The following is a 111,308-nucleotide window of genomic DNA, read 5'->3' on the forward strand; positions in this document are numbered from 1 at the left end:
TACGACCATGACCGCTTCGGCAACCTCACCGCCCTCGTGGACGCGGCCGGCAACCGGTTCGAGTACGCCTACACCGCCCGCAACATGCTCGCCGAGACCCGGCTCCGCGACTTCGACGGCGACCCCGATGGCGCCCCCGACTCCGGTGACCATCTCGTCGTCGAAGCGCGCGCCTACGACTACGCCGGACGCCTCGTCGCCACCACCGACGCGATGGGCCGCCGCACCGAGTTCACCTACTACGGCGACGACCTGCCGAAATCGGCCGTCCTGAAGAACTTCCGGAACCCCGACGGCACCAAACGCGACTTCGTCCTGTCCACCGTCGAGTACGACGGCGCAGGCAACCCCACCAAGATGGTCGCCGACAACGGGAAGAACACCGTCCAGAACGTCTACGACAACGTCGGACGCCTCCAGACCTCGACCCTCGACCCGACCGGCCTCGCTCACCGCACCACCTATCGCTACGACGCTGGCGGCAACGTCACACGAGAGACCGTCGGCGGCGCGCCGTCCAACGTCCCCTGGCCGACACCCGTCGACGGCGAGACGACCGACTACACCTACGACACTCCGGGGCGCGTCACCGCGCGGACCGTCACCGACGGCACCACGTCACAGATCACCTCGTTCGCCTACGACCAGCGCGACCTCCTCACCTCGGCGACCGATCCCCGAGGCAACGCCGTAGGCGCCGACAAGCCCGCCTACACCACCACCTACAGGTATGACGAGATCGGTCGGCAGATCGCCGTGGCATCGCCGCCCGTCGCCACCGAGTCAGGCGGGAACCCTCCGACGACCACCAGACCGGAGACCGTCACCGGCTTCAACGCCTTTGACGAGCCCACCGAGTCCCGTGACCCGCTCGGCATCATCACGCGCACCGAGTACGACCGCCTCGGCCAGCCGGTCAAGGAGATCGCGCCGTCCTACATCCCGCCGGGCTCGGCCACCCCGCTGACCCCCACCGCTACGACGTACTATGACCCGCTCGGACGCGTCGAGAAGGTCACCGACCCCCTTCGGAACGAGACCCGCTACGCCTACGACCGCCTGGGCCGCCTGCAGACGCTCGACGCGCCGGGCAAGACCAACGACGACCGGTCGAAGTGGAACTACACCTACACCCGCACCGGCGAAGTCCTATCGACCACCGACCCCAACGGCGCCCGCACCGAAGCCACCTACGACGACCTCGGCCGCCCGGTCACCGCCACCGAGCTCGAACGAATCCCCGCTCCCGCCGCCTACACCACCCGCAACACGTACGACGACGCCGGCAACCTCCTCACCAGCACCTCACCGACCGGCGCCAAGACCACCGCGACCTACGACAGCACGAACCAGCTCATCAGCACGGTCGACCCGGCCGGAACGCGTACCGAGCTCGGCTACGACGACCTCGGACGCCAGATCCGCACGAGCGACGGCCTCGGCCGCACCGGCAGGCTCGACTACGACGTGCTCGGACGTCTCGCCAGCGCCGCCGACCTCAACCCGGACGGCACCCAGGCACGCCGCACGTCCTACCACTACGACCTCGCGGGCAACCTCACCAGCGTCACCGACCCGCTGAACCACACCAGGACGTTCGCCTACGACGCCCTGAACCGCCTTACCCGACAGACCGAACCCGTGACCGACACCAAGTCGATCACCACCACGTTCGGCTACGACACCGCCGGAAACCGCACCCGCTTCACCGACGGCCGCGGCAACGACACCGTCTACACGGTCAACTCCCTCGCCCTGCCCGAGTCGATCATCGAGCCGGCCACCGCCGCGCACCCCGATCCTGCGCAGCGCACCTGGACCAGCGCCTACGACGCGGCCGGCAACCCCGTCAAGGCCACCGCACCGGGCGGGATCGTCCGCGAACGCATCTTCGACACCGCCGGACGCCTGCTCACCGAGACCGGCTCCGGCGCCGCGCCGACGCCGGAGCGGACCTTCGCCTACGACGCCGCCGGACGCCTCACCAAGGCGGGCTCCAACACCTACGCCTACGACGACCGGGGCCTGCTCACCTCCGCCGAAGGCCCGTCAGGCACCGCGACCTGGGCCTACAACGGCGACGGCCAACCCACGACCCGGACCGACGCAGCAGGAACCGCCGCCTTCGGCTACGTCAACGGCCGCCTTCGGACCGTCCAGGACGGCCTCACCGGCACGACCCAGACTCTCGGCTACAACGACGCCGGTCAGCCCAGCACGATCGACTACGGCGCCGGACGCGTCCGCGCCGCCGCCTACGATGATCTCGGCCGCCCCGCCACCGACACCCTCAAGAACGGCCAGGGCGCCACCGTCGCCTCCGTGTCCTACACCTACGACGACAACGACCAGACCACCGGCAAGACCACCACCGGAACCGCCGGTGCCGGCACGGAGACCTACGGCTACGACCAGGCCGGCCGCCTCACCACCTGGACCCGCGGCGGCGACACCACCGGCTACGAATGGGACGACGCCGGCAACCGCACCAAGGCCGCCGGCACGACCGCGACCTTCGACGAGCGCAACCGCCGCCTCACCGACGGCACCACCGGCTTCACCTACACACCTCGCGGCACTCTCGCGTCCACAACGACCCCCGGCACACCGGCCACGACCTACACTTTCGACGCCTTCGACCGGCTCACCAGCGCCGGAGGCACCACCTACACATACGACGCCCTGGACCGCGTCGCCACCCGCGAGGACGCCACCTTCGCCTACGCGGGCATGGGCACGGACCCCGTCGCAGACGGCCTCACCCGCTACGCCCGCGGCCCGTCCGACGAGCCCCTGGCCACCGCGCGAGGGCTGGACAGCCGCATCCTCCTCTCCGACAAGCACGACGACGTCTTCGGCACGTTCGATCCGGGCACTGCCCTCACGGCACTCACCGACTCGGTCTCCTACGACCCCTTCGGTAAGTCCACCGCGTCCACCGGCACCAAACCCGGGATCGGCTACCAGGGCGACTGGACCGACCCCGAATCCGGCCAGGTCAACATGGCCGCCCGCTGGTACGACCCGTCCGCCGGCGCGTTCACCAGCCGCGACAGCTGGACCCTCAGCCCGACCCCCGCCTCGGTCAACGCCAACCGCTACACCTACGCCAACGCCAACCCCAACGACCACACCGACCCCACCGGCCACGGGCCCGGTGTGGCTGTTGTCGGCGCTGTCGTCATCGGCGCCAGGGCCGGATATGTGGCGTGGCAGGGGTACTCCAGATGGAGCCATCTCATGGCTGCGGTCGCGGCTGTGGGGGGAGCGATTGCGAACTACGCTGCAAACCGAAACGGTGGCTCCCAAACCCTTCCTCAAAGCCGTGGCCTTCCAAGCTGGCTGTTTCCGGGCGCCAGATGCACCCGTCCACCGTGCTGGCCGGACGGACGGAACCACCCGGGCGGCGCCCCCGGAACCCGTGGACAAGGCTCCCCGAGCTGGCCAGGAGGGGGCGGCGGGGGCCTCACACCCGCGCAGCAGGCGGCGATCGCCCGTGCACAGGCCATCGCGAGGGCACGGGCGAGGACGGCGGCGGCCAAGCGCCGCGCGGCACACGATGCACGGACCAACGCCAGACCCCTCAACCCGGAGCTGCGCAGGCCGTCCTATGCCGATCCCGACTCCCGGATCTCAGGAGGCCCTGCCCGCAAACCCACGAAGGCCACGTCGCACAACGTGGTCCAGGACACTGCTCAATCCCTGGCGAACATCCGTGCCCGAGCCGTCCAAGAGGCAGGCTCGATCGTCGGCCAGACCTCCGTGGCCGCCTCCGCTCCGCCCGCCGCTCTGCCCGTCGAGATCCCTTCCGGCTTCGGCGGGGCTCCGCCCACGGGAACCGTCACGTCACCGGAACCTGAGAAGAATCTCATCCTTGTCCCTCTGGACCCCGGGGGATCTTCCTTCATCCATCCGGAAGCCGGGACGCAGGAAGAGACGGATCCGAAACCCCGCACACCGACCAGGAACGCCGACCAAGGCTGCCGGGCGTTCAAGCAGTATCAGCCACTCGACAGCGCGGGGCGGGCTACCGGCGCACGAGCCCAGTACTGTAATCGCCAGGACCTGAGCGGCGGATCAAAGGCCAACCCGTCGATCTTCCCCAGCGGCTGGCCCAGGAACGCCGCCGGTGCGCCAGACAACTCGAACAATGTCTTCTCTCGGGGGCATCTCATCGCTGATCAGCTGGGAGGTAACGGAGGAGATCCACGGAACCTTTTCACGATATACCAGCGTATGAATAATTCTTCGATGAAGATGTATGAGAATGCGGTACGCAAGGCCGTTGAAAACGACGAGCAGGTTTACTATGAGGTGCGGCCGGTCTATCTGGGCCACTCGGCGAGGGCTTCTGCGGTGCGTATGACCGCACGTGGTAGTGGCGGCCTGTTCTTTGACGTGACCATCCAGAATAGCAAGAGTAAGAGCAGCAAGCACAGGGTGATATTTCCATGGCTTCAATGAATCAGGTGGTTCGGCTTGTCGGTGAGCCCGTAAGGGTGCCGCCACCGGTGGACTGGCAGCGATTGAGAGAGCAGCTCGGGCTGCGCCTCCCCGGCGACTACATGGAGTTGTGCCGAAGGTATCCGCCGCTCCGGATCGACAACTTCATGGGGACCTTCCACCCCGTGGAGGATTCGGAGGGGGAGAACCTGGTGTCATGGGCGGAGGACATTTTGGGAGCTGCCGAAGATCTCAATGAAGAGTTCCCTGATCTCGGGCTCGTGCCGTTCTCGCTTTACCCAGCGGAGGGTGGGCTGTTCCCCTGGGGCGTCACGGACAACAGTGACCATCTGTTCTGGCGGACGAAGGGTGACCCTGACACCTGGACGATCGTCGTGGCGGGCCATTCATACGCCGAAGGCGAGTGGTGGGAGTTCGACGGTTCCATGACCGACTTCATTGTGGGGATCATGAATCGAGAGGTCATCTGTCCGGTCCTGGCCTCGGAATTCCCGTCCGTGGACGCCAAGATCGTGCAGGTACCGCTCCCCTAGCATCAGGTGGAGGCTCAGGATTCCTTCTCGGTGAGGAGCGTTGGGTCGGAGTCGTTGCCGGTGGGGGTCTCGATGTAGTGGGCGCCTGTGCGGGGGCACTCCCATGTTCCCGGCTTGTCTGGGAGTTGGGTTAGGCGGGCGCCGGAGCGGCCTACCCAGCCGATTTGGCGGGCGGGGACGCCGACTACAAGGGCGTAGTCGGGGACGTCGCGGGTTACCACTGCGCCTGCGGCTACCATTGCCCAGCGGCCTATTCTTACTGGGGCTACGCAGACGCTGCGGGCGCCTAGGGACGCGCCTTCGGCAACGTGTACGCCTACTGCTTCCCAGTCGCCGCCTCGCTTGAGCTTGCCGTCCGGGTCGACCGAGCGGGGCTCGCGGTCGTTGGTGAGGACGACGGCGGGGCCCACGAACACGCCGTCCTCCAGTACGGCTGGTTCGTAGACGAGCGCGTGGTTCTGCAGCTTGACGTTGTCGCCGATCTGCACGCCCGATCCCACGTAGGCGCCGCGGCCGACGATGCAGCCCGCGCCGAGCCGAGCGTTCTCGCGGACCTGGGCGAGATCCCAGACGGTCGTCCCGTCGCCGAGCTGCGCGGACGAGTCCACCTGAGCGGTCGGGAGGATGCGGTGCGTCATGCGTTGCCTTTCTGGCGGACGTGCGGCGGTGCGGCCATTATCCCGGTTTCCGGGACAGCCGCCGGAGGCCCGCCACCCGCTGCTTCAGCGGATCGGAGATCCGCACCCGCAGCCGGTTCCCGGACTCCAGGCAGGCCCCGGCATTCGGAGGATCGCGAAGGTCCGGCTCGCCCCCGAGCTGCAGCACGAGATCTCCTCGTCCGCGCATCGGCAGGCCGCAGACGAGCCGTGCGCCGTCCTCCGGATGCGTGACGATCATGCTCGGGACGTGTGTGCGGTCGGCTTGCGGATGGGAAAGTTTCGCACGTGCCCCTCGATGGCCACTTCCAGGGTGACCGTCCAGCTACCGTCCGGCCAGGTCATGGGGTGGAGTGCGGCTTTGTAGGAGGTGGCCATTCCGTCGTCGGTGCGGTCTGCGGGGGTGGTGTCGCAGGCGACGTGCCGGGGGCCGTCGTTGGCGTTCAGGGTCAGGTGCAGGTCGGGGGTGCCCTCGTCGGTGTCGCGCACTATGACGGTGCCGCTGATCTGGAGGGCGTCGTCCGGCCAGGATGGGGGAGAGAGGCGATGTTCGATCGTCGGTGGCGTCGCGAGCTCGTAGCAGTCGTCCGGGATGCCTACGGACGCGTCCCGGAAGAACGGGTACTTCTGGTAGCAGCGGCCGTCCTCCAGGTGGAGGCGGGGACGCCCGGCGTTGTTGTGGAAGCCGAGGACGGTGTCGAGTTCCTCGGCGAGGTCGTTGAGCACGCAGTGGGCGATCACGCGGCGGACGGGGACGAGCTTTTCCCACAGTCCCGGGGTGAGCCACTTCTCCAGGAGGTCGCGACACGCGGAGTAGGTGACCTCGCGCTCGTCCTCGGGGGCGTGCGGGTACTGCCGTTGGAGCCGTCCGAAGATCTCTTGGTCGAGGTAGCGCCGGTGCAGCTGGTCGCGGATCGGGCCCGGTTCGGCGAACTGCGCGGCCTGGTCCATCGCCCGGGCGGTGATCGAGTAGATGTCGGCCATGCGGTAGTCGGCTATCTGGGTGTTGCTCGTTCCGTCCGCGCGCTCCGCCCAGAAGTAGCAGTCGTAGTCCGCCAGGATCGACACGGCCCGGGCGCGCAGGTGGGCGCCCGAGGTGAACAGCTGGTCCTCGTGCGCCCGGACGCCTTCGAGGAACCACAGCCCGGCGTCCTCGATCAGGGAGCGGCGGAAGAGCTGCATCGCCGCCATCGACATCCGCCAATAGAGGTCGGAGCCGGGTTCGAGGACGTGAGTGCGCTCGATCGTCTTCCCGAACATCCGGGGCGACCTGCGGCCGCCGACCCCGACCTGCTTGCCGAGGACGATGTCGGTGTCGTTGCGCTCGGCCATCGCGGTCATCCGCTCCAGCGCCTCGGGACCGATCCAATCGTCGGCGTCCAGAAAGTAGACGAACTCGCCGGACGCCACCTCCAGGCCCCGGTTGCGCGGCGCGCCGCAGCCGCCGGAGTTCGGCTGGTTGAAGACGGTCAGCTGCGCGTGGTCGCGGGCCATCTCGTCCAGCAGTTCGCCGCCGCCGTCGGTCGAGCCGTCATCGACGGCGATCACTTCGATTCGGTCGGGGGGCAGGGTTTGGGCGAACACCGACTCCAGCGCGTGAGCCACCGTGCCTCGGCAGTTGTACACCGCCATGATCACGCTGACCAGCGGTTGCGTCATGATGCCTCGGCAGTGTCGTCCGGATATCGGACGACACTTTATGCGTGGTCAGGAACCCGTGATGTCTGGAACCCGTACAGCGTGGACCGGGGGCCTGCTTCGGCCAACGTGTCGACAGCGGCGGCGAAGCGTGTCATGGCGTCCGGCTCCGCCGGGCCGAGCAGGTAGTCGCGGAGCCTGGTGCGCTCCTCGGCGAGCGGGTCCCGTCCGGGTGTCGTCGTGACCGCCAGGATATCCGCCAGCTCGCCGCAGCCCGGGCCGAGCAGGTAGGCGGCGGACGCGGACGGGAAGTCGGCGCGGAACTCCGCGTCGTTGGCGCCGTGCGGGTTGGTGACGACATACGGCTTCAGGCTCGGCATGTAGTCGGAGATCACGCTGGAGATGTCGGTGATGAGCATGTCCGACTGGTTGAAGCACTCGTGCAGCGACGCCTCGGCGCCGGTGACGGCCCGGTGTCCGCCCCGTCCCGTCTGGTTGGCCTTCTCGATCATCGCGATGATCCGGTTGTGCGCGGCGGCGGCGGACGCCATGCGGGTGCCGGTGTACGGGTGCGGACGGTAGATGACGCGCAAGCCCTGGTCCAGGAGGGCGCTGACGATCTTCTCGCCCATCGTGAGGAGCGAGCAGTAGCTGTGCTCGCTGTCCCAGCCCTCCCACGTAGGCGCGTACAGGACGGTCGGCACCTCGTTGCCGGTGGGGCCCGTGGCGATGCCCGTGAGCTGCGGCCGTCCGACCTCGACGATGGCCTCGTCGCGGACGCCCGCGTCGGAGTTGCGGTAGCGGTCGCGGCCCGCCGGACCGGCGACCCACACCTCGTCGAAGACCTTGCTGACCGGGTTGGAGCTGGAGTCCTTGTCGCTGTCGCCATGGCCGATGAACACGTGCTTGATGTCCGGTTCGCGGAGCAGGTGCAGGTTCTTGCCGGTGTTGCCGGTGTAGAGCGCGACGCGGACGGACGACCAGTCGAAGTTCATGACGTCCTCGGCACGCGAGACGCACACGACCGGGAGCCGCGTGAGGGCCAGCGCGGCCACGACCTCCGGCGTCCGGACGAGGACCATCGCCTTGCGGTTCAGCCGCTCCATCGTCTCCAGCCACATGTTGGCCTGGTAGGCGTTCACGGCCATGCCGGTGAAGTAGAGGACGACCTCGGGCTCGTAGGAGCGCACGCGGCGCCGCACGTCCCGTCCGGTGCGGCGGGCGTTGAGGAGGCTGCGTATCCGCCGCAGGTGCGGGATCTGCGCGGCGCAGGATGCCAGCGTGCCCGCCGCCGAGCCCAGCAGCCCGGCGATCAGCAGTTCCAGGACGTCCGCGAGCAGGCCGATGGTGCCGAGCAGGAGGGGGAGGACGTCGGCGTAGCCCTCGATCAGGATCACAAGGCGGACGTGCCAGGCGGGTTCGGCCTCGGGGTAGGCGGGTTCGCCCTCGCCCAGGTTGCGGGTGACGTAGGGGATCGTGTTGACGCGGCGGATCGTGGCCGCGCCGACCAGCGCGCCGGCGCGGAGCCAGTCGAGGGCGAAGAAGCCGATGGCGGCGGTCCAGATCGTGGCGTCGCCGACGCCGCCGGCCTGGACGAGGAGCAGCACGAACGCGCCCTGCCTGATCAGCACCCGGGCCCCGGCGCTCAGCTCGCCCCAGCGCAGCGGCCGGTCGGCGTCCGGGAACAGCCGGTAGACGACCGGCTCGGCGACGAAGCAGGCGGTCGCGGCGACCAGGAACCAGCCGGGCGATCCCGCCGCGGCCGCGACGGTCATCAGCGCGAGCGTGGCGGGCAAGGACAACACCGTGGAAAACCGCAGAAGCTTCGAGTACCGGGCGAGACGCCGCACGGCACACCTCCGTCTGGTCAGCGCGGCCCGGGGGGCGGCGAAGAAGGGTCGGGGAGCACCCGCCCGGTGACGGGGGCGGCGGGTGCGTGGAGAGGGAATGCTCGGGGAACGAAAAGGGGGCCGGGGTGGGGCTCAGCCGGTCGGGGTGGGCCTTCGTCAGCCGGGGCGGCCGCTGGTTAGCGGATCCTCGCGGCGCACGTCGATGACCTGGCCGGTGAGGCCGGACAGCAGCACGTTCAGGGACGTCCTGGCGACCTGGTCGGCGCTGAGCAGGCTGTGCGGGGGCTCTTCGCCGAAGGCCCGCGTCCGCATCGGGGTACTCGTCCGCTCGGGGTTGATGCAGTTGATGCGCACGCCGTCGGCGGACCACTCGTCCGCCAGGGCCTGCGTGAGGTTGACCGTGGCCGCCTTCGCCGACGAGTACAGGCTGTACTCGGCGCGTCCGCGCGTGTAGGAGCTGGACGTGTAGAGCAGCAGCTGCCCGCCGGTCTTGGCGAGGTACGGGAACGCGGCGCGGGCGATGTGGATCGGCGCGAGGTAGTTGACGCGCAGCGCCTCCTCGATCGCCTCGGGCTCGATGGTGTCGAGACGGCCGATCCGGAGCACGCCCGCCGTGTTGACGACGAAGTCGACGCGTCCGGTCGCCGCGTACGCCTGCGCGAGCGCGGCGGCGACGTCGTCCGGACGTTCCGCGTGGGTGCGGGTGGCGCCGCGGCTGTAGCCGAAGACGCGGGCGCCGAACCCCTGGGCCAGCTCCGCGACGGCGGCGCCGATGCCCTGGCTCGCGCCGAACACGACCACGGTCTTGCCGGTGAGGGCCTCGGCGTACTGGTCCTCGGTCAGGTCGGGGGCGTCGGACGAGGCGAGCTGGAACAGCTTGTCCGCGACGAACATGTCGACCGGCTCGGTGACCTTCATGTTGTGGTCGTCGCCGGGGACGACGTAGATCGGCGTGCCGGGCAGGTAGCGCAGCACCACCGAGCAGTCGTCGGTCGCCTCGAAGTCCTCGTCCTGCCAGGCCCTGTCGTAGGCGGCCCGGATGGTGGCGAGGCGGAAGCCCTGCGGGGTCTGGCCGCGGCGCAGGTTCGCGCGGCGGGGGACGTCGACGATGACGTCGTCGTCCACCTGGATGATCGTGTCGGCGGACGGGATCGCGACGTCCACGGCCAGGTGCTCGCGGAGCGCGGCCACGCAGTCGCGGATGATGCGCTGCGACAGCAGCGGGCGGACCGCGTCGTGGAACAGCACGTTGGTGGTGTCGGCCGGGTGGTCGGCGAGGGCGTCCAGCGCGAGCTGGGTCGTAGCGTTGCGGGACGTCCCGCCAGGGAGGACGGCGGTGACCTTCGTGCAGCCGGCCTTTTTCACGCATTCCGCGGCGTCCTGGAGGAAACCGGGGTTCATCAGAACGAAGATCTCGTCGATGTCGGGCGCCTCCTCGAAGACGCACAACGTGTGCTCCAGGATCGTCTTTCCGGCGATCTTCAGAAGCTGTTTCGGGGTACTGAGGCCCATCCGTTGCCCACTGCCACCCGCCAGGATGACGGCAACGGTCCGATGTTCGCCCTGCGGCGCCATGCCCAATGCGACCGTCCCTTGTTTCTGTCAGGCGGCCGTGACGGACCGCCAGGATGAAGCCGTTCAGTCACCGGTGGAATCCATGGGAGCGACGGGGCTGCGGCGCTGTGCAGGGCGTATGGATGCACACGGGGAGAACTGACGGTTAACTCTACCCGCTCTGGGGGAGAATGTAACGAATTCAGCGATCTTGCAGTTTCCCGTGATCGCGGTGTGACCGGTCAGAACTGTTGGCTACCGATCGGTCACTGCTTGCTGAACAAAGGCCGGATATCGGGCTCGACGGCCCAGCGCGTCACCCGGCGGACCGGGCCCGTGCACAGCAGCGTCGCGACGGCGCAGCACACCACCGCGATCACCAGAACGCCGGGAATGGTGTCGAGCCAGCCCGCCTCGTTCCACCCGGTGAAGGTGAAAAGGCGGGTGAGGAATCCGTGCAGAAGGTAGGCGTAGAGGGTCGCGGCGCCGAGGTCGGTGTACCACGTCCGCCGGGACGGGACGACGGCCAGGAACGCGGCGATGAGCACCAGGCCGGTGAGGAACAGCCCCATCCGCATCAGCGTGCCGGTCAGCTCGCCGACGCCCATGTCGGCGTTGGAATGCGTCCAGCGCACCCACCGCGCGTCCATGCGCGGGTACGCGACGAACATGGCGGCGAACCCGGCGGCCAGCGTCACGGCGCCGAGCACGCGGGCGGCGGGCCGCCGGACGATCTCCAGCAGCTCCGGCCGCAGCACGAGGCCCAGCACGTAGAACGGCATCAGCCCGAGGATCCGGTAGATGTCGAGCGTGCCGCCGAGGTCGCCCATGAACGCCAGCAGGCCGACCAGCACGGCCCCCGCCAGCGGGAACCTCGCCCGCCGCCAGATCGGCGTGAGCAGCCGCCAGACGAACAGCGCCAGCAGGAACCAGGTGATGTAGTACGGGTTCAGCAGCCCGATCTCGAACGGCCGGTCCCCGAACGCCCAGGCGAACAGCGCGTACGCCGTCTGGAAGAGCACGTAGGGGGCGAGGGTGGCGCCGACGAGCCGGACGGCCTTGTCGTCGGTGAGCGTGAACCGCTTCGACAGATAGCCGCTGATCATGACGAACACCGGCATGTGGAACAGGTAGAAGAAGTAGTACGTCGCCGAGGCCAGCGCGACGTCGTCCAGGCCCGCCATCCCGTGCCCGACCGCGACGAGCAGGATCGCGAGGAACTTGGCGTTGTCGAGGTGCGGATCGCGAGCCCGGGGAACCGCGGTGGCGTCCGCCGCCGCACGCGTTTCGGACGCCTGCTCGGGCGGGGGCTTGGACGCCTGCTCGGGCGCGCGTCGTGGCGTCGCCTCGCCCGTGACGGCGGCCTCGGGTGTCTGTGTCATCGGTGCTCTGAATCCTGAGAGGGGCTCGTGGAGCATATCCGACCAAATCGTGCAGACTCCGCAAATCCGCCGGTCACGGCCGTTCCGGGCCGGGCGGAGTGCCCGCGGGCGCGCGGCGGGCGGGAACGACACGATGCGCGTGCCCTCCGGCCCTCTTCACCAGAGAGGCCGCGGAAGATCTACGCTTGGGGCACGGCGGGGACGGGAGAGGAACCATGGGTTACGGCAGGCATGCCAAGCGCGGCGTGGTGCTCGTCGTCGGGAGCGTCGTCCTGGTGGCGGGCGTGGCGCTGCTCGTCCTGCCGGGGCCCGGGCTGCTGCTCGTGCTGGCGGGGCTGCTCATCCTCGCCCGCGAGTTCCCGGCGGTGGACCGCTATGTCGAACCCGTCCGGGACCGGGCCGTCCAGGCCGCGGAGGAGAGCGTGACCTCGTGGTGGCGCCTCACGGGCTCGATCCTGACCGGGCTTGCCCTGTTCGCCGCCGGGGTGGCGTGGGGGACGGTGCCGGAGTTGCCGCTGTCCGGATGGAGCACGGGATCGGGGCTCATCCTGTCCGGCTTCATCCTGTTCGGGTTGCTGTACTGGAGCTACCGGCGCGTCCGCGCGGCCGCGGCCGCGTCCGCCGAGCCGCCCGCGTCCGCCGAGCCGCCTCGCTGACCGCTTACGGCCACGCGCGGCCGTGACATCATCGCCCCTGGGCGTTTTCTGTCGTACCGCGTTGGAAGGCTGGCATCTGTGGCGGATCGGGGAGCGTTGGACGCGCTGCGCGAAGCGGTACGCGTCTCGCCGGACAACCTGCCCTTGCGGCGTCATCTGGCCGAACAGCTCCTGAGCGCGGGCCTCCTCCTGGACGCCGAGAACGAGTTCCGCGAGGCCCTCGCCCTGGCGCCCGGCGACGCCGAACTCGCGACGAGCCTCGCCGAAGTGTTCCTCCGGCAGGGCAAGCACGGCGCCGCCCTCGCGGCACTGGAACGGGTCGGGCCGGGAGAAGGCCCGGCGAAGTCGGGCCTCATCGTCGCGAAAGCGCTGGTGGCCGAAGGGGACGTGCCCGCCGCCAGGCCGCGCTACTGGGAGGCGGTCGCCCGTGACGCCTCGCTCGCCGACGCCGACTTCGAGGTGAAACTCGGCCATTCCTCAGTGGCCGAGCCCGCCCTGGCGCACGCGCTGGCGGACGTCTCCGCGCCCCTGGACGGCCCGTCCGCCGAAAATGACCCGTCCGCCGGAAATGCAGGGTCGGGCGGAAAGGCGGGGTCGGGCGGGGTCACGTTCGCGGACGTGGCCGGGATGGAGCAGGTCAAGCAGTCGCTGCGGATGAAGCTGCTGCTGCCCGTCCAGCAGCCGGAGATGTTCGCCGCGTACGGGAAGCGCGCGGGCGGCGGGGTTCTGCTGTACGGGCCGCCCGGCTGCGGGAAGACGCACCTCGCGCGGGCCGCCGCCGGGGAGCTGGGCGCGGCGTTCATGAGCGTCGGCCTGTCCGACATTCTCGACATGTACATCGGGTCGAGCGAGCGGAACCTGCACGCGACGTTCGAGGCCGCCCGCAGGAACCGTCCCTGCGTGCTGTTCTTCGACGAGGTCGACGCGCTCGCCGCCCGCCGCGCGGACATGAACCGCGCCCACAACCGGCAGATCGTCAACCAGTTCCTCGCCGAGATGGACGGCGTGGAGAGCGACGCCAACGAGGGCGTGCTGATCCTCGCCGCCACCAACGCGCCCTGGTACGTCGACAGCGCGTTCCGCCGTCCGGGCCGGTTCGACCAGCTCGTCTTCGTCCCGCCGCCGGACCTGTCCGCCCGCGCCGCGATACTGGCGCTCCTCTGCCGGGAGGTGCCGCTGGACGAGCTGGACTTCCGCGCGGTGGCCGAGGCCGCGGACGGTTTCGCCGGGGCCGACCTGAAGGGCGTCGTGGACCGGGCGGTCGAGGCCAAGCTGCAGGAGGCGCTGCGGGCGGGGCGCCCGCTGCCGCTGTCCACCGCCGATCTGCTGGGCGCGGTGCGGTCGGCGCGTCCGACGGCGGTCACCGAGTGGATGGGCACGGCGCGCAACTACGTCATGCACGCCAACGAGAGCGGCGTGTGGGACGACCTGCTCCCGTGGCTCGGCGGCAAGCGCCGATGACGTCCGCGCCCGGCGCCCGGGAGATGGTCGCGCGGGCGCAGCTCCTGCTGCGGCTGCACCGTCCGGGCGAGGCCGAGCGGGAGGCGCGCGCGGTGCTGGCCCGCGAACCGGAGCATGCGGGCGCGCACATGATCGTCGCGCTCGCGATGTCCGCCCAGGGCGCCTACGCCGAGGCGCTGGACGAGGCGGACCGCGCCATCGCGCTGAGCCCCGGCGCCTGGATGGGGCACTGGGTGAGGGGTGTCGTGCTGTCCAGGGCCGGCCGCCGCGACGAAGCGCTGCGCGCCTTCAAGGACGCGCAGGCGTGCGACGCGGAGCAGCCGGACGTCTACGAGAGGCTGGCCCACGGGCACTACGCCGTCCGCGAGTACCGGCTCGCCGCCCAGGCGGCGGCGGCCGGGCTGCGGCTGGCGCCCGAGAACGGCGACCTCGCCAAGATCATGAGCCTCGCGCTCGTCGAGACCGGCGACCCGGCCGGGGCCCGCGAGCACGCGGCGCGGGCGGTCCGGCTCGCGCCGGAGAGCGCGAGCGCGCACCGCACCTACGGGGCCGTCGCGCTGGCGACCGGCGATCATCGCGCCGCCGCCGACGCGTTCCGCGAGGCGCTGCGCCTGGCGCCCGAGGCTGCGGACGGCGGAGCCCTCCTGCTGAGGGCCCTCAAACGCGGCAACCCGCTGCACGGCCTGGACGTGGTGCTGGCGCGCGTCCGGAACCGTCCGCGCCGCCAGATCCTGCTGAACATCGCCGCGGTGCTGTTCGTGCCGTGGTTCGTGTTCATGATCCTGCTGACGTGGGCGTTCTGGCTGAACTGGGTGATTCAGGCCGGGGTCACGCTCCGGCTGAGCCGCGATCCGCGGCACCGGCGGCTCCTGGACGGCGCCGAGATCACGGCCGCGCGCGTCGCCGCCTGTCTTCTCGGGGCGGGCGCGGTGGTCCTCGGGCTGGCCGCCGCCCTGTGGACGCCCATCCTCATACCCCCCGGAATCGCCTTCCTCTCGCTGGTCATGCCCGTCCAGGAGGCGGCGCTGCTCGACGGCCCGCGCCGCACGGCGTTCGCGCTGCTGGCCGGGACGCTCGGCGCGTTCGTCGCGGTCCTCACCCTGCTCACGTGCGCGGCCCCGCATCTCGGCTGGGTGCCCGTCGCGGCGTTGCTGACGTTCTACGCCGCGATGGCGTCCACCTGGCTCGCAATGATCATTGCGCGGCGCCCGGCCTGATCGGGCGAAATTCATTGCGGATTCGTTCAGGGGAATTGATCCGTGGAGCGGGTATCACCGTGCAATGGGTATGGGCATTCTTCTTCGTGTACTCGTGGCCGGAGGGCTGGCGGCGGACGCCGTCGTCCACTGGCGGTTCGCGCCCGACATGGCGCCGGGACCCAACACACCGAGCGGCACCATCCCCGGCGACGATCTTTTCCGCGCCCAGGCGATCGCCGCCGTCGTCGCGGCCCTGCTCGTCCTTTTCTGGGCGCGCCGGTGGACGTATGCGATCGCGTTCGCCGTCGCGGCGAGCGCGGCCGGGGCCGTGCTGCTTTATTACTTCGTCGATTTCGGGCGGCTGGGGCCGATTCCGCGGATGTACGACCCGTCCTGGTACGCCGACAAGACGATCAGCCTCGCGGGGGAGGCCGTCGCCGCGCTGGCCGCGCTGATCGGGTTCTTCACCGTCCGCCGGTCGGAGCGCGACGAGAGCCGCTCCGACGCGCCCGTCCCGCACTGATCCGTCCGGTACTGAGCGGTCCAGCGCCGAGCCGTCCGGCATGGCGGGTCGGCGGCGGGGTAGCCACGCGGTATGAACACCGCAGAAGTGACGATCGAGCTGGCGGACGCGGCGCTGCCCGGCGATCTCGCCCTGCCCGACGAGCCGGGCGGCGTGGTCCTCTTCGCGCACGGCAGCGGCAGTTCCCGGCACAGCCCCCGCAACCGGGCCGTCGCCGCCGGCCTCAACGAGGCGGGGATCGGCACGCTGCTGATCGACCTGCTCACCGCCGAGGAGGACGAGCGGGACGCCGTCACCGCCGAGCTGCGCTTCGACATCGGCCTGCTGACCCGGCGGCTCGCCGGCGCGATCGACTGGCTCGCCGCCGCGCCGCCGACCACCGGCTTCCCGATCGGGCTGTTCGGCGCGAGCACCGGCGCGGCGGCGGCGCTGGCCGCGGCGGCGGAACGTCCCGGACGGGTCGGCGCCGTGGTGTCGCGCGGCGGCCGCCCGGACCTCGCGGGCGACGCGCTGCGGCGGGTCGCCGCGCCGGTCCTGCTGATCGTGGGCGCCCGCGACCCGGAGGTGCTGCGGCTGAACGACGACGCGGCCGGACGCATGCACGCCGCCGTCCACCGGCTGGAAGTGGTGCCGCACGCGTCGCACTTGTTCGAGGAGCCCGGCACCATGGAGCAGGTCACGGACATGGCCGCCCGCTGGTTCGACCGCTACCTGACCCAGCACGCGCCCGTCTCATAACCGGGCGGCGCGTGTTTCCCGGCTGTCAGTCGAGGACGGCGACGGCCTCGATCTCGACCATGAGGTCGGGCTCGGCGAGGGCCGCGACGCCCAGCAGCGTGATCGGCTTGACCGGGTCGATCCCCATCCGCTGCGCCGCCCGCGCGACGCCCTCGCCCAGCAGCGCCATCTTGTCCGGGGTCCAGTCGACGACGTAGACGGTCATCTTGGCGACGTCGTCGAACGAGCCGCCGACCGCCGCCAGGGCCGTGCCGACGTTCAGGAGGGCCTGCTCGACCTGGGCCGCGAAGTCGCCCTCGCCGACCTTCCGGCCTTCGGCGTCCCGCGCGACCTGCCCGGCGAGGTACACCGTCCTCGAACCGGTGGCGATCGAGAGCTGCCGGTAGACGTCCGGCTTCGGCAGGCCATCGGGGTTCATCAGCGTCACGGCCATGGGTTGTCCTCCTGGGTGTCGGCAGACGGCGCGAAAGGCATGATCACCATCCTGGCATCCCGGCCGCGGCCCTCGCCCGTCCGGTACCTCGCCCGCCGGTACCTCGCCCGGCGTAGCCGCGGGTCGCGGCATGCGCCGGGTGTCGTACCCGCAATGTCGTCCTCCAGCGGACGGCATCCGGACTGCGAGAGGCGATCGTCGTTCATGCGGTTCCACTACTGATTTCCACTCCTGGAAGGACGTGACGACATGGCGGTACGTGAGGCGAGGCCCGGACGGCCTGACGGCCGGTTCAAGCTCGGACGCCGCTGGCGCAAGGCGGTGCTCGTCACGCACATCGTGTCCGCCGGGGCGTGGATTGGGATCGACGTGATGGTGGCGGTGCTGGTGCTGACCGGGAGGTTCGGCAGCAGCGACGAGGTACGCGGGCTGGCGTACGAGGCGCTGGCGACCTTCGTCGTGTGGCCCATGCTGGGCGCCGGGCTGCTCAGCCTGACCACCGGGCTCATCCTGGGCCTGGGCACGCGATGGGGACTCGTGCGGTACTGGTGGGTCGCGATCAAATTGGTGCTCAACCTCGTCCTGTGCACGCTCATCTGGGTGGCGCTGCGTCCGGGCATGGACGAGGTCGGCGCCTACGGCCGCGACCTGGTGAACGGGGCTCCCGAGCCGGCGGCCATCTCCAACCTGTTCTTCCCGCCCGCGGTGTCGCTGGCGACGCTGACGCTGGCGACCGTCCTGGCGGTGGCGAAGCCCTGGGGCCGCATCCGCCGGACGGGCGGCGCCCGCCGCTCCGAGCGATGACGCCGCTGCTCCGGGCGATGACGCCGCCGCGCTCAGCGGATCGGCTGGCCGATCCCGATCAGGTTGCCCTCGCTGTCGTGGAACCAGACGGCCCGCTCGCCGGCGCCGCCCTTGCTCGGATAGTTGCCTTCGACCTCGGTGATCCCGTCCACCGTCGTGAAGCCGGGCGCGTCGTACTCCTCGAAGACCACGCCCCGCTTCCGGAGCTCCGCGACGACGGCGTCGATGTCGTCGACCTCGAAGCCCATCTGGGTGTGCGTCCCCGAGGACGCGCCCGCCGACAGGAACAGCGCGAACTCGCCGCCGGCGCAGCGGTAGAGAAGGCCGCCCTGCCGCTCCTCGCTCGGTTCCAGGCCGAGTTTCTCGGAGTAGAAGGCTCGCGCCCGGTCCATGTCCTGCACGGGAAGTCTGGTGGCCACGCGTCCGGCGTCCAGCATGTCGTCCTCTCCTTCTGATCCGTCAGGGTCTGTCAGGGGCGTATCTGCTCGGAATTGCGGGCGCGAAGCGCCTTGACCTTGTGCCGGTTACCGCAGTGCTCCATCGAGCACCACCGGCGGCGGCCGGGACGTGAGGTGTCGACGTAGACGAGCTCGCAGTTGTCGGCGGCGCAGGTGCGGACGCGGTGCGCGAACGGGCCGGACAGCAGCTCCACGGCGTCCCGCGCGACGGTGGCCAGCAGGTTCGTGCCGCTCGACGGCCCGGCCCACCGCCGCTCCCCGGACGGCGAGACGGCGGGCGCCAGCGCCGGGCGGGCGGCCGCCAGGTTGACGGTTCCCAGGTCACCGGCCGGGTACGGCTCCCCTCGCAGGTGGACGATCACCACCCGGAACAGGGCGTCGCGCAGCGTCCGGGCGTCCGCCACCTCGGCGTCGGTGATCTCCAGCCGGGGCGTCGGGGCCAGCCGCGACCGCTCCACCCAGGCGGCCAGGTCGGCGGGCTCGTGCAGGACCTCGTAGCGCCGGTACGGGCCGGGGCCGCCGGTGGTCAGCAGCTCCAAGGACAGCGCGCCGGGGTCGAAGCGGAACTCGAAACCGGTATGGGAGCGCAGCGTCAACCCTCTGCTTGCGGCGGCGCCCATGTAACCAATATAACTGGTTACATGGCATTGGGTTGGAAGTTGGTCATCGACAGCGGCGACGCGTCCGCGCTCGCGGACTTCTGGGCCGCGGCTCTCGGCTACGAAGTGGAGGACCCCAGCGCGCTCATCGAGCAGCTGCTGGCGGCCGGGCGTATCGGCGCGGAGGCGGTCGCCGAGCATCGCGGCCGCAAGACCTTCCGCGGCTACGCCGCGATCCGCCACCCCGACGACCCGTTCGACCAGGCCAGCGGCGTCGGCCAGGGGCGGCGGATGCTGTTCCAGGACGTCCCCGAGGGCAAGTCCGGCAAGAACCGGCTGCACATCGACATCCACAGCGAGCCCGGCGGGCTGGACGACCTGGTGACCCGGCTGGAGGGCCTGGGGGCGACCCGCGTCCTCGAACAGGACAAGGGCCCGGCCGGGCACTGGTGGGTCATGCAAGACCCCGAAGGCAACGAGTTCTGCGCCGCCTGACCGCCGCCCGACCGCAGCCTGACCGCCTGACCTATGCCGCCTTCGACGCGAGCAGTGACGCCTGCCTTCTGGGTCGGAGGTTGAGGACGGCGATGGTGAGGAGGCCCGCGCCGACCGTGGCGAACAGGGCGGCGACCACGTCGACCAGGTAGTGCTCGCCGAGCGTGACGCGGCTCGCCGATACCGCGGCCAGTGTCGTGATGCCGCCGGCGAGCACGGTGACACGCCACGCGGCGGTCAGTTCCCGGCTGATGACGAAGGCGGTGAAGGCAAGCGCGGCGAGGACGGTCACATGTCCGCTGGGGTAGGTCCAGTCCTGGGCCGTGACCGGTGGCCCTGGACGTTGGAAAGCCGCTTGCAGGGCGACGGTGGCGAGACACGCCACGAGCAGCGCGCCGTGACGCGGCAGCAGCCGGGCGCCCCCTGCGCGGCGCCGCCACAGGAGACCGGACGCCGCCGCCAGCAGAAGGGCGAGCCCGGCGATCGTTCCGGCACCGCTGATCACCGTGGCGATCATGGCGGGCGTCGTCTCCGGGCGGGAGTACAGGTGGCCGACGATCCAGGAGTCCAGGGGCGGGACGCGGTCGTCCAGCGCGATTCCGGCGACCACCATGGCGGCCAGGCAGAGACCACCCGCCGCTGCCGCCTTGGGCCGCCACGTCCTCGTCGAAGATGGCTGTTCTGTCATGAAAGGACCGTACGAACAAACGGAGCCTCAGAGCATCAGGGATATCCCGGAGCGGACCCTGAAGCCCGAGCGAACGACTCGGGCGAACCGGGGCTCGTTCTTCGGCGTCGTTCTCTACGACCAAGCGGCCGACATGGAATCACAAGGAGGGCCCCTATGCGCGATGCCGGGCAGGCGGATGAGGCGAATGCTGCGGACGCGACCGCAGGCGTCCACCCGGACGGGCCGACGTTCTACAGTCCGGAGTTCCAGGCGTTCGCGAGCGAGGGTTCCGCCGCCGCGATCCAGCAGCAGGACGTCTTCAATGACGCCTTCGCGCTGGACTACGTCGAATGGAACCCGGAAGAGGCGACCATGACGCTGGACGGCCGCGTCCTGCGGGGGCTCACCGTCCTGGGCAGCTTCTCGAACCTTTCCCAGACCTGGCTGTGGACGTGGGACAACCCGAGCTGGGACGCGGATCTCCCCGCCCTGGCAAAGCTGCGCACCATCCGGGAATTCGGCGAACGTCACCAGATTCCTGAACTTGTCAAGGGCCACCTCGACTTCTCCCGGTTCAACCATCCCGCCGAGGGCGCGTTCACGATGGCCCTCGCCGCCGCCCCGCTGATCGGCGCCAAGGGCGTCTGCTTCGTGACCGTCAATGACGGGAAGGGGCGGCTTGTCCTGGCCACCGATGATCCGGGCCTTCCCGACGCGGAGTTCGATCGGCTGGCCGTTTCCCGCCTTCTCACGCGGGCCGCGGAGGTCTGGCCGCATGAGCAGCGCCGTGTGGTTCGTGGCTTCATGGAGCACCACGGGTTCGAGATCGGCGAATCGTCCGCGGTCATCGTCGTCGAATCGGACGACGGGCAACGCGTGACCGTCCACTGTCCCCCGGAGAGGGCCAAGGAGCACCCGGAGGTGAATGCCGTCCTCAGCCGCGACGGCGCCAGGATCGTGGAGAATACGCCCGCCCGCGTCCAGGGGAGGCGCCCGGACGGCGAAAGCCCGTACCGGCTGGTCGTGCTCTTCGACCTCGACGACCGCATCATCACCATCAGCGGCGGCGTGGAAAGGGCGCCTGGCGGGTGATGTGTCCTAATCGCGGATCGGGATTTTGCGCTCCGGTTCGTGATCATTAGGTTTCGCAAAGCTTGGCCCAGGAAATGCGAGAGGGCGTGTGGGCAGCCCCCCGGTTCATCGGACGTCTGTGGGCGTCGGTGGTCCTGGCGCTCGGGATCGTCCTGGTGCTCCCGCCTCCCAGTGCTTATCCGACCAGTGCTTATCCGAAACCGCACCCCGTCACGGGACAAAACGGTGATGACGCGGGAGGGTTCGTCCAGAGATCGGAGTTGCCGGTCGAGGAGCGTCCGCCTTTGTCGGCTTCGCCGAGACAATCCCCGGGGCGTCAGTCGGGGATGGGGGCGGGGGAGGCCGCGGAGTGCAGTCCGGGGGACTTTGCCAGCCGGTCCGGCAGCGAGCTGGTGAAGCAGATCAAAGCGTCCTCTACGAGGTGTATCAGTACGCTGTTCGGGCTGGCCGGTAAGGACGCCTACTACGCGTTTCGTGAACCTCAGATGGTGACGGTCGCTCAGGCGATGCGCGATGACGCGGTGCACTATCCGGGGGATAACCGGGGGAGTACGGCTCAGCTGGTGCTTTATCTGCGTGCCGGTTACTACGTCCAGTGGTACAACGCGTCCACTGTGGGGCCTTACGGCGTGACGCTGAAGGGGATCGTCCAGGCGGGGTTGGACGCGTACTTCGGGAACCCGAACTCGTCGATTGTCAATGATGCGAATGGTGAAGTCCTCGCCGAGGCGGTCACGCTGGTCGACAGCGCGCAGGAGAACGCCCGCTACATCTACGTCATCGAGCGGCTGCTGAACGGCTACAACACCACATACGACAAATACTGGTGGATGATCAAGGCGGTCAACAACGTTTATGTGATCCTGTTCCGCGGTCACCAGGTGCCCGAGTTCATGGCCGCGGTGAAAGCCGACCCGGGCGTTCTCGACACGCTGAACTCCTTCGCCGACGGTCATCTCGACCTGCTCGGCACCGGCCGCAGCCACCTGACGTCCAATGCGGGACGTGAACTGGGCCGCTTCCTCCAGCATGTCTCGCTGCAAGCCAAAGTGAGGCCGCTGGCCAAGGGCCTGCTCGGCAAGAGCAGCATGACCGGGAAAACAGCGCCGCTGTGGGTCGGCATCGCCGAGATGACCGACCACTACGACAGGGCAAACTGCGCCTACTACGACACGTGCGATCTGAAGGAGCGGCTGGCGCGGGGCGTCCTGACCGTCCATCACACGTGCAGTGCCGGCATCAGGATCCGCGCGCAGGAGATGGCGGCCGGGCAGCTATCCGATACCTGCGCGAGCCTGATGGGACAGGACGCCCACTTCCACAACCTGGTGAAGGACGGGAACCAGCCCGTCGCGAACGACTACAACTCCACGATCGAGGTGAACGTCTTCGACTCCCGCACCGACTACCGGACCTACGCGGGCGCGATGTTCGGCATCAACCCCAATACGGGCGGGATGTATCTGGAAGGCGATCCGGCCGCGCCCGGGAACCAGGCCCGGTTCATCGCCTACGAGGCGGAGTGGGTGCGTCCCAGATTCGAGATCCGGAATCTCAACCACGAGTACACGCACTACCTCGACGGCCGGTTCAACCTGTTCGGCGACTTCCGCGCCAATATCAGCACGCCGACCATCTGGTGGATCGAAGGGCTTGCCGAATACGTCTCCTACTCGTACCGGAAGGTCGCCAACGCGGCGGCGGTCGCGGAGGCGGCGAAGCACACGTACGCGCTGAGCACGCTGTGGGACACCACCTATAGCCACGACACGTCCCGCATCTATCACTGGAGCTATCTCGCGGTCCGGTACATGTTCGAGAAGCATCCCGGCGATGTCGCCACGCTGCTCGGCTACTACCGCATCGGAAACTGGAACGCCGCCCGGACATTCCTCACCGGCGCCATTGGCACCCGCTACGACGCCGACTGGCAGGTATGGCTCGCCGGAGTCGGAAAGGCCGGAGCCGGAAAGGCCGGTGCCGGCGGTCTCAGGTAGTCACCTTGGCGCCGGTTCGGGAGACGACCTCCGCGACCGTGACGCCGGGGGCGGTCTCGACCAGGGCGAGGCCGGACGGGGTGACGTCCAGGACGGCCAGGTCCGTGATGATCCGGTCGACGCACGCGCGGCCCGTCAGCGGCAGGTCGCACTCCTCGACGATCTTCGGGGTGCCGTCCTTGGCGTTGTGCGTGGTCAGGACGATCACGCGCCGCGCCCCGTGGACCAGGTCCATCGCCCCGCCCATGCCCCTGACCAGCGCCCCGGGGATCATCCAGTTCGCCAGGTCGCCGGCCGCCGACACCTGCATGGCGCCCAGGATCGCGGTGTCGATGTGGCCGCCGCGGATCATCCCGAACGACAGCGACGAGTCGAAGTACGACGCGCCCGGCAGGACGGTGACGGTCTCCTTGCCCGCGTTGATCAGATCGGGGTCGACCTCGTCCTCGCCCGGGTAGGGGCCGACGCCGAGGATGCCGTTCTCCGAATGCAGGACGACGTGCACGCCGGGCGGCACATGGCCGGGGACGAGGGTCGGCAGGCCGATCCCGAGGTTCACGTACGAGCCGTCGGTCAGCTCGGCGGCGGCGCGGGCCGCCATCTCGTCGCGGGACCAGGACATCAGGCGCGCACCGTCCGCTTCTCGATCCCCTTGTCCGCGGCCTGCTCGGGCGTCAGCTCCACGACCCGCTGGACGAACACGCCCGGCAGATGCACTTCGTCGGGTTCGAGAGAGTCCACCAGCTCCTCGACCTCCGCGACCGTGACGCGTCCCGCCATCGCGGCGAGCGGGTTGAAGTTCCGGGACGCCTTGCCGAACACGAGGTTGCCGTGCCGGTCGCCGCGCCGCGCCCGCACCAGCGCGAAATCGGTGCGGATGCCGCGTTCGAGCACGTACGGCGTGCCGTCGAACTCGCGGACCTCCTTGGGCGAGGACGACACCTCGACGGATTTGTCGGCGCCGTACCGCCACGGAAGGCCGCCTTCGGCGACGGGCGTCCCGACGCCGGCGGGGGTGTAGAAGGCGGGGATGCCGCAGCCGCCCGCGCGGAGCCGCTCCGCGAGCGTGCCCTGCGGGATCAGCTCGACCTCGACCTCGCCGGCCAGGTACTTGCGGGCGAACGTCTTGTTGTCGCCGATGTAGGAGCCGGTCACCCGGACGATCTGTCCCGCTTCCAACAGGATGCCGAGCCCGCCGCCGTCGACGCCGCAGTTGTTCGACACCACGCTCAGCCCGCCGGGACCGGCCTCGTGCAGCGCCTCGATGAGGACGTTCGGCACGCCGCTCAGCCCGAATCCGCCCACGGCCAGCGACGCCCCGTCCGGCACGTCCGCGACGGCCGCCGCGGCGTTCGCCACCACCTTGTCCATGACGGTATCATCCTGTTCGCCTAGTGAACTTTGCTTCATAAATGTGGATGCAGTGTCGGCGGTCGTCCGGGCGATGTCAAGGAGGGGTGATGCGGGACGCCGATCCGGTCGGGCCGCTGAAGCGCGGCCTGGAGATCATGGAGGTCGTCGGGCGCGCCGGCGGGCCGCTGCGTCCGGCCGACCTTGTCGCGGAGACCGGGCTGGCCCGCTCCACGGTCGACCGCGCGCTGAGCACGCTTACCGAGACCGGATACCTGCGCTGGAAGGGCCGCGACGTCGTCGCGACGCCCCGGACGATGGACGTCGGCAACCTCTACCTGTCCGGCCTCGACCCCGAAGGCGCCCTGGCCGGACGGGTCGCGCGGCTCGCCGACGACCTGGACGAGTCGGTCGTGCTCGCCGTGCCCGACCGGGACGGCGGCCGGGTCGGCGGCCGGGACGACGTCCGCGACGACGTCCGCGACGACGGCCGGGGCGGCGTCCGGGGCGGCGTCCGGGGCGGCGTCCGCATCGTCGGGCAGTCGCGGCCCCGCGGGTCCCTGGCGATCGTGTTCAAGGTCGGTGACCTGCTGCGATTCCCGTTCAACCCGTCCGGGTGGGAGCTGGACGACGAGTTCCTTGAGCCGGGGCTCGTCGCCGTCGCGGTGCCCGTCCAGGCGGCCGTGGGGCCGTTCGCGCTGATCGTCGTCAGCCACGCGAGCCGCCACTCGGCCGCGTCCCTACAGGCGCATGCGCGGACGTCTCTAACGGCGTGCGTCGCCGAGTTGGAGCAGGTCGCGGCCCACCCGCCGCATCCGGACGAGGCGAGAACGCCCGGCGCGAACGGCCACCTGAAGGCCCGGCTGGGAGCGGAGTTCCTCCAGTCGCTCGATCGCGGCCTGGCCGTCCTGCACGCCATCGGCACCAGAGCCGAAGGAAGGACGATCTCCGAGGTCGCCGCCCTCACGGGCCAGGCCCGCGCCACCGCCCGCCGCGCGCTTCTGTCGCTGACCGTCCTCGGGTACGCGCGCGAGAGCGAAGGCCGGTTCGCGCTGCTGCCGCGCGTCCTGGACCTCGGATACCGGCAGGTGAGCGGGCTGACGTTCGAGGAGCTGGCCCGCCCGCATCTGCGCGATCTCGTGGTGCGCGTCCATGACTCGGCGTCCGTCGTGGTGCTGGACGGCGCTGACATCCGCTACGTCGCCCGCGCCCAGGCGTCCCGGATCATGCGGGTCGAGATCACCATCGGCACCCGCTTCCCCGCCTACGCCACCGCGATGGGACGCGTCCTGCTGGCCGGGCTGCCGGGACCCGAGGCGTCCGACCTGATCGTCCGCTCCGACCGCCGGGCCTTGACCGGCCGGACGCTGACCGGCGCCGACGACCTGCGCCGGGAGGTCGCCACGGCGCGGCAGGACGGGTACGCCGTCGTCGACCAGGAGCTGGAGACGGGCCTGAGGTCCATCGCGGTCCCGATCCACGCGTCCGGACGGGTCGTCGCCGCGCTCAACATCGCCGCCCCCGCCGCCCGCGAACCGGTCGAGCAGATGCGCGAACGCCTCCTCCCCGAGCTGCGCGCCACCGCCCGCGCACTGGAGGCCGACGTGGCGGCGTTCACCCGCCACCAGCCCCTTCCCCTCTAGTTCCGACGGAGTCGGATCGGGGGGCGTGGGGGGTCGTCCCCCCTTGGAAAGCGCTGACCGCCAGGGCGGTCTCGATGCGCTGGGCGGTCGCGGACAGCGCGCCGACCCAGCCGGGCAGGCGGTCGCGGTCGAACCGGGCGGTCGGCAGCGCGATGGACAGCCCGGCCAGCGGGACTCCCGACCGGTCCCTGACCGCGACGCCGACGGCGGTCAGCCCGGTCTCGGTGAGCTGGTCGTTGATGGCGAAACCGCGCTCGCGCACCAGCGCCAGCTCCCGCCGCAGCCGTCCGGCGTCGATCTCGGGCGAGTCGCCGTAGCGGGCCGTCACGTCCGCCGGGTCGAGGGCGGCGAGCATGGCCCTGCCGCCGGACGTCCGGTGCGCGGGCAGCGAGACGCCCGTGCGGTCGCCGACCCGCAGGATCTGGTCGGACTCGGCGGTGACGATGAAGCGCACCTCCGTCCCGGCGAGCACCGCGAGGTTGGCGGACTCGCCGGTCCGCTCCACCAGCGACCGCAGCGGGCCGCCGGACACCGCGCGCAGCAGCGCGACGGGCGCGCCGGACGGCTCCGCGGGTCGCAGCACCTTTCCCGGGCCGTACCGCCGGTCCGGGCCCTGCTCGGCGAAGTCCCGGTAGACGAGCATCGCCAGCAGCCGGTGCGCGGTCGACGCCGCGACCCCGAGCCGCTCCGCCGCGTCGGTGACCCGCATCGGGCCCTCCTGCTGGAGCAGCGCGGCGAGGCGCAGCGCGTGGTCCACGGAGCTGAGGGCGTACGGCGGCTTATTCCTCATAGAAGAAAGAGCTTATCTGCTATCTGGAAATGTCGGCATTCTGGGGACAGACAGGAGACAGGAGACAGGCAGGTGGGCGCGCACCGTCCGTCCACCCCCGCACGAAGGGCGCATCATGACCCTCAGCATCGTCGCGACCGATGGCGACGACCAGCCCGCGCGCACGCCGGAGCTGGAGGCGCTGTACCGCGGTTTCGAGGCCGAGCTGCTCGTCCCGCTGTGGACCGAGATCGGCGACCTGATGCCGCCGTCCCCGCGGTCGAAGGCGCTGCCGCACCTGTGGCGGTGGGACGCGCTGCTCCCGATGGCCGAGCGGGCGGGGGAGCTGGTCCCGGTCGGGCGCGGCGGCGAGCGCCGGGCGATCGCGCTGGCCAACCCCGGGCTCGGCGGCAGGCCGTTCGCCACGCCGACGCTGTGGGCCGCGATCCAGTACCTCAACCCGGGCGAGGACGCCCCCGTCCACCGGCACACGCAGAACGCGTTCCGGTTCGTCGTCGAGGGCGAGGGCGTGTGGACGGTCGTCGACGGCGACCCCGTCGCCATGCGCCGCGGCGACTTCCTCCCGCAGGCCGGCTGGCACTGGCACGGCCACCACAACGTCACCGACCGTCCGATGGCGTGGATCGACGGGCTCGACATCCCGTTCCAGTACTTCGCCGAGTCGACGTTCTTCGAGCCGGGCCCGGACGAGGTCGAGACGCGCGACGCCCCCGAACGGTCGCGGTCGGAACGGCTGTGGGGACATCCCGGCCTCCGCCCGCTCACCCACCTGGAGCCGACACCGGCGACCCCGCTGCTGGCCTACCGGTGGGAGCACACCGACCGCGCGCTGTCCGAGCAGCTCGCGCTGGAGGCGGAAGGGCATCGGGCCACGGTGGAGCCGGGGCACGCCGCCGTCCGGTACACCAACCCCACGACCGGCGGCGACGTCATGCCGACCCTCCGCACCGAGTTCCACCGGCTGGCGCCCGGCACGGCCACGGCGGCGTCCCGCGAGGTCGGCTCGTCCGTCTACCAGGTGTTCGACGGCACCGGGCACGTCACGGTCGGGGACCACGGCTGGACGGTGGAGCGCGGCGACCTGTTCGCCGTCCCGTCGTGGCAGCCGATGGCGGTCGCGACCGAGCACGGCCTGGACCTCTTCCGGTTCAGCGACACCCCGATCTTCGAGCGGCTGCACCAGCACCGCGTCCAGACCGACCGCCCGTAACCAGACTGACCGCCCGTAACCAGACCGACCCCGACCAGGAGAACGATCAGTGAAGCTCGCCACCATCCGCACGGACGGCGGAACCCGCGCCGCCCGCCTCAGCCCTGACGGCGCCGTCCTCCTCGACGACCCCGACGTCGGCAGGCTCCTCGGACGCGACGGCTGGGCCGGTGTGGCGGCGTCCGCGCACGGGGAGGCCCGTCCTGTGGACGACGCCGACCTCGCGCCCGTCGTGCCCCGTCCGGGCAAGATCCTCTGCGTCGGGCTCAACTACCGCAGCCACATCCTGGAGATGGGACGGGACCTGCCCGAGCATCCGACGCTGTTCGCCAAGTTCGCCGAGGCGCTCATCGGCCCGCGGGACGGCATCCAGCTCGCGCCCGAGTCGTCCGCCGTCGACTGGGAGGCGGAGCTGGCGCTGGTCGTCGGCCGGACGGTGCGGCGCGCGTCCGAGGCGGAGGCCGAGGCCGCGATCGCCGGGTTCACCGTCATGAACGACGTCACCATGCGCGACTGGCAGTTCCGCACCAAGGAATGGCTCCAGGGCAAGACGTTCGAGGGGACGACGCCGCTCGGGCCCGTCCTCGTCACGCCGGACGAGCTGCCCGGCGGCGCCCGTCCCGCGCTGACGATGACCTGCCGCGTGGACGGCGCCGTCGTGCAGAAGGCCGACACGTCCGACCTGGTGTTCGATCCGGTGGCGCTGGTGCGGTACGCGTCCACGATCCTCACGCTGCGGCCGGGCGACGTCATCGCGACCGGCACGCCCGGCGGCGTCGGCCACGCCCGCAAGCCGCCCCGCTACCTGTCGGACGGAATGACCGTGGTCACGGAGATCGAGGGCATCGGACGCCTGGAGAACACGGCGAGGATGCCATGAGCGGCCCCCGAACCTGGATGGACGACGGCACCGCGCTGTTCCTGGGCGCCGTCGACCGCCTCACCGACGCCGAGTTCTCTGCGCCGACCGCCCTGGACGGCTGGACGCGACGTCACGTCATCGCCCACGTCCACGGCAACGCCGAGGCACTCCGCAGGCTGCTGACCTGGGCCGCGACCGGCGACGAGAACCGGATGTACGCCGACGCCGGCCAGCGCGCCAGGGAGATCGAGGAGCTGTCGGCGCTGCCCGCGAGCGAGCTGCGGACCCTCGTCCACGGCTCCGCGATTGCCCTCGCCGCCGACATGGACGCCCTCCCGCGGGACGCCTGGGACGCCCTCGTGATCACCGCGCAGGGACGGACCGTCCCCGCCCGGGAGATCCCGTTCATGCGCGCCCGCGAGGTGTGCGTCCACGCCGTCGACCTGGACCGCGGCGTGACCTTCGCCGACCTGCCCCGCGACTTCACCACCGCCCTGGCCGCCGACGCCGCCGCCAGGCACGCGACCAGGGGCGACGCCTCCGCCCTGGCCGCGTGGCTGACCGGACGCGCCGACCGCCCGCCCGCGCTCGGCCCCTGGCTCTGAAGGGAAGCCCGCATGAACTCAGCATTCGATCCCGTCGATGTCGTGGTGGCGGGAGGCGGCATCGGGGGGCTGGCCACGGCGTACGCGCTGGCGCGCTCCGGCCGCTCGGTCCGCGTCCTCGAACGGGAGCCGGAGTTCGCCGAGGTCGGCGCCGGTCTCCAGATGGCGCCGAACGCCACCCGCGTCCTGGCGGACTGGGGCCTGCTCGACGAGGTCCTCGACGCCGGGGTGGCCCCGCGCCGCCTGCGGTTCAGGGACGTCCTGGACGGCGGCGACCTGACCCACCTGGACCTCGACGACGGGTTCGTCCGCCGCTACGGCGCGCCGTACGTCGTCATCCACCGCAGCGACCTGCTCGCGATCCTGACCCGCGCGTGCGAGCGGGCCGGCGTGACGCTGGTGGCGGACTGCGACGTCCAGGACGTCACCACTGAGCCGGACGGCGTGACCGTCCACAGCGCCCTAGGCGATCACCTCGGCCAGCTCGCGGTCGCCGCGGACGGCCTCCGCTCCACCCTCCGCGCCAGGTTCAGCGACGACGAGCCGATCTGCTCCGGCTACGTCGCCTATCGAGGCGCGTTCCCCGTGGCCGACCTCGACACCCGCCTCGACCGGGACGCCCTCCAGGACGTCGTCTGCTACATCGGCCCCGGCTGCCACCTGGTGCAGTACCCGCTCCGCCGAGGCGAGATCTTCAACACCGTCGCCGTCTTCGAATCCCCCGCCTACCAGCGCGGAGAGGAGGACTGGGGCGGCCCGGACGAACTCGACGCGGTCTTCTCCGGGGCGTGCCGGGAGGTGCGCGACGGCCTCGGCTCCCTCTGGCGCGACCGCCGCTGGGCGATGTACGACCGGCTGCCGATCCCGAACTGGGCAGACGGACGGCTCGTCCTGACCGGCGACGCCGCGCACCCCATGCTGCAGTACCTGGCGCAGGGCGCCTGCCAGGCGATCGAGGACGCCGCCTGCCTCGCCGCCGAGCTGGGAGGCGGGGCCTCGCCCGACTGGGGCGGCGCGGTCAAACGGTACGCGGCCGAACGCACCGGGCGGACGGCCCGCGTCCAGGCCAACGCCCGGCTCTGGGGCGACATCTGGCACGTGGACGGCGTCGCCAGGCTCCTCCGCAACGAGCTGTTCCGGCAGCGCGACCCCCGCGACTACCGGCACATCGACTGGCTCTACGCCCGACGCGCCTGACGCCTCTTGACCTCAAGTCGACTTGACGTCCGAGACTGGCGACCATGAGCACAACGGAGATCGACGCCCGAGCACGCGAGACCGAGATCGACGCGATCAAGCAGGTCGTCGCCGTGGTCGAACACGCGCAGAACAACGAGCTCCCCGACGAGTTCCTCGGCCTGTTCCGTCCCGACGCGATCTGGACGACGGGCGCCGGAAAGCGCCTCTACGGCCTCGACGAGATCTCGGCGTTCACGCGCCAGGTGCTCCCCGGCGGGATGCGGGGCATGACGGTGACGTTCGAGCTGGAGCACGTGCTGTTCATCCGTCCGGACGTCGCCGCCGTCAAGGTGCGGCAGATCTACCAGACCCCCGACGGGCCGGACATCGGTTCTCCGCTGTGGGTCATGACGAAGGAGGACGGGCACTGGCGCCTGACCGCCTGCCAGAACACAGGGGTTTCGGACGAAGAGGTGGGCTCGGCGAATCGTCCTATCTTCGGCTCCGGCGAGTGAGCGGAGACGCACGTGGGGCCCCCGGCGAACCGGGAGCCCCATGTGAACGGAACGATCAGCCCTGCTTCAGGGTCGCGCCCTGAGCCTGCAGTGCCTCGTCGAGTGGCTGGAAGAACGACTCGAAGCCGGAGCTGCTGCAGCTCGAGCTGCTGATGCCCGAGGTGATGGCGATGGCGACGGCGCCGCCCTGGAGCGAGCCGCCGCTGTCACCGGGCTGGGCGCAGGCGCTGGTCGCGACGAGCTGCGTGACCGCACCCTGCTGGTAGTTGACGGTGCGGTCGTAGCCGCGGATGGTCCCGGACGTCGTGCCCGTCGTGGAGCCCTTCTTCTGGATCTGGCTGCCGACCGCCGGACGGCCGACCTCGGTGAGGTTGGCGTTCGTCAGCTGCACCTGGCCGGAGCTGCGGAGCGACCCGTAGTCGTTGCCCGGGAAGCTGTTGAGCTGCCGGGTGCCGACCGTCTGGCCACCGGCGGTGGTCCAGGTCGCGCCGATGGCGGTGCAGTGCCCGGCGGTCATGACGTACTCGGTGCCGCTGGCGGTGCCGATCGCCGACACCGAGCAGCGCGAGCCGCTGGTGTGGATCGCGTCGCCGGGGCCGAGCGCCAGCTGCGGCGACCCGTCCACGCGCTGGATCCGGACGGCTTCGCTCATCGCCTTGGCGCGCTTCACGAACGCCGTGGTGGCGGCGTCGTTGTCGGCCTTCGGGACGGTGACGACGACGGAGTTCGTCATGACGTCGAGGCCCCAGGTCAGGCCAGTGGCGGCGGCGGTGCCGGCGTACCGGTCGAGGTTGGTCTTGGCGGCCGTCAGCGGCTTGATGCCGTGCTTGACGATGCGGGGCTTGGCGCCCGCGGCCTTGACCTGCTCGGCGGCGGCGGCGTTGGTGACGTTGATGACGAGGTTGCCCGCGCCGTCGACGTAGGAGCCCGCGTGCTGGGAGCCGAGCCGGCCGGTCACCTTGTTGGCCAGCGCCGTCTGCGGGATGTGGGCGAGCTTGACGATGTTCGTGTTCGCGGGGGTGGCCTGGGCCGTCGCGGGGACGGCTCCGAGCGCGGGGAGCGTGATCAGCGCCGCGGCACTCAAAAGTGGGGGTACCACGCGTTTGAGGTGCGATCCACGGTTCACTCTGGTCCACCTTTCACCGCCGTTTCGCCTGTAGGCGAAGGCGGCATCTCGGGGGTTGGCGGGGGGCAGAGCCTCGGTCACGTGAACGGCTGGTATGACCCTGGTGACTAAGGCGATGCGTGGCAGCAACGTACTTCGGTGAGGTGTCAACGACCAGATTTCAAGCCGTAACTGAAATTTCAGTACGTCCTGAAATGGCCACGACCTGGGATTGCCGCCCGGCGCCGGTTCAGCCGCCGACGCGTGCGGCGAGGCGCGGGAACAGGCGCAGGGCGTTCCCCCGGCTGATCGCGCGATGCGCGCGCCCGTTCAGGCCGGGGTCGCGGTCGAATTCGGCGGTGTTGACGGCGACCTCCCGCGCCGAGTTGGCGGGCCAGTCGGTGCCGAAGAGCACGCGGTCGGCCCCGGCCGCGCCGAGCAGGGACGGCGTGGCGTACGGCGACGTCGGCAGCGCCGTGTCGTAGTGGAAGCGGCGCAGCGCGGGACGGATCTTGGCCGGGTCGGGGCCTCCGTCCTCCCGGCCCCAGCGCTCGGCGCGTCCGGCCATGTAGGGCAGGAACCCGCCGCCGTGGGACAGGATGATCGACACGTGCGGGTAGCGCTCCAGGGTCCCGGCGGCGATGAGGCTGAGCGCGGTGCGGGTGGTGTCGAGCAGGAAGTCGCCGAGCCAGTCGCCGACGCCCGGCACCTCGACGATCCCCTTCGGCGCGACCGGATGGGTGAACACGACCGCCCGGCGCCGGTTCAGCTCGGCGAACAGCGGCTCGAACATCCGGTGGCCGAGGTAGTGCCCGTCGGCCGAGGTGTTGAGGAGGACGCCGTCCGCGCCGAGCTCGTCCAGCGCGTGGGCGGCCTGCCGGAGGGCGAGGTCCGGGTGGAGCATCGCCACGTTGGCGAAGAAGCCGAACCGGGCGGGGTTGTCGCGCACCAGCTCGGCGAGCGACTCGTTGCACACCCGCACGCCCGAGACGGCGACCTCGCGGTCCTGGAACACCTCGGCGGGGGCGGGCGCGGAGGCGACGCCCACGGCGATGCCGTTGGCGTCCATGGTCTGGAGGGTCTCCTTGAGCGTCCACTGGGCCCAGCTCGGGCCGCCCGTCGGCGGGATCATGCCCAGGTCGACCAGCCATTTCCGCATCTTGGGCGGGACGGCGTGGTGGTGGACGTCGATCCTGCCGCGCGCGGTCCGCGGGCCGGCCGCGGCGGTCGCGTCGGTCCCGGCGGTCGCGCTCGCCGGTACGGCGGCCAGGGCGGCGGTGAGGCCGGACACCTGAAGTGCACGTCGGCGGGTCATCTCGGGCATGCGCGTCTCCTGTCGGTCGTTGTGGCGCCGCCCACTTCAGACCTCGCGAGAAAGTCTCAGATGAGACTATATCAGATGGGCCTACGATGGCCCCATGCCCGATGACCTGGTCGCACGGATCCTGGCCGAGGACGGCGACGCCGCCCTCCGGCACGTCGGGCTCGGCATGCTGCTGGCCACCGCGCACAACCAGAGCCGGGACGTCATGAACGACGAGCTGCGCCCGCTCGACGTCGACGTCCGCGGGCTCTCCATGCTGCTCGCGCTGGAGCTGTACGGGCCGTCCAGCCAGCGGCGCCTCATCGACCTGTCGGGCATCGACAAGTCCACGATGGTGCGCATCATCGACGAGCTGGAGGACGGCGGCCTCGTCCGCCGCGAGCGGGCCCCGCAGGACCGGCGCGCCTACTCGATCACCCTGACCCCCGCGGGCGAGCGGACGCTGGCGGGCGCCCGCCGCGTCGCCGCCGACGTCGGCGACCGCCTCTTCGGCTGGCTCCGCCAGGACGACCGCGCCACCCTCGTCACCCTCCTGACCCGCCTGGCCGAGCACGCCGATCGCGGCGCCGCCAAATAACCCAAAAGAATTGGTTAAACGAGTATTGATCTCGGTTTGGGGTTCTTCTTCCGAAGGGAATTGGTGAATGAAGCTGCGCTCGATTTAGGGAGGTTCGATGACGGCCAGGATGACGCATGGTTCTGCATCGGTTCAGGCGGGGGAGCGCCACCGGACGTCCGGGTGGCTGACGTTCGCCGGCACTCTCGCCCTGGTGGTGGGCGCGTTCAACGTCATCGACGGTCTGGTCGCCCTGTTCAAGGACGACTACTACCTGGTCGGCCAGAACCAGATCCTCGTGTTCGACTACACCACCTGGGGATGGATCTGGCTGGTGATGGGCATCATCCAGATCGGCATCGGCGCGGGCATCATGGCAGGCAAGATGTGGGCCCGAGCGGCCGGTGTCGTGCTCGCCGTCCTCGCCGCGATCGGGCATCTCGCCTTTCTCCAGGCGTTCCCGCTCTGGTCGGTGCTCACCATCGCGCTGTGCGTCCTGCTGATCTACGCGCTCTGCGCGCCCCCCGCCGGCGCCATCGGCAGATGACCGGGCGAACCCGTCCGGGCCGCGGAATCGCGTGAGGGCGTCGACAAAGGCGCGATTCAGGGGTTGGTAAGACGTTCTTCCAGAAGGGCCTGCTGGGCCGGATTGGTGGTGAGCGCCAGGGCCTGCCGGTCGGCGGCTTGGGCGGCGTCCGGCTGGTCCAGAGCGCGGAGGAATTCGGCTCGGGTGGCGTGGTAGAGCGGGTAGTGCTCCAGGGTTTTGCGGTCGGCGGGAGTGAGGGCGTCCAGGTCGGCGAGCGCGTTCTGAGGGCCGCCGCGCGGGCCGGGATGGTGGTGCAGGGCGATGGCGCGCTGAAGCCGGTGGACGGGTGACGGCGACAACGCCAGCAGCATGTCGTAGAGGACGACGATCTGCGGCCAGTCGGTGTCCGCCCAGGTGGGGGCCTCGGCATGGCAGGCGACGATGGCGGCCTGCAGCTGGTAGGGGCCCGGACGGCGCAGCGCCGCGGCGCGTTCGATGAGGTGGGTCGCCTCGGTGATGGCGTCGTGGTCCCAGCGGCGGCGGTCCTGGTCGCGGAGCGGGACGAGCCGTCCAGCCGCGGTGAAGCGGGTGCCGGTGCGGGCCTGGTGCAGGCGGATCAGCGCCAGCAGGCCGAGGACCTCGGGCTGCTTCGGCAGGAGCCACGCGAGCTGGGCGGTGAGCCATTCGGCGTCGTCGGCGAGGTCCCGGGCGTGCGGACGGTCCCCGGCCGTCGACAGGTAGCCCTCGTTGAACAGCAGGTAGATGACGGCCAGGACCTGGTTCACGCGGTCGGGCAGGTCGGCGCCGGCCGGAATCCGGTACGGGATGCCCGCCTCGCTGATCTTCCGCTTGGCGCGGGTGATGCGCTGCCCCACGGTCGGCTCCGGGACGAGGAACGCCGCCGCGATCTGCGCGGTCGTCAGCCCGCACACCGCCCGCAGCGTCAGCGCGATCTGCGCGGCCCGCGGCAGCGCTGGATGGCAGCAGGTGAAGATCAGCTTGAGCCGGTCGTCGGGCTCGGCCGGCGCCGGCCAGCGCATCCGGGCCAGCTTGTCGCGGTACAGCTCCTGGCGGCGCAGCACGTCCAGGCCGCGGCGGCGGGCGACGGTCAGCAGCCACGCGTCGGGATGGTCGGGGACGCCGTCGTCCGGCCAGCGCCGCAGCGCGGTCTCGACGGCGTCCTGCACGACGTCCTCGGCGGCGGCGAAGTCGCCCAGCACCCGCACCAGGCACGCCGTCAGCCGGCCCGCGTGCTCGCGCACCACGCGGGCCAGCTCGGCATGCACCTGCTCGGCGTGCGCAGGGTCGGGCGGCTGGTGCATCAGGTGAGGGGGCGGATCTCGACGATCGGGCACGCTGGCCACGCCTTCGCCACGGCGAGCGCCTCGTCCAGGTCGGCGACCTCGATCTCCGCGTAGCCGGACACGACCTCCTTGCCCTCCACGAACGGCCCGTCGGTGACCAGCGCGTCGCCGCCGCCCAGCCGCACCGTCGTCGCCGTCTCGGCGGGACGCAGATGCGCATGGTGCGTGATCACGGCCGAGTGCTCGGCGAACCAGCGTCCGACCGCCTCGAACGCCGCCTCCCGCGCGGGCTCGTCCATCGCCTCCAGCTCGCGCGCGAACTCCTCGGTCTCGACGAACAGCAGGACGTACTTCATCCTCCGCTCCTTCCCTCAAAGGGCCTGGTGGACGCTACTCGGCGGGCAGCGGGCAGTACAGGTCGACGCCGTTGCCGTCCGGGTCGAGGACGACGGCGTACCGCATCCCCCAGAACGCGTCCCACGGCTCCTGGGCGCCGGTGTGGCCGGCGCCGGTCAGCTCGGCGTACTTGGCGTCGACGGCGGCCGGGTCGGCGCACTCGAACGCCAGGTAGGTGCGGGGGTCGCCGGACGGACGGCTCCACCCGTCACGCAGCGTGCCGCCGCGGAACTTCTCGGTGTCGAGCATCAGGTGCAGCCCGTTCGGCAGGTCGCAGCCGGCGTGGTCGGGGTACTGCGCGTCGACCTTGAACTCCAGCCCGAGCCGGGCGTAGAAGCCGATCGCGGCCTCTATGTCGGACACCACGATGTCGATGACGTTCAGCGTCGGGTTCATGACCCGCTCCTCTCGCTTCCACCGGGCGCGTCCGCGTCCGGGAGTGTGCGTCTGCATCCCCTAGACGATCGGGCGGCGGCCGGTTCCGACATCGTCCGGCGTCGATTTCGCGGTGAGGTAGAGTTCTGTCGTCACGGACAGTGATCGTGATCTTACGGATCGGGGCCCGGCGACGCCGAGGAGGGGGCATTGGCCGGATATCGCATCTACCTCGTCGACGGCGCGCGGCGGGACCTGTCGGCGGACCGGTGCAGGCACGCCGGCTCCCGCTACATCTTCGAGCGGGAGAGCGCGTCCGGGGGATGGCAGACCGTCCACGAGGTGGCCGTGGTCGACGTCGCCCAGCTTCAGGACGGCGTCCCCATCGCCGACCACGAGCCCGGCCCGGCGGGCGGCCGTCCGCAGGACGCGGGTCAGGCGGGGGTGAGGGACGGCAGCGCGAACAGGCCCGACAGCCGGGTCAGCGCCTCCGGGACGGCCCAGTAGTACACCCAGGTCCCGCGCCGCTCGCCCTCGATCAGGCCGGCCTGGCGCAGCACCTTCAGATGGTGCGAGATCGTCGGCGCGGTCAGCTCGAACGCGCCGGTCAGGTCGCAGACGCACGCCTCGCCGGCGTCCATCGAGGCGATCATGTTGAGCAGCCGCAGCCGGACGGGATCGGCCAGCGCCTTGAACACCGCCGCCAGCGCGGCCGCCTCCGCCTCGGTCAGCGCCGCGCTGCTCAGCGGCGGGCAGCACACCCGCTCGACGGCGTCCGCGCACTCGCTCTGCTTCGACACCCCTCTAATTTGACACTCATCTATCCAAGATGCAAACTGGCACCTGATTAGACGAACGTCGAAACAGTGTCGAGCGGACCGAGGAGCCATCGTGACCGACACCACCGGGGCGAGCTGCTGCGGCGTCAACGCCTGCTGCACCGGCGCCGAGCAGGCGGCCGACCCCGCGAGCACCGTCGAGCAGGCCAAGGCCGAGGCCGGCTGCGCCTGCCTCACCGAACAGGACGGCGGCAGCGGCGGCGGGAATGACGCGCTGCCGGTCGTGGTGATCGGCGCGGGTCCGGTGGGCCTCGCCGCCGCCTCGCACCTCGCCGAACGCGGCCAGGAATTCCTCGTCCTGGAGGCCGGGCCAGGCGCCGGCGCCGCGATCTCCGAGTGGGGGCACGTCCGGCTGTTCTCGCCCTGGCGGTACAACACCGACGCGGCCGCCCGCCGCCTGCTGGAGCCCACCGGCTGGACGCCGCCGCCCGCCGACCACCTGCCCACCGGCGCCGAACTCGTCCGCGACTACCTCGACCCGCTCGCCCGCGTACCCGCGCTGGCCGGACGGATCCGCACCGGCACCCGCGTGGTCGCCGTCGCCCGCCAGGGCGTGGACGTCACCCGCACCATCGGCCGCGACGAGCGCCCCCTGCTCGTCCGCGCCACCGGCCCGGACGGGACCACCCGCGACATCGCCGCCCGCGCCGTCATCGACGCGTCCGGGACCTGGGGCATCACCAACCCGCTGGGCCACTCCGGCCTGCCCGCCCCCGGCGAGGACGCCGCCGCGCCCTACCTGACCGGCCCGCTGCCCGACGTCCTGGGCCGCGACCGCGCCCGCTTCGCCGGACGCCACACCCTCGTCGTCGGCATGGGCCACTCGGCCGCCAACACCCTGCTCGCCCTCGCCGAGCTGGCCGCCGCCGAGCCCGGCACCCGCATCACCTGGGCGGTGCGCGGCACCTCCGCCGCCCGGCTCTACGGCGGCGGCGACGCCGACGGCCTCCCGGCCCGCGGCGCGCTCGGCACCCGGCTCAAGCAGGCCGTCGAGGCCGGCGCGATCACCCTGGTGCGCGGCTTCACCATCACCGGCTTCGAGGTTCCGGCCGCCGTCGGGCGTCCGTCCGACGAGCCCGTCCAGGTCGCCGGACGGACGCCGGACGGCGAGCACGTCGTCGCGGCCGACGCCGTGGTCGCCGCCACCGGGTTCCGGCCCGACCTGGACATGCTCCGCGAAGTCCGCCTCGACCTCGACCCCGCCACCGAGGCGCCGACGAAGCTGGCCCCGCTGATCGACCCCAACTTCCATTCCTGCGGGACCGTCCCGCCGCACGGCGAACGCCACCTCGCCCAGCCCGAGAGCGGCTTCTACCTGGCCGGGATGAAGAGCTACGGCCGCGCGCCCACCTTCCTTATGGCGACCGGCTACGAGCAGGTCCGCTCGATCGTCGCCGCGCTCGCCGGGGACCGTGAGGCCGCGGACGCCGTCCAGCTCGACCTGCCCGAGACCGGCGTGTGCTCCACCGACCTGGTCACCGACGACCTCCTGCCCGGATCGTCCGCCGGTTCGTCCGCCGGTCAGGACGGCCCCTGCTGCGGTGCCCCGACGTCCGAACCGCTTAGCATCGGATTCGGCGCTCCCGCCGGGGTCGGCTTCGCGACCGGGCTCGTGCACGGCCTCTCCGGCGAGGCCGGACGCCGCGACGCCTGACCGTCCCCGAGCAGCGAAGACCGTATGACCCGTGGAACTCCCGCGTCGGCGGCGGCGGACACCGCCGCCGCCGACGAAGACGGCTCCGTCTCCCGCGTTCCGCTGGTCGCGCTGTGCGTCACCGAGATCACCAGCTGGGGCGTGCTGTACTACGCCTTCGCCGTGCTGGCCCCGGCGATCAGCCGCGACACCGGCTGGTCCACCGGCGCCATCACCGCCGCGTTCTCCGCCGCGCTGATCGTCGCCGCGCTGGGCGGCATCCCCGCCGGACGCCTGCTCGACCGGCGCGGCCCGCGCGCCCTGATGACCGGCGGGTCGGTGCTCGCCGTCCTGGCCGTCCTCGCGCTGGCGGCGGCCCCGAACCTGGCCTGGTTCTGCGCGGCCTGGCTGCTGGCCGGGTTCGCGATGACCGCCGTCCTCTACCAGCCCGCCTTCGCCGCGCTCACCCGCTACTACGCCCCGCGCCACGTCGCCGCCCTCACGACCCTCACGCTGGTCGCCGGGCTGGCCAGCACGGTGTTCGCGCCGCTCACCGACGCATTGACGGCCCACCTTTCGTGGCGCGGCGTGTACCTGGTGCTGGCGGTGGTGCTGGCCGTCGTCACCGTCCCGCTGCACCTGCTCGCCCTGCGCCGCCCCTGGCCGCCGCCGCCCGCCCTCGACGGCCCGCGCCGCGCGGACGGCCGCGTCCACCCTCGCGAGGACGTCGCCGCCACGGTGCGCAGCGCGCCGTTCGTCCTGCTGACCGCCGCGCTCACCCTGTCGGCCTTCACGATGTTCGCGGTGCTGATCAACCTCATCCCGCTGCTGACCTCGCGCGGCGCGGGCAGCAGCACCGCCGCCCTGGCGCTCGGCCTGGGCGGCGTCGGGCAGGTCACCGGACGGCTCGGCTACCGGACGCTGGCCCGCCGCACCAGCGTCCGCGCCCGCACCGTCTGGATCCTGGCGCTGTCGGCCGCCGCCACCACCGGCCTGGCCCTCATCCCCGGCCCGGTGGGACTGCTGATCGCGGTGGCGTTCATGGCGGGGATGACGCGCGGCATCGCCACGCTGCTGCAGGCCACCGCCGTCTCCGACCGCTGGGGCACCGCCGCCTACGGCGCGCTGTCCGGAATCCTCGCCGCCCCGATCACGACCGCCACCGCCCTGGCCCCCTTCGCCGGCGCCGCGCTGGCCGCCGCGCTGGGCGGATATCCCCACATGTTCCTGGTGCTGACCGCGACCGCCGTCCTCGCCGCACTGCTCGCGATCGGCACCGCACCGCCGAAGTGATCCACAGGCCCTGTGCTACCTTGTGGCCCACCTAGATCTTCCAAACTTGCCGAGGGTACGGGATCCGTGGACTCGCAATGGAGAAACCCCTCGTTGTAAGGGCGTCCCCCGCCGAGCCCCCTTCGACATTCAAGCCGTTGTCCTTTTCGTGGGTGCTGGCGCTGTTCACCGTCACCCTCGGAATGTGGATCGGGCTTCTCGCGTCCGCGCAGGTTCTGCTGCCCAGCCAGATCGAGGTGATCGACCCGAATCGAAAGGTCTGGGCGCTGGGCGCGGTCACGGCCGCCGGAGCCGTGGCGGCGGTGCTGGCCGGGCCCCTTGTGGGCGCGCTTTCCGATCGGACCAGATGGCGGTACGGAAAACGCCGTTCCTGGGTGATCGCCGGCACCGTGTTCTGCGCGCTGGCCCTTCTCGCGCTGCCCTGGCAATCGTCGGTCATCGCGGTCGGCGTCTGCTGGACGATCGTCCACGGCGGCGTCGGCGGCATTTCCGCGGCGTTGTGGGCGGTGGTCCCGGATCGCGTGCCCGTCGACCGGCGCGGGACGGTGTTCGCCATCGTCGGATTCGCGCAGCCGCTCGGGCTGGTGTTCGGGACGCTGCTGGTGTCCGGCGTCTCATTCCACGCCGGTTATCCGCTCGTCGCCGTCCTGGTCGGGCTGCTCGCCCTGCCGTACGCGTTCATCGGACGGGACGTCCCCATCCCGGAACACCGCCCTGACCAGCCTGAACAGCCCGACCAGGCGATCCGGTCGGCGAAGCCGCGGACATCGGCGCCGCGGCGGCTGCTCGCCGGCGCGAAGGCGCTGGGCCCGGATTTCGCCTGGGCCTGGGGCGGGCGATTCATGGCCCAGTTCGCGACGTCGCTGGCGACCGTTTACCTGCTGTACTTTCTCCGCGACGAGATCAGGCTGGACGACCCGGCGCAGGGAGTGGCCGTCCTCAGTCTGATGTTCACCGCCGGAATCATCGTGGTCGGCCTTCTGGTCGGGCGCGCGTCCGACCGGGTCGGACGGCGCAAGATCTTCGTGATCATCGCCGCATTGCTGATGGCCGGGGGCCTGGCGGGAATGGCGCTGGTCTCCACGTGGCCGGTCGCCGTTGTCGCCGCCGCCGCGCTCGGCGGCGGATATGGCGCCTACCTCGCCGTCGATCAGGCGCTCGTCACGCAAATCCTGCGGAGCGACAGCGACCGGGGAAAGGACCTCGGAGTGATGAACATGGCGGGCAGCGGCGCGGTCGCGGTCGCCCCGCTCGTCGCCGCCGGCGGAGTCGACCTCGGCGGCTACACGCTGCTGTTCCTCCTCGCGGGCGCCATGGCAGTATTGGGCGGACTCCTCATCCAGCCGATCAAATCAGTTCCCTGAAAAGGCCGTCATGAGTTACTTCTGAGTTGTGTTCGACGGGGGTGTCGAAGGCATGGCAACAGAAGGCGTGCATTTCCGTGTGCTCGGTCCGCTGGCGGTCAGCGTGGACGGGGCCGCGGTCGCGCCGCCCCGCTCTCCGGTCCTCCAGGGGCTGCTGGGCGTCCTGCTCCTGGCCCGGGGCGAGCCGCTGACGACCGGCCGCCTCGCCGAACTGGTGTGGACGGACCGCGCCGGCGAGACGAGCCGCGAGTCGGTCCACGTCGGCGTGTCCCGCCTGCGCAAATGGCTGACCGGCCTGGAGGCCGGCCTGGACACGGGCGGTCCCGGCCGGCCCGACCCGATCAAGATCGACTACCAGGACGGCTACCTGCTGGACTGCGCCGCGGACCGCTCGGACCTCGGCCGGTTCCTGGCGCTCGCCGGCGAGGCGGGCACGCTGACGGAGCCGGAGCACGTCCACCGGACGCTCTCGGCCGCCTTCGCCGAACGCAAGGGGCCGCTGCTCGCCGGCCTGTCGCGCATCGACCGGACGGACGCGCTCGTCCGCGGCCTGGAGGAGGAGATCCGGGGCGCCGCGATGGGCTTCGCCGCCACCGCCCTGGACGCGGGCGCCCCCGAGAGCGCGGTCACGGCCGTCAGCGCGCTGACCTCGGAACTTCCGTTCGACGAGCCGCTGCACGCCGTCCTCATCGACCTGCTGATGGCGAGCGGACGGTCGGCGGAGGCGCTGCAGACGTACCGGCGGCTCAGCGAGCACCTCGTCGAGGAACTCGGCGTCGAGCCGAGCGAGGAGGTCCAGCGGGCGCACATGCGCGTCCTGTCCGCGAACCGCACGCTCGACGATCGGGACGCCCCGCCGGAGCCTCCGCTGCCGCCGCCCGCCCAGCTCCCGCCCGACATCCCCGACTTCACCGGCCGGCGCACCGAGGTGGTGGACCTGGCCGAGACCCTCATCGGAGGCGGCGGGTCCGCGCGGAACCGGACCATGGCCGTCGCGACCGTCGCGGGAATGGGCGGCGTGGGCAAGACGACGGTGGCCGTCCACGTCGCGCACCAGATCGCGAGCTTCTTCCCCGACGGGCAGCTGTACGCGAACCTGCGCGGCGACTCGGCGGACCCCGCCGACACGGCGGAGGTGCTCGGCCGGTTCCTCCGCACGCTCGGCATGCCCGGCGCGGGCATCCCGCCGTCGCTGGACGAACGCGTGGCGCTGTACCGGAGCCGGCTCGCCGGGAGCAGGATCCTCGTCGTCCTCGACAACGCCGCGGCGGAGCCCCAGGTGCGGCCGCTGCTGCCCGGAACCCCGGCCGCGGCCGTGCTCATCACCAGCCGCAACGCCCTCGTCGGCCTGGAGGGCGCGAAGCTGCTCAACCTCGACGTGCTGTCGTCCGCGCAGGCCGTCCAGCTGATCGCGACCATCATCGGCGAGCAGCGCGTCGCGGCCGAGCCGGACGCCGCCGTGGAGCTCGCCCGGCTGTGCGGCCACGTCCCGCTGGCGGTGCGGATCGCCGCGGCCCGGCTGCTCGGCCGCGGCCACTGGACGCTCGCGCACCTCGCGGGCCTCCTGCGGGAGGAGCGCCGCCGCCTCGACGAGCTGGTCGCCGGCGACCTGGAGGTGCGGGCCGGGTTCGAGATGAGCTACCGGCTGCTGCCCGCCGAGACCCGGCGCGTGTTCCGGCTGACCGGGCTGCTCCACGCCCCCGACTTCGCGTGCTGGACGGTCGCCGCGCTGCTCGACCGTCCCATCCCCGAGGTGCAGCGGCACCTGGAGACGCTGATCGACGCGCACCTCGTCGGCATCACCGGCGTGGACGAGACGGGCCAGCTCAGGTACCGGCTGCACGACCTGCTCCGGCTGTACGCGCGCGAGCTCGCCGAACGCGACGACCCGGAGCCGGAGCGCGACGCGGCGATGCGGCGCGCGCTCGGGGGCTGGCTGTCGCTGGCGGAAGAGGCGGCGGAGCATGTCCCCGGGCCGTGCTACGCCGCCATGCACGGGCCCGCTCCGCGCTGGTCGCCGCCGCCGTCCGTCACGACACGGCTGCTGGCCGACCCGATGCAGTGGTTCAACTCCGAACGGTCCGCGCTCGTAGCCGAGGTCGGACACGCCTGCGAGCTGCGCTTCACCGACTTCGCCTGGGACCTGGCGGCGTCCCTGGAGAAGTATTGCGACATCCGCGGCCTGTACGACGACTGGCGCCGCATGCACGAGCGCACGCTGACGCTGTGCCGGGAGACGGGCGACAAGCGCGGCGAGGCCGTGATCCTGCGCGGGCTCCTCGAGGTCACCACCTGGACGTCGCCGCCCGGGTCCGGGACGGCCATGACCCGCATGCGCAAACTCGCCGTCCGGCTCCTGGACCTGTTCACCGAGCTGGACGACCCGGTCGGGATCGCGGACGCGCTCGTCGCGATGGTCTGGGCCAAGGTGGCGGAGGGCGACACCACCGAGGCGCTGGCCCTCGCGGACCGCTCGCTGCGCGTCGCGCGCGAGGCGGGCCACACCGGCGGGCAGGCGCGGGCGCTGCACGTCATGGCCATCGCGCACGGCGAGGGCAACCCGCACGACGCGCTCGAATGCCTCGTGGAGGCGCGGGTGATCGCCGAAGGGCTGGGCAACCCCCGTCTCACCGCGACGATCGTGCAGTTCCTCGGCGCCGCCCGCGCCCTGACCGGCGACATCACGGCCGGCCGGGAGCTGCTGGACGAGTCGATCATGATGGCGCGCAACCTCGGCGACCGCTACCTGGAGACGTTCTCGCTGCTCTACCTCGCCAAGCTGTTCGTCGCGACCGGGGACGGCAGGGCCAGGGCGACGCTCGACCTCGCGCTGACCTACAGCCGGACGGGCAACTTCCGCCACCATCTCGCCGACGCGCTGGGCGTCCTCGGCGAGCTGAACCTCGCCGAGGGCGACGTCCCGGCGGCCGTCGCCTCCCTCGAACGCTCGGTGCAGGTCTGGCGCACCCGCGGCTGGATCCCGTTCCTGGCCCGCGCCCTGCGCGCCCTCGGCGACGCGCAGGCCGCCGGCTGCGACCACGACGCCGCCCGCGCGAGCTGGACGGAGGCGCGCGAGCTGTTCGACCGGATCGACGACGCCGCCGGGCACACCTCTGTCGCGGAGCGCCTCGCGTCCGGGGACATTATCGGCTGACCGATCCGGCCGTTCCGCGTTAGCCGCCAGGTTAGCGATCGGTAAGGCCCTGCTCGGTAGCGTCGAGTACAGCACGGCGACACGGCACCGTGCGCGATAGCGATTCTCCGTCGTGGGGCCAACTGACGCGGGGGCGCAGTTGACAGTCGGGGGCTCGAGGTCGATAGAGATCCGCCATTCCGGCCGGGACCGCCCCGTCCCGGCCGGTGGCTCGACGCCGGCCGATCATGCGCCGAAAATGGTCGCGGGGTCGCCGGTGTACCAGGTGTTGTCGATGCGCATCCGGCGGATCACCCACCGTTCGCCGTCGCGGACGAGTTCGACGTCGTAGGGGTTCTTCAGCAGGGCGAAAGTGTCGTGGTCGGCGGTGAGGAGATGCTGGGCCTCGACCAGGGCCGTCAGCCGCGCCGCGCCGCTGTCGCTTTCGGCGTTGATGGCGATGCGGGGATTGGTGACCTGGTGCGTGGTGTCGACCCGTCCGGTGAACGAGGCCAGGATCGTGGTGACGATCGTGTCCCGTCCGGCCATGACCGGCGGACGGCCGCCCCACCTGGCCGCGGCCGGACGGAAATCCAGCTCGGCGTCGGCGGCGAAAGCCGAGGCGAACAGGGCCGCGTCCTTGAGGTCCTGGCCGAGGGCGAAACGGTACAGCGCGTCGAGGATCTCGGCGCGGTCCCGCAGTTCCCGGACGACCGCGTCCCTGTCGGCCGCTGAAGCGGACACAGCGTGCTCATCGGTGCCGTACATGCTCGCTCCCATAAAGGTCAGAAGGTGTTTCAGCCGGTTCCAGCCTGGGCGGGGGAGCGAGGCCGATCAATGCGCGACCGGGCAAGTATCGTGAAGCTGGAATTAACGATCTGGGGGGCGCCGTGCTGGAACGGCATGAGGTGGAGGCGTTCCTCACGCTCGCCGAGGAACTGCATTTCGGCCGTACCGCCGAACGCCTGCACGTGTCCACGGCCCGGATCAGCCAGACCATCGCCAAGCTGGAACGGCGCGTCGGCGTCCCGCTGTTCGACCGCACCAGCCGCCGCGTGGAGCTGACGGCCGTCGGACGGCGGCTGTACGAGGACGTCCGTCCCGCCTGGGATCAGATCAGCGCGGCGGTCGAACAGGCCGTCAGCACGGGCCGCGGCCTCGCCGGCACGCTACGGGCGGCGTTCGTCGGCGCGGCTGCCGGGCAATTGCTCGCCGGGGTGACGGAGCTGTTCAGGAAGCGGCATTCTGACTGCGACGTTCAGCTCCGCGAAGCCCAGATCGCGGATGCGATCCCGTGGTTGCGAGCCGGTGAAATCGACGTCGCGCTCGACACTTTCCCCATTGACGAACCCGGCATCGTCATGGGCCCGGTTCTGGTCTCGGAAGCGCGAATGGTGGCCGTCCCGTCCGGGCATCCTTTCGCTCGCCGCGAGTCGGTTTCCGCAGCAGACCTGGCGCGGACGGAAGTCCTGGAACCCGGCCCTTCGGCGTCGACGCTCAACGAGATGCTCACTCTCGTCGGCGCAGGCCACGGCGTCTTTCCGGTCGGCGCGCAGACCAGGCGCTACTACGCACGGCCCGACGTCGCCTACGTCCTTCTCGACGATGCCCCGCCCCTGCATTGGGGGCTGCTGTGGCGGGCCGACGTCGCCACTGCCCGCGTCCGCGCCTTCGCCCAGGCCGCGCACGACCTGCTCCACCCCAAAACGGCCTAACGGCTTAACGGCCCAGTTGGTCGAGGCGTCGGAACTGGTCGTCGCTCAGCCGCAGGTCCGCAGCGGCGACGTTCTCCTCCAGATGGGCGATCGACCCTGTGCCCGGAATCGGCAGGACGACCGGAGAACGTTCGAGCAGCCAGGCCAGCGCGACCTGCGCAGCCGTCGCACCGGTCTCGGCGGCCACGGCGGCGATCTCGTCCGCCCCCTTGGACGCCGCCGGATGCACGGGCCGCCACGGCAGGAAGGCGATCCCGGCCGCGGTGCACGCGTCCAGGACGGCCTCGTGCTCACGGTCGAGCACGCTGTACCGGTTCTGCACGCTGACGACGTCGACGATCTCCCGCGCCCGATCGAGCTGGCCGACGCTGACCTCCGACAGCCCGATATGGCCGATCTTCCCCTGGAGCTGCATCTCGCGGAGCGCGCCCAGCTGGTCGGCGAGGGGCACCTTCGGGTCGACGCGATGCAGCTGGAGCAGTTCGAGCCGCTCGACGCGCAGCCGGCGCAGTCCCTGTTCGACCTGGTCGCGGAGGAACTCCGGCCGTCCGCAGATGTCGGCCTCGCGGGGCGGTTCCGGCGGCGCGACGCCGACCTTCGTGGCGATGAGCAGGTCGTCCGGGTACGGGTGCAGCGCCTCGGCCAGCAGTTCCTCGTTGGCGCCCCACCCGTACAGGTGCGCGGTGTCGATCAGCGTCACGCCCAGCTCGACCGCGCGCCGGGCCACGGCGATCGCGCCGTCCCGGGCCTGCCGGGGCTCGGTCGGCAGATGCATCGCCCCGAACCCGAGCCGCCGCACGTCCCGCTCGCCCGCGATGCGGAAACTACGCGCTGTCACCTTTTCGCCCCCAACCTCAAGATCAGCCAAGATAACAGCAGCCGCCGGGCTCTACGCTGGGGACGAGTTCGACCATGACGGCTTCGAGGCGGGGGACTGCTGCGTGACCAGCGCGATCGTGGTGGGCAGCGGGCCCAACGGACTCGCCGCCGCGCTCACGCTCGCCGCCGCGGGAGTGCGCGTCACGGTGATCGAGGCCGCGGACACCCTGGGCGGCGGGACGAGGTCGAGCGAACTCACGCTCCCCGGCCTGATCCACGACGAATGCTCGGGCTTCCACCCCCTCCTGCTCGGCTCCGCTTTCGTCCAGCGGTTCGACCTGACCAATGCGGGGCTGACCTACCGCTGGGCGGACGCCGAGTTCACCCACCCCCTGGACGACGGCCGAGGCGCGACCCTATGGCGCTCGATCGAAAAGACAGCCTCCGCCCTCGGACGTGACGCCGCCGCCTGGCACAGCGTGTTCGCCCCCCTCGCCAAGCGTTTCGACGCCATCGGCAAGGAATTCCTGCAGCCCATGCTGCACGTCCCGCGCCATCCGGTGGGCCTGGCCCGGTTCGGCTTGCGCGCCGCGCTGCCCGCGTCCGTGCTGGGCCGCCGCTGGCGCACACCGGAGGCGCGCGCGCTCTTCGGCGGCGCGGCGGCGCACGCGCTGAGCCCGTTCGGCGGCGTGCTGTCGTCCGCCATCGGGGTCGCGCTCACGACCGCCGCGCACGCCTACGGATGGCCGGTCGCCGAAGGGGGATCGGCCGCGATCCGCGACGCGATCCTCGCCCGCGCCCACGAACACGGCGTCACCATCGAGACCGGACGCACAGTGCGTTTCATCGACGAACTAGACGCCGACATCGTCATGCTCGACACCGCACCCGGCGCTGCCCTCCAGATCGCCGGGCACCGGATGCCGCCCCGCGTGCGCCGCGCCTACCGGCGGTACCGCCACGGCCCGGCCGCGTTCAAGGTCGACTTCGCGGTGGCCGGGGGAGTGCCGTGGACGCACGAGCCGTCCCGGCAGGCCGGAACCGTCCATCTCGGCGGCGACTTTGAGGAGATGGCCGCCACCGAGAAACAGGTGAACGCCGGACGGATGCCCGAGCGCCCGTTCGTGCTGGTCGGGCAGCAGTACGTCGCGGACGAGACGAGATCCGTCCGGGACGTCCACCCGCTCTACGCCTACGCGCACGTCCCGGCGGGCTACACCGGCGACGCGACCGAGGCGATCATCGCGCAGATCGAACGGTTCGCCCCGGGCTTCCGCGACCGCGTCCAGGCGACGTCCGCGCGCTCCGCGACCGAGATGGCCCGCCACAACGCCAACTACGTCGGCGGCGACATCCTCACCGGCGCGAACACCCCGTCCCAGCTGGTGTTCCGCCCCCGCCTGGCCCTCGACCCGTACGCGACGGGCGCCCCCGGCGTCTACCTGTGCTCGGCCGCCACCCCGCCCGGAGCCGGAGCCCACGGCATGTGCGGCTACAACGCCGCCCAGTCCGCCCTCCGCAACCTCCGCTGACCCGCCTACACCTGCGCCTACCGGCCGGTGTAGACCGGGTCGCGGCCTTCTTTGAGGGCGGTCAGGCGTTCGGCGAAGTCGGCCGTGTCCAGCAGCCGGTAGAGCGTCGGGATCAGGTCGGCGAAGACCTGGTGGGCGTGCGCCTCGCGGGCGCGGCGGCCGAGTTCGAGCGTCGCGCGGACGGCGAGCGGCGGGTTGGCGGCGATCCTCTCGGCGATCTCGATGGCGCGCGGCAGCTGTTCGCCGGGAGGCACGACCTCCTGGACGAGCCCCAGCCGGACGGCCTCGTCAGCGCCCCAGCTCTCGCCGGTGAGGAGCCAGCGCATGGCGTTGCCCCAGCCCGCCTCCGCCGCCATCCGGACCGCGCCGCCGCCCGCCGGGGTGGTGCCCCTGCTGACCTCGCCCTGGCTGAAGCGGGTGCCGTCCGCGGCGATGCGGACGTCCGCGGCGAGCATGAGTTCGTGCGCCATCGCACCGACCGTTCCCTGGACGGCGACGACCAGCGGTTTCGACAGGCGGGTCGTCGTCCCGAAGGGGTTGATCTGGCCGGGACCGTCCGCGCTGTACGTGCGGGCCTGGAGGGTGGGCAGGAAGCTCTTCGGGTCGAGCCCGACGGAGAAGTCAGGGCCTTCCCCATATAGGACGACGGCTACGGCATCGTCGTTGTCGGCCCGGTGGTAGGCGGCGCCGAGCGCCTGGAGGGTGGGGGGATCGATGGCGTTGGACGTCCCCGGCCGGTCCAGCCGGATCAGCGCGAGCCGGTCGCGCCGCTCATAGTGCACCGTCTTGTTCGCGTTCATCGTGCGTCAGCTCCTGGGTGTCACAGGGGAGGGTGCGGCAGGGGCGGCAGCGCGCTTTCGACCGCTTCGCCGATGGCCAGGAGCCGGGCGTCGGACGAGTCGGGGCCGACGAGTTCGAGCCCGATCGGGAGGCCGTCGCGGGACAGCCCCGAAGGGATCGACAGGCAGGGGAGGCCGGCCGTGCTCGACGCGTCCGTGTTGCGGATGTAGGTGCGGAAGGTGTCGACGGCGGCGCCGTTCAGGTCGACCGTGACGTCCTCCCCGGCGGGCCGGTGCGGACGCGCGGGCAACGGGGTCGTGGGGACGACGAAGGCGCTGATGTCGTTTCCGGCGAAGTAGGCCGCGAAGGCCGCGCGCAGGGCAGGACGGTGGACGGCGAGGGCCGCGCGGTAGTCGGCGCCCGGAATCTGGTCTTCGTCCAGGATGGATTCGAGCGTCGCCCGCACCTGGGGGATCGCGACCTGGCTCACCAGTTCGCGCAGTGTCAGGGGCGAGGCGTGCTGGTAGAGGTAGGCGGAGAGTTCGCGGCCCACCTCGTACAGCACCACGGAGAAGCTGGCCGCCTCGTTGAGCCGCACCAGGTCGGGAATGTCCTGCTCGACGAGCACGGCGCCGCGTGCGGCGAGCGCGGACAGCGCGCTCTCGGTCGCCGCGGCGACGTCCGGGTCGAGATCGTCGAAGAAGAACCCGCGCGGCACGCCGAGCCGCAGACCGTCCAGGTCGGTTGTGGCGGCGGAGGTGCCGGAGGGGGCGCAGACGGCGTCGATGAGCCGGACGTCCGCGACGGAACGGGCGAGCGGCCCGGTCGTGTCGCGGGTGGACGAGATCGGCACGACGCCGCGCCCGTCGTAGCGTCCGTGCGTCGGCCGGAACCCGACGCAGCCGCACAGCGCGGCTGGGATGCGGCACGATCCGCCGGTGTCGGCGCCGAGCGCGGCGGGGACCAGCCCGGCGGCCACGCCCACGGCGGTCCCGCCGCTGCTCCCGCCGGGGATGTGGTCCTCGCGATAGGGGTTGCGGACGGTCCCGAACACCGGGTTGTTGCCCGTCATCCCGAAGGACAGCTCGCCCAGGGCCTGCTTGCCCATGAGCGTGCCTCCGGCGTCCAGCAGGGACTGCGCGATGGGGGCGTTGCGGCGCGGGCGCGAGCCGCGCAGGGCCGGGGTGGACGCCGTCGTGGGGAGGTCGGCGGTGTCGATGATGTCCTTCAGCGCGAACGGCAGCCCGTGGAGGGGCCCCGTTGGAGCGTTCTTAACCGACTGCCGGATGAGGTCGGGTTCGTGCGAGATGTAGGAGTTCAGGCGCGCCAGCCGCTCCGTCCGCTCGATCAGCGCCTCGACGTACTCGGCGAGCTTCAGCTCCCCGTCGCGCAGCCGCCGGACCGCCTCGACGGCGGACAGCCAGTGCAGATCTTCAGCCATGAGTGCTCACCCTGCCCTAGCGCGCGATGGTCAGGGCGAACGGGACCATCCCGTGGTTGCGCAGGATCGACGGGACGATCAGCATGAGCGCCTCCGGGCCGCGCGCGGTGGCGACGTCCCCGAGGTCCTCGATCCAGTCGGCGGGCCAGCCGAGGTCGCCCAGCAGCGCCGCGACGGTCGTCTTCGCGTCGGCGTCGTCGCCGGACAGGAACGCGGTCGGCGGCGCCTTGAGGCTGTGCGGGTCGACGATGACGGTGAACAGCATGGTGTTGAGCGTCTTGACGACCTTGGTGTCCGGCAGCGCCTCCTGGAGGTGCTCGGCCAGGCTGCCGCCCGGGTAGACCAGGCCGCCCGGCATCCCGTCGGTCCCGCGCACCGTGGCGTTGGCGACGTCCACGAGGACCTTCCCGGACAGGACGTCGCGCAGGGCGCCGAGCCTTTCCACGGAGGTGTCGCCGGGCGTCGCATTGACGACGATCCCGGCATTTTCGGCGGCGGCGGCCGTGCCGGTGACCGTCACCGGTTTCCCGGCCCATGTGGACGCGACGTCTGCGGGATTGCGGCTGCCGATGGCGACCTCATGCCCCGCTTCCGCGAGTTTGGCGGCGAGGGCGCCGCCGACGCGCCCGGACCCGAGAATGGCGATGTTCGTCATGTCTTGCTCCCGTTGCTGGTCAGCCAGGTGTCGGCCGTGGACAGGGTCGCCTTGCGATCGAAGGCGTTGACCTTCTGGAGGATGTCCGGGACGAGGAATTCGTTGAGGTCGACGGAGCCGTCGATCACGCCGGCTTCGCGAAGGAGGCTCTGGGCGTTGCCCCAGCGGTCCGGTCTGATCTCTCCGAAGTTCTGCTTGTCGAAGGGGACGAGGGTCTTGGACAGGGCGTCGAGGAGTCCCCTGGCCTGCTCGGCGTCGCTCCACTGCTCGGGGGCGACCTGGCGCGTGGCCGCTTCCGCGACCTTGGGACGTTCTAGGCCCACGTAGGTCCCCCTGGCAAGAGCCCGGAAGAACCTGACCAGCACATCGCTCTTCTTCAGCGTCTCCGCGCGCACGATGTAACCACCGACGGGAATGCCTTCGAGGCCCTCGGGGGTGATGTCCCTGACGGGTAGTCCGGCCTCGTCGAAGGCGAAGAAATCGGTGAGCGTCCCGGCGTAGGCGGCGATGCGCCCCGACTCCAGCGTCTGCGCCACCGAAGGGCTGCCCGGCCCGACCATCGTCGTCTTGACGTCGTCGATGCCCATCCCGGCCTTTTTCAACGCGGCGGTGAGATACGCGCGGTCCTGGTCGGGGGAGGCGAGCCCGACGTTCTTTCCCTTGAGGTCGGCGACCTTCTTGATGGGGCTTTTCTCGGGGACGACGAGGCCGATGAGGAACCCGTTCCCGCCGGTGCGCTCGTCGTATGCCAGGCGCAGACCGTCCGATTTCAGGGCCGCGGATATCGCGTCGGTGGCGGCGACGAGGCCGACGTCGGCCTTGCTGTTCTCCACCAGCCCGGCGATCGGGATGTTGTCGCTCACCGGGGCGAGCTTCACCGTGATGCCCTCTTCTTTGAAGAACCCGAGCTTCTCGGCGATGACCTCGTTGAAGGTGAACAGCGAATTGGGCGCGGGAGTGGCGAGCGTCAGCGTGCCGTCCGCGCCGCCCGAGGTCTTCCCCGCGCTCCCGCAAGCGGACAGCGCGGTGGCCAGCAGGACGGCCGCCATTGCCCCGGCCACCGGCCGGGCGTGACGGTTCGACAGCGTTCTTCTCATGAGACCTTTTCCTCCTCCGAAGCCGAAGGGTTCGAGGTCGCGGACTCGGCGGGGCGTGCCGGCGTTTCGCCGAGCCGCCGCCGGACGCTTCTCTCCCGGCTCCTGGTCTTGGACGTCAACCGGCCGGAATGCCGCCAGAAGACGATGGTGCGGTCGGCGAGGCCGATGGCGGCGTAGAGCAGCAGCCCCATCGCGGTCAGGACCAGGACGACGGCGAACGCGTCGTCCTGATTCAGTTGCGAGCTGTACCTCTGGACGAGGAACCCGAGCCCTTTCTGCGCCGACACGATTTCGGCGACGACCGCGCCCGCGAGCGCGAGCGTGAGCCCGATTCGCAGCCCCGCGAAGATCATCGGCGCGGCGGTGGGGAGGAGCAGGCTGAGGAACGTCCGCTTCCTTCCGGCGCGCAGCGACCGGAAGAGCTCCTCGGCGTCGGGGTCCGGGGCGAGCAGGCCCGTGAGCGCGTTCACGAACACCGGGAAGAACGCGATCATCCCGGCGATCACGATCTTCGAGGTGTAGCCGAAGCCGAACGCCGAGATCAGGAGCGGCGCGATGGACAGCATCGGCAGGACCTGCAGCGTCACCGCGTACGGGTACACCATCTGCCTGACCAGGCGCGACGACCCGGCCGCCAGGGCCGTGCCGATCCCGAGCACCGCCGCCGCGCCGAACCCGGCCAGGGTCTCGTAGAAGGTGGCGAGGAGGTGCTCCCAGACGATCCCGGTGGAGAACAGCTCGTAGGTCGCGACGAGGACGTCCCAGGGGCGGGGCAGGATCAGGTCGCTGACCCAGCCCCGGGTGTTCGCCAGATCCCACAGGACGACGACGACCGCGAACAGGGCCGCCGGGGCGATCACACGTCCGCGCCCGCGCCCGGACATCCGTGCCGTGCCGCGCTTGCCGTTCACCGCGCTCAACCCCCTTCGGCCTGGACGAGTTGAAGCCCGTCGCGCACCGTCGAGGCCAATTCCTGGAACTGCGGGGAATGGGCCATGTCGAGCGAGCGGGGCCGCGGCAGCGAGACGGTCACGTCGGCCGCGACCGTTCCCGGCCTGGGCGTCATCACGACGATGCGGTCCGACAGCAGGACGGCCTCGGAAATGCTGTGCGTGACGAAGAGCGTCGCCGACGCCGTCCGTTCATGGATCTTCAGCAGTTCGAGGTTCAGGAGCTCGCGCGTCAGCTCGTCCACCGCGCCGAACGGCTCGTCGAGAAGGCGCACGCCGGCCCCGGTCATCATCAACCGGGCCAGCGCCACCCGCTGCTGCATGCCGCCGGAGAGCTGCTCGGGAAAGTGGTGTTCGAACCCTTCGAGGTTGAAAAGGGCGAGCAGCCGCATGGCCTCGCGGAGGTCGCCGCCTCTGACTTTCCGGTGCATCCGGACGGGCAAGAGGACGTTCTCCAACGACGTCTTCCAAGCGAGGAGCGCGGGCCGCTGGAACATCATGCCGACGTCCCGCCGCGGCGCGGTGACCGCCTCGCCGTGGACGTCGACCGACCCGTCCGCGCACGGCGTCAAACCGGCGATGACGCGCAGCAGGGTCGACTTTCCGCAGCCGCTCGGCCCGACGATCGAGACGAATTCCTCGGGCCCCACGGAAAGGTCCAGATCTCTGATCGCCTCGACCCCGCCGTCGAATCTCTTCCCGACCCCGCGCAACCGCACGGCGACGCCCGCGGAACCATTGGAGCTGGATTTCGCTCTCACGCCTGGCCTCCTCTCCGGGGCCTTACCTGGGTGGACGTTCGTCAATGACGCGCCGCATCTTCCCTGCCGACCGCTCGATCCCGCCGGGGTCTACGACCTCGACGTCGACGCTGACCCCGATCGTGTTCTTGATCAGCCCCCGCACGCGCTCCCCGGCCTTCGCCCCCGATCCGGCGGCCACGGCGCCGCGCCGTTCCACGCGCACGGTCAACCCGTCGAGAGCACCCCGGCGCGTCAGCACGCACTGGAAATGCGGCGCCAATTCGTCCGTGCTCAGCAGCAATTCCTCGATCTGCGTGGGAAACAGGTTCACCCCGCGCAGAATGATCATGTCGTCGGTCCGGCCGGAGATCCGCGCGATCCGGCGCATCGGCCGGGCCGTCCCCGGCAGCAGCCGGGTCAGGTCGCGGGTGCGGTACCGGATCACCGGCATCGCCTGCCTGGTCAGTGTGGTCAGCACCAGTTCGCCCTCGCGGCCGTCCGGCAGCACGTCACCCGTCGCCGGGTCGACGATCTCGGGATAGAAGTGGTCCTCCCACAGCTGCAGGCCGTCCTTGGTCTCGGCGCATTCCTGCGCCACCCCCGGCCCGACGATCTCGGACAACCCGTAGATGTCGACGGCGTCGATGCCGAGCCGGCCCTCGACCTCCCGCCGCATCTCCTCCGTCCACGGCTCGGCGCCGAAGATCCCGACGCGCAGCGACGTCGAGCGCGGGTCGACGCCCTGCCGCTCCATCTCGTCGATCAGCGCGAGCAGGTAGGACGGGGTGACCGCGATGATGTCCGGCCGCAGGTCGCGGATCAGCAGGACCTGCCGTCCGGTCATCCCGCCCGACACCGGGATCACCGCGCAGCCCAGCCGCTCCGCCCCCGCGTGGAGCCCGAGCCCGCCGGTGAACAGCCCGTAGCCGTAGGCGTTGTGCAGCCGGTCGCCGGGCCTTCCGCCCGCCGCGCGGATGCTGCGCGCGACGACGCCCGCCCACGTCTCCAGGTCGTCGCGCGTATAACCGACGATGGTCGGCCGCCCGGTGGTGCCGGACGACGCATGAACGCGCGCCACCCGCTCCTCCGGGACGGCGAACATCCCGTACGGGTAGTTCGCGCGCAGGTCGTCCTTGGTCGTGAACGGCAGTTTGGGCAGGTCGGAGAGGGTGCGGATGTCGTCCGGGTGGGTTCCGGACGCGTCCAGGGCCGTCCGGTAGTGGGGCACATTCTCGTAGGCGTGCCGGACCGTCCAGCGCAGCCTTTCGAGCTGGACGGCGCGCAACTCGTCAACGGACGCCGTCTCGATCGCTTCGAGCCCCTCGGCGTCGGCGCGCGTCGGCCGGTTCACCGGAAGATGTCCGAGATGCGGGTGTGCTCTTTCTCGTCCAGCCGGATGTCCATCGCCTCGCGGACGGCGTCCCAGTGCGCGGACGTGCGCGGCGCGACGATCGGCGCGGTGACGGCGGGATGGTCGCGGAGCCACGCGAGGGCCAGCCCGGAGACGCTCGCCGACAGCTCCCGCGCGACCTCGCGGAGCGCGGCGACCTTCTCCAGGTTTCCCGGCGAATAGAAGCCCTTGTAGTACAGGTCGCCTGCGACGGCGATGCGGCTGCCGGCCTCCGGCGGCGCCCCGTCGAGGTACCGCTCGGACAGCACCCCGCCCGCGAGCGGGGAGAACGGCGTGTACCCGAGCCCCTCGCCCACCACCAGCGGCAGCAGCTCGGCCTCGTCGCCGCGGTCGAGGAGGTTCAGCCGGTTCTCGACGGTGACCGGACGGTGCAGACCTTTCTCATCTGCAGTCCGCAGAATGTCCTCCAGGAGCGCGCGGTCGACGTTGCTGACCCCGTACGCCCCGATGGCCTCGGCGTCCTGGGCGGCGGAGAACGCCTCCAGCGTCTCGGCGATCGGCGTCCCCGGGTCGGGGACGTGCGACAGGTACAGATCGACCCGTCCGAGCCGCTCGACGCTCCGCGCCAGCCGCCGCTCGATGTGCTTCGCCGAAAGGTCCCTGGCCCGGGAGCCGTCCGGGTTGCTGACCAGCCCGACCTTGGTCGACACGATCGCGTCCGCGGGCCGCCGCTCGTGCAGCCACCGGCCGACGACCTGCTCGCTCTCGCCGCCCCCGTAGGAGTCGGACGTGTCGACGATGTTGATCCCGAGCTCCCACGCCTCGTCGAGCCGCGCGAAGCCCTCCTCGGCGTTCAGCCCGAAGCCGCGCGTGCTCGTGGACGTGCCGACCCCGCCGATGGACCCGGCGCCGAACACGAATTCGCTGATCTCGATGCCGGACGCACCGAGCGGGACTTTACGCATTTTCGGATGCCTTCCTGCCTGTGAATTCATGCGATCGCCGAAAGGGTCTGGACGGCGGCGGCGTGCAGTGTCGGGGTCGCGGCGAGGAAGTCGTCGCTGTCGAGGCTCCACGGCCGCCCGCGCGTGTCGGAGACGACGCCGCCCGCCTCGGTGATGAGCAGCGCGCCCGCGAGCAGGCCGGAGCGGACCTGGCTGAACTGCCAGAAGACGTCCATCCGGCCGGCGGCGATCTGGATGAGCTGCAGCGTCGCGGGCACCGAGACCCGGATCACCATCGCGGCGTTGAGCATCGCGGTGACGGACGCCCCGATGCGGACGAACGTCTCCGCTGACTCGCCGGGCGCCGCCTGCCCCGTCCCGACGAGCGCCCCGTCGATCGCGGCCTTGGGGGAATGGCGCAGCGGCTTCCCATTGAGAAAGGCGCCCGCGCCCAAGACCGCCGTATACGTATCGTCGACCAGCGGCAGATGAACCGCGGTGACGACGGGCACGTTATCGCGGACAAGCGTCGCGGTGACGCCCCAGTCCGTCATGCCGTGAACGTGGTTGATATTGCCTTCGACGGGGTCGGCCACCCACCATTCCCCGTCCGGGAGCACGCCGCTTTCGAGTTCGTCGTCGACCCAGCCGACGTCCGGGCGGATCCGTGTCAGCGCGGGCTTCAGGATTTCGAGGGACGCCGCGTCGTTGGCGTAGATGCCGGCCACGACCTCGTCCCGTCCGGCGAGCCGCGGCGCGGTCGAGAACCGCTCCACCATCCGCGCCCCCGCCGCCCGCACCGCCGCCGCGACGAGCGGCACCAACTCCCGGTCTTCGGCCAGGGCCGGGCCGCCGCCCGCGAGGGACGGATTCAAACGATCATCCGAATGCAGCGACATCGCGGCTCTTTCCGCTGGAGGGGTCGATGGGGGTCGAGAATCCGGCTCTGGCCTCGATGACCTCGGCGGCGGCGAACACGGCGTCCTCCTCGAAGGGCCGTCCGATCACCTGGACGCCGAGCGGCGCGCCGCCCGCTTTGGTCACCGGGACGCCGAGCGCCGGAAACCCAAGCACCGGAACGGACATGAGCGGCCATTGCCGCCCCATCAACTCGGCCGTCCGCTCGACCGACTCCGCGTCCGACCCCATGGGGAACGGCGGCTCGCCGGACACCGGCGTCAAGATGAGCGGATACCGATCGGCAAACACCGAGAACTGCCGCCGGAGCATCCCGCGCCGCGCCCATCCGGCCACGAAATCTCCAAGCTCAACCGCACCGAACGCGTCCCGGTAAACGGCGAACATGAGGTCGAAGAACCGCCGGAAACCGGGGTCGCCGACACGCTCGACCTCACCCACCATCCCGATCGCGAACTCGGTGAGCGCCAGCTTCCACCACAGCTCGGCGGCCTCGCCGAACAGCGGCAGCTCCACCTCATCGACCTGGTAACCGGCGTCGGCCAGCCATCCGGCGGCCGTCCGCGTGGCCTCGACACTCTCCGCCGTGGACGACCCCCGCAGCCCCGGCCCACCAGGGTCGGTCACGACCGCGACACGCCCCCGCTCGGCCGCCACCGGAATCCGGCCGGCGAGGGCGATCGCCCGCGGATCCCGGGGATCGTAGCCCTCCATCGCCCGCAGCCCGAGCCGCAGGTCGGCGACCGTCCGGGCGAGCGGCCCCTGCTCCACGAACGCCTGCACGGCCATCGGCGGATCATGCGACGGCGACCCCGCCCACGCGGGAACCCGGCCGGGAGTGGGCCGCAGCCCGACGACACCGCAGCACGCCGCCGGATAGCGGATCGACCCGCCGATATCATTTCCCTGCGCCAGCGCACCCATTCCGAGCGCCACCGCGACTGCCGCCCCACCGCTGGACCCGCCCGGCGTCACCGCCGGATCCCACGGGTTGACCGTCGTGCCGTACAGGTCGTTCTCCGTCGTCCACCGGGTGGCGAACGGCGGGCAATTCGTCCGCCCCACGAAAATGGCCCCGGCGTCCAGCCAGCTCAAAGCCTGCGGATCGGTTTCAGTGGCGACGTGGTCCTTATAAGCGGCGACGCCCTCAGTAGTAGGAAGCCCCTCAACATTCGTGTTCACTTTGAAAGTCACAGGCACGCCGTGCAGCAACCCCGCCGCCGGCCCGTGCCGCAGCCGCGCGTCCGCCTTCCGCGCCGCGGCGAGCGCCTCGTCCTCCCGCACCTCGACAACGGCATTCGCCGCCGGATTGACGTCGGCGATCCGCGCGAGCACCGACCGGGTGGCCTCGACCGACGACACCGCCCCGGCGCGGAGCAGGCGCGCGACCTCGGTGGCGGACAGTTGCCAGATCTCCATGCCTCGCTCCTCGTACCAGGGGTTTCGTCCTGTCCCCGACACTAAGAGCGACCAGTAGTAATGGCCAGTGCATCTTTGATAGGGCTACATTTACTCTGGTGCACTTGGATCTGAACCTGCTGACCGCGCTGGACGCACTGCTGGAGCACAACAGCGTCGCGGGCGCGGCAGAACGGCTGAACCTGTCCGCCCCGGCGATGAGCCGCACCCTCGGACGGATCAGACGCGTCACCGGCGACCAGATCCTGGTGAGGGCCGGCCGCACGATGATTCCGACGCCCTACGCGCTGGAGATCCGCGGCGAGGTCCACGACCTCGTCCAGCGCGCCCGCGGCGTCCTACGCCCAGAACACGACCTAGACCTCGCGAATCTAGACCGCGCCTTCTCAGTACGAGGCCACGACGCAGTAACCACAGCAATCGCCCCGACCCTCCTGGCCACCGTCCGAGACCAGGCCCCAGGCGTAGCGATCAGACTCCTAGCCGAGGCGAGCAGCGACACCAACGAGCTACGCCACGGCCAGGTCGACCTAGAAATAGGCTCCACCGAACCGGACGTCCCGGAAATCAACCACCTCACTATCGGCCACGACCGCCTGGTCGCCGCCGTACGCCCAGACCACCCCTGCGCCGCCGCCGACCTCACCGCGGAACGCTTCGCCGAGGCCGATCACGTCATCGTCTCTCGCCGAGGCAGACTCAGCGACCCGATAGACACGTCCCTGGACGCCCTGGGCCTACGCCGCCGCGTCGTAGCATCCGTCCCCACAAGCACAGCAGCCCTCTATTTGGTCGCCGAGAGCGAACTAATGGTCGCGGTCCCCGAACACATGTGCCGCCCGACCTTGAACAAACTGGGCCTCCGCACCCGAACGCTGCCATTCGAGTTGCCACCCGTCCCGATCATCCTCGCCTGGCACCAGCGCTACGACAACGACCGTCCCCACATATGGCTCCGCACCCGCATCCGCGAATCCCTAGCCTTCTACGAACAAACAACCAGTCAGGCAGGCGGAACGGGCTTGAGCGGACGCCGCAACGCCCAAGCCTGACGCGGCGCACCACGCACGCGTCTTGCAGGGCGCGCACGTCGCGGTCTTGGTGCGGTCCCGGCTGGCAGCAAAAGAAGGGCCCACAGGTGGAAGCGCCAGGGCACCACTGAGCGTCTAATGGATGTGACCCAGCGCGACACCCCTCCTCCGCCCCCGCCCGATCCGACCGCCGGCAGTGATGATGCCGGACCCCCGGACCCGGGCCCGATGCATCCGGTGCCGCAGGTGGGCGCACCGACCCCGGCCGAGTTGGACGCTCTTCCCGCCGATCGGCGGCTGGAACTGCTGGAACTGCAGCAGCAACGCCGAGATCGCGACCGTGACCGCGCGGACGCCGCACGGGACCGGCGACGCCAGACCCTCCACCAGTGGATCAACAGTGGAGTGCTGCTCATCGGAGCCGTGCTCGCCGGCGGCAGCCTGCTTGCCACTGCCGCGACCTTGCGCACCGGCGAAAGCGAACTGCACACCACCAGAGAAGGCCAGTTCACCGAGCGATACGCCAAGGCCACCGAACAACTGGGCTCCAGCAAACGAGAAGTCCGCACCGCCGCCGTCTACGCCCTGGAACGCGTCGCCGCCGACTCCCAACGCGACCGCCCCACCATCCGCAACGTCCTGGCCGCCTACGTCCGCGAACACGACCCCGCCCCCACCGTCAAGCCCGCCCACCTGCCCGAAGAACCCGACACCGACGTGGCCGCCGCCCTCGCCGTGCTCACCCGTCGCACGTCAGGCTTTCACGCAGCTCCAGGCCATCCGGACGTGTCCTTGCCCCTCGACCTGCACCAAGTCCGCATCCCCGGCGCCTATTTCGCACCCGGAGCCGACCTGTCCGACGCGAGCCTGTCCGAGGCGAACCTGTCCGGCGCGGACCTGACCAGCGCCAATCTGATCCGCGCGAACCTGTCCGCTGCGAACCTGATCGGCGCCAACCTGGACCGCGCGTACCTGACCGAGGCGGGTCTGAACCAGGCGGACCTGACCGACGCGTACCTCGCCGGCGCCAGCCTGTCCGGCGCGCAACTGTTCAGAGTGGACCTGACCCGCGCGGACCTGACCGGTGCGAACCTGTCCGGCGCGATGCTGGACGGCAACCTGTCCGAGGTGAACCTGACCGGTGCGAACCTGTCCGCCGCGGACCTGTCTCTCGCGAACCTGCACAGCGCGAACCTGCTCAGCGCGAACCTGTCCGGCGCGAACCTGTCTGGCGCGAACCTGTCTGGCGCGAACCTGTCCGGCGTCAATCTGACCGGTGCCAATCTAACCGGCTTGAAGGGAGCGACCGAGGCCGAGATCCGGCGTTACGCCAAGGTCGACGGCAACACGACTTTCGGCTAGTGCCGTGACCAGGAACGTTCCCCGGACCTGTAATACGGCCGGGCGCTGAACCAGGCTAGGTTTGGCCGCATGACCGAGTTTCCTGGCGGCGGCAGTGTCGCCGATACCTATCGCCACGGCTCAAAACTGATGACCCCCGCGGACGGTTTGCGTCTGCCCGGCGCCTATCTGAAGTGGTACGACCTGCGACGGGCCGATCTGGAACTTTCCGAGGAGGAACATCAGCAGGCCCGTGACTTCGTCGTCTCCGCAGAGCTGCCGTTCGATGACGAGCTGGGCTTCGTGATCCTTCACAAGTGCACTCCGACGTTCTCGTTCCTGCTGGTGCAGACCTGGCGTGGCGAGAACGAGCTTTGGGAGACGGTGTTCGCAAAGGACGGCGGACCTTTCCAGTTGCATACCTGGCCGGGCAATCACCGGGGCACGTTCTGCGTGTGGGAAATGGGCGCCGTCTGGCACGAGGTGCAAGCCTGGTCACGGTATCTGGCCTCCGAGCGGGACGACGCGGCACGGAAGGCCTATGTCGAAGACAAGTTCACCGGTGTCGTCTGAGTAGCGCGCCCCGTCTGCCCGCCGTCATCGGCAAGTCCGATGACGTTCTTTAGGCGTCGTAGTCGATGGTTAGGCGGGGGCGGCAGGGTGGTGCTAGGCCCGGGGTGAGATCCCGGCGGCGGAGAGTTTGCGGCGGCCGGGCTCGGTGATCCAGTCGGTCGTCCAGGGCGGGGCAGCCGGTGTAGGTCGGGGTGATGGTCACCTCGACGCGGCCGGACGTCTCGTGGCCGCGCGGTTTCCGACTTCTCCGAACTTTCGGCGGGCGGGGCCCCGGTCGTCCACTCCGGGGCCCCTGTGCTCACGTCTTGACCGTCTTGGGGTCGATAAATCACCTACTTTCTTTCATTGGGGTCGCGTAGGTCGTCACCACCTATCGCGGGCGTTCCTCCGCCCTGGAGGAGTCGCGGAAAGGCGGGTCTGCGGGGGTGCGGGGCCACGGGTCGTGGCGACGTGCCGACCCTTGCTCCGAAAGAGCCGGGGAAACAGCAGGAACCCGATCATGATCCCGGCGAGGACACAGCCGCCGGCCAGAACCGCCATTTGCACAACGACCTGCTCGACCATCTCCCCCATGGAGATCACCTCGTGTTCTGGTGGGAGTTCTGCCGGAGGACGTACTGCTCGTACTTCTCGTCCTCCTCGGCCATGAGCAGCTTCAGCCGCTCCAAGGTGCCGGCCGACAGGCACGACCTCAGCCCGAACCGCACCTCCGGCGGCTGCAGCGGCCTCCTCGTGTAGACGGTCGGCTGGCCCGTCCGGTCGGAGAGGTACGGCACCGCCCACCGCCCCTTGGGCTCGGGCACGCTGGGAAGCGGCTCCGTGTGATCGATGCGCGGGACCGCGACGACGTGATCTCCCGGCTGAGATGTGTTTGTACCCATGGGTCGGATTCCTCGGCTTCTCCGATTTCGTCGACAGCGCCGATGTAAACGACCGCTGTCCGACTTATTCTTCTGGTCCGATTACTTCCGTTTGCGCCCTTCGGCTTTTGTCGGAACTACTGGTTAGGGTGCTATTTACGTTCTAGTCTGTCCACAGAACAGGCCACTTCCATGGAAGGCATGGAAGTTAGGGAGTGAGGGAGGGGAGATCCGTTGTCGCGCAAGCCGAGCCCGAACCCGAAGGGCTCGATGTGGAACCTCATCGCGTACTACCTGCGGTTTCTTCGTACCGAGAGGGGAGAGACGCTCCGCCGGATGGCGGACACCATGGGCGTGGCCGAGTCCACCACTTCCAGAATCGAGACGGGGGAGCAGAAGCTCACCGAGCGGCAGGCAGAAGAGATCGACAAGGCGTGGAAGACCGGCGGTCTACTCGGACTAATGGTCTATTTCGCCCGTCGGGCCTCTGACCCCGACTGGTTCAAGTCCTTCACGGACCAGGAGTTGGCCGCCGTAGTCATACGGATGTTCGCCTGTCAGTACATTCCCGGGCTGTTCCAGACTGAGGCGTACGCCAGGGCCATGCTGGAATCCGGCCAGGAAACAGACCCTCAAGGAGCGCTGGAGCGGCGCATGGCCAGACAGAGCATCCTCACCAGGATGACCCCGCCGCAGCTCTGGGTGACGATCTCGGAGAATGTTCTCGACTGGCCGGTAGGAGGTCCGGAGGTCATGAGAGAGCAGCTTGCGAGGCTTGTGGAGATCGCGGAGCTGCCCAACGTGTGGCTTCGTATAGTTCGCAGGACGGCAGGTGCCTACCCGGGGCTGGACGGGCCGTTCCGCATCATGATTGGGCCAGACGGAGAGGCGGACGCCTTCGTAGACGCCCCTCGGGCCGGAAGGCTCGTCACGGACAGCGAGGAGGTTCGGTGGTTCATGGAGCGGTTCGAGCGCATCGGGACCAAGGCCGAGTCCGTGGACTCATCCCGAGAACTGCTCAAGGAAGCGATGGAGAGGTACCAGTGAGCGAAGCCATCTGGCGAAAGAGCAGCAGGTCCGACAGCGGCACGGAAGGAGATTGCGTCGAGCTTGCCGACCTGGACGGAAGGATCGGTGTCCGGGACAGCCAGAACCCCCACCACCCCCACATCACGATCGGCCGTGAGGCACTCCAGAGGCTCGTCGGCCGGATCAAGGCCGGTGACCTGGACCTGTAACCCACCCACCCCAGAAGCTCCCGACCTGATGTCGGGAGCTTCATCCTTCCCGGCGATCGCCGAATTCGCTGCGGCCGCATGCGAAAGTACGTGGGTTCGTGGATTCCTGGAGGTGGATGGACGGGAACTCGTGCGTGGATGGATCTTGGGGGTTTGGTTCGGTCTGGGTTGGGGTGCTTATCATCACCCGAACGGTCATCGTGGACGCCTGCGGCCTAGAAACGCTTGAGTTTCAGCCCCGGGCCGAGCGTCGAAGTCGTCGATGAGCGTCCCAGGCCGGGCGTTGTCCAGGGGTAAGGGAACGAGTTGGCTGGCAGCAGGCCAAATCGCAGGCAGCATGACTGGCCCGCGCCCGCCCACGGCGGCGCCAGCGGTCGGGGACGCCGACCCTGGAACTCTCGCGGGTCATGTGGGCCCACATGACCATCCCTTCTACCGGCGGCCACCCGATGGCTGTCGAAATTGGTTCGCCCTCACCTCGGACTTTGGCCGGTCACCAGGGGCTGGCCCGACCGTGTCGAGCACCAGCGCGCCCAACGTCGCGATCCCAGCGCCCCACATGAACCGGATTCCATTCCCGCCGCGGCTCCGTCTCCAGCAGGTCCAGCGCGAGCACGAGTGACGCCCGGGACCCCTCCCAGGAACGGGTTGTAATATCCCAGCGACCGGTCATGCGATTTGACCAAGAGGGTCTTGTTTCTGACGTCTGGTTGGGCTGTGCTTCTGGCCGGGCAGAACTAAAGCACCAAAGACACATCGTTGGAGGCGCAGGCTGATGGGTACTGATTGGAACGAGGGAGAAGATGAAGCACGGCTAGCAAGGTTCTTCCGTGGTGAAGCTGGGTCGGCTGGTCACCTCTATCTGGGTTCGAGTTTCCTCCATTGCGGAGCGTGTGGCGCCGCCATGAATGCACATCAGTACTACGCTAGTCAGCACACGAGGGCACGGGTTGTCTATAGGTGTCGTCGGGACGGTTGTGGGCAGGTCACCGTCGATGCGACCATCGTTGACCCCGAACTGATGAACTTCGCGGTCAACCGACTCTCCGATGCGCATTTCGCCCCTGAGCGCGCCCGTATGCGTATAGAGCAGATCGAGAAGGAACAGAAGAAACTGGCAGACCGCCTAGACTTTATGGACAAGAAAGCTCGCAAGAGTATGCGCCGATTCTTAAGGAATCGTCACGCCATTTCACGGTCAGAGGCTGACCGATGGATAGCTGAGATGATCGAGAGCAGGGATCAGGAGATTGCGGCACTTGCCGCGGAGAAAGAGCTCCTGCTTAAGGGGGGTGAGAGTTCGCGTTCGGAAACGGTGCCCCTGGATGCGATCCTCGCCATGTGGAATGCTGCGAACGTGCATGAACGCCGCGACATGCTGACCACTGCGCTCGGAACGGATCGACTGCTCGTTGACCACGCACCTGACGACCGTTCGCGGCACGCGGTGCTACGAGTGGAAATCCATCCCACCTAGCTGCTTCAACGTCGGCAAATTTCCATCCAATGGCCAATCTGACTCGCTTACCAGCAGAGAAGCCCGCAGGCCCGGGCGACTGTCGCTCGCCCGTCTCGTGTTACCTGGGCAGAGTCGATCGACGTTCGGGGTGGGCGGCGTAATACCGAAGACGCGCATGAGATGAACGGGGTCTGCGGTGTGCCGGGCTTCGTCGAGGATCCGGTCCTGCCTCAGAGCGGCCGGGCCCACGCCCAGCGGCCGGAAAAACGCCGTAGATGACCGGGCTGGAGACCGGCGGGTTGGTGCCCATGTCGGCGGTCTGCTGGCTGACGAGCAGGTGCGGGTTGGTGGTTGTCGGCCAGCGGCGGTGCCGCTCCCGTAGCCAGGCCACCATGAGCCGCGCAGTGGTCTCGTCAAGGTGGACGACATGGCGGCCGCTCGCACGGCGAACGATGAGCTTGCCGTCTGCCAGGTCGAGGTCGGCCAACCGCAGCTCGGCGACCTCGCGTTTGCCGAGGCCGTGGACGGCGACGAGCGCGACCACGAGCTTGGCCAAGGGGCCGGTGGCACGGTCGATCAGTCCCCGCTGCCGATCGGTGGGTATCGGGGTGGGCAGCCTCACGATCGCGGCGAGCATGAAGCCCCTGGTGGGGTCACGGAAGATGAGCCGTTCTTGTTCGAGGGCGCGGAACAGGCTGCGCAGTGCGGTGAGGCGGTCGTTGGCGGGATGACCGGTCAATCCGCTCATCGCGTTCTCGATGTGCTGCGGGGTGATCTCCCGGAGGCTGTCGCGCTCGGATCCCCACCGCTCAAGCGTTAATGGAGGACGTGCTGAGCTCAGGCGGTCATAAGGACGCCACGTTCACGTCGCGGGGGTAAATGCGTCGACATTGCCCTCGGCACCCGGCAAAGTGGCCGCCTGTGACGAGTAGTGAGCTGTGGACCCGTGCGACCGCCGACCGCTACGACGCTGAGGAAAGAGAGATGTCCTCGGACGCCGTTCTCGGACCGACTCTCGCCTTCCTCGCCGATCTCGCCGGAGATGGCCGGGCACTTGAATTCGCCATCGGAACCGGACGAGTGGGCGTCCCGCTACGGGAACGCGGCGTGCCGGTAGCGGGCATCGAGCTGTCCGAGCACATGGCGGCGGTCCTGCGGCGCAAGATCGACGAAGAAGCGCTCCCGGTGGCCATCGGGGACATGGCGACCACCGTCGTTCCCGGCGAGTTCACCCTGGTCTATCTCGTCTACAACACGATCTCGAACCTGCTCACGCAGGACGAGCAGGTCGAGTGTTTCCGCAACGCCGCACGTCATCTGGGGCCTGGCGGCCGATTCGTCATCGAGCTGGGCGTGCCGCCGCTGCGGTTCCTGCCGCCCGGCCAGGTCGCGGTGCCGTTCGATGTCTCTGAGCAGCATCTCGGCTTCGACACCTTCGACCTGGTGGAGCAGATTCTCGTCTCGCACCACTTCACCCGCGACGGCGACGACGGCCGCTACCGGCGCGGCAGTTCCCGGCACCGGTATACCTGGCCGGCAGAGCTCGATCTGATGGCACGGATCGCTGGGCTTGAGCTGGAACGTCGCGTCGCGGACTGGGACGGGGCGCCATTCACCCAAGACTCCGCGAAGCACATCTCCGTGTGGCGCAAGCCAACCTGAGCCTCCGCCGCCGGTTAGGCGTCGTAGTCGATGGTCAGGCGGGGGGCGGCGGGGAGTGACTGGCAAGTGAGGATGTAGCCGGCGTCGAGTTCCGCTGGGTCTAGGGCGTAGTTGCGGCGCATTTCTACGTCGCCTTCTACGAGCTTTGCGCGGCAGGTGCCGCAGACGCCGCCCTTGCAGGCGAAGGGGAGGTCGGGGCGTATCTTCTGAGCCGATTCCAGGACGGTCGCGTCCTGCGGTTGGGAGAGGGTGGTGGAGCGGCCGTCCAGGATGACCGTGACCTCGCTGGCCGGGCCGGTAGGGGCAGATTTCTTTCTGTTCGGCTCTGGTGGGGGCTCGTCCACGTGGAACAGCTCTTGGTGGACGCGTTCGCGGGGCACGTCGAAGCCGTGGAGGACGCGTTGTGCGTCCTGGACCATGGCGAAGGGGCCGCACAGCCACCAATGGTCGACGTCGGCGACGGGGACGAGGCGGGGGAGGAGGACGCGGAGTCTGTCCGCGTCCAGGCGGCCGGTGAACAGTTCGGCCTCGCGAGGCTCCTGGGATAGGACGTGGACGAGCTCGAAACGGTCGGGGTGCGCGTCTTTGAGGTCGGCCAGGTCGTCGGCGAACATGACCGTGCCGCTGCGACGGTTGCCGTACAGGACCGTGACCCGGGTGTTCGGGTCGGCTAGGGCGGATGCCGCGATCGACAGGACGGGGGTGATCCCAGAACCGGCGGCGATCAGCACGTGGTGGGCCGATTCGTTGGTGGAGAGGGTGAACTTTCCGGAAGGTGGCAGGACCTCGACCGTGTCGCCGGGGCGTACGTCGTGGACGAGCCAGGACGAGAACAGGCCGTCCGGGATCTCGCGGACGCCGATGCGGGGTGCGGCCCCGGCGGGCGCGCAGATCGAGTAGGAGCGGCGTTCCTCGCGACCGTCGATCATGCGGCGGAGGGTGAGGAACTGGCCGGGACGGAACGCGTACTCGTCGCGCAGCGGCGGCGGCACGTCGAAGGTGACCGCGGCCGCGTCGTCGCACAGGCGCTCGACGTCGGCGACGCGCAGCGTGTGGAAACCGGGCACGGTCAGATCTCCTTGAAGTGCTCGAACGGCTCGTGGCAGGCGTCGCAGCGGCGCAATGACTTGCACGCGGTGGCGCCGAACCGGGACAGCTCGACTGTGTCGGAAGCGCCGCAGTGGGGGCAGGTGATGCTGCGGGTCGGGCCCAGGGTTAGGGGGATCGGGCCGGGCGAGCGGCGTGGTGCGGAGGCCGGGGGTGAGATCCCGGCGGCGGAGAGTTTGCGGCGGCCGGGCTCGGTGATCCAGTCGGTCGTCCAGGGCGGGTCCAGGACGGTGCGGATCTGAACGTCCGCGTAACCGGCCTCGGTCAGTCGGGTGCGGAGGTCGTCGCGCATCGCGTCCAGGGCCGGGCAGCCGGTGTAGGTCGGGGTGATGGTCACCTCGACGCGGCCGGGCCCTTCCTGCACGTTGCGTAGGACGCCGAGTTCGGCGAGCGTGATCATCGGCAGTTCGGGGTCGGTGACCGTTTCGGCGATCGTGCGGGCGGTCACCATGTCGCCCCCGGGTGGGCGCGGGCCACGCTTTGCAATTCGGCGAGTAGGTCGGACAAGGGTGCGGAATGGTTGCCGTCTCGTCCGGCCAGATTTGCTGGTGGGGCGGGGGCGGGGGCGGGGCGTTGCAGGGTGGCCTTTGTCAGGACCTCATGCAGGACGGTGTCGAACTCTTCGCGGATGTCGGACGGGTCGACGGCGACGCCTGCGGTGGCCAGGTCGCGCTCGATGTTGTGGGCCGTGAACAGCTCGCCTGTGTGTGGCCATAGCGCGTCCAGCGCCTGTTGGGTGCGGGCATGGGAGAGGTCTGTGCCGTCGCCTAGGCGGATCGTCCAAAGGGCGGCGTAGTCGCGGTGGTAGGCGACCTCCTTGACGCTCTTCGCGGCGATCGCCGCCAGCACCGGGTCGTGGGATGTGGTGAGGCGGTCGAGCAGGGCCAGGCGCCAGGTCGCGAAGAGGAGGAGGCGGACGGTGGAATGTGCGAAGTCGCCGTTCGGCAGTTCGGCCAGGATGACGTTGCGGAATTCCTGGGCGTCGCGGAAGTAGGCCAAGTCGTCCTCGGTCCGGCCTTCGCCCTCGGCGGCCCCGGCGCGGGAGAGGAGGAGGCGGGCCTGGCCTAGGAGGTCCAGGGCGATGTTGGCCAGCGCGACCTCTTCTTCCAGTTCGGGGGCGTGGGTGCACCATTCCTGGAGACGGTGCGACATGATTAGCGCGTCGTCGCCGAGCATCAGGCAATAGGCCGACAGGGCGTGCCGGTCGATTCCGTCCGGGACGGACGTGTCGATGCCGGCGAGCGGGTCGTGGAAGCCGGTGCCGAACGCCCAGCGGGTCTCGTCGTTGTCCTCGGCTATCGCGCCGAGTGCATTGTCGAACGCCATTGCGGCCTCACATGTGCGGGACGTTCTCAGGAATGTCGTAGAACGTCGGGTGCCGGTAGACCTTGTCGCCGCTGGGGGCGAAGAACGGGTCCTTCTCGTCCGGGCTGGACGCGGTTATGTCCTGCGCCTTCACCACCCAGATGCTCACGCCCTCGTTCCGTCGGGTGTAGAGGTCGCGGGCGTTGTGGAGGGCCATCGTGTCGTCGGCGGCGCGCAGCGAGCCGACGTGGACGTGGTTCAGCCCGCGCTTGCCCCGGACGAACACCTCGTACAGCGGCCAGTCCTTTTCCATCACGCCTCCTTCTTCGCGGCGTGCGCGGCGGCGGCCTCGCGGACCCAGGCGCCGTCCTCGTGGGCCGCGCGCCGCACGGTGATGCGTTCGGCGTTGCAGGGGCCGTCGCCGCTGATCACGCGCTTGAGTTCTGACCAGTCGATCTCGCCGAAGTCGTGGTGGCCGCGCTCGGCGTTCCAGCGGAGGTCGGGGTCGGGGAGTGTGACGCCGAGCGCCTCCGCCTGCGGGACGGACATGTCCACGAACCGCTGCCGGAGCTCGTCGTTGGTGTGCCGTTTGATCTTCCAGGCCATGGACTGCGCGGTGTGCGTCGAGTCGGCGTCCGGCGGGCCGAACATCATCAGGGACGGCCACCACCAGCGGTCCACCGCGTCCTGCACCATCTCGCGTTGTGCGTCCGTGCCGCGCATCAGCGTCATCAGGAGTTCGTAGCCCTGCCGCTGGTGGAACGACTCCTCCTTGCAGATCCGGATCATCGCGCGGGCGTAGGGGCCGTAGGAGCTGCGGCACAGCGGGACCTGGTTGCAGATCGCGGCGCCGTCCACCAGCCAGCCGATCACCCCGACGTCCGCGAAGGAGAGCGTGGGGTAGTTGAAGATGGACGAGTACTTCTGCCTGCCCGAGATCAGTTTGGCGGTGAGGTCGGGACGGTCGGCGCCGAGCGTCTCGGCCGCCGAGTACAGGTACAGGCCGTGGCCCGCCTCGTCCTGCACCTTGGCCAGCAGGATCGCCTTGCGGCGCAGCGACGGCGCCCGGGTGATCCACTCGCCTTCCGGCTGCATTCCGATGATCTCGGAGTGGGCGTGCTGGGCGATCTGCCGGATCATCGTCGTCCGGTACGCGTCGGGCATCCAGTCGCGCGGCTCGATGCGCTGGTCGCGGTCGATCGTCCGGTCGAAGTGCTCCTGCGTCACGATGCCTCCCGCTTGGCGACCAGGGTCAGGACGTCGTACTTCGCGACGACCGCGCCGTCCTGCCGAGTGACCTCGGTGTCCCAGCGGACCTCGCCGTAGGCGGCGTCCTCGCGCGGGGTGAGCTGCTTGGCGGTGAGCCTCACGGTCAGCTCGTCGCCGGGGAAGGTCGGCGCGAGGAAGCGCAGGTTCTCCAGCCCGTAGTTCGCCAGGACGGGGCCGGGCTCGGGGTCCACGAAAAGGCCGGCGGCGAAGGAGAGGACGAGGTAGCCGTGCGCGACTCGTCCGCCGAAGAATGGGTTCGCCTTGGCTGCTTCCTCGTCCATGTGCGCGTAGAAAGTGTCGCCGGTGAATTCGGCGAAATGCTCGATGTCGGCGAGCGTGACAGCGCGGGGTCCCGCTACGACCGTGTCGCCGACGCGAAGCTCTTCCAGGTGCTTGCGGAACGGGTGCACGCCATCGGGCTGGGTGGGTGCGCCTGACGTCCAGCGGCCCGTGATGGCGGACAGCATGGACGGCCCGGCCTGGACGGCGGTGCGCTGCATGTGATGCATGACGCCGCGCATTCCGCCCATTTCCTCGCCGCCGCCCGCTCGTCCGGGACCGCCGTGGACGAGCGGCGGAAGCGGAGAGCCGTGCCCGGTGGACTCCGCGGCGTCTTCCTGGTTCAGGACGAGGAGCCGTCCGTGCCACGGCGCGGCGCCCAGTACCACCCGGCGGGCGAACTCGGGGTCGGCGGTGACGACCGAGCCGACCAGGCTGCCCTGCCCGCGGGCGGCCAGCGCGACCGCCTGCGCGGCGGTGCCGTCGTAGGGCAGCAGCGTGCTGACCGGGCCGAACGCCTCGACCTCGTGCGGCTCGGCGCGTCCGGCGTCGTCGGCGCGGAGGAGGACGGGCGACATGAACGCGCCGCGCTCGGCGTCGGCGTCCACGACCTCGACGCGCTCCGGGTCGCCGAACACGATGCCGCCCGCGTCCAGCAGCGTCTTCAGGCGGCGGCGCACCTCTTCGCGCTGCTCTAGCCCGGCCAGCGCGCCCATCCGGACATCTGGGTTGGACGGGTTTCCGATCTTTACGCGTGCCAGGCGTTCGCCTGCCGCTTCGGCTACGGCGTCCATCACGGCGGCGGGTACGAATGCGCGCCGGATTGCCGTGCATTTCTGGCCCGCTTTCACCGTCATCTCGGTGACCAGCTGCTTGACGAAGAGGTCGAATTCTGGCGTGCCGGGTGTTGCGTCCGGGCCGAGAATTGAGCAGTTGAGCGAGTCGGCCTCCGCGTTGAAGCGGACGGAGCGTCCGACGACCACGGGGTGCGTGCGCAGCTTGTGCGCGGTTGTGGCGGAGCCGGTGAACGCGACCAGGTCCTGCTCGGTGAGATGGTCGAACAGGTTGCCGGTGCTTCCGCAGACGAACTGGAGCGTCCCCTCCGGCAGGGCGCCCGACTCGATGATCAGCTCGACCAGGCGGGCGGTCAGGTACGCGGTCTGGCTCGCGGGCTTGATCAGAGTCGGCATCCCCGCCAGGAACGCGGGCGCGAGCTTCTCCAGCGGGCCCCACATGGGGAAGTTGAACGCGTTGATCTGCACCGCGACGCCGTGCAACGGGGTGCAGATGTGCCGTCCGGCGAACGTGCCGCCCTTGCTCAGCGGCTCCACGTCCCCGTCGACCAGGACGGTGTCGTTCGGCAGCTCGCGCTTGGCCTTGCTCGCGTACGACAGCAGCACGCCGATGCCGCCGTCCACGTCGATCTTCGAGTCGGCGAGGGTCGCGCCGGTGCGCGCGGACAGCGCGTACAGCTCGTCGCGGTGCTCGCGCAGGTGCAGGCCGAGACGCTTCAGCAGCACGGCGCGCTGGTGGAAGGTCAGCTCCCGCAGCGCCGGGCCGCCCACCAGGCGCCCGTGCTCCAGGGCCGCGCCCATGTCGACGCCGGACGAGGAGATCCTGCCGATCTCCGCGCCCGTCACCGCGTCGGTGAGCGGGACGCCCTCGTCCGGCGACACCTGCCAGGCGCCGGACACGTAGCTGGGAAGCGAAGCCATCGGGCCTCCTCGACCTCGTCGGCCGACACGAATTACCGACCGTACGTTCAGTCAGGATATTACCCCGGAACCGGGCGCCGGAGAAGGCTCGGGCGCTGCGATAATGACCGCCGTGACCAACGAGCGGGACGGACGCGGCGGAGGCGACCGGCGGGACGGCCGCGCCGGACGCGATGGGCGGGCGAACCGGCGGGGGCGGCCCGGCTACGACAAGGAGTCCCTGCTGCGCGTCGCCGTCAAGGTGTTCAACGAGCGCGGCTACGACGGCACCAGCATGGACGAGCTGTCCAAGCGGCTCGGCATCAGCAAGTCCGCGATCTACTACCACGTCGCGGGCAAGGACGAGCTGCTCCAGCTCGCCGTCGACCGCGCGCTCGACGGGCTCTTCGCCGCCTCCGCCGAGGCCGCCGCCGTGGAGGGGCGCGCGATCGACCGGCTGGAGCATCTCGTCCGGGCGAGCGTCGCCGTCCTCGTCGCGGAGCAGCCGTTCGTCACCCTGCTGCTGCGGGTGCGCGGCAACACCGCCGTGGAGAAGCGGGCGCTGGCGCGCCGCCGGGAGTTCGACCGGCTGGTGTCCGGGCTGGTCGCGGAGGCGGAGGCGGACGGCGACATCCGCCCCGACATCGACCCCGCGATCACGGCCCGGCTGCTGTTCGGCCTGGTCAACTCGCTGATCGAGTGGTATCGGCCGCGGCGCGGCGGCGCAGGCGCCGACGAGATCGCCGACGCGCTGTGCAAGGTCGCGTTCGACGGTCTCCGCACCCGCCCCGCCCACCCGGCCGACCGGGTCACAGGTTGGTGATCAGGGTTTCGGGGTGCTCCGCGCAGTCGGCGACGAAGCGCAGGAAGCCGCCGGCCACCGCGCCGTCGCAGACCCGGTGGTCGAAGGTGAACGAGAGCTGCGCGACCTGCCGCGGCCTGACCTTCCCCTTCCGCACCCAGGGTTTCTCGGCGATGCGGCCGACGCCCAGCATCGCGGCCTCGGGGTGGTTGATGATCGGGGTGGACCCGTCCACGCCGAACACGCCGTAGTTGTTGAGCGTGAACGTGCCGCCGGTGAGGTCGTCCGGGGACAGGCGGCCCTCGCGCGCCTCGTCCGTCAGCCGGGCCAGCTCCGCGCCGAGTTCGGCCAGCGTCAGGCGCTGCGCGTCGCGGACGACCGGCACCACGAGACCCCGGTCGGTCTGCGCCGCGAAACCGAGATGGACCCGCGGGACCTGGACGATCTCGTGCCGCTCGACGTCCACACGCGCGTTCAGCTCGGGGAACCGCCTGAGCCCGGCCACGCAGATCCGCGCGAACAGGGCCAGCATCCCGACGCGGGCGCCGGGGTCGGCGCGCTGGATGTTCCGCTTGAGCTTGACCAGGCGGGTCGCGTCGGCGTCGACCCAGGTGGTCGCGTCCGGGATCTCGCGGCGGCTGCGGGACACCCTGTCCGCCATCGTCCGGCGGACGCCCTTGAGCGGGATGCGCACCTCATCCGCTTCGGGCTCCCGTGGACGCGCCGCGGGTGGCGCCGCGGCGGTGATCGCCTGTTCGACGTCCTTTCGCAGGACGACGCCTCCCGGGCCGCTCGGGATGAGCGCGGCCACGTCGATGCCGTGGTCCTTGGCCAGGCGGCGCACCACGGGGGAGATGACGCGGGGCGTTTCGTCGCGCGACGGCGCCGCGGCACCAGCCGCAGGACGAGTCGCGGGACGGCGGGAACGGCGGGTCTTGGTCGTCGTTCCGTAGCCGACGAGGACGTTGCCCGATCCTGCCCGTTCCTCCTCGCGGTACCGCTCGGCCGCCGCCCCGTTTCGTGGTGCCGATCCCGCGTCCACCGAGATGAGAGGGGCGCCCACGGTCACGACGGAACCGGCTTCGGCGTGCAGGTTCGCGACCGTCCCGGCGATCGGGACGGGGACCTCGACGGCCGCCTTCGCAGTCTCCACCTCCACGACGACCTGGTCGACCGTCACGACGTCGCCGACCGACACCTTCCATTCCAGGATCTCGGCCTCGGTCAGTCCTTCGCCCAGGTCCGGCAGCCGGAAAATCGTGTCGCTCACGCCGCACCGCCCACGTTCAGGTAGCGAGTGTCGGGCTGGTCGTCGCGCTGCAGGCGGTCCAGGGCGTCGAGGATCCGGTCGACGTCCGGGAGGTGGTGCTGCTCCAGCATCGGCGGCGGGTAGGGGATGTCGAATCCGGTCACGCGGAGCACCGGCGCCAGCAGGCTGTGGAAGCAGCGCTCCTGGACGCGGGCCGCGATCTCCGCCCCGACGCCCGCGAAACCCGCGGCCTCGGCGACCACGACGCAGCGTCCCGTCCGGCGGACGGACGCGGCCACGGTCTCGTCGTCGAACGGGACGATCGTGCGCAGGTCGACGACCTCCAGGTCCCAGCCCTCTGTGGCGGCGGCTTCGGCGGCCTCCAGCGCGACCGGGACGCCAGGACCGTATGCGACGACCGTCGCGTCGGCGCCCGAGCGCCGGACGGCGGCGCGGCCGAACGGCTCGGTCCGGTCCAGGCGCTCGACGTCCGACTTCGACCAGTACAGCTTTTTCGGCTCCAGGAACACGACCGGGTCGGGGTCTTCGATCGCCTCCAGCAGGAGGGAGTAGGCGTCCTCGACTGTTGCGGGCGTGACGACCTTCAAGCCTGGCGTGTGCGCGTAGTAAGCCTCGCTGGAATCGCAGTGGTGCTCTACGCCGCCGATCCCGCCCGCGTACGGGATGCGGATGACCAGCGGCAGTTCGACGCGTCCGCGGGTGCGGTTGCGCATCTTGGCGACGTGCGAGGCGATCTGCTCGAAGGCCGGGTAGGCGAACGCGTCGAACTGCATCTCCACGACGGGACGGAATCCGCCCATCGCCATTCCGACGGCGAATCCGACGATGCCCGATTCGGCGAGCGGGGTGTCGAAGCAGCGGTCGTCGCCGAATTTCGCGGCGAGGCCGTCGGTGATGCGGAAGACGCCGCCGAGCGCGCCGACGTCCTCGCCGAACACCAGGACCCGCTCGTCGCCGTCGAGGGCGTCCTGGAGAGACGTGTTGAGCGCCTTGGCCATCGTGATCATGACGGCGTCCCCTCGGTGTGGAGTTCGGCGCTGAGCAGTGCGCGCTGCTCGTCCAGCTGGGGTGTCGGGGTGCCGTAGACGTGGTCGAACAGGCCCAGCGGGGCCAGGTCGGGATCGGCGTTCATGCGCGTCCGGAGGTCTTCGGCGACCTTGTCGGCGTCCGCGGAGAAACTCTCGATGTCCGCGTCGGTGAGGTGTCCGCGCCTCCGCAGATAGCTCTCCAGCCGGGCGATGGGGTCGCGCCGCCGCCATTCCTCGGCCTCCGCCTCCGTGCGGTAGCGGGACGCGTCGTCGGCGTTCGTGTGCGCTTCGAGCCGGTACGTGTGCGCCTCTACTAGGAATGGGCCGTTCCCGGCTCGGGCGTGCTCGACGGCCGCCGACAGGACGGCCAGCACGGCGACCGGGTCGTTTCCGTCCACCCGCTCTGAACGCACGCCGTAGCCGATTCCCTTATAGGCAAGGGATGGAGCGGCGGTCTGGCGCTCCAGCGGCACCGAAATGGCGTACTGGTTGTTCTGGACCAACACCACCAGGGGCGCGTTGAACACCGCCGCGAAGTTGAGCGCCTCGTGGAAATCGCCCTCGCTCGTCGCTCCGTCGCCGACGCAGACGAGCGCGACCTGGCCCGTCCCCTTGCGGCGTTCCGCGTACGCGAGGCCCGCCGCGTGGACGGCCTGCGTCGCGAGCGGCGTGCACTGCGGCGCCGTGTGATGGCGCCGCGGGTCGTATCCGCAGTGGGAGTCGCCCCTGAGCAGGGACAGCACCTCGACCGGGTCGATGCCGCGCGTCACCAGCGCGACCGATTCCCGGTAGGTGGGGAAGAGCCAGTCGCCGTCGTCCAGGACGAGCGCCGCACCGACCTGGCACGCCTCCTGCCCGTGGCTGGACGGGTAGACGGCCAGCCTGCCCTGCTTGGTCAGCGCGGTCGCCTGCGCGTCGAACCGCCGTCCGACGATCATCGCCCGAAACGCCCGGCGCAGCAGCTCCGTATCGGGCATCGGGTAGTTCGTCCGCTTCCGTACCGCCGCACCGCTGTCGGTCAGGAACCGCACGGGCTCCGCCGAGGGAAGCAGCGCCTCCGTCCGACCCGTCATCGACCCCACCTCCGCATTCCATCGATGCTAGAAATATGAACCGATGGGAACAGAAGTCTCAATACCCAGCCAGAAGTCGGGACACATGGCCGCGAGATAGGAGGCGACATGGACCAAATGTCTTCCGGGGAGCCGCTGCCGCCCGGCCCCGCTGGACGAACGCCGGCCGCCCTCGACGACCTCGACCGCGCGATCCTCCGCGAGCTGGTCGCCGACGGCCGGCTGTCCATGCGCGCCCTCGCCGAGCGCGTCAACGTCTCCCGCTCCAACGCCTACACGCGCGTGGAGCGCCTGATCTCCGACGACGTCATCACGGGGTTCACCGCCCGGGTGAACCCCGTCCGCGCGGGCCTCGGCACCGCCGCCTACGTCCTGGTCAACATCGAGCAGAACTCCTGGCGGAAGGTGTCGGCGCAGCTCCGGGAGGTCCCCGGCATCGAGCATCTGGCCTTCGTCGGCGGCGACGTCGACCTGATCATGCTGGTCAGGACGCCCGACAACGCCTCGCTGCGCGACATCGTCCTGTCCCGGATCCATACGGTCGAGGGCGTCCGCTCGACCCGGACCTGGCTGATCTTCGACGAGACCTCGCCGGGCCCGGCCGAGAACGGTCAGGCGGCCACCGCGTAGGCGGCCAGGGCCAGGTAGATGCCGCCGATGGCGTAGCCGTAGCGGTGCGTCGAACCGGAGCGGCGGCCGAGCCAGCGCCGGGCCGCGCCGCCCGCGACGGCGTACCCCGCGTCCAGGACGAGCGCCAGCACGAAGAACACCGCGCCGAGCACCATCATCTGCGCCCGCGCCCCGGACGTGCCCGCCTCGGCGGTGACGAACTGCGGCAGGAAGGCCAGGAAGAACAGCGCGACCTTCGGGTTGAGCACGTTCACCACGACGCCGTCCCGGAACACCCGGCGCAGCGGGAGCGGGCTCGCCCCGCCGCCGAGGTCCAGATCCGAACGCCGCAGGACGGTGCGCGCGGCGAGATAGAGCAGGTAGCCGACGCCTGCGAACTTCAGGACGGTGAACGCGACCGGCGAGGCCGCGATCAGCGCGGAGACGCCGAGCACCGCGAACGCGATGTGCGCCAGCGTCCCCGTCTCGACGCCTAGGGCGGAGACGAGGCCCGCGCGATATCCCTGCGCTGCACTGCGGGTCATGATGTAGATCCCGTTCGGGCCGGGGATCACGATGAGCGCGATGGACGCCGCGGCGAAGGCGAGAAGGGTGTTCATGGCTGTTCCGCTCCCTTGATCGGCCGCCCGCTGCGGCATTACGGCTAGCCTGACGCCATGAACGCGGGCGAACCCGGGCCAATCGGACCGCAGGTGGACCGCTTTCGCGACGCGTCCGGCCCGGCCGACCGCCTTCGCGAACCGGCCGATCGGCTCCGTGAACCGGCCGATCGCCTTCGTGAACCGGCCGATCGGCCCCGTGAACCGTCCGACCTCGCGGAGATTCTGGGCGACTGGATGAGCGGGCCGGGGCCGCTGTACCGGAAGCTCGCCCACGCCCTCCAGCGGGCCGTGCACGACGGGTCGCTCGAACCCGACGAGCGGCTGCCGTCCGAGCGCGCCCTGGCGAAGGCGCTGGTCGTCAGCCGGGCGACGGTCGTGACCGCCTACGACGAGCTGCGCGGGCTCGGCATCGTCGACAGCAGGCGCGGCAGCGGAACCCGGGTGGTGCGGCAGCCGGGCTCGTCCCGTCCGGGCGCGGACGGTCGCGTCCCCGGCGGACGGGCCGCGGCGATCTTCCAGCGGCTGATCGACGGTCCGGAAGACGTGATCTCGCTGCGCCACGCGATGGAGGGCGCGGTGCCCGAGCTGGGCGCGGAACTGGCGGCGCTCCTCGCCGAAGACCTCCCGGACCTGATGCGGGACACCGGCTACCACCCCAACGGGCTCCCCGCGCTGCGGCAGGCCGTGGCCGCCCGCCTCACCGCCGCCGGGCTGCGCACCGCGTCCGAGAACGTGCTGGTCACGACCGGTGTCACCCAGGCCCTCGCGCTCACCGCGCAGATGTACCTGCGGCGGCGGTCGATCGTCGTGGTGGAGTCCCCCGGCTGGCCCGGCTGTTTCGACGTGTTCCGGGCGGCGGGCGCGCGGCTGGTCGGGGTGCCGCTCGACGACGACGGCATCCGCGTGGACGAGCTGGCCCGGACGTTCGCCGAACACCGTCCCGACCTGCTGTACGTCATGCCGACCGTGCACAACCCGACCGGCGTCCTCATGTCGGAGGGACGCCGCCGCCGGGTCGCGGAGATCGCCGCCGAGCACCGCGTGCCGATCCTGGAGGACAACGCCTACGACATCGGCGGCGCGTCCCGGCCGCCGCCGATCGCGGCCTACGCGCCGCGCGGCGCCGAGGTCCTGTCCGCGGACTCGCTCGCCAAGTCGGTCTGGGGCGGGCTGCGCACCGGCTGGGTCCGCGCCCCGGCCGGGACGATCGAGCGGCTCGCCCGGCACAAGGCGCTGGCCGACCTCGGCAGCCCCGTCCTCGACCAGGCGCTCGCCGCCCGGCTGCTGCCCCGCCTCCCGGAGATCGCGGCCGCGCGCGGCGCCGTCCTCCGCGACCGCCTCGACCACCTCACCGCCCTCCTGGCCGAGCACCTGCCCGAGTGGCGCTTCCAGCCGCCCGCCGGCGGGTCCGCCCTCTGGATCGAGCTGCCCGGACGCGACGCGCACGCGTTCGCCCAGGTCGCGCTGAGGTACGGCGTCGAGGTCGTCCCGGGCGCGACCATGGACCCGACCGGCGCGCACGACAGCTACCTGCGGCTCCCGTGCACCTTCCCCGCCGACGTCCTGACCGAGGTCGCCGCCCGCCTGACCGCCGCCTGGACGGACCTGACCGGCCGCCTCTGATGCCGTGCTCAACCCCGTCCAGGAGAACGCAAAGAAAAAGTTGCGGAAGCTCGATGAGTTCTCGTAGCGGCGCCGGTCTACCCCGGCATGACGACTACACAGGAACCCCCCACCGGTAAGACCGACGCGCTGACGGCGACCTCCGAGCGCCGCCGCACCCCCGCCGTGATCCGCTTGCTGGTGCTCGCCACGTTCGTGGTCATCCTCAACGAGACGATCATGATCAACGCGATCCCGCGCCTGATGACGGACATGAACATCACCGAGCAGGCGGCGCAGTGGCTGTCGACGGCGTTCATGCTGACGATGGCGGCGGTGATCCCGGTGACCGGCTGGTTCCTGCAGCGGGTGACCACCCGCCGCGCCTACGCCACCGCGATGGGCGTTTTCCTCGCCGGGACGGCCCTCGCCGCGGTCGCGCCGGTCTTCGAGGTCCTGTTGCTCGCGCGGATCGTCCAGGCGACCGGCACCGCGGTGATGATGCCGCTGCTGATGACGACCTTGATGACCGTCGTCCCGGAGCGGGACCGCGGCCGGGTGATGGGCACCGTGACGATGGCGATCTCGGTCGCGCCGGCGATGGGCCCGGCCGTCTCCGGGTTGATCCTGCAGCTCGGCTCGTGGCGCTTCCTGTTCGCGGCGGTGCTGCCGATCGCGGCCCTGATCGCCTGGCGCGGGCTGGCGCAGCTGGAGAACGTCGGGGAACCGCAGCTCAGCACCATCGACTGGTTCAGCGTCGGCGCCGCCGCCCTCGGCTTCGGCTCCCTGGTGTACGGGCTGAGCCGGCTCGGCGAGGCCGGGAAGCTGGTCCCCGCGTCGATCGTCGTGTTCGGGCTGGCCACCATCGCGGTGTTCGTCGTCCGGCAGCTCCGGCTGCAGCGCCGCGACGTCCCGCTGCTGGACCTGCGCATCCTCCGCCACCCCACCTACGCGCTCTCCCTGCTCCTGATGTCGCTGGGGTTCATGGCGATGATGGGCGCGATGATCCTGCTGCCGATCTACCTGCAGAACCTGCGCGGCCTCACCCCGCTGGAGACCGGGCTGCTGGTGATGCCCGGCGGGCTGGCGATGGGCCTGATCGGCCCGGGCGTGGGACGCCTCTTCGACCGCTTCGGCGGCCGCAAGCTGATCATCCCCGGCTCGGCGGGCATCGTGCTCGCCCTGGCCGGCCTCGCCCAGATCTCGACGGCGATGCCGTTCTGGCAGGTCCTCGGCCTGCACGCGCTGCTCATGGTCTCGCTGGCGGTGGCGTTCACCCCGGTGTTCACGCTCGGCCTCGGCGCCCTCCCCGCGCACCTGTACTCGCACGGCAGCTCGATGCTGGCCACCCTCCAGCAGGTCGCGGCGGCCCTCGGCACCGCGCTGGTGGTGACCGTGATGTCCGGACGGGCCGGGTCCCGGATCGCCGAAGGCGCCACCCAGGCCGCCGCCCAGCTCGACGGGATGCGGCTGGCGTTCCTCATCACCGCCGCGCTCTCCGTGGTGATGGTCGGCATCGCGTTCCTGCTGCCCAAGCACGCCGCACCGGCGGACGAGCCCGAGCCGCTCGACGTCGCCCCCACGACCGGCGAGCAGCGGACGGCGGTCCTCGAACCCGTCGGCTGACCGACGAAGCCCAGACCAGGCTGCGGGCCCGGTCGTCCGGCCGAAAGGGCCCGGCGGCCGGGCCGCCGCCGTGCTAGGTCTCCCTGAGGATCGTGTGGAGCAGGTTCAGGCTCCCCGCCGACTCCGTGGCCGTGATCCCCAGCAGGTTCATGACGTGCCGGTAGTAGTCGACCTCGCCCAGCTTGTTGAGGTACTGCGCATTGGTGAGCTGTTCGAGATAGACCACGTCGAGAAGGTCGCGTTCGGGCAGGCGCACGACGGAGAACGGGCCGCCGGCCGCCGCGTGGCCGCCGACGTGGAACGGCAGCACCTGGACGGTGACGCCGGGCCACGCGGAGACCTCGATGAGGTGCCGGAGCTGGGCCCGCATGACCTCGGCGCCGCCGATCGGACGGCGCAGCGCCGCCTCGTCCACGATGGCCCACAGCTTGCAGGGGTCCCGCCGGGTGAGGATCTGCTGGCGCCGCATGCGCAGCTCCACGCGGCGGCAGAGTTCTTCGACCGGGGGACTGTGGCCGAGCCGGATCACGGCGCGGGCGTAGTCGTCGGTCTGCAGCAACCCCGGGACGAACTGGACCTCGTAGGTGCGGATGACGTCCGCGGCCTGCTCCAGCCCGATGTAGCCCTGCGCCCAGTCGGGGATCAGATCGCAGTACGGCTGCCACCAGCCGGGGGTGTTGGCCTGCCTGGCCAGGGCGAGCAGGGTGTCGCGCTCGGCCTCGTCGTCGACCCCGTAGAGGGTGAGCAGATCGTCGACGTCCCGCAGCTTGAAGCCGGTCCGCCCCAGCTCCAACCGGCTGATCTTCGAGTGGGACGCGCGGATCGCGTCGCCCGCCTGCTCGCGGGTGACGAGGCAGGACTCCCGCAGCCGGCGCAGCCGCGCTCCCAGCACCATCCGGGGCACCGCCGGCCCCGGACGCACGTCGTCGCGGACTCGGCCTTCGCTCACTTGCGCCCGATGCCCCCGAACGAATTCACCTCGAAAGTGGTCTCGATATGGGCGACGTCGGGCCGCCACCACTGCAGCGGCACCACGCCGGGCTCCAGCAATTCCAGGCCGTCGAAGAAATGCGCGACCTGTTCCGGGGAACGGAGCCGGTACGGGACGGCGCCGCTGTCGTTGTAGCCTTCCAGCGCTTTGGCATTCGCCTCGCTCGCGCTGGTGCTGTCGTAAAGGACCAGGTAGCTGCCGGGGGCCAGGCCGCCCATCAGCCGGTCGATTATCGCCTTCGGCTCCTCCTCGTCGGGGAGGTGCCCGAGGATTCCCATCAGCATGAGCGCGACGGGCCGGGTGAAGTCGAGTTTCCCGGCGGCGGCCGCGAGGATCCTGTCCGGCTCGCGCAGGTCGGCGTCGACGTAGTCGGTCATGCCCTCGGGCGTGCTGGTCAGCAGGGCCCGCGCGTGCGACAGGACGAGCGGATCGTTGTCCACGTAGACGATCCGGCTCTCCGGGGCCGCCCGCTGCGCCACCTCATGGGTGTTGTCGACCGTGGGCAGCCCGGTGCCGACGTCAAGGAATTGCCGGACGCCGGCCTCCCCGGCGAGATGCCGCACGGCCCGCGCGAGAAAGTACCGGGCGACCCGCGCCACATCGACGATCCCGGGATAGACCTCGCAGAACTGATCACCGGCCTCGCGGTCGACGGGATAGTTGTCCTGGCCGCCCAGCCAGTAGTTCCATACCCGCGCCGAGTGCGGCACGGTGGTGTCGATCTGGGGCGACGGCTGGATTTCCGGAACGGACGAGCCGGCCGATTCATCGGTCACGAAGATCACAACTCCTACCGCGCGGGCAATGCCGGGATCGCCCCACAATCTAACCCCATTCCGGCCTCATTGACATCGGGTCTGCGATGTCGGCAGGAATTCCTTTCGGGCTTCTCGCCGCACGTGCTGTAGCGCGTCCCGGGGCCGCGCCGCGCCGGTCTCGCGCCGGGGGCGTGTCGGGGGGCGTGCCGTGCCGTCGGGCGCGGGGGCGGGCCCCTACCGGACGGGGGCGAACGTACCTTGACTGGCAAGCATACGTATGTTCTCATTCATCAGACAAAGTACGAACTTCCAGCACGGACCTACCCAGGCAGCCCCGCGCAGGAACCCTGCGACCACCGATCCCGGGCCCGTCCCCTCCGAACGCAGCGAACCCTGCGAGCGATCGGGCCCCTCTCCCGGACACCCACCCACCGCTTCACCATCACCACATTCTGGCTCGGAGGACCCCCAGATGCGGAAACAGCTCTTCGTTGCGGCTGCCGCAACATTCCTGATGATCGCGAGCGCGTGCAGCGCCGACAACGATGATCCGAGCGGCGGCGGCGGGGGTGCGGCCAAACCGAAGCAGAATGTCGCGTGCCCGCCCGTAGACGAGGCCGCGATCGACAAGAGCGCGACGTTCACCTGGATGTACAGCGTCGCCAACACCAGCTTCGACCCGGACAAGATCACGACCAGCAACAGCTGGATGTACCTGTATCCGGTCTACGACACGCTGATCCGCATCGACGCCAACGGCGAGCCGACGCCGATGCTCGCGAAGAAATGGGAGGTCGGCGACGGCGGCAAGAGCCTGACGCTGAATCTCATCGAGAACTGGAAATACCACGACGGGACCGCGTTCGACGCCGAGTCCGTCAAGGCGAACATCGACCGGCACCGGGCCGGCAAGAGCTTCAACAAGCAGGCGCTGAACGACGTCACGGGGGTCGACGTCGTCGACGCGTCCACGGTGAAGGTGAAGACGAAGAGCGGCGCGGCGCCGCTCATCGGCATCCTCTCCAGCTCGGCCGGCATGATGATGAGCCCGAAGGTGTTCGACGACCCGGGCCAGGCGAGCAAGCCCACCGGCGGTTCTGGCGCCTTCAAGGTCACCGCCTACGAGCCCAACACCAAGGTCGAGTACACGCCGGTCCCCGGATACTGGGACCCCAAGGCGGTCAACGTCGCCAAAATGGTGTTCCTGATCTCCAGCAATGACAACGCGCGGCTGAACGCGACCATTACCGGAACGGCGGACACCACGTTCCTGCGGTCCAGCATGTACCAGCCGGCCAAGGACGCGAACCTCGTCGTGTGCCAGAAGCCGAGCCTGGCGAGCTTCACGATCGCGGTGAACACGGCGAAGCCTCCGTTCGACAAGAAGGAGGTCCGCCAGGCGCTGAACTACGCGATCAACCGGGACGCGATCAACGAACTGCAGGGCGGCTTCTGCCAGCCCGGAGTGCAGATGTTCCCGTCCACCTACTACGCGTCCGATCCGTCGCTGACTCCGGACGCCTACAAGCACGACCCTGCAAAGGCGAAGGAACTGCTCGCCAAGGCGGGCGTGAAGGACCTCTCGTTCACGCTGGAGACCGACAACCTCGACGCCTACCAGCGGGTCGCGGAGCTCATCCAGGCGAACCTCCAGGAGGTCGGCGTCAAGATGACGATCCGTCCGGTCGAGCTGCCCAAGCTGATGGAGGGCTTCTCGGTGAACAAGAACGTCGACGCGATCATGGTGCAGCAGAAGGCCGACGCCGACCCGAGCATCCAGGTCGCCTCGTACTACATGCCCGACGGGTTCAGCAACCCGGGCGCCTACTCGAACCCGGCGATCACCGACCTCGCGACCAAGGCCAAGGCCGCGAAGGACCGGAACGCCGCCAAGAGCATCTACCAGCAGCTGTTCAAGGCGGCCCACGACGACGCGGCCCAGCCGATCACGCTGTGCCACCTCAACACGCCGCTGGCGATGAACAAGAAGATCATGGGCGTGGAGGTCTACGTGGACGGGTCCCGCCAGTTCCGGGGTGTCGCGGTCAAGAAGTGACGCCTCGCCGATAGCGGAGCGGGTTCCAGCCGGAGCACGGGGCCGGCTGGGACCCGCTCAGCCAGAAAGGAGGGATCGGCGTGCTGCGGTTGCTGTGCGTGCGACTCCTGGCGATGATCCCGTTGCTGGTCATCGTCAGCTTCCTGATCTACAGCCTCATCGCGTTGGTGCCGGGCGGCCCCGAGGTGGCGCTGGCCGGGAGCAACCCGACGCCCGAGCGGATCCAGGCGATCCGCGAGGAGCTCGGCCTGGACGAGCCGTTCCTGATCCAGTACTGGAACTGGCTGACCGACGTCCTGCACGGCGACCTGGGCAACTCGTTCGTCGACGACCAGAGCGTCTGGTCGGCGGTCGCGGCCGGGTTCCCGGTGACGCTCTCGCTGGTCGTCCTCACGCTGGTCATCGCGGCGGTCGTGGGGCTGGCGCTCGGCCTGGCCGCCGGGCTGCGTCCGGGCAGCTGGGTGGACCGGGTGTCCACCGTCACCGCGAGCGCGTTCATGGCGCTGCCGTACTTCTGGGTCGGCATGATGCTCGTGCTGATCTTCGCCATCCAGATGCGGACGCTCCCGGCCGTCGGCTACGTGCCGTTCTCAGAGAGCCCGCTGGACTGGTTCAGCCACCTGCTCCTGCCCGCGGTGTCGCTCGCGACCGTCCCGACCGCCGTCGTCGCCCGGCAGACCCGCGCCGCGGTGACCTCGGTGATGCAGGAGGACTACATCCGGACGGCCAAGGCGAAGGGGCTCCACCCGAGGCGGGTGGCGTTCAAGCACGTGATGAAGAACGCCGCCGTCCCCGTCGTCACGGCGTTCGGCGTCGAGGCGAACCGGCTGATCGGGGCGACCGTCGTCATCGAGCAGCTGTTCGCGCTGCCCGGCGTCGGGAAGCTGGCGTACTTCTCGGTGTTCTCCCGGGACTTCCCGATGGTGCAGGGCATCCTGCTGATCACCGCCGTGCTGATCATGCTCGTCAACCTGGCGGTCGACCTGTCGTACGGCTACTTCAATCCGAAGGTCAAGGCGTCATGACCCAAAGTGACAGCGTCGACCTCCGCAAGACGGTGACCACGCCGGTCGCGGACGGCGCCGACCTCGCCGAGCACGTCTCCCGCGGACGCGCCACCCTGCGCCGGTTCCGGGCCAACAAGTCGGCCGTGGTCGGCTGCGCGCTGCTGCTCCTGATCATCATCGTGACGGCGGCGGCCCCGCTCATCGCCCCGTACGGGCCGGCGGAGGTCGACATCAGCGACCGGCTGTCCGGCCCGACTCCGGAGCACTGGCTCGGCACCGACACGCTGGGACGCGACACGCTGACCCGTCTCATGCACGGCGGCCGGGTGTCGCTCGCGGCGGCCGGGCTCGCCGTCCTGATCGCGACGCTCATCGGCCTGCCGCTCGGGCTCGCGGGCGGCTATTTCGGCGGCATCGTCGACTGGCTGCTGGACCGGGCCGCGGACGTGCTGATGTCGTTCCCCGCGATCGTCCTGACCATCGCGATCATCGCGGCGGTCGGGCCTGGGCTCACGACGGCGATGGTGTCCCTCGGCATCGTGTACGCGCCGCGCATGTACCGCGTGGTGCGCGGCAGCACCCTCGAGGTCCGCCGCGAGGTCTACATCGAGGCGTCGACCAGCATCGGGACGCCGCATCTGATGATCCTGCGGAGACGGGTGCTGCCGAACATCCTGCCGGCGGCGCTCGTCCAGCTGTCGTTCCTGCTCGCGTCCGCGCTGCTGGCCGAGGTGACGATCAGCCTGCTGGGCCTCGGCGCGCTGCCGCCGACGGCGAGCTGGGGCAGCATGCTCGGGCAGGCGTTCCAGGAGATGCGCAGCCAGCCGTCGCTCGCCGTCTATCCCGGGATCGCGATCGCGATCGCGACGCTGTGCTTCAACCTTGTCGGCGACGGCCTCCGGGACGCCTTCGGTAGGGAAACGAGGAAGGCGTGAAGATGGCGAAGCAAGACGGCGACACGCTGTTGCAGATCGAGGATCTGCACGTCGACTTCCTGACCGATCGCGGGTGGACGAACGTCGTCGCGGGCGTGTCCTTCGACGTCGGGCCCGGCGAGATCGTGGGCCTGGTCGGCGAGTCCGGCTCGGGCAAGAGCGTCACGAGCCTGTCGGTGCTGCGGCTGCTCCCGGACGCGTACGCGCGCACCCCGTCCGGCCGGGTGCTCTACCAGGGCCGGGACCTGATCGGGATGCCCGCGCGGGCGCTGCGCGACATCCGCGGCAACGAGATCTCGATGATCTTCCAGGAGCCGATGACGAGCCTGAACCCGGCGTTCACCATCGGCGACCAGATCGCCGAGGTGTACCGGCGGCACAAGGGCGGCTCGCGGCGCGCCGCGTTCGCCCGCGCGGCGGAGATGCTCGACCTCGTCGGGATCCCGGACGCGGGCAGCCGCGTCAAGGACTACCCGCACGAGTTCTCCGGCGGGATGCGGCAGCGGGCCATGATCGCGATGGCGCTGGCGTGCGAGCCGAAGCTGCTCATCGCGGACGAGCCCGCCACCGCCCTCGACGTGACCGTCCAGGCGCAGATCGTCGCGCTGCTCTCGCGGCTCCGCGACGAGACGGGCTGCGGCATCCTCTTCATCACCCACGACCTCGGGCTGGTCGTCGAGCTGGCCGACCGGGTCGTCGTGATGTACGCGGGCGAGGTCGTGGAGACCGCGTCCGCGCTCGACCTGTACAACGCGCCGAAGCATCCGTACACGGCGGGGCTGCTGAGCGCCATGCCGCACCTCGGGGTTCGCGGGAAGGAGCTGCCGACGATCCCCGGCCGCACCCCGGAGCCCTGGCGGATGCCGGAGGGCTGCAGGTTCAGCCCCCGATGCGGATACACGAGCGACGAGTGCGTGGCGGCCCCGCCCGCGCTCCGGATCGTCGAGGCAGGCCGCAGCGCCCGCTGCTGCCGAACCGAGCAGTTGCGTTTGGTGGGTTCCCCATGAGCATCAAGAAGGCAGGACCATCGGAACCCGGGCCGGAATCGGGACCGGCGCCGGAGAGCGGGCCGCTCGTCGACGTGCGCGACGTCAGCGTGGTGTTCCGGAAGCGGCGGACGCTGGCGGCGGCGCGGCAGGTGCGGGCGGTCAACGACGTCACCTTCCACATCGCCCAGGGCGAGACGTTCGGGCTGGTCGGCGAGTCGGGGTCGGGCAAGTCGACGACCGGGCGGGCGCTGCTGAAGCTGGTGCCGACGGTGAGCGGGTCCATCAGGGTGGCCGGGCACGACGTCACGGCCCTGCACGGCGGCGCCCTGCGGAAGGCGCGGCGGAGCATGCAGATGGTGTTCCAGGACCCGTACTCGTCGCTGGATCCGTCGTCCACGGTGGCGGCGAGCATCGCGGAGCCGCTCGTCGTCCACGAGAAGCTCTCGGCGCGGGCGGCGCGCACCCGCGTGCACGAACTGATCGAGATGGTCGGGCTCCGGGCGAGCTATGCCGACCGATATCCGTACGAGTTCTCCGGCGGGCAGCGCCAGCGGCTGGCCATCGCGCGGGCGATCGCGCTGAACCCGCAGTTCGTCGTCTGCGACGAGGCCGTGTCCGCGTTGGACGTGTCCACCCAGAACCAGGTGATCAACCTGCTGGAGCGGCTGCGGGCGGAGTTCAAGCTGACGTACCTTTTCATCGCGCACGACCTGGCGATCGTCCGGCACATCTCGCACCGGGTCGGGGTCATGTACCTCGGCCGGATCGTGGAGACCGGCCCGGCGGAGCGGGTCTACAGCGCGCCGGCGCATCCGTACACCCAGGCGCTGCTGTCGGCGATCCCCGACCCGCGCCGGGAGTCGGAGCGGATCGTCCTGGAGGGGGATCTCCCGGACCCGGCGAAACCGCCGGTGGGGTGCCCCTTCCAGACGCGGTGCAGGTTCGTCATGGACGTCTGCAGGCGGCAGGTGCCCGAGCACACCGCCGTGGAGGGCGGTGGGGAGGTCGCGTGCCATCTGCAGACGAGCGGTCCGACGCTGGCGGGCTCGCCGCTGAACGATCTCGCGCCGACCCGCGTCGCGGCGGCGCCGTGAGAAAGCTTTTCCCGTGACCTGACCCACGTTGACCGACGAACACTGGCAGACGTAATCTGTAGTACGTCAGACAAAAGTAAAGGACTGCCGTGACCGACCCGAAGCTCGACCTGACGATCGACCGGCCCGCCGAATCCGTCCCGGAGATGGTCGTGCGGCGAATACGCGACGCGATCGCCGCGGGCCTGCTCCCGCCCGGCCGCCAGCTCACCGAGCGCGAACTCGTCGAGCTGACCGGCGTCAGCCGGACGTCCGTGCGGGAGGCCATGCGGCACCTGCAGACCCTGGGCCTCGTGGAGCCGTCGCCGAGCCGCGGCGTCCGCGTCGCCCGGCTCGGCAGCGACGAGGTCCGCGAGATCTACGAGGTCCGCGACGCGCTTGAGCCCGCCGCGGCGGAGCTGTTCGTGCTCCGCGCGACGGACGAGGAGGTCGCCGCCCTCGTGGAGAAGGTCCAGCCGCGCGAGACCGGCGACCAGCGGCTCCAGGCCATATACGAATTCGACGAACTGCTCCTCGCGGGCGCCCGCAACTCGCTGCTGAAATCCATGCTGGAGCCCCTGCACACGCGGATCCACGCGCTGCGCAGCCTTTCGGTGACCATTCCCGGCCGGCACGAGGCGTCCGCGAAGGAATACCTCGAAATCGCGGAGGCGATCGCCGCCCGCTCGCCCGAGCGCGCCGCCGAGGCCGCGCACCGCCATGTCCGTGCGGCCGCCAAGGCGGCCCTTGAAGCTGTGGAGATCCTCGAGAAGAAGCACCCGAAGTCATAGCGAAAACTCCGGTGGCCCAGAGCCACGTCGGCACGAGCACGAGGGTGATATCGCCATGGCCATGAAGGATGTGGCAATCGTCGGCGTCGGGTCGTCGGACTTCCGGCGGCTGTACGCGGACAAGAGCCGCCCGAACGATGTGTACCAACTCGCGGCGGAGGCGTTCAGGGACGCCCTGGACGACTGCGGCGCGACGCAGCAGGACATCGACGGACTCATCTGCACCAATATCAAGTACGGCCAGTTCGGAGAGACGGTCGGGCTCACCGGGCCGGGATTCGTCCATGACCTTGAGGGCACCGGCAGAATGGCCGGCATTTCCTTGCAGGAGGCGTGCGCGCTCGTCCGCTCGGGCATGGCGGACATGGTCGCCTGCGTGTACGCGACGAACGGCAGGACCGCGGGCACGAAGTACGGCGGCGGGGACGCCGATCCGGCCGGCGTTTACGACGCCATGTACGGAATGACGTCCACGGGCGCCTACGTGTCGATGATGTACCAGCGGTACCGCGCCATGTACGGCGCTCCGGAGGACGCGCTCGCGCCGCTCGCCATCAACAACCGCGCCAACGGGGCCCGCAATCCGATCGCGGTGTTCCAGAAGGAGATCGACCTCGACGACTACCTGTCGTCGCGGTTCATCGCCGAGCCGCTGCGGATGCTGGACTACTGCATCATCAACGACGGCGCCGTCGTGTTCATCGTGACGTCGCTCGACCGTGCCCGCGACATGCGGAAGAAGCCCGTCCGGGTGGCGGCCACGGCGGGCCGGGCCGAGCTGGGCCGCAGCTACATCAGCCCCGACTTCTACTTCGGGACGAGCAAGGCCGTGGCCGACCAGCTCTACCAGAGCGCGGGAATCGGCCCGGACCAGATCGACTGCATGCAGGTGTACGACAACTTCCTCCCGACGATTCTCTTCACCCTTGAGGGCTTCGGCCACGCGCCTCGCGGCGCCTCCTGGGAATGGGTCCGGGACGGCCGGATCGAGCTCGGCGGGAAACGTCCGATGAACACCTCGGGCGGCCACACGAGCGAAAGCTACATGCAGGGCTTCGCGCTCCATGTGGAAGCGGTACGGCAAGTGCGCGGCGAGGCCGGCGACCGGCAGGTCGAGAACTGCAACACCGTGCAGTACATGTGCGTCTCGCCCATCGTGACATCGCACATCTTCGTGGCCGACTAGAAGGGGGCTAGCCGATGGACGTCGCGGCCTACGCGAAACTCTTGCCGGACATCACCCCGCGCAGCAAGCCGTTCTGGGACGGCTGCGCCGCCGGTGAGCTACGCCTCCAGAAATGCACGGAATGCGGACGGTACCGCTTCCCGGACGGGCCGCTCTGCCCGGAGTGCCTTTCCAGCTCGTCCTCGTGGGAGGCCGTGAGCGGCAACGGGACCATCTGGTCGTGGTGCACGATGCACCAGAAATACTTCGCCGCTTTCGCCGACGAGGTCCCCTACCGGCTCGTCTATGTGCGGCTGGCCGAGGGCCCATTGGTGATCAGCGTATTGGAAGACGAACCGTCCGAAGAATTGCGCCTCGACCAGCCGGTGCACGCGGTGTTCCGGCCGAGTCCCGGCGGGCGGGTCATTCCCCAGTTCAGCACCGGCGCAGCCGCAGGCATGTGAGGTTGAATTCAAATGGATCCGATCGCTGACCATGATCTCGTCCGGTACGAGGACCTGTCGGACGGCGTCGCCCGCATCACGCTGAACCGGCCCGAGAAGCGGAACGCGATGAGCCGGGCCGCCAGAGCGGCGCTGCTGGACGTGCTGGACCGCTGCGACGGGCACGTCCGGGTGATCGTCCTCACCGGCGCGGGACCGGCCTTCTGCGCGGGCGTCGACCTCAAGGAGTCCGCCGAGGAGGACATCGACAGCGACCGCCGCGGCGCGGGACGCCGCACGAGCTGGCTCACCGTCCAGGAGCGCATCCGGCAGCACTCGGCGATCGTCATCGCGGCCGTCAACGGGTACGCGCTCGGCGGCGGGCTGACCCTCATCAACTCGAGCGACCTCGCCGTCGCCGCCGACGACGCGCCGATCGGGATGCCCGAGGTCGGCTTCGGCCTGTACCCGGGGCTCGCGGGCCCGTCCACGCAGCTGCGGCTCGGGGCGAAGCGGGCCGCGTGGATGGTGCTGACCGCCGACCGGATCACCGGCGCGACGGCGGCGGAATGGGGGCTGGTGAACCTCGCCGTCCCGGCCGCCGAGCTCCAGTCCGCCGCGCTCGACCTCGCCCGCCGCGTCGCGCGGCACAACGCGGTGACGCTGTCGTGGGCGAAGCGCGCCCTCCACGAGATCCCCATGTACATCTCGGACTGGACGAAGGCCCTCGAATACGGCGAGGACGTCCGGCACCAGATCGCCGCGCGCACGGACGTGCTCGACGATCGGCACGCGACGCACCGGATGGCGGTCGGCCGGACCGGCGACGGCGCGCGATGAACCGTCCAGACGCGGCCGCCGGGGGAGGCGCCGCAACGACCGGCAGGGTCCTCCGGGTGGTCGAACTCGCCGACGGCGTGGCCGCCCAGGTCTGCGGGCGGCTGCTCGCGGGCCTCGGCCACGACGTGACCAAGTGCGAGCCGCCCGGCGGTGATCCGCTGCGCACCCGCGAGCCGGTCGACGCCGACGGCTTGAGCTACACGTTCGCCGCGCTCAACGCCGACAAGCGGAGCGTCGGGCTCGACCCGGCGGCCCCGGACGGCCACGCCCGCCTGGCGGAGTTGCTCGCGGCGGCCGACGTCCTGATCATGGACGCCGGTCCGCGCAGGGCGGCCGAGCTCGACCTGTCACCGGCCCGCCTGCGCGCCGCGCACCCGCGGCTCGTCGTCGTCGCGATCACGCCCTACGGGGCCACCGACCCGCGCTCCGACGCCTACGGCGACAGCCTGCTCGCCGAGTGCTACGGGGGCCTGGCCGCGATGGTCGGCGAGCCGGACCGGCGGCCGCTGAGCCTCGGCGGCGAGCAGACGGCGCACGCCGCCGCGTTCGTGGCCTTCTACGGGGCGATGCTCGCGCTGCGGCGCCCGGACGGCGACGTCGTGGACGTCGCCCTCTGCGACGTGGCCGCCTACATCGACTGGAAGAGCGACATCGTCTACACCGAGACCGGCCAGATCCCCGTCCGGACGGGCACGAGCATCGGGCGCTGGCGGACGGTCGAGGCCGCGGACGGCTGGGTCGGGTTCATCTTCCAGCCGGAGCAGTGGGACAGCGTCGTCACGCTCGTCGGCGACCCGGCGCTCGAGGACCCCAGGCTGCGCGGCGACAAGGCGCGCTTCGAGCTCGTCGACCTGTGGTGGCCGGCCGTCGAGCGGTGGGCCGCGCAGCGCACCAAGCGGGAGATCTACCTCGCCGCGCAGCGCCTCGGCCTGCCGTTCGGCTACTGCGCCGACCTGGCCGACCTCGCCGCCGACCCCCAGTACCAGGAGCGGTCGTTCTTCCCGGACGGCGGCGGAAGGCTGGCGCCCGTCGCCGGTCTGCCGTGGCGCTTCGGCCCCCCGCCCGGCCTGGCCGACGACGCCGGGACCGGCACGTCACGGCCCGTCCCGCGCACGATGGACGGTCCGTCGAACGGCCGCGAGAAGGCCCCGCTCGCCGGGCTCGTCGTCCTGGACCTCGGCACGATCACGGCGGGCGCCGCCACCGGCCGGCTGCTCGCCGACTACGGCGCCACCGTCATCAAGATCGAGGCGATGGAGCGGCCGGACGCGTTCCGCGTGTGGCCGGTGCCCGGCGCGGGCGACGCCGAGGTGATGGAGGAGTCGCCGCTCTTCGAGTCGAACAACGCCGGCAAGCTCGGCATCACGCTCGATCTGAAGACCGAGGCCGGGCGGGCGGAGATCCGGCGGCTCGCCGCGCGGTCCGACGCGCTGATCGAGAACTTCACCGTCGGCGTCACGCGCCGCCTCGGCATCGACTTCCCGACGCTGATCGAGGTCAACCCGCGGCTGATCTACCTGTCGCTGTCCAGCCAGGGGCAGTCGGGCCCCGAGTCGGGCACCCGCTCCTACGGCTCCAGCCTCGACCTGCTGTCCGGCCTCGCGTCGGTCACGGGGTACGCGGGGGAGCGCCCGATGTGGTCGTCGGCCGACATCAACTACCCCGACCAGATCGTCTCGCTGTTCGGCGCCGGGCTGATCGCCTACTGCGCGGCGCAGGACCTGCGCGGGACGTACCTCGACGTGTCGCAGCGGGAGCTGGTGAGCTGGACGCTCGCCGACCGCATCATCGAGCATCTCGACACCGGGACCGTTCCGGGGCCGTCCGGCAACCGGCGTCCCGGCAGCACGCCGCACGACGTGTACCGGTGCGGCGGCGACGACCAGTGGATCGCCGTCGCCTGCCGGACGGACGCCGAGCGCGCCGCGCTGGCGGCGCTCATCGGCGCCGGCCGGATGGCGGGCCGGACGGCCGGCTGGTGGGAGGAGAACCACCGGGAGGCCGACGCCGCGATCAGTGCCTGGACCCGGCGGCGCACGAAGGAAGAGTGCGTTCGCGAGCTGACCAGGGCGGGCGTACCGTCCGCGCCGGTCCAGTCCGCCCGCGAACGCGCCGAGGATCCGCATTTTCGGCGCCGCCGGGTCTTCCTCGACGAACCACGCCGCCAGAAGGGCTTCCCGCTGCGGCTGTTCGGCTACGAGCCGCCGCAGCCCAGCCCGGCCCCCCGCCTCGGCCAGCACGACGCCGAAATACGCAATGGCCATTTGCCGGGCGCCGCAGACGTGCCCGCTCCACGGGCCGCCGAATTCCCGTCCCCGCGTCCAAGAGGATCGACATGAACGCCAACGATGCCGCCGTCATCATCGGAGCCTACGAACATCCGGGCCGCGAGCTGCCGGACAAGTCGCTGGCGCAGATCCACGCCGAGGTCGCGATCGGAGCCTTGGCGGACGCGGGCCTGACGCTGGACGACGTCGACGGCTACTTCTGCGGCCACGACGCGCCAGGCTACGGCGGCGGCTGGGTCACCATGGCCGAGTACCTCGGCCTGCGCGACCTCACCTACATGGACTCGACGGAGTCCGGCGGCGCCTCGCCGATCTACCACGTGTCGCACGCGGCGGCGGCGATCGCGGCCGGGAAGTGCAGCGTCGCGCTGATCACGCTCGCGGGCAAGCCGCGGACGGGCATCCAGCCGGGCGGCGGCGGTCCGGCCTCCCCGCAGGACGACTTCGAAATGGCGATGTTCACCGGCGCGGGGCTGGTCAGCACCTACGCGCTGGCGGCCCGCCGGCACATGTACGAGTTCGGCACGACGAGCGAGCAGCTCGCCGAGATCAAGGTGGCGGCGACGAAGCACGCGTCCCACAACCCGAACGCCTTCCTGCAGAAGGTGCTGACGGTCGAGGACGTCGTCAACTCGCCGATGGTCGCCGACCCGCTGCACCGCGCGGACTGCTGCGTGGTCACGGACGGCGGCGGCGCCGTGGTCGTCGTCAGCCGCGAGGTCGCCCGCAGCCTGAACCGGCAGCCGGTGAAGATCCTCGGCCAGGGCGAGTCGGCGAAGCTGACCAACGGCGGCAAGCTCGACCTGACGTACACGAGCGCGGTGTGGTCGGGGCCGCGGGCGTACGAACAGGCCGGGGTCACTCCGCAGGACATCGACTACGTGTCGATCTACGACAGCTTCACGATCACCGTCCTGGAGATCCTGGAGGACCTCGGCTTCTGCGCGAAGGGCGAGGGCGGCCGCTTCGTCATGGACGGGACGCTCGTCGCCCCGCACGGGAAGCTCCCGTTCAACACCGACGGCGGCGGGCTGAGCAACAACCATCCGGGTCACCGCGGCGGCATCACCAAGACCATCGAGGCGGTGCGGCAGCTGCGCGGCGAGGCGAACCAGGGCGTGCAGGTCCCCGACTGCGAGATCGCCCTGGTGCACGGCAACGGCGGCGACCTGGGCACCCGGATGCGCAGCGCCACGATGATCTTGGGAAGGGAAGCATGAGCGAGGTACGGAGCCCGGTGCTGCCCGCGCAGGCGCCGGTGGTCAACCCGGACACCGCGGAGTTCTGGAAGGCGACCACCGAGGGCACATTCCTCGGCCGGCGCTGCGGCGACTGCGGGTCGGCGATCTGGTACCCGCGGCCGATCTGCCCGTTCTGCCACAGCGTGAACACGCGGTGGGAGGAGTTCAGCGGGCGGGGGGCCGTCTACTCCTACAGCGTCGTCCACCGGGCCGCCGGCGCGTGGAAGGGCGTCACGCCGTACGTCCTCGCCTACGTGGAGCTGGAGGAAGGGCCCCGCGTGATGACCAACATCGTCGACTGCGACGTCGAGAAGGTCGCCATCGGGGACGCGGTGGAAGTGGTGTTCGAGGACACCGGGAACGGCAGCGCGCTGCCGCGCTTCCGTCCGGTGCAGAGCGCGAGTGAAAAGGGACAGGCATGACCATCAACAAGGTGTACGAGTCTCCGCTGGCGGCCGTCGCCGACGTCCCGGACGGCGCGTCGGTGTCGATCGCCGGGTTCGGCAAGACCCACAGTTTCCCGACGAGCCTGACCGTCGCGCTCAGGGAGCAGGGCGCCCGGCAGCTGTGCCTGGTGGCCAACTCGCTCGGCGAAGGCCCCTACCGTTCGATCACTCTCGTTGAGAACCGGCAGGTCAACCGCTTGATCGTGTCGTTCTCGGCGCGGGCGGGGGAGGCGACGTCGGCGGCCGAGAAGCAGATCGCCGCGGGCGAGATCGAGGTCGAGCTGGTGCCGCAGGGCACGCTCGTGGAGCGGCTGCGCGCGGGCGGGGCCGGGATCGGCGCGTTCTTCACCCGCACCGCCGTCGGCACCGCGGTCGCGGACGGCAAGGAGACCCGCGTGATCAACGGGGTCGAGCACGTCCTGGAGATGGGGCTGAAGGTCGACTACGCGTTCATCCGCGCCGCCCGCGCCGACCGTTTCGGGAACCTGGAGTTCGACGGCGTCGGACGCAATTTCATGCCCGCGTTCGCCAAGGGCGCCGAGATCACGATCGCCGAAGTGGACGAGATCGTCGACGGCGAACTGCACCCGGAGCGAATTGGACTGCCGGGCATTTTCGTGAGCCGGGTCGTCCGCAAGACGGTCGACGTCGAGCACGACTTCCCGGTGGTGCGGGAGGGGCGCGGCGGCGACAGCGCCCGCACGGTCAACGGCAAGAAGGCGCTGACCCGCAAGCAGATGGCGGAGGTCGCGGCCGGGCTCGTGCCCAACGGCAGCTACATGAACCTTGGCCTCGGAATCCCGACGCTCATCTCGGACTACATTTCCGGGCGCGACATCGTCCTGCATTCGGAGAACGGCGTGCTCGGTTACGGGACGATCGCGTCGCGCGAGGACTACGACCCCGAGATCTACAACGCGGGCGGCCAGTACGTGCATCTGGAGAAGGGCGCGTCGTTCTTCGAGAGCGTGACGTCCTTCGAGATGGTGCGCGGCGGCAAGGTCGACTTCGTCGCGCTCGGGGCGTTCCAGGTGGACGCCGACGCCAACCTCGCCAACTGGAGCACCCCGAACATGGTGGGCGGCGGCATCGGCGGGGCGATGGACCTGGTCGCGGGCGACGTCAACGTGATGGTGCTGATGATGCACTCCGACTCCAAGGGCAACGCGAAGCTCGTCAACTCCTGCGAGTACCCGCTGACCGGGCTCAACTGCGTCAACCTCGTCGTCACCGACCTGTGCGTCCTGCGCCGCGTCGGCGACGCGTTCAAGCTCGAATACGTGGCGCCGGGATTCACCGCGGACGAGGTCGCCGCGCTCACCGAATTCGAGATCGACGCCTCTGACTTCGAGTCGGCGGCGTAGAGGCCACCGTGTCGGATCTTGCTGGAATGACGGCCGCGGAGCTGGCCGGGGCGTACGCGCGGCGCGAGACGTCGCCGGTGGAGGCGACCCGCGCCGCGCTGGCCGCGATCGAGGAGCGCGACGCCGAACTGAACGCGTTCGTCCTGGTCGACGCCGACGCCGCGGTGAAGGCGGCGGCCGAGTCGGAGGCCCGCTGGTCGGCCGGGACGCAGCGCGGCCGGGCCGACGGCGTCCCGACGTCCGTCAAGGACCTCGAACGGACCCGCGGCTGGCCGACCCTGCGCGGCACCTGGCTGGCGGACGAGGCAGGCCCATGGCCGGAGGACTCACCCAGCGTGGCCAGGCTGCGCGAAGCGGGCGCCGTCCTCATCGGCAAGACGACGACGCCCGAGTTCGGGTGGAAGAGCGTCACCGACTCGGACCGGTTCGGGATCACCAGGAACCCGCTGGACCCCGCGCTGACGCCCGGCGGTTCCAGCGGCGGCTCGGCGGCGGCGGTCGCGGCCGGGATGGGCACGTGGTCGGTCGGCACGGACGGCGGCGGGTCCGTCCGGGTGCCGGCGTCGTTCACCGGGACGGTCGGCCTCAAGCCGACCGGCGACCTGATCTCGTCGTACCCGCCCGGCAGCAACGGCCTGCTGTCGCATCGCGGGCCGATCACCCTGTCGGTGCTGGACGCCGCCATCATGCTCGACGTGATCGGACGCCCCGACCACCGCGACTGGGCGGCGCTGCCCGCCAAGGACGGCTCGTTCACGGACGGCATCGAAGCAGGCATCAAGGGCCTGACCATCGGCTACTCGCCCGATCTCGGCTACGGCCGCAACGACCCGGAGGTCGCCGCGCTGGTGGCCGAGGCGGTCGGCGTCCTGGCCGGGCTGGGCGCGCGCGTGACCGAGATCGAGCCGCTCTTCGACGATCCCGTCGAGGCGTTCCAGACACTGTGGTGCGCCGGGGTCGCGCGGACGCTCAAGCCCTACGGCCCGGACGACCTCGCCCGCGTCGACCCGGCACTGCTGGAGTACGCGGAGCAGGGCCGCGGCATCACCGCCGTGGAGTACCTGGACGCGATGGCCGTCTGCGCCGACCTCGGCCTCCGGATGGCGCGGTTCCACGAGTCGTACAACCTGCTCGTCACGCCGACCGTCCCGGGCGTCGCGTTCCCGGCGGGCCAGAACGGGCCCACCCCGGAGCTGTCGCAGGTCTGGGCGTCGTGGACGCCGTACACCTATCCGTTCAACATGACCAGGCAACCGGCGCTGAGCGTGCCGTGCGGGCGCACGCGGTCCGCCGGGCTGCCGGCCGGACTCCAGCTGGTGGGCCCCCGCCACCAGGACGCCCGCGTGCTCAGGGCCGGGCACGCCTACGAGACGGCGCGCGCCCACGAGACGAGAGGACACCACTCTTGACTTCCTCCCCACGGCTGAAGCCGGGGGTTTCCGGCCCTCGCAGGTCGGGTTTCCTGCTTCGCCGCCAGTTGCCCGCCGGGCTTGCGCCTTTGGGGTCTTACACCGGCTCCACAGGCGTTTCACCTCTCGGCCAGCCCGGCCGCGAGGATGTTGCGGGCCGCGTTCACATCCCGGTCGTGCACCGCGCCGCAGGCGCACTGCCACGACCGGATGTTCAGCGGCATTGCGTCTTGCCGGGTCCCGCACCCGCTGCACAGCTTCGTACTGGGGAACCACCGGTCGACCACGACGAGTTCGCGGCCGTACCAGCCGGTCTTGTACTCCAGCATGCCGCGCATCTCCCGCCAGGAGGCGTCGCAGATCGCGCGGGCGAGCGCGTGGTTGCCGAGCATGTTGCGGACGGCGAGGTCCTCGATCACGACCGTTTGGTTCTCGCGGACGAGCCGAGTGGTGAGCTTGTGCAGGAAGTCCCGTCTGCGGTCGGTGATCCGGGCGTGCACCCGGGCGACCCTGCCCCGGGCCTTGTCCCGGTTCTTCGACCCCTTGACCTTGCGGGCCAGCGACAGCTGGGCCTTGACCAGCTTGCGCCGGTCGCGCCGCGCGTACCGGGGGTTGGTGACCTTCTCCCCGGTGGACAGGGCCGCCAGGGACGTGATCCCCGCGTCCACGCCCACGGCGCGCTCGGTGGGAGGCAGGGGGCTGATCTTCTCCTGCACCAGGATGGACACGAACCACCGCCCGGCCGGGTCCCGGCTGACGGTGACGGTGGACGGCTCTGCGCCTGCGGGCAGCGGACGCGACCAGCGAACGTCCAGCGGCCCGTCCATCTTCGCCAAGGTCAGTGTCCCGTTCCGCCAGCGGAACGCCGACCGGGTGTACTCGGCCGACTGACGGGACTTCTTGCGGGACTTGAACGTCGGGTACTTGGCGCGCTTGGCGAAGAAGTTCACAAACCCTGCGTGCAGGTGCCGCAGGGCCTGCTGCAACGGGACCGAGGACACCTCGCCCAGGAACCCCAACTCCGGGGTCTTCTTCCACGCCGTCAGCATCGCCGAGGTGTGTGCGTAGGAGACCCTCCGGCCTTCGGCGGTGTAAGCGCGCGAGCGTTCCGCCAGCGCCTTGTTGTAGACCAGGCGGACGCAGCCGAAGGTCCGGGCGAGCTCTGCGGCCTGTTCGGGGGTGGGGTAGAAGCGGTACTTGTAGGCCCGTTTCACCGGCTGCGCCATGTCACACATCGTACTCGGACAGTGGCCGAGAGTCGCACACATGTTCGTATCCCTGCGGCACCGCGCCGCGTTTCCTCCCCACGCCTGAAGGCGGGCGCCTTCACACTCCAAGGAGAACGATGACGGAGCTACCCGCGGTCGAGAACCTGATCAACGGGGAGTGGCTGCGCAGCGATCATGAACGCACGGTGCACCACAAGTTCACCGGCGCGCCGCTCGCGACCTCGTACGACGCGACGCCCGGCATGGTGACGGACGCCGTGACCGTCGCGCGTGAGGCGAGCCGCACCCCGCTGAACCCGCTGCAGCGCTTCGAGATCCTGCGGGCGGTCGCCGACAAGATCGCGGAGAACCGCGAGCGGCTCGCCATGGACGTGGCGCGCGAGTCCGGGTTCAGCATCAAGGACTGCCTGGGCGACACCGACCGCGCCGTGCAGACGATGCTGACGTCCGCCGAGGAGGCGAAGCGGATCGACGGCGAGGTCGTGCCCATCCAGGCCGCGCCCGGGTTCGCGCACCGGCTGGCGTTCACGATCCGCACGCCGGTCGGCGTCGTCGGCGCGATCACGCCGTTCAACTCGCCGCTGAACACCGTCGCGCACAAGATCGGACCGGCGCTGGCGGCCGGGAACGCGGCGATCGTCAAGCCGTCGCCGTTCACGCCGATCGCCGCCGCGGCGCTGTGCCGGATGCTGCTGGACGCGGGACTGCCGCCGGGGCTGATCGGGCTGGTGCTCGGCCCGGGTGACCCGGTCGGGCAGGCCCTCGTCGATGACGAGCGCGTCGACTTCATCACCTTCACCGGCAGCACCGCCGCCGGGAAGGCCATCTCCGCGCGGCTCGGCATGCGGCGGGCGACGATGGAGTGCGGCAACGTGTCCGCGACCATCGTGTGCCGGGACGCCGACGTCCTGTCCGCCGCGCAGCAGTGCGCACGCGGCGCGTTCCGCAAGTCGGGCCAGGTGTGCACGTCGGTGCAGCGGCTCTACGTGCACGCGTCCGTGCTGGACGAGTTCCTGGGCGAACTGTCGGCGTCGGCGTCGAAGCTCGTCCTCGGGGACCCGGAGGACCCGGCGACCGACATCGGCCCGATGATCAGCGAGGACGCGGCGAAGCGCGCCGAGGAATGGGTGAACGCCGCCGTCGACCAGGGCGCCCGGATCGTGACCGGCGGCGGGCGGACCGGCCCGGTGATGGCCCCGACGATCCTGGTGGACGTCGCGCCCGAGGCCCGGCTGCTCTGCGAGGAGGCGTTCGCGCCCGTCGTGTCGGTCGTCCCGTTCGACGACCTCGACACCGTGATCGACAAGGTGAACGACACCCCGTACGGGCTGCAGGCGGGCATCTTCACCCGGGAGCTCGACACCGCCCTCACCGCCGCCAAGACCCTCCGGATGGGCGGCGTCGTGATCAACTCGACGTCGAGCACTCGCGCCGACCTGATGCCGTACGGCGGCGTCAAGGACAGCGGCTACGGGGTCGAGGGCCCCCGCTACGCCATCCGGGACATGACGGAGGAACGGCTGATCCTCATGGAGCCCGCCGGCGGGACGAGGTAGGGCGGCGATGTCGACCGTCCGGATCTCCGCCGCCGAGCTGCGGGACGCCGCGACGCGGATCTTCGCCGCGTGCGGGGTCCCGCCGGACGACGCCCGGCTCGTCGCGGACAGCCTCGTCCAGGCCGACCTGTGGGGGCACCAGTCGCACGGCGTGCTGCGCGTGGGCTGGTACGTCGACCGCATCCGGTCGGGCGTCATGTCAGGCGAGACCAAGGCCGAGCTCGTCGCCGACCACGGCGCCGTCGCGACCCTGGACGGGCACGACGGCGTCGGCCAGGTCATCACGGCACGCGCCGCCGAAGAGGCCATCGAAAGGGCGGAACGGCACGGCATAGGCGTCGTCTCCGTGCGGAACTCGAACCATTTCGGAACCGCCGCATACTTCACCAGAATGGCGCCGCCGCGCGGCTGCATCGGCGTCCTGACGACGAATTCGAGCCCCGCGATGGCGCCCTGGGGCGGGCGGGGGAAACTCGTCGGCAGCAACCCGTGGTCGATAGCCGCCCCGGTGGACGGCGACCGCCAGATGGTGCTGGACATCGCCAACACGGCCGTCGCCCGCGGAAAGATCTATCTCGCCCGGAACAGAGGCGAGGAGATCCCGGACGGATGGGCGGTCAGCGCGGACGGAGCGCCGACGCGGAACCCCGGGGAGGCCCTGCTCGGCACCGTCCTGCCGATGGCCGGCCATAAGGGATACGGCATCTCGGTGATGATGGACGTCCTGTCCGGGGTGCTCAGCGGAAGCGGCTTCGGCTCGGGCGTCAGCGGCCCCTACCAATCCGAGCTGCCGGGCAAGTCGGGCCACCTGTATCTGGCCCTCAACATTGCCTCGTTCAGCCCGGTGCAGGAATTCGAGGAGCGCATGCAGAACCTGGTCGCGGAACTGAAATCCGGTTCGCGGGAGGGGACGGAAGAGGTGCGCTACCCCGGCGAACTCGAAAGCCTCGCCGAAACGCGGAACGCGCGAGAAGGGCTGGCGCTGCCCGCACGGACCATCGCCGACCTGCGCCAGGTCGCCCATGACCTGGGCGTGGACGTGCTGGAGGAGCGATGAGCGTCACCGTCACCCCGATCCGCGTCGGACGGTCGGAGAACGTCCCGTTCGCCGCCGCCGTCTACGGCTCCGCCAGAGACACGACCATCGACATCCACATGTTCATGTTCGTGATCGAGGCCGGCGGGACGCGCGTCGTCGTCGACACCGGGACGCTGGATCCCGAATACGTGCGGCGGCATCACCCGTACGCCTTCGTGCGCACCCCCGAGGAATTGCCCGAGACGGCGCTGCGCGAATGCGGGTTCGACCCCGATGACGTCGACTACGTCGTCAACACGCATCTGCATTGGGACCACTGCTCGAACAACAGCCTGTTCCGGAACGCCCAGATCCTGGTGCACCGGCGCGAACTCGAATATGCCATGAACCCGCTGCCGCTGCACGAGCGCGCATACGAGAAACTGCCGGGCCTTCAGGCGCCCTGGATGTCGGCCTGGGACCGCATAGAGGCGATATCCCGTGAACAGCAGATCTGCCCGGGCGTCACCGTCGTCCCGCTGCCGGGGCACACGCCCGGCTCCCAAGGAGTCCTCGTCGAAACGGAGACCGGACGCTACCTGCTCGCCGGCGACGCCATGGGCGTCTACGAGAACTGGAACCCGGAAGACTGGCGAAAGAGCGTCCCGCCGACCATTCACACCAATCTCTTCGAGTGCTACGAGACCTTCGAGTTCGTCAACGGCCTCGACTGCGAAGTGGTCCCGAGCCACGACCACCGCCTGCTGGAAAGCACCCTGTTCCGCCATTCCGTAGCGACCTGAAACGCGCCCTCGGCCGGGGGGTACCAGCCTGCTCGGCAGGCGGATGCCGCACCTAGGGCTGCGGACCACCGACCTGGAACGCCCGCTCGCCTTCTACACCGCGCCCGGGTACGTTTCGCCCGGCCATGTCCTCGAGACGGGGTCCGGTAGCTTGACCATGCTCAAGCTGCCCGACGACCCGTTCGCTGGCGACCGGCCACTCGTCCGCCGGGAGGTCAAGCCCGACGTCGCCGGATAGGAGCGCCCCGCACGGACCCGCCTGGCCTTACGCGCAGCGAGTCCAGGCCGACCCGCGGTGCCGGTTTCCACGGACAAAGCGGGCCCGGCAGGCGGCCCGCCGGGAGGCCGTCCGGACGAGACGACCAGGACTCCGCCCGTTCGAGGAAGTTCGCATGTCTCCGGGAGGTCACCCGGCGAACGCATATCCGGCCACCCGATTCAAGGTTGCTGACCTTTTCAGACGGCCATCACTCCCGTGCGTGGACGGCGATAAACGGTGGCAATGCCGCCGCCACGGCTCTCATAGATGATCAGGGTTGTGCGGCGAGAGGACTCTGCGAGACTGGGCAGGTGGAGATCAAACCGGACCTCAATACCCGAAATCGCCTTTTCGGATGGTCGTGGGCGGTGACGTCGCTGATCGCGGCGGCAACGCTGGTCACCGGCTGCTCGGATTCCACGAAGTCTGATACGCCGACTTCAGCGACCGCGAATGCTCCCACGTCGGCTTCGCCAACCCCGAAGGCGCACACGCTGAATTTCACGATCATTGGAGAGGGGCGCCTTCGCGTCACCTACGTCGTCAACGGGAAGGAGACGACGGAGAAGGCGGTCGAGCTGCCCTGGCGCAAGACCATCCACTTGCCGGCGAAGCCCGGCCTGGACACCTGGCAGCTGAGGACGCAGGCCAGTGCCAAGGCCAAGGTCGAAACAGTGGTGAAAGTGGACGGCGGCGTCGCCGGCGGTGGCGGCTACTGCGAGGGAAATGGCTGCACTGGCGATGATTCCGGCTCGATCAGCGACTGAGCCACCGCACGGTGCGTGGCAGAGCCCCGGACGCGGGCGCGAGGGAACGCGGGCGGGGTCCTGCTTGATCTGCGCAGTTGCGTGAGCTATCTGCTGATCACCTTCCATGGGGTTCCCTCTGCCAACCATGGTTGGAGCATGTCCTCTTGATCGGCGATGAGATTCCCCGCACTGTCGACATCGGCGGCGTGTTCGAGTGGCTCCCGGCTCGTGACGGCTCCAACGAGGAAACGCTCGTCCCCATCCGGCAGCCCATCGTCCGTGCGGGCACGCAGGGTGTCCCGAACATAATCGATCTTCATCGGGTCGGCGGACCGGATGGCGATGCAGTAGAGCCTGGCGGTTCCGTTGAGGGTCGCATAGATGTCCCCGCCCAGCGCGTCGATGTCGAACAGAATGCCGATTTCGTGCCTGCCTTTACGCCAATTACGTGGTGCGGTGTGGTGTGCGTCGACGAAACGGAACCATTCACGGCTTCTTGGCCGGTATTGCAAGATCAGTGCCGGAACGATGAGCAGGGCGTTCCAGATGCCGATCAGCAGCAGACATCCCATGACCGTCACCGTGAACCGGGCGCGGTCGCTCCAAGGATCATCCACAACGCCGCCGCGACCGCCACCGACGATGGCCGAGGAGGCAATGGCATGTCGCCACGGCCCGGCGGGATGAACGGCTGGTCTTTGCCCAACGGTGCGGACTCGTGATCGTTCGTCATGGTCAACAACGTTTCACACGGTCGCCGAGACCCTTCTCGCCTTGTCCGTTTCCGGCCCCAACATTCTGCGACAATGAATTCGATCCCGAAAAGGCCTGGAGAAGCGCTCGATCACGGTCAGCGGGCGCGGCATGAGCGGCACGCCGCCACGACCGAGAGTCGCCGAACGGGCAGCCAGGCAGGATGGTTGCGGGTTCGGGGGATATCCGCCTCCTTGCGGAATGTTCGTCGGTGCCTGTTCCAGCAGTCCGTCACGACCTGAGGGCCGGGAGAAGGCTTGAGGGCGCCCGGTGGAGAGGATCGGGCGCCCTCATGCCGTTCTGGAAAGGCGGGTATCAGCGGCGGGCGAGGGCCGGGGCCTCAGTCAGGACGAGGCCCGGCGTGATGCCGGTGGTGCCGTTCTGGAAATTGCGTTCGACCTCGGCGATCTCCGCCGCGTTGGGGTTCGGGTTCTTGCAGGTGGTGCCGGCGCTGGCGCCGGACATCAGGTCCGTGCACAGGCCGGTGCGGCGGTCCGGCAGGCCGAGGATGTGCCCCAGTTCGTGGGACGCGATCCGGATCTCGTAGTGGCCCTCGTTGGTGGCCTGCCGGCCCATCCAGACGGTGCCGCGGCCAAGGCCCTGCGGTTGCGCGCGGGGCCACCCGTCGTCGGCGAGGATGCGGACGTCGGCGGGGGAGCCGGGGACGAACTCGACGTTGTCGAGGTGCTCGTTCCAGATCTTCGCGCCTTCGTCCCACGCCGCCTTGAACTCGGCGGCCTGGCTGGTGTCGTAGCGGATGGTGCGGACGTTGCCGGACTGCGCTCCGGGCGCCGCCGAAGCGGACACGCCGGTGCCGGTCAGGAAGGCCAGGCCGAGCAGCAGCGCGGCGCACGCCCTCAGCAGCTTTCTGGTGATCACGGGATACCTCGCTATGGGGTGAGTTGCCGGGACGGTCAGCGGTTCGCCGCCGCGCCGCCGCCGATGATCCGCATGATCTGCTCGCGGTAGGCGGTGACGTCCCCGTAGATGGCGGGGGCCTGAGCGCAGGTGTCGCCGCCGCGGCTGGTCGCGCCGACGAGCTCCCACGCGCCGGGTCCGCCGGTCACGGCGGGCCCGCCGGAGTCGCCGTAACAGGCGCCCCTGCCGTTGCCGCCGTCGGTGCAGATCTCGGCGTCCTGGATGCCGTCGCACCGGCCGGGCTCGACGATGGTGGTGTCGAGCTGCTGGAGCTGGACGGGCGGGCCGCCGCAGCCGCGCGTCGGGCAGGTCTGGCCCCAGCCGATCAGGCGGGTGGCCGACCCGACCGGCGCGCTGGCGGCGATGGAGATGGGCTTCATCGCCGAGGGGCTGGACAGGCGGAGCAGCGCGACGTCGCCGCCGAGCACCTGGCGGCTCGCGACCGAGCGGACCTCTCCGCCGGCGTTCCAGGTCCGCGTGCCGATCCGGACCTGGGTCGGCTGGCCGCAGTGCTCGGCGGTGACGACCCAGCTCGCCCCGACGAGGGAACCGCCGCAGCCGTGCCGCCCCCCTTGCTGCAGGGACGTCATGAAGGTGTAGGTCTCCGTCGCGGGCACGCCGCCCACGATGGTCGTCCTGGGAGGTGGCGGCGGTTCGGCGGCCGCCGCGACCGACGTTCCGGACAGCGTCAGGACCGCGATCGGTACGGCGGCCAGCAGTATGTGCTTCCTCATGAGCGGGGGGTCCTTTCACGAAAAGGGTTCGGCCTTTTCTACGCGCGACTTCAGGCCCGCGAGTGAACGGGTCCCGAGCGTGCGATGCGCGTAGCCGCGCTGCGATGTGAATGGCCAATCAGAACGCGCAGAGTCATACTCATCGCGACGGCGCACCCATGAGAACTCTCATTTGTTCATAGCATTTGGACTATGGTCCGAACGCTATAGCTCAGAAGCTATAGTTAAATCGTATGGGGCCGTCCTGCCGCAGGGGCTCTGGCCGGTGACGTCGCCCCTTAGAAGTACCGATACCGAATTCCACGCGACGGGCCCCTGAGACGACGTTGGAAACCTTGCGAGTCTTGGTGGATTGGCATAGCTTCCCGGCTATGCAGGTTGAACTGCGGCATTTGCGGCTGCTCCGCCAGCTCGCGGAGACAGGGAGCATCTCCCGCGCCGCGGCGAACCTGGGCGTCTCCCAGCCGACGCTCAGCAACCAGTTGCGCCGTATAGAGAAGGCTTTCGGGGGGCCGTTGTTCGTCCGCGGTCCGGACGGCATCAGGCCCACGGGGCTGGGGCGGCACGTCCTGGCCCGCGCCCGTGGTGTGCTCGCCGACGTCGACGACATGCTCACCACCGTGCCCGGCGGCGGGACCCGCACCGGGATCCGGCTCGGCACCCACCCCAACGTGTTGCTGGGCGAGTGGCTGCGCAGGCTGGAGAGCGAGATGCCGCACCGCACCGTCGGCACCAGCCTGGACTACTCCGGGGCCGTGCTCACGCAGCTCCTGGCCAACGACCAGGTCGACGTGGTGTTCATGGGACGGGTCGCCGACCACCACGCGCCGCCGTGCCCGCCCGGGATCACTGAGCGCGTCATCGCCATCGAGCCCTGCGGCGTCGCGCTCGCGTCCGCCCATCCGCTGGCGGCCCGGGGCCGGGTCAGCCTGAGCGACCTCGCCGGGGAGACGTGGATACCGCCGCAGGGCGGCGACGACGGCGGCACCGCCATGCTCCGCGCCGCCTGCGAGGCCGCCGGGTACACGCCCCGGTTCCGGTATGCCGGCGCGGACGTCAACAGCATGATCGGGTTCGTCGGGGCCAGGTTCGCGATCACGCTCGCGTCACCGACCTGGGTGCCAGGCGAGGAGATCACCGTCGTCGCGCTCGCGGGCCGCGCCACCGACGCCTACCGCGTCCTGCGCTGGCGCACCGCGACCGTGCCGACCAGCGAGATCGACATCCTGCACCGGACGTTCCACGAGCTGTACAAGCCGCATGTCCAGCGCAACACCGCCATGCTGAAGTGGCTCGCCGACCACCCCGACGCCCGCCCCCGCCTCATCGACGTCCCACCGCCTGCCGACGCGCACCGGTGACGCGCAGGCCATCAGGTGAATGCGTGCGGCAACGCTCGGGGGTTCGGGGAGAGACCGTCAGCGGGCGGGGTCCTGCTTGATCTGCTCCAGCAGCCCGGCGAACTGGGCAACGGTCAGGGTGAGGTGACCCCCGTCCGGATCCTTGGAGTCCCGCACCCCGACGCCGACCTCCGGCGCAAGACGACCCAGCTCAACGCATACGTCGTCGTTGCCGACACCGCTGTACGAGCTCTTGCGCCACTGGATGGTCATCAATACATCTCCAAGTACTGATCAACGAGGTCGCGCGAGGCGTCCGCTGGGTGCGAGGGACCGTCAGTGGGCGGGGTCCTGCTTGATCTGCTCCAGCAGGCCGGCGAACTGGGCGAGGGTCAGGGTGAGGTGGCCCGCGTCCGGGTCCTTCGAGTCCCGCATCCCAATGCCCGGCGCAAGTCGTCCCAGCTCAACGCAATGCTGGTCGTCAACCCCGCTACTGTGAGTGCTTTTCCGCCACTGAACGTTCATGTGTACTGCTCCAAGTACTGATCAACCAGGTCGCGCGAGGCGTCCGCCGGAAGGGCCTTTGCGCCGATGTGTTCAAACTTAGTCCAGAAGTCCCTCACCTCGCCTGGCCCTTCGATCAGCCGCCCGCCGTTTTGCGCGCCCGCATACGCCACGTCCCGATCCTCAATGCTGATGACCTGGAACGGGCCGTCGAAGCCACGGTGTGCACCTGCCGAAGACTGAACGAAACGAACGATGACGTTCGGAAGGTCCATCATCTTCCGTAGGTGGATGAGTTGCGCTTTCATGACGTCGCGTCCGCCCACCCAGCAGGAGAGAACGCTCTCGTCCATGAGAACCCACAGGAATGGCGGCTTCTCGCGGTCAAGAAGGGCTTGCTGACGGGCGATGCGCTCAGCGACCTCCGCCTCAGCGTCTTCGGCGGTGCCCTCATCGACAAGGGCCCGTATGTACTCCTCGGTCTCGAATGGTCTAGGGATCGTGCGACCGTGGTAGATCCTGATCGACTCCGACTGCTCCTCATACCTCACAAGCTGGCGTCCCCAGTCGGGGTCGTGGGCATTTCGGGCAAACCAGAGCATTAGCTGCAATAGCTTACCCGTGCCGTACTTCTCGTCCAGCTTCACGAGCTGGTCCTCCTGCGGCCGCTGTCTACCTGCCTCGATATTCGAAACAGTCGATCGCGTGACGCCAATGATCTTCCCGCACTGAGTCAGCGACAGACCCGCCTTCTCGCGAAGAAACCGCAGGTAGAAGGCCAGAAGATGCCACAGGGAGATCTTGGGTTCGAGGGGGTCGCGGACGATGGGCATCGGACGCACTCCTGTTTGGTCTATTTTTTCTAACAAGAAAACCCTAGAACGCCTCGTGATCCTTGTCACAGGAAATCGGAATCTTAGGCAAGGACGGGAACGATGGTGATGACGGCGAAAGGGGAAATGATCGTTCCCCTTATGGGAACACCGGCTTCGGTAGGGCTGGCAAGGACGCTCGCGGACTCGCGGCTGCGCAATTGGGACTATTTCCACATTCTCGACGATGCGCTTCTCATCGTCTCGGAGCTCGTCACCAACGCGGCCCGGCAGACGCCGAACCAGGAGATCCGCGTCCAGGTCAGCCGGGACGCGGACGGCCTGATCATCGCCGTCTGGGATCGCGACCCCCAGTACCCGCGCCCCAAGCCGCGCACCACTCTCACCCTCGAAGACCTCGACATCTCCGAGGACGCGTTCGACGACAACGGGGGCCGGGGGCTGCACATCGTCCGGGCCCTGTCCGTCCGATGCGGTGCCACGCGTGACCCGGCGGGAGGCAAATGGGTCTGGGCGCGAATGCGCCCGTAACGGGCTCGACCACATGCGGAGTCGCGGGCGTGCCGCCGTCACGAGGAGGGGACCTGACGGCGGCACGCCGCAATTCAACAGGTCCCTGGCCCGCCGAGCGAATTGCTCGGCGGGCCAGGGACCCGTTTGTGTCAGGTCAGGCGTTGTCGGTCAGTCGAAGTAGTTCGGCTGGGACTGGGCGTTGAGAACGTCCAGCCTGACGCGCTTGGCTGCGTCGGTCCTGCGGTCCCGGAGGTCGATGACGTCCAGGCCCCGCTGGATCTCGT

At 70.2% G+C, this 111,308-nt stretch carries 110 protein-coding genes and 1 pseudogene (2 of these 111 cut by a window edge); 58 read left to right on the top strand and 53 right to left on the bottom strand.

Features of this window, described 5'->3' with window-relative positions:
* Nucleotides 1–4,464 carry the 3' portion of a DNA/RNA non-specific endonuclease gene (locus ACH35V_RS02570; RefSeq protein WP_395969867.1) on the top strand. It extends 4,872 nt beyond the left edge of the window, so the window shows 4,464 of its 9,336 coding nt (coding positions 4,873–9,336); its start codon lies beyond the left edge, outside the window; the stop codon is at nt 4,462–4,464.
* Entirely contained in the window at nt 4,461–4,997 is a 537-nt protein-coding gene (locus ACH35V_RS02575) for an SMI1/KNR4 family protein (RefSeq protein WP_395969868.1), read from the top strand. Before ACH35V_RS02570 ends, ACH35V_RS02575 begins: the two co-directional genes overlap by 4 nt.
* 14 nt (nt 4,998–5,011) lie before the next feature.
* On the opposite strand, the gene ACH35V_RS02580 is transcribed toward ACH35V_RS02575, so the two are convergent.
* The 6 genes from ACH35V_RS02580 to ACH35V_RS02605 form a co-directional block, all read right to left on the bottom strand.
* Nucleotides 5,012–5,635: an acyltransferase gene (locus ACH35V_RS02580; protein ID WP_395969869.1), complete on the bottom strand. Its 624-nt coding sequence runs from the start codon at nt 5,633–5,635 to the stop codon at nt 5,012–5,014.
* 37 nt (nt 5,636–5,672) lie between these two features.
* Complete coding sequence (locus tag ACH35V_RS02585) at nt 5,673–5,894, bottom strand: hypothetical protein (RefSeq protein WP_395969870.1); 222 nt, start codon at nt 5,892–5,894, stop codon at nt 5,673–5,675.
* A complete protein-coding gene (locus ACH35V_RS02590) occupies nt 5,891–7,312 on the bottom strand; it encodes a glycosyltransferase family 2 protein (protein WP_395969871.1) in 1,422 nt (473 codons plus the stop codon). Before ACH35V_RS02590 ends, ACH35V_RS02585 begins: the two co-directional genes overlap by 4 nt.
* A gap of 38 nt (nt 7,313–7,350) precedes the next feature.
* Complete coding sequence (locus ACH35V_RS02595) at nt 7,351–9,087, bottom strand: CDP-glycerol glycerophosphotransferase family protein (protein WP_395969872.1); 1,737 nt, start codon at nt 9,085–9,087, stop codon at nt 7,351–7,353.
* Nucleotides 9,088–9,297: 210 nt separating this feature from the next.
* Nucleotides 9,298–10,716, bottom strand: a complete 1,419-nt coding sequence (locus ACH35V_RS02600; RefSeq protein WP_395969873.1) for an SDR family NAD(P)-dependent oxidoreductase — start codon at nt 10,714–10,716, stop codon at nt 9,298–9,300.
* A 245-nt stretch (nt 10,717–10,961) separates the two neighbouring features.
* Nucleotides 10,962–12,077 carry an acyltransferase family protein gene (locus ACH35V_RS02605; RefSeq protein WP_395969874.1) on the bottom strand — a complete coding sequence of 372 codons (1,116 nt, stop codon included), beginning with the start codon at nt 12,075–12,077 and terminating at the stop codon, nt 10,962–10,964.
* Between the two features lie 215 nt (nt 12,078–12,292).
* Between ACH35V_RS02605 and ACH35V_RS02610 the strand changes: the two genes are divergently transcribed.
* The 5 genes from ACH35V_RS02610 (at nt 12,293) to ACH35V_RS02630 (ending at nt 16,654) form a co-directional block, all read left to right on the top strand.
* A complete protein-coding gene (locus tag ACH35V_RS02610; RefSeq protein ID WP_395969875.1) occupies nt 12,293–12,733 on the top strand; it encodes a PGPGW domain-containing protein in 441 nt (146 codons plus the stop codon).
* Between the two features lie 78 nt (nt 12,734–12,811).
* Entirely contained in the window at nt 12,812–14,194 is a 1,383-nt protein-coding gene (locus ACH35V_RS02615) for an AAA family ATPase (protein WP_395969876.1), read from the top strand.
* Nucleotides 14,170–15,411 (top strand): tetratricopeptide repeat protein, encoded by a 1,242-nt coding sequence (locus tag ACH35V_RS02620; protein ID WP_395969877.1) that lies wholly within the window; start codon nt 14,170–14,172, stop codon nt 15,409–15,411. Before ACH35V_RS02615 ends, ACH35V_RS02620 begins: the two co-directional genes overlap by 25 nt.
* A 64-nt stretch (nt 15,412–15,475) precedes the next feature.
* Entirely contained in the window at nt 15,476–15,916 is a 441-nt protein-coding gene (locus ACH35V_RS02625) for a hypothetical protein (RefSeq protein ID WP_395969878.1), read from the top strand.
* Between the two features lie 72 nt (nt 15,917–15,988).
* On the top strand, nt 15,989–16,654 hold the full coding sequence (locus ACH35V_RS02630) for a dienelactone hydrolase family protein (RefSeq protein ID WP_395969879.1): 666 nt from the start codon (nt 15,989–15,991) through the stop codon (nt 16,652–16,654).
* A gap of 25 nt (nt 16,655–16,679) precedes the next feature.
* Here the strand turns inward: ACH35V_RS02630 and ACH35V_RS02635 are convergent, their stop codons facing one another.
* Nucleotides 16,680–17,087: a RidA family protein gene (locus tag ACH35V_RS02635; RefSeq protein ID WP_395969880.1), complete on the bottom strand. Its 408-nt coding sequence runs from the start codon at nt 17,085–17,087 to the stop codon at nt 16,680–16,682.
* Between the two features lie 249 nt (nt 17,088–17,336).
* On the opposite strand from ACH35V_RS02635, the gene ACH35V_RS02640 reads away from it, so the two are divergent.
* Nucleotides 17,337–17,891, top strand: a complete 555-nt coding sequence (locus ACH35V_RS02640; RefSeq protein WP_395969881.1) for a hypothetical protein — start codon at nt 17,337–17,339, stop codon at nt 17,889–17,891.
* A gap of 32 nt (nt 17,892–17,923) precedes the next feature.
* Here ACH35V_RS02640 and ACH35V_RS02645 read toward each other — a convergent pair whose 3' ends face one another.
* On the bottom strand, nt 17,924–18,328 hold the full coding sequence (locus tag ACH35V_RS02645) for a VOC family protein (protein ID WP_395969882.1): 405 nt from the start codon (nt 18,326–18,328) through the stop codon (nt 17,924–17,926).
* Nucleotides 18,329–18,360: 32 nt separating this feature from the next.
* Complete coding sequence (locus tag ACH35V_RS02650) at nt 18,361–18,969, bottom strand: CGNR zinc finger domain-containing protein (protein ID WP_395969883.1); 609 nt, start codon at nt 18,967–18,969, stop codon at nt 18,361–18,363.
* Between the two features lie 21 nt (nt 18,970–18,990).
* Between ACH35V_RS02650 and ACH35V_RS02655 the strand changes: the two genes are divergently transcribed.
* Entirely contained in the window at nt 18,991–19,443 is a 453-nt protein-coding gene (locus tag ACH35V_RS02655; protein ID WP_395969884.1) for a VOC family protein, read from the top strand.
* A gap of 31 nt (nt 19,444–19,474) precedes the next feature.
* On the opposite strand, the gene ACH35V_RS02660 is transcribed toward ACH35V_RS02655, so the two are convergent.
* Nucleotides 19,475–20,131, bottom strand: coding sequence for a phosphatase PAP2 family protein (locus tag ACH35V_RS02660; RefSeq protein ID WP_395969885.1), 657 nt, complete (start codon nt 20,129–20,131; stop codon nt 19,475–19,477).
* Nucleotides 20,132–20,287: 156 nt separating this feature from the next.
* On the opposite strand from ACH35V_RS02660, the gene ACH35V_RS02665 reads away from it, so the two are divergent.
* Nucleotides 20,288–21,205, top strand: a complete 918-nt coding sequence (locus tag ACH35V_RS02665; protein ID WP_395969886.1) for a DUF6882 domain-containing protein — start codon at nt 20,288–20,290, stop codon at nt 21,203–21,205.
* Nucleotides 21,206–21,465: 260 nt separating this feature from the next.
* Nucleotides 21,466–23,202: a collagenase gene (locus ACH35V_RS02670; RefSeq protein WP_395969887.1), complete on the top strand. Its 1,737-nt coding sequence runs from the start codon at nt 21,466–21,468 to the stop codon at nt 23,200–23,202.
* Here ACH35V_RS02670 and ACH35V_RS02675 read toward each other — a convergent pair.
* Complete coding sequence (locus ACH35V_RS02675; RefSeq protein WP_395969888.1) at nt 23,195–23,824, bottom strand: CoA transferase subunit B; 630 nt, start codon at nt 23,822–23,824, stop codon at nt 23,195–23,197. The genes ACH35V_RS02670 and ACH35V_RS02675 overlap by 8 nt on opposite strands.
* Nucleotides 23,824–24,573: a CoA transferase subunit A gene (locus ACH35V_RS02680; protein ID WP_395969889.1), complete on the bottom strand. Its 750-nt coding sequence runs from the start codon at nt 24,571–24,573 to the stop codon at nt 23,824–23,826. The genes ACH35V_RS02675 and ACH35V_RS02680 overlap by 1 nt, the downstream gene beginning before the upstream one ends.
* A gap of 89 nt (nt 24,574–24,662) precedes the next feature.
* Between ACH35V_RS02680 and ACH35V_RS02685 the strand changes: the two genes are divergently transcribed.
* Nucleotides 24,663–26,195: an IclR family transcriptional regulator C-terminal domain-containing protein gene (locus ACH35V_RS02685; RefSeq protein ID WP_395969890.1), complete on the top strand. Its 1,533-nt coding sequence runs from the start codon at nt 24,663–24,665 to the stop codon at nt 26,193–26,195.
* Here the strand turns inward: ACH35V_RS02685 and ACH35V_RS02690 are convergent.
* Nucleotides 26,167–26,985, bottom strand: a complete 819-nt coding sequence (locus ACH35V_RS02690; RefSeq protein ID WP_395969891.1) for an IclR family transcriptional regulator — start codon at nt 26,983–26,985, stop codon at nt 26,167–26,169. The genes ACH35V_RS02685 and ACH35V_RS02690 overlap by 29 nt on opposite strands.
* 115 nt (nt 26,986–27,100) lie before the next feature.
* Between ACH35V_RS02690 and ACH35V_RS02695 the strand changes: the two genes are divergently transcribed.
* From ACH35V_RS02695 to ACH35V_RS02715, 5 genes are read left to right on the top strand one after another with little or no spacing between them, the layout of a single operon-like run.
* Nucleotides 27,101–28,195 (top strand): cupin domain-containing protein, encoded by a 1,095-nt coding sequence (locus ACH35V_RS02695; RefSeq protein WP_395969892.1) that lies wholly within the window; start codon nt 27,101–27,103, stop codon nt 28,193–28,195.
* Nucleotides 28,196–28,244: 49 nt separating this feature from the next.
* Entirely contained in the window at nt 28,245–29,075 is an 831-nt protein-coding gene (locus ACH35V_RS02700; RefSeq protein WP_395969893.1) for a fumarylacetoacetate hydrolase family protein, read from the top strand.
* Nucleotides 29,072–29,662 (top strand): maleylpyruvate isomerase family mycothiol-dependent enzyme, encoded by a 591-nt coding sequence (locus ACH35V_RS02705; RefSeq protein ID WP_395969894.1) that lies wholly within the window; start codon nt 29,072–29,074, stop codon nt 29,660–29,662. Before ACH35V_RS02700 ends, ACH35V_RS02705 begins: the two co-directional genes overlap by 4 nt.
* Nucleotides 29,663–29,674: 12 nt before the next feature.
* Nucleotides 29,675–30,859 (top strand): FAD-dependent oxidoreductase, encoded by a 1,185-nt coding sequence (locus ACH35V_RS02710; RefSeq protein ID WP_395969895.1) that lies wholly within the window; start codon nt 29,675–29,677, stop codon nt 30,857–30,859.
* Between the two features lie 44 nt (nt 30,860–30,903).
* Nucleotides 30,904–31,356 carry an SgcJ/EcaC family oxidoreductase gene (locus ACH35V_RS02715; RefSeq protein WP_395969896.1) on the top strand — a complete coding sequence of 151 codons (453 nt, stop codon included), beginning with the start codon at nt 30,904–30,906 and terminating at the stop codon, nt 31,354–31,356.
* 55 nt (nt 31,357–31,411) lie between these two features.
* Here ACH35V_RS02715 and ACH35V_RS02720 read toward each other — a convergent pair whose 3' ends face one another.
* Nucleotides 31,412–32,482: a S1 family peptidase gene (locus ACH35V_RS02720; protein WP_395969897.1), complete on the bottom strand. Its 1,071-nt coding sequence runs from the start codon at nt 32,480–32,482 to the stop codon at nt 31,412–31,414.
* A 229-nt stretch (nt 32,483–32,711) separates the two neighbouring features.
* Nucleotides 32,712–33,785, bottom strand: a complete 1,074-nt coding sequence (locus ACH35V_RS02725; protein ID WP_395969898.1) for an amidohydrolase family protein — start codon at nt 33,783–33,785, stop codon at nt 32,712–32,714.
* 94 nt (nt 33,786–33,879) lie between these two features.
* Between ACH35V_RS02725 and ACH35V_RS02730 the strand changes: the two genes are divergently transcribed.
* On the top strand, nt 33,880–34,362 hold the full coding sequence (locus tag ACH35V_RS02730; RefSeq protein ID WP_395969899.1) for a MarR family winged helix-turn-helix transcriptional regulator: 483 nt from the start codon (nt 33,880–33,882) through the stop codon (nt 34,360–34,362).
* 97 nt (nt 34,363–34,459) lie between these two features.
* On the top strand, nt 34,460–34,888 hold the full coding sequence (locus ACH35V_RS02735) for a hypothetical protein (RefSeq protein ID WP_395969900.1): 429 nt from the start codon (nt 34,460–34,462) through the stop codon (nt 34,886–34,888).
* Between the two features lie 56 nt (nt 34,889–34,944).
* Here the strand turns inward: ACH35V_RS02735 and ACH35V_RS02740 are convergent, their stop codons facing one another.
* The 3 genes from ACH35V_RS02740 to ACH35V_RS02750 are packed head-to-tail and all read right to left on the bottom strand — an operon-like array spanning nt 34,945 to nt 36,963.
* Entirely contained in the window at nt 34,945–36,189 is a 1,245-nt protein-coding gene (locus ACH35V_RS02740; protein WP_395969901.1) for an RNA polymerase sigma factor, read from the bottom strand.
* On the bottom strand, nt 36,189–36,527 hold the full coding sequence (locus ACH35V_RS02745) for a YciI family protein (protein WP_395969902.1): 339 nt from the start codon (nt 36,525–36,527) through the stop codon (nt 36,189–36,191). The genes ACH35V_RS02740 and ACH35V_RS02745 overlap by 1 nt, the downstream gene beginning before the upstream one ends.
* Before the next feature lie 34 nt (nt 36,528–36,561).
* Nucleotides 36,562–36,963 (bottom strand): VOC family protein, encoded by a 402-nt coding sequence (locus ACH35V_RS02750; RefSeq protein ID WP_395969903.1) that lies wholly within the window; start codon nt 36,961–36,963, stop codon nt 36,562–36,564.
* Between the two features lie 189 nt (nt 36,964–37,152).
* Between ACH35V_RS02750 and ACH35V_RS02755 the strand changes: the two genes are divergently transcribed.
* The gene (locus ACH35V_RS02755) at nt 37,153–37,449 is read left to right on the top strand and encodes a hypothetical protein (protein WP_395969904.1); all 297 of its coding nucleotides are present in this window, start codon (nt 37,153–37,155) and stop codon (nt 37,447–37,449) included.
* Here ACH35V_RS02755 and ACH35V_RS02760 read toward each other — a convergent pair.
* Nucleotides 37,377–37,742 carry an ArsR/SmtB family transcription factor gene (locus ACH35V_RS02760; RefSeq protein ID WP_395969905.1) on the bottom strand — a complete coding sequence of 122 codons (366 nt, stop codon included), beginning with the start codon at nt 37,740–37,742 and terminating at the stop codon, nt 37,377–37,379. The genes ACH35V_RS02755 and ACH35V_RS02760 overlap by 73 nt on opposite strands.
* A gap of 91 nt (nt 37,743–37,833) precedes the next feature.
* Here ACH35V_RS02760 and ACH35V_RS02765 point away from each other — a divergent pair, with 91 nt between their 5' ends.
* The 4 genes from ACH35V_RS02765 (at nt 37,834) to ACH35V_RS02780 (ending at nt 45,225) form a co-directional block, all read left to right on the top strand.
* On the top strand, nt 37,834–39,435 hold the full coding sequence (locus ACH35V_RS02765) for an FAD-dependent oxidoreductase (protein ID WP_395969906.1): 1,602 nt from the start codon (nt 37,834–37,836) through the stop codon (nt 39,433–39,435).
* 24 nt (nt 39,436–39,459) lie between these two features.
* Nucleotides 39,460–40,707 carry an MFS transporter gene (locus ACH35V_RS02770; protein ID WP_395969907.1) on the top strand — a complete coding sequence of 416 codons (1,248 nt, stop codon included), beginning with the start codon at nt 39,460–39,462 and terminating at the stop codon, nt 40,705–40,707.
* A 77-nt stretch (nt 40,708–40,784) separates the two neighbouring features.
* Complete coding sequence (locus tag ACH35V_RS02775; RefSeq protein WP_395969908.1) at nt 40,785–42,071, top strand: MFS transporter; 1,287 nt, start codon at nt 40,785–40,787, stop codon at nt 42,069–42,071.
* Between the two features lie 52 nt (nt 42,072–42,123).
* Nucleotides 42,124–45,225, top strand: a complete 3,102-nt coding sequence (locus ACH35V_RS02780; protein WP_395969909.1) for an AfsR/SARP family transcriptional regulator — start codon at nt 42,124–42,126, stop codon at nt 45,223–45,225.
* A 225-nt stretch (nt 45,226–45,450) separates the two neighbouring features.
* On the opposite strand, the gene ACH35V_RS02785 is transcribed toward ACH35V_RS02780, so the two are convergent.
* The gene (locus ACH35V_RS02785) at nt 45,451–45,972 is read right to left on the bottom strand and encodes a nuclear transport factor 2 family protein (protein ID WP_395969910.1); all 522 of its coding nucleotides are present in this window, start codon (nt 45,970–45,972) and stop codon (nt 45,451–45,453) included.
* A gap of 122 nt (nt 45,973–46,094) precedes the next feature.
* On the opposite strand from ACH35V_RS02785, the gene ACH35V_RS02790 reads away from it, so the two are divergent.
* A complete protein-coding gene (locus ACH35V_RS02790; protein WP_395969911.1) occupies nt 46,095–46,919 on the top strand; it encodes a LysR family transcriptional regulator in 825 nt (274 codons plus the stop codon).
* Between the two features lie 4 nt (nt 46,920–46,923).
* Here ACH35V_RS02790 and ACH35V_RS02795 read toward each other — a convergent pair whose 3' ends face one another.
* Entirely contained in the window at nt 46,924–47,757 is an 834-nt protein-coding gene (locus tag ACH35V_RS02795) for an aldo/keto reductase (protein ID WP_395969912.1), read from the bottom strand.
* 103 nt (nt 47,758–47,860) lie between these two features.
* Between ACH35V_RS02795 and ACH35V_RS02800 the strand changes: the two genes are divergently transcribed.
* Entirely contained in the window at nt 47,861–49,270 is a 1,410-nt protein-coding gene (locus ACH35V_RS02800; protein ID WP_395969913.1) for a phytoene desaturase family protein, read from the top strand.
* 17 nt (nt 49,271–49,287) lie between these two features.
* On the opposite strand, the gene ACH35V_RS02805 is transcribed toward ACH35V_RS02800, so the two are convergent.
* From ACH35V_RS02805 to ACH35V_RS02850, 10 genes are read right to left on the bottom strand one after another with little or no spacing between them, the layout of a single operon-like run.
* Nucleotides 49,288–50,070, bottom strand: coding sequence for a crotonase/enoyl-CoA hydratase family protein (locus ACH35V_RS02805; RefSeq protein ID WP_395969914.1), 783 nt, complete (start codon nt 50,068–50,070; stop codon nt 49,288–49,290).
* A gap of 20 nt (nt 50,071–50,090) precedes the next feature.
* Nucleotides 50,091–51,491, bottom strand: a complete 1,401-nt coding sequence (gene iaaH / locus ACH35V_RS02810) for an indoleacetamide hydrolase (RefSeq protein ID WP_395969915.1) — start codon at nt 51,489–51,491, stop codon at nt 50,091–50,093.
* 16 nt (nt 51,492–51,507) lie between these two features.
* Entirely contained in the window at nt 51,508–52,146 is a 639-nt protein-coding gene (locus tag ACH35V_RS02815) for an NADPH-dependent F420 reductase (RefSeq protein ID WP_395969916.1), read from the bottom strand.
* Nucleotides 52,143–53,243 (bottom strand): ABC transporter substrate-binding protein, encoded by a 1,101-nt coding sequence (locus ACH35V_RS02820; RefSeq protein ID WP_395969917.1) that lies wholly within the window; start codon nt 53,241–53,243, stop codon nt 52,143–52,145. Before ACH35V_RS02820 ends, ACH35V_RS02815 begins: the two co-directional genes overlap by 4 nt.
* The gene (locus ACH35V_RS02825) at nt 53,240–54,154 is read right to left on the bottom strand and encodes an ABC transporter permease (RefSeq protein WP_395969918.1); all 915 of its coding nucleotides are present in this window, start codon (nt 54,152–54,154) and stop codon (nt 53,240–53,242) included. Before ACH35V_RS02825 ends, ACH35V_RS02820 begins: the two co-directional genes overlap by 4 nt.
* Nucleotides 54,155–54,159: 5 nt before the next feature.
* Nucleotides 54,160–54,954 (bottom strand): ABC transporter ATP-binding protein, encoded by a 795-nt coding sequence (locus tag ACH35V_RS02830; protein ID WP_395969919.1) that lies wholly within the window; start codon nt 54,952–54,954, stop codon nt 54,160–54,162.
* Between the two features lie 22 nt (nt 54,955–54,976).
* Nucleotides 54,977–56,287 carry a phenylacetate--CoA ligase PaaK gene (gene paaK, locus ACH35V_RS02835; protein WP_395969920.1) on the bottom strand — a complete coding sequence of 437 codons (1,311 nt, stop codon included), beginning with the start codon at nt 56,285–56,287 and terminating at the stop codon, nt 54,977–54,979.
* Entirely contained in the window at nt 56,284–57,252 is a 969-nt protein-coding gene (locus ACH35V_RS02840; RefSeq protein WP_395969921.1) for an aldo/keto reductase, read from the bottom strand. Before ACH35V_RS02840 ends, paaK begins: the two co-directional genes overlap by 4 nt.
* A gap of 26 nt (nt 57,253–57,278) precedes the next feature.
* Complete coding sequence (locus ACH35V_RS02845; RefSeq protein ID WP_395969922.1) at nt 57,279–58,130, bottom strand: inositol monophosphatase family protein; 852 nt, start codon at nt 58,128–58,130, stop codon at nt 57,279–57,281.
* On the bottom strand, nt 58,111–59,568 hold the full coding sequence (locus ACH35V_RS02850) for an amidase (protein ID WP_395969923.1): 1,458 nt from the start codon (nt 59,566–59,568) through the stop codon (nt 58,111–58,113). The genes ACH35V_RS02845 and ACH35V_RS02850 overlap by 20 nt, the downstream gene beginning before the upstream one ends.
* A 98-nt stretch (nt 59,569–59,666) precedes the next feature.
* On the opposite strand from ACH35V_RS02850, the gene ACH35V_RS02855 reads away from it, so the two are divergent.
* The 3 genes from ACH35V_RS02855 to ACH35V_RS02865 all read left to right on the top strand — a co-directional run bounded on the left by ACH35V_RS02855 (nt 59,667) and on the right by ACH35V_RS02865 (nt 62,513).
* Entirely contained in the window at nt 59,667–60,620 is a 954-nt protein-coding gene (locus ACH35V_RS02855; protein ID WP_395969924.1) for a LysR family transcriptional regulator, read from the top strand.
* A gap of 207 nt (nt 60,621–60,827) precedes the next feature.
* The gene (locus ACH35V_RS02860) at nt 60,828–61,961 is read left to right on the top strand and encodes a pentapeptide repeat-containing protein (RefSeq protein ID WP_395969925.1); all 1,134 of its coding nucleotides are present in this window, start codon (nt 60,828–60,830) and stop codon (nt 61,959–61,961) included.
* A 69-nt stretch (nt 61,962–62,030) separates the two neighbouring features.
* Complete coding sequence (locus tag ACH35V_RS02865; protein ID WP_395969926.1) at nt 62,031–62,513, top strand: hypothetical protein; 483 nt, start codon at nt 62,031–62,033, stop codon at nt 62,511–62,513.
* A gap of 578 nt (nt 62,514–63,091) precedes the next feature.
* Here the strand turns inward: ACH35V_RS02865 and ACH35V_RS02870 are convergent.
* Entirely contained in the window at nt 63,092–63,316 is a 225-nt protein-coding gene (locus ACH35V_RS02870; RefSeq protein ID WP_395969927.1) for a hypothetical protein, read from the bottom strand.
* A 291-nt stretch (nt 63,317–63,607) separates the two neighbouring features.
* Here ACH35V_RS02870 and ACH35V_RS02875 point away from each other — a divergent pair, with 291 nt between their 5' ends.
* The 3 genes from ACH35V_RS02875 (at nt 63,608) to ACH35V_RS02885 (ending at nt 66,088) form a co-directional block, all read left to right on the top strand.
* The gene (locus ACH35V_RS02875) at nt 63,608–64,420 is read left to right on the top strand and encodes a helix-turn-helix domain-containing protein (protein ID WP_395969928.1); all 813 of its coding nucleotides are present in this window, start codon (nt 63,608–63,610) and stop codon (nt 64,418–64,420) included.
* Nucleotides 64,417–64,611, top strand: a complete 195-nt coding sequence (locus ACH35V_RS02880; RefSeq protein WP_395969929.1) for a DUF397 domain-containing protein — start codon at nt 64,417–64,419, stop codon at nt 64,609–64,611. The genes ACH35V_RS02875 and ACH35V_RS02880 overlap by 4 nt, the downstream gene beginning before the upstream one ends.
* 1,021 nt (nt 64,612–65,632) lie before the next feature.
* Nucleotides 65,633–66,088, top strand: coding sequence for a hypothetical protein (locus ACH35V_RS02885; protein WP_395969930.1), 456 nt, complete (start codon nt 65,633–65,635; stop codon nt 66,086–66,088).
* Nucleotides 66,089–66,188: 100 nt separating this feature from the next.
* On the opposite strand, the gene ACH35V_RS02890 is transcribed toward ACH35V_RS02885, so the two are convergent.
* On the bottom strand, nt 66,189–66,818 hold the full coding sequence (locus ACH35V_RS02890; protein WP_395969931.1) for a hypothetical protein: 630 nt from the start codon (nt 66,816–66,818) through the stop codon (nt 66,189–66,191).
* Nucleotides 66,819–67,054: 236 nt separating this feature from the next.
* On the opposite strand from ACH35V_RS02890, the gene ACH35V_RS02895 reads away from it, so the two are divergent.
* Nucleotides 67,055–67,732 (top strand): class I SAM-dependent DNA methyltransferase, encoded by a 678-nt coding sequence (locus ACH35V_RS02895; RefSeq protein WP_395969932.1) that lies wholly within the window; start codon nt 67,055–67,057, stop codon nt 67,730–67,732.
* A 14-nt stretch (nt 67,733–67,746) separates the two neighbouring features.
* Here ACH35V_RS02895 and paaE read toward each other — a convergent pair whose 3' ends face one another.
* The 6 genes from paaE to paaZ are packed head-to-tail and all read right to left on the bottom strand — an operon-like array spanning nt 67,747 to nt 73,407.
* Nucleotides 67,747–68,799, bottom strand: a complete 1,053-nt coding sequence (paaE, locus tag ACH35V_RS02900; RefSeq protein ID WP_395969933.1) for a 1,2-phenylacetyl-CoA epoxidase subunit PaaE — start codon at nt 68,797–68,799, stop codon at nt 67,747–67,749.
* Nucleotides 68,800–68,801: 2 nt separating this feature from the next.
* Nucleotides 68,802–69,290 (bottom strand): 1,2-phenylacetyl-CoA epoxidase subunit PaaD, encoded by a 489-nt coding sequence (gene paaD, locus ACH35V_RS02905; protein WP_395969934.1) that lies wholly within the window; start codon nt 69,288–69,290, stop codon nt 68,802–68,804.
* Nucleotides 69,284–70,165 carry a 1,2-phenylacetyl-CoA epoxidase subunit PaaC gene (gene paaC / locus ACH35V_RS02910; RefSeq protein ID WP_395969935.1) on the bottom strand — a complete coding sequence of 294 codons (882 nt, stop codon included), beginning with the start codon at nt 70,163–70,165 and terminating at the stop codon, nt 69,284–69,286. The genes paaD and paaC overlap by 7 nt, the downstream gene beginning before the upstream one ends.
* 7 nt (nt 70,166–70,172) lie before the next feature.
* On the bottom strand, nt 70,173–70,457 hold the full coding sequence (paaB, locus tag ACH35V_RS02915) for a 1,2-phenylacetyl-CoA epoxidase subunit PaaB (protein ID WP_395969936.1): 285 nt from the start codon (nt 70,455–70,457) through the stop codon (nt 70,173–70,175).
* Nucleotides 70,457–71,371: a 1,2-phenylacetyl-CoA epoxidase subunit PaaA gene (gene paaA, locus ACH35V_RS02920; protein WP_395969937.1), complete on the bottom strand. Its 915-nt coding sequence runs from the start codon at nt 71,369–71,371 to the stop codon at nt 70,457–70,459. Before paaA ends, paaB begins: the two co-directional genes overlap by 1 nt.
* Entirely contained in the window at nt 71,368–73,407 is a 2,040-nt protein-coding gene (gene paaZ / locus ACH35V_RS02925) for a phenylacetic acid degradation bifunctional protein PaaZ (RefSeq protein ID WP_395969938.1), read from the bottom strand. The genes paaA and paaZ overlap by 4 nt, the downstream gene beginning before the upstream one ends.
* Nucleotides 73,408–73,627: 220 nt before the next feature.
* On the opposite strand from paaZ, the gene ACH35V_RS02930 reads away from it, so the two are divergent.
* Nucleotides 73,628–74,209, top strand: a complete 582-nt coding sequence (locus tag ACH35V_RS02930) for a TetR/AcrR family transcriptional regulator (protein ID WP_395971120.1) — start codon at nt 73,628–73,630, stop codon at nt 74,207–74,209.
* Here ACH35V_RS02930 and ACH35V_RS02935 read toward each other — a convergent pair.
* From ACH35V_RS02935 to pdhA, 3 genes are read right to left on the bottom strand one after another with little or no spacing between them, the layout of a single operon-like run.
* Nucleotides 74,196–75,458, bottom strand: coding sequence for a dihydrolipoamide acetyltransferase family protein (locus tag ACH35V_RS02935; protein WP_395969939.1), 1,263 nt, complete (start codon nt 75,456–75,458; stop codon nt 74,196–74,198). The two genes, ACH35V_RS02930 and ACH35V_RS02935, sit on opposite strands and share 14 nt — an antisense overlap.
* Nucleotides 75,455–76,465: an alpha-ketoacid dehydrogenase subunit beta gene (locus ACH35V_RS02940; RefSeq protein ID WP_395969940.1), complete on the bottom strand. Its 1,011-nt coding sequence runs from the start codon at nt 76,463–76,465 to the stop codon at nt 75,455–75,457. The genes ACH35V_RS02935 and ACH35V_RS02940 overlap by 4 nt, the downstream gene beginning before the upstream one ends.
* Complete coding sequence (pdhA, locus tag ACH35V_RS02945) at nt 76,462–77,559, bottom strand: pyruvate dehydrogenase (acetyl-transferring) E1 component subunit alpha (protein ID WP_395969941.1); 1,098 nt, start codon at nt 77,557–77,559, stop codon at nt 76,462–76,464. The genes ACH35V_RS02940 and pdhA overlap by 4 nt, the downstream gene beginning before the upstream one ends.
* A gap of 117 nt (nt 77,560–77,676) precedes the next feature.
* Between pdhA and ACH35V_RS02950 the strand changes: the two genes are divergently transcribed.
* A complete protein-coding gene (locus ACH35V_RS02950; RefSeq protein WP_395971121.1) occupies nt 77,677–78,189 on the top strand; it encodes an Lrp/AsnC family transcriptional regulator in 513 nt (170 codons plus the stop codon).
* Here the strand turns inward: ACH35V_RS02950 and ACH35V_RS02955 are convergent.
* Nucleotides 78,171–78,788, bottom strand: a complete 618-nt coding sequence (locus ACH35V_RS02955; protein WP_395969942.1) for a LysE family translocator — start codon at nt 78,786–78,788, stop codon at nt 78,171–78,173. The two genes, ACH35V_RS02950 and ACH35V_RS02955, sit on opposite strands and share 19 nt — an antisense overlap.
* Before the next feature lie 237 nt (nt 78,789–79,025).
* Here ACH35V_RS02955 and ACH35V_RS02960 point away from each other — a divergent pair, with 237 nt between their 5' ends.
* Nucleotides 79,026–80,414: a PLP-dependent aminotransferase family protein gene (locus tag ACH35V_RS02960; RefSeq protein ID WP_395969943.1), complete on the top strand. Its 1,389-nt coding sequence runs from the start codon at nt 79,026–79,028 to the stop codon at nt 80,412–80,414.
* A gap of 87 nt (nt 80,415–80,501) precedes the next feature.
* The gene (locus tag ACH35V_RS02965; RefSeq protein WP_395969944.1) at nt 80,502–82,019 is read left to right on the top strand and encodes an MDR family MFS transporter; all 1,518 of its coding nucleotides are present in this window, start codon (nt 80,502–80,504) and stop codon (nt 82,017–82,019) included.
* A 73-nt stretch (nt 82,020–82,092) separates the two neighbouring features.
* Here ACH35V_RS02965 and ACH35V_RS02970 read toward each other — a convergent pair whose 3' ends face one another.
* Nucleotides 82,093–82,968: a helix-turn-helix domain-containing protein gene (locus tag ACH35V_RS02970; protein ID WP_395969945.1), complete on the bottom strand. Its 876-nt coding sequence runs from the start codon at nt 82,966–82,968 to the stop codon at nt 82,093–82,095.
* Nucleotides 82,965–83,786 carry an SAM-dependent methyltransferase gene (locus ACH35V_RS02975; RefSeq protein WP_395969946.1) on the bottom strand — a complete coding sequence of 274 codons (822 nt, stop codon included), beginning with the start codon at nt 83,784–83,786 and terminating at the stop codon, nt 82,965–82,967. The genes ACH35V_RS02970 and ACH35V_RS02975 overlap by 4 nt, the downstream gene beginning before the upstream one ends.
* 496 nt (nt 83,787–84,282) lie before the next feature.
* Between ACH35V_RS02975 and ACH35V_RS02980 the strand changes: the two genes are divergently transcribed.
* The 14 genes from ACH35V_RS02980 (at nt 84,283) to ACH35V_RS03045 (ending at nt 99,815) form a co-directional block, all read left to right on the top strand.
* A complete protein-coding gene (locus ACH35V_RS02980) occupies nt 84,283–85,824 on the top strand; it encodes an ABC transporter substrate-binding protein (protein ID WP_395969947.1) in 1,542 nt (513 codons plus the stop codon).
* Nucleotides 85,825–85,904: 80 nt separating this feature from the next.
* Nucleotides 85,905–86,849, top strand: a complete 945-nt coding sequence (locus ACH35V_RS02985) for an ABC transporter permease (RefSeq protein ID WP_395969948.1) — start codon at nt 85,905–85,907, stop codon at nt 86,847–86,849.
* The gene (locus ACH35V_RS02990) at nt 86,846–87,766 is read left to right on the top strand and encodes an ABC transporter permease (RefSeq protein ID WP_395969949.1); all 921 of its coding nucleotides are present in this window, start codon (nt 86,846–86,848) and stop codon (nt 87,764–87,766) included. Before ACH35V_RS02985 ends, ACH35V_RS02990 begins: the two co-directional genes overlap by 4 nt.
* Nucleotides 87,767–87,768: 2 nt before the next feature.
* The gene (locus ACH35V_RS02995) at nt 87,769–88,773 is read left to right on the top strand and encodes an ABC transporter ATP-binding protein (RefSeq protein ID WP_395969950.1); all 1,005 of its coding nucleotides are present in this window, start codon (nt 87,769–87,771) and stop codon (nt 88,771–88,773) included.
* A complete protein-coding gene (locus tag ACH35V_RS03000; protein ID WP_395969951.1) occupies nt 88,770–89,849 on the top strand; it encodes an ABC transporter ATP-binding protein in 1,080 nt (359 codons plus the stop codon). Before ACH35V_RS02995 ends, ACH35V_RS03000 begins: the two co-directional genes overlap by 4 nt.
* An 89-nt stretch (nt 89,850–89,938) precedes the next feature.
* Nucleotides 89,939–90,619, top strand: coding sequence for a GntR family transcriptional regulator (locus ACH35V_RS03005; protein WP_131965039.1), 681 nt, complete (start codon nt 89,939–89,941; stop codon nt 90,617–90,619).
* A 61-nt stretch (nt 90,620–90,680) separates the two neighbouring features.
* Nucleotides 90,681–91,805 carry a thiolase family protein gene (locus ACH35V_RS03010; protein ID WP_395969952.1) on the top strand — a complete coding sequence of 375 codons (1,125 nt, stop codon included), beginning with the start codon at nt 90,681–90,683 and terminating at the stop codon, nt 91,803–91,805.
* A 14-nt stretch (nt 91,806–91,819) separates the two neighbouring features.
* Nucleotides 91,820–92,248 carry a Zn-ribbon domain-containing OB-fold protein gene (locus ACH35V_RS03015; RefSeq protein ID WP_395969953.1) on the top strand — a complete coding sequence of 143 codons (429 nt, stop codon included), beginning with the start codon at nt 91,820–91,822 and terminating at the stop codon, nt 92,246–92,248.
* Between the two features lie 12 nt (nt 92,249–92,260).
* On the top strand, nt 92,261–93,067 hold the full coding sequence (locus ACH35V_RS03020) for an enoyl-CoA hydratase/isomerase family protein (protein ID WP_395969954.1): 807 nt from the start codon (nt 92,261–92,263) through the stop codon (nt 93,065–93,067).
* 56 nt (nt 93,068–93,123) lie between these two features.
* Nucleotides 93,124–95,406 (top strand): CoA transferase, encoded by a 2,283-nt coding sequence (locus ACH35V_RS03025; RefSeq protein ID WP_395969955.1) that lies wholly within the window; start codon nt 93,124–93,126, stop codon nt 95,404–95,406.
* A complete protein-coding gene (locus ACH35V_RS03030) occupies nt 95,403–96,575 on the top strand; it encodes a thiolase domain-containing protein (RefSeq protein WP_395969956.1) in 1,173 nt (390 codons plus the stop codon). Before ACH35V_RS03025 ends, ACH35V_RS03030 begins: the two co-directional genes overlap by 4 nt.
* Complete coding sequence (locus tag ACH35V_RS03035) at nt 96,572–97,018, top strand: Zn-ribbon domain-containing OB-fold protein (protein ID WP_395969957.1); 447 nt, start codon at nt 96,572–96,574, stop codon at nt 97,016–97,018. The genes ACH35V_RS03030 and ACH35V_RS03035 overlap by 4 nt, the downstream gene beginning before the upstream one ends.
* A complete protein-coding gene (locus tag ACH35V_RS03040; protein ID WP_395969958.1) occupies nt 97,015–98,406 on the top strand; it encodes a 3-oxoacid CoA-transferase in 1,392 nt (463 codons plus the stop codon). Before ACH35V_RS03035 ends, ACH35V_RS03040 begins: the two co-directional genes overlap by 4 nt.
* A gap of 8 nt (nt 98,407–98,414) precedes the next feature.
* Nucleotides 98,415–99,815 (top strand): amidase, encoded by a 1,401-nt coding sequence (locus ACH35V_RS03045; protein ID WP_395969959.1) that lies wholly within the window; start codon nt 98,415–98,417, stop codon nt 99,813–99,815.
* Here the strand turns inward: ACH35V_RS03045 and ACH35V_RS03050 are convergent.
* Nucleotides 99,770–101,041 (bottom strand): annotated as a pseudogene (locus ACH35V_RS03050) (RNA-guided endonuclease InsQ/TnpB family protein). The gene ACH35V_RS03045 and the pseudogene ACH35V_RS03050 overlap by 46 nt on opposite strands.
* Before the next feature lie 119 nt (nt 101,042–101,160).
* Between ACH35V_RS03050 and ACH35V_RS03055 the strand changes: the two are divergent.
* The 5 genes from ACH35V_RS03055 (at nt 101,161) to ACH35V_RS03075 (ending at nt 105,447) form a co-directional block, all read left to right on the top strand.
* Nucleotides 101,161–102,600 (top strand): aldehyde dehydrogenase family protein, encoded by a 1,440-nt coding sequence (locus tag ACH35V_RS03055; protein WP_395969960.1) that lies wholly within the window; start codon nt 101,161–101,163, stop codon nt 102,598–102,600.
* A 7-nt stretch (nt 102,601–102,607) separates the two neighbouring features.
* A complete protein-coding gene (locus ACH35V_RS03060) occupies nt 102,608–103,657 on the top strand; it encodes an Ldh family oxidoreductase (RefSeq protein WP_395969961.1) in 1,050 nt (349 codons plus the stop codon).
* On the top strand, nt 103,654–104,421 hold the full coding sequence (locus ACH35V_RS03065) for an N-acyl homoserine lactonase family protein (RefSeq protein WP_395969962.1): 768 nt from the start codon (nt 103,654–103,656) through the stop codon (nt 104,419–104,421). Before ACH35V_RS03060 ends, ACH35V_RS03065 begins: the two co-directional genes overlap by 4 nt.
* Nucleotides 104,422–104,464: 43 nt before the next feature.
* Nucleotides 104,465–104,659 (top strand): hypothetical protein, encoded by a 195-nt coding sequence (locus tag ACH35V_RS03070; protein ID WP_395969963.1) that lies wholly within the window; start codon nt 104,465–104,467, stop codon nt 104,657–104,659.
* 332 nt (nt 104,660–104,991) lie between these two features.
* Entirely contained in the window at nt 104,992–105,447 is a 456-nt protein-coding gene (locus ACH35V_RS03075; RefSeq protein ID WP_395969964.1) for a hypothetical protein, read from the top strand.
* Between the two features lie 86 nt (nt 105,448–105,533).
* Here ACH35V_RS03075 and ACH35V_RS03080 read toward each other — a convergent pair whose 3' ends face one another.
* The 3 genes from ACH35V_RS03080 to ACH35V_RS03090 form a co-directional block, all read right to left on the bottom strand.
* Nucleotides 105,534–106,001 (bottom strand): hypothetical protein, encoded by a 468-nt coding sequence (locus ACH35V_RS03080; protein WP_395969965.1) that lies wholly within the window; start codon nt 105,999–106,001, stop codon nt 105,534–105,536.
* A gap of 496 nt (nt 106,002–106,497) precedes the next feature.
* Nucleotides 106,498–107,061: a snapalysin family zinc-dependent metalloprotease gene (locus ACH35V_RS03085; RefSeq protein WP_395969966.1), complete on the bottom strand. Its 564-nt coding sequence runs from the start codon at nt 107,059–107,061 to the stop codon at nt 106,498–106,500.
* Nucleotides 107,062–107,096: 35 nt separating this feature from the next.
* Complete coding sequence (locus ACH35V_RS03090) at nt 107,097–107,834, bottom strand: S1 family peptidase (RefSeq protein ID WP_395969967.1); 738 nt, start codon at nt 107,832–107,834, stop codon at nt 107,097–107,099.
* Between the two features lie 371 nt (nt 107,835–108,205).
* Between ACH35V_RS03090 and ACH35V_RS03095 the strand changes: the two genes are divergently transcribed.
* Nucleotides 108,206–109,195: a LysR family transcriptional regulator gene (locus ACH35V_RS03095; protein ID WP_395969968.1), complete on the top strand. Its 990-nt coding sequence runs from the start codon at nt 108,206–108,208 to the stop codon at nt 109,193–109,195.
* 57 nt (nt 109,196–109,252) lie between these two features.
* Here ACH35V_RS03095 and ACH35V_RS03100 read toward each other — a convergent pair whose 3' ends face one another.
* The 3 genes from ACH35V_RS03100 to ACH35V_RS03110 all read right to left on the bottom strand — a co-directional run bounded on the left by ACH35V_RS03100 (nt 109,253) and on the right by ACH35V_RS03110 (nt 110,511).
* Nucleotides 109,253–109,447: a DUF397 domain-containing protein gene (locus ACH35V_RS03100; protein WP_395969969.1), complete on the bottom strand. Its 195-nt coding sequence runs from the start codon at nt 109,445–109,447 to the stop codon at nt 109,253–109,255.
* Nucleotides 109,448–109,510: 63 nt separating this feature from the next.
* Nucleotides 109,511–109,699 (bottom strand): DUF397 domain-containing protein, encoded by a 189-nt coding sequence (locus ACH35V_RS03105; RefSeq protein WP_395969970.1) that lies wholly within the window; start codon nt 109,697–109,699, stop codon nt 109,511–109,513.
* Nucleotides 109,696–110,511 carry a helix-turn-helix transcriptional regulator gene (locus ACH35V_RS03110; RefSeq protein WP_395969971.1) on the bottom strand — a complete coding sequence of 272 codons (816 nt, stop codon included), beginning with the start codon at nt 110,509–110,511 and terminating at the stop codon, nt 109,696–109,698. Before ACH35V_RS03110 ends, ACH35V_RS03105 begins: the two co-directional genes overlap by 4 nt.
* 141 nt (nt 110,512–110,652) lie before the next feature.
* Between ACH35V_RS03110 and ACH35V_RS03115 the strand changes: the two genes are divergently transcribed.
* A complete protein-coding gene (locus ACH35V_RS03115) occupies nt 110,653–111,042 on the top strand; it encodes an ATP-binding protein (protein ID WP_395969972.1) in 390 nt (129 codons plus the stop codon).
* 150 nt (nt 111,043–111,192) lie between these two features.
* Here ACH35V_RS03115 and ACH35V_RS03120 read toward each other — a convergent pair whose 3' ends face one another.
* On the bottom strand, nt 111,193–111,308 hold the 3' portion of the coding sequence (locus tag ACH35V_RS03120) for an LVIVD repeat-containing protein (protein WP_395971122.1). 1,240 nt of this gene lie beyond the right edge of the window; only the last 116 of its 1,356 coding nucleotides appear in the window; its start codon lies off the right edge, out of view — the gene reads right to left on this strand; its stop codon occupies nt 111,193–111,195.

The sequence above is a fragment of the Actinomadura sp. 1N219 genome, from assembly GCF_044326405.1.
Classification (GTDB): Bacteria; Actinomycetota; Actinomycetes; order Streptosporangiales; family Streptosporangiaceae; genus Spirillospora.

What these genes read in the sequence shown, in the direction of transcription:
- ACH35V_RS02575 (WP_395969868.1), top strand. Translation starts at nt 4,461, where the DNA reads ATGAATCAGGTGGTTCGGCTTGTCGGTGAGCCCGTAAGGGTGCCGCCA.
- ACH35V_RS02580 (WP_395969869.1), bottom strand. Translation starts at nt 5,635, where the DNA reads ATGACGCACCGCATCCTCCCGACCGCTCAGGTGGACTCGTCCGCGCAG.
- ACH35V_RS02585 (WP_395969870.1), bottom strand. Translation starts at nt 5,894, where the DNA reads ATGATCGTCACGCATCCGGAGGACGGCGCACGGCTCGTCTGCGGCCTG.
- ACH35V_RS02590 (WP_395969871.1), bottom strand. Translation starts at nt 7,312, where the DNA reads ATGACGCAACCGCTGGTCAGCGTGATCATGGCGGTGTACAACTGCCGA.
- ACH35V_RS02600 (WP_395969873.1), bottom strand. Translation starts at nt 10,716, where the DNA reads ATGGCGCCGCAGGGCGAACATCGGACCGTTGCCGTCATCCTGGCGGGT.
- ACH35V_RS02605 (WP_395969874.1), bottom strand. Translation starts at nt 12,077, where the DNA reads ATGACACAGACACCCGAGGCCGCCGTCACGGGCGAGGCGACGCCACGA.
- ACH35V_RS02610 (WP_395969875.1), top strand. Translation starts at nt 12,293, where the DNA reads ATGGGTTACGGCAGGCATGCCAAGCGCGGCGTGGTGCTCGTCGTCGGG.
- ACH35V_RS02625 (WP_395969878.1), top strand. Translation starts at nt 15,476, where the DNA reads ATGGGTATGGGCATTCTTCTTCGTGTACTCGTGGCCGGAGGGCTGGCG.
- ACH35V_RS02630 (WP_395969879.1), top strand. Translation starts at nt 15,989, where the DNA reads ATGAACACCGCAGAAGTGACGATCGAGCTGGCGGACGCGGCGCTGCCC.
- ACH35V_RS02635 (WP_395969880.1), bottom strand. Translation starts at nt 17,087, where the DNA reads ATGGCCGTGACGCTGATGAACCCCGATGGCCTGCCGAAGCCGGACGTC.
- ACH35V_RS02640 (WP_395969881.1), top strand. Translation starts at nt 17,337, where the DNA reads ATGGCGGTACGTGAGGCGAGGCCCGGACGGCCTGACGGCCGGTTCAAG.
- ACH35V_RS02645 (WP_395969882.1), bottom strand. Translation starts at nt 18,328, where the DNA reads ATGCTGGACGCCGGACGCGTGGCCACCAGACTTCCCGTGCAGGACATG.
- ACH35V_RS02650 (WP_395969883.1), bottom strand. Translation starts at nt 18,969, where the DNA reads ATGGGCGCCGCCGCAAGCAGAGGGTTGACGCTGCGCTCCCATACCGGT.
- ACH35V_RS02655 (WP_395969884.1), top strand. Translation starts at nt 18,991, where the DNA reads ATGGCATTGGGTTGGAAGTTGGTCATCGACAGCGGCGACGCGTCCGCG.
- ACH35V_RS02660 (WP_395969885.1), bottom strand. Translation starts at nt 20,131, where the DNA reads ATGACAGAACAGCCATCTTCGACGAGGACGTGGCGGCCCAAGGCGGCA.
- ACH35V_RS02665 (WP_395969886.1), top strand. Translation starts at nt 20,288, where the DNA reads ATGCGCGATGCCGGGCAGGCGGATGAGGCGAATGCTGCGGACGCGACC.
- ACH35V_RS02675 (WP_395969888.1), bottom strand. Translation starts at nt 23,824, where the DNA reads ATGTCCTGGTCCCGCGACGAGATGGCGGCCCGCGCCGCCGCCGAGCTG.
- ACH35V_RS02680 (WP_395969889.1), bottom strand. Translation starts at nt 24,573, where the DNA reads ATGGACAAGGTGGTGGCGAACGCCGCGGCGGCCGTCGCGGACGTGCCG.
- ACH35V_RS02685 (WP_395969890.1), top strand. Translation starts at nt 24,663, where the DNA reads ATGCGGGACGCCGATCCGGTCGGGCCGCTGAAGCGCGGCCTGGAGATC.
- ACH35V_RS02690 (WP_395969891.1), bottom strand. Translation starts at nt 26,985, where the DNA reads ATGAGGAATAAGCCGCCGTACGCCCTCAGCTCCGTGGACCACGCGCTG.
- ACH35V_RS02695 (WP_395969892.1), top strand. Translation starts at nt 27,101, where the DNA reads ATGACCCTCAGCATCGTCGCGACCGATGGCGACGACCAGCCCGCGCGC.
- ACH35V_RS02705 (WP_395969894.1), top strand. Translation starts at nt 29,072, where the DNA reads ATGAGCGGCCCCCGAACCTGGATGGACGACGGCACCGCGCTGTTCCTG.
- ACH35V_RS02710 (WP_395969895.1), top strand. Translation starts at nt 29,675, where the DNA reads ATGAACTCAGCATTCGATCCCGTCGATGTCGTGGTGGCGGGAGGCGGC.
- ACH35V_RS02715 (WP_395969896.1), top strand. Translation starts at nt 30,904, where the DNA reads ATGAGCACAACGGAGATCGACGCCCGAGCACGCGAGACCGAGATCGAC.
- ACH35V_RS02725 (WP_395969898.1), bottom strand. Translation starts at nt 33,785, where the DNA reads ATGCCCGAGATGACCCGCCGACGTGCACTTCAGGTGTCCGGCCTCACC.
- ACH35V_RS02730 (WP_395969899.1), top strand. Translation starts at nt 33,880, where the DNA reads ATGCCCGATGACCTGGTCGCACGGATCCTGGCCGAGGACGGCGACGCC.
- ACH35V_RS02735 (WP_395969900.1), top strand. Translation starts at nt 34,460, where the DNA reads ATGACGGCCAGGATGACGCATGGTTCTGCATCGGTTCAGGCGGGGGAG.
- ACH35V_RS02740 (WP_395969901.1), bottom strand. Translation starts at nt 36,189, where the DNA reads ATGCACCAGCCGCCCGACCCTGCGCACGCCGAGCAGGTGCATGCCGAG.
- ACH35V_RS02745 (WP_395969902.1), bottom strand. Translation starts at nt 36,527, where the DNA reads ATGAAGTACGTCCTGCTGTTCGTCGAGACCGAGGAGTTCGCGCGCGAG.
- ACH35V_RS02750 (WP_395969903.1), bottom strand. Translation starts at nt 36,963, where the DNA reads ATGAACCCGACGCTGAACGTCATCGACATCGTGGTGTCCGACATAGAG.
- ACH35V_RS02770 (WP_395969907.1), top strand. Translation starts at nt 39,460, where the DNA reads ATGACCCGTGGAACTCCCGCGTCGGCGGCGGCGGACACCGCCGCCGCC.
- ACH35V_RS02775 (WP_395969908.1), top strand. Translation starts at nt 40,785, where the DNA reads ATGGAGAAACCCCTCGTTGTAAGGGCGTCCCCCGCCGAGCCCCCTTCG.
- ACH35V_RS02780 (WP_395969909.1), top strand. Translation starts at nt 42,124, where the DNA reads ATGGCAACAGAAGGCGTGCATTTCCGTGTGCTCGGTCCGCTGGCGGTC.
- ACH35V_RS02785 (WP_395969910.1), bottom strand. Translation starts at nt 45,972, where the DNA reads ATGTACGGCACCGATGAGCACGCTGTGTCCGCTTCAGCGGCCGACAGG.
- ACH35V_RS02805 (WP_395969914.1), bottom strand. Translation starts at nt 50,070, where the DNA reads ATGAACGCGAACAAGACGGTGCACTATGAGCGGCGCGACCGGCTCGCG.
- iaaH (WP_395969915.1), bottom strand. Translation starts at nt 51,491, where the DNA reads ATGGCTGAAGATCTGCACTGGCTGTCCGCCGTCGAGGCGGTCCGGCGG.
- ACH35V_RS02815 (WP_395969916.1), bottom strand. Translation starts at nt 52,146, where the DNA reads ATGACGAACATCGCCATTCTCGGGTCCGGGCGCGTCGGCGGCGCCCTC.
- ACH35V_RS02820 (WP_395969917.1), bottom strand. Translation starts at nt 53,243, where the DNA reads ATGAGAAGAACGCTGTCGAACCGTCACGCCCGGCCGGTGGCCGGGGCA.
- ACH35V_RS02840 (WP_395969921.1), bottom strand. Translation starts at nt 57,252, where the DNA reads ATGCGTAAAGTCCCGCTCGGTGCGTCCGGCATCGAGATCAGCGAATTC.
- ACH35V_RS02845 (WP_395969922.1), bottom strand. Translation starts at nt 58,130, where the DNA reads ATGTCGCTGCATTCGGATGATCGTTTGAATCCGTCCCTCGCGGGCGGC.
- ACH35V_RS02850 (WP_395969923.1), bottom strand. Translation starts at nt 59,568, where the DNA reads ATGGAGATCTGGCAACTGTCCGCCACCGAGGTCGCGCGCCTGCTCCGC.
- ACH35V_RS02860 (WP_395969925.1), top strand. Translation starts at nt 60,828, where the DNA reads ATGCATCCGGTGCCGCAGGTGGGCGCACCGACCCCGGCCGAGTTGGAC.
- ACH35V_RS02865 (WP_395969926.1), top strand. Translation starts at nt 62,031, where the DNA reads ATGACCGAGTTTCCTGGCGGCGGCAGTGTCGCCGATACCTATCGCCAC.
- ACH35V_RS02885 (WP_395969930.1), top strand. Translation starts at nt 65,633, where the DNA reads ATGAACTTCGCGGTCAACCGACTCTCCGATGCGCATTTCGCCCCTGAG.
- ACH35V_RS02890 (WP_395969931.1), bottom strand. Translation starts at nt 66,818, where the DNA reads ATGAGCGGATTGACCGGTCATCCCGCCAACGACCGCCTCACCGCACTG.
- ACH35V_RS02895 (WP_395969932.1), top strand. Translation starts at nt 67,055, where the DNA reads ATGTCCTCGGACGCCGTTCTCGGACCGACTCTCGCCTTCCTCGCCGAT.
- paaD (WP_395969934.1), bottom strand. Translation starts at nt 69,290, where the DNA reads ATGGTGACCGCCCGCACGATCGCCGAAACGGTCACCGACCCCGAACTG.
- paaC (WP_395969935.1), bottom strand. Translation starts at nt 70,165, where the DNA reads ATGGCGTTCGACAATGCACTCGGCGCGATAGCCGAGGACAACGACGAG.
- paaB (WP_395969936.1), bottom strand. Translation starts at nt 70,457, where the DNA reads ATGGAAAAGGACTGGCCGCTGTACGAGGTGTTCGTCCGGGGCAAGCGC.
- paaZ (WP_395969938.1), bottom strand. Translation starts at nt 73,407, where the DNA reads ATGGCTTCGCTTCCCAGCTACGTGTCCGGCGCCTGGCAGGTGTCGCCG.
- ACH35V_RS02940 (WP_395969940.1), bottom strand. Translation starts at nt 76,465, where the DNA reads ATGATCACGATGGCCAAGGCGCTCAACACGTCTCTCCAGGACGCCCTC.
- pdhA (WP_395969941.1), bottom strand. Translation starts at nt 77,559, where the DNA reads ATGACGGGTCGGACGGAGGCGCTGCTTCCCTCGGCGGAGCCCGTGCGG.
- ACH35V_RS02950 (WP_395971121.1), top strand. Translation starts at nt 77,677, where the DNA reads ATGTCTTCCGGGGAGCCGCTGCCGCCCGGCCCCGCTGGACGAACGCCG.
- ACH35V_RS02955 (WP_395969942.1), bottom strand. Translation starts at nt 78,788, where the DNA reads ATGAACACCCTTCTCGCCTTCGCCGCGGCGTCCATCGCGCTCATCGTG.
- ACH35V_RS02960 (WP_395969943.1), top strand. Translation starts at nt 79,026, where the DNA reads ATGAGCGGGCCGGGGCCGCTGTACCGGAAGCTCGCCCACGCCCTCCAG.
- ACH35V_RS02965 (WP_395969944.1), top strand. Translation starts at nt 80,502, where the DNA reads ATGACGACTACACAGGAACCCCCCACCGGTAAGACCGACGCGCTGACG.
- ACH35V_RS02980 (WP_395969947.1), top strand. Translation starts at nt 84,283, where the DNA reads ATGATCGCGAGCGCGTGCAGCGCCGACAACGATGATCCGAGCGGCGGC.
- ACH35V_RS02990 (WP_395969949.1), top strand. Translation starts at nt 86,846, where the DNA reads ATGACCCAAAGTGACAGCGTCGACCTCCGCAAGACGGTGACCACGCCG.
- ACH35V_RS02995 (WP_395969950.1), top strand. Translation starts at nt 87,769, where the DNA reads ATGGCGAAGCAAGACGGCGACACGCTGTTGCAGATCGAGGATCTGCAC.
- ACH35V_RS03000 (WP_395969951.1), top strand. Translation starts at nt 88,770, where the DNA reads ATGAGCATCAAGAAGGCAGGACCATCGGAACCCGGGCCGGAATCGGGA.
- ACH35V_RS03010 (WP_395969952.1), top strand. Translation starts at nt 90,681, where the DNA reads ATGAAGGATGTGGCAATCGTCGGCGTCGGGTCGTCGGACTTCCGGCGG.
- ACH35V_RS03015 (WP_395969953.1), top strand. Translation starts at nt 91,820, where the DNA reads ATGGACGTCGCGGCCTACGCGAAACTCTTGCCGGACATCACCCCGCGC.
- ACH35V_RS03020 (WP_395969954.1), top strand. Translation starts at nt 92,261, where the DNA reads ATGGATCCGATCGCTGACCATGATCTCGTCCGGTACGAGGACCTGTCG.
- ACH35V_RS03030 (WP_395969956.1), top strand. Translation starts at nt 95,403, where the DNA reads ATGAACGCCAACGATGCCGCCGTCATCATCGGAGCCTACGAACATCCG.
- ACH35V_RS03035 (WP_395969957.1), top strand. Translation starts at nt 96,572, where the DNA reads ATGAGCGAGGTACGGAGCCCGGTGCTGCCCGCGCAGGCGCCGGTGGTC.
- ACH35V_RS03040 (WP_395969958.1), top strand. Translation starts at nt 97,015, where the DNA reads ATGACCATCAACAAGGTGTACGAGTCTCCGCTGGCGGCCGTCGCCGAC.
- ACH35V_RS03055 (WP_395969960.1), top strand. Translation starts at nt 101,161, where the DNA reads ATGACGGAGCTACCCGCGGTCGAGAACCTGATCAACGGGGAGTGGCTG.
- ACH35V_RS03060 (WP_395969961.1), top strand. Translation starts at nt 102,608, where the DNA reads ATGTCGACCGTCCGGATCTCCGCCGCCGAGCTGCGGGACGCCGCGACG.
- ACH35V_RS03065 (WP_395969962.1), top strand. Translation starts at nt 103,654, where the DNA reads ATGAGCGTCACCGTCACCCCGATCCGCGTCGGACGGTCGGAGAACGTC.
- ACH35V_RS03070 (WP_395969963.1), top strand. Translation starts at nt 104,465, where the DNA reads ATGCCGCACCTAGGGCTGCGGACCACCGACCTGGAACGCCCGCTCGCC.
- ACH35V_RS03080 (WP_395969965.1), bottom strand. Translation starts at nt 106,001, where the DNA reads ATGGGATGTCTGCTGCTGATCGGCATCTGGAACGCCCTGCTCATCGTT.
- ACH35V_RS03090 (WP_395969967.1), bottom strand. Translation starts at nt 107,834, where the DNA reads ATGAGGAAGCACATACTGCTGGCCGCCGTACCGATCGCGGTCCTGACG.
- ACH35V_RS03095 (WP_395969968.1), top strand. Translation starts at nt 108,206, where the DNA reads ATGCAGGTTGAACTGCGGCATTTGCGGCTGCTCCGCCAGCTCGCGGAG.
- ACH35V_RS03100 (WP_395969969.1), bottom strand. Translation starts at nt 109,447, where the DNA reads ATGACCATCCAGTGGCGCAAGAGCTCGTACAGCGGTGTCGGCAACGAC.
- ACH35V_RS03105 (WP_395969970.1), bottom strand. Translation starts at nt 109,699, where the DNA reads ATGAACGTTCAGTGGCGGAAAAGCACTCACAGTAGCGGGGTTGACGAC.
- ACH35V_RS03110 (WP_395969971.1), bottom strand. Translation starts at nt 110,511, where the DNA reads ATGCCCATCGTCCGCGACCCCCTCGAACCCAAGATCTCCCTGTGGCAT.
- ACH35V_RS03115 (WP_395969972.1), top strand. Translation starts at nt 110,653, where the DNA reads ATGGGAACACCGGCTTCGGTAGGGCTGGCAAGGACGCTCGCGGACTCG.